Below are 113,924 nucleotides of genomic sequence, written 5' to 3'. Positions count from 1 at the left end.
GAGCAGCATGATCACGCCGAATTCGGCAGACACACCCGCCAGAGCAATGAATCCGACGCCGGTAGCCACCGACAGGCTAAAGCCGAGTAGGTAGAGGAACCATGCCCCACCAGTAAGGGCGAACGGCAAGGTGGCCATGATCAGCAAAGCCTCGTCGAATCGGGAAAACGTCAGGTACAGCAGCACGAAAATGATCATCAGCGTGGCCGGCACTACCAGCTTGAGCCGTGCGTTGGCTCGTTCAAGAAACTCGAACTGCCCCGAGTAACTCAGGCTCATGCCTGGCTGCAGCTTGACCTGCTCATTGACAACACGACGCAGATCGGCAACCACTGAGGCAATGTCCCGGCCACGTACGTCGATATACACCCACCCGGAAGGTCGGGCGTTCTCGCTCTTGAGCATCGGCGGGCCTTCACTGACCTTGACCTTCGCCACCGTGCCAAGGGTGATCTGGCTCCCTAGCGGAGTGTAGATCGGCAGTTGCTCTAGGGCGCCAAGCGAATCACGCCACTCTCGGGGATAGCGCACATTGATCGGAAAACGGGCGAGCCCTTCAATGGTCTCGCCAACATTCTCACCACCAATAGCACCGGCGACGATCGACTGCACATCAGCGATATTCAACCCGTAGCGGGCAGCGGCTTTGCGGTCGATATCCACATCGATGTAGCGGCCGCCCGTCAATCGTTCAGCCAGAGCCGAACTGACCCCGGGCACGTTTTTGGCTACGCGCTCGACCGCCTGAGTCGCCGCGTCGATTTCCGTCAAGTTTGTGCCGGCAATTTTCACTCCAATCGGACTCTTGATCCCAGTGGCGAGCATGTCCATGCGGTTGCGGATCGGTGGTATCCAAATATTAGTCAGCCCAGGGACGCGCACCACTCGATCCAACTCTTCCACCAATTTTTCCTGGGTCATACCAGGACGCCACTGTTCGCGTGGTTTGAACTGGATAGTGGTCTCGAACATCTCCAGCGGCGCCGGGTCGGTAGCGGTTTCGGCACGACCAGCCTTACCAAAAACGTGTTCGACTTCGGGTACCGTCTTGATCAAGCGGTCGGTCTGTTGCAGCAGCTGCGCCGCTTTCTGTGCCGACAACCCCGGCAGAGCCGAAGGCATATAGAGCAAATCGCCCTCGTCCATTGCAGGAAGGAACTCGCCACCCAAACGAGAGATCGGCCACAACGCGCTGAGGAAAACCATTAACGCGATTAATAGGGTGACTTTGGGTCGATGTAACACCGCATCAAGGGCCGGCTGATAGATCCTGATCAACCAGCGGTTTAGCGGGTTCTGGTCCTCTTTGGGGATCCGACCACGAATCCAGTAACCCATCAGTACCGGCACCAGGGTTACCGAGAGTCCGGCCGCCGCCGCCATGGCATAGGTCTTGGTGAAGGCCAATGGACCAAACAGACGACCCTCTTGAGCCTCCAGGGTGAACACCGGGATGAACGATAGGGTGATGATCAGCAGGCAGAAAAACAGCGCCGGCCCCACCTCCGCCGCCGCTTCGGTTATCACATGCCAGTGACGTTCGCCCTTCAACTCCTCCCCAGGATGGGCCACATGCCAAGCCTCGATCTTCTTGTGAGCGTTCTCGATCATTACCACGGCGGCGTCGACCATGGCGCCGATGGCAATAGCAATCCCGCCAAGGGACATGATGTTGGCGTTGATTCCTTGATGCCGCATGACGATGAAGGCAATGAGCACCCCCACCGGCAAAGAGATAATGGCCACTAGGGATGAACGTAGGTGCCAGAGAAATATCCCACAGACCAACGCGACGACGATGAACTCCTCAAGCAGTTTGTAGCTGAGGTTTTCCACTGCGCGGTCGATCAGTTTGCTGCGGTCGTAGGTGGTGACGATTTCCACCCCGGTCGGCAGACTGCTTTTCAGGTCGTCCAGTTTGGCCTTGACCGCCGCAATGGTTTCGCGAGCGTTCTTGCCGCTGCGCAGAATCACCACGCCGCCGACGGTTTCGCCTTCGCCGTCGAGTTCAGTGATGCCGCGGCGCATCTCCGGCCCCAGCTGGATCGTCGCCACGTCGCCTAGGGACACTGGCACCCCGCCAGCACCGAGCTTGAGCGGAATGGCACGAAAGTCATTCAGCGTCTTCAGGTATCCGGAGGCGCGCACCATGAACTCGGTCTCCGCCATCTCCAGCAACGCACCACCGGTTTCCTGATTGGCCTTGCCAATAGCGTCGGTTACCTCAGCCTGAGTGATACCGAGGCTGGCCAGCTTGAGTGGATCGAGTTGGACCTGATACTGCTTGACCATGCCACCCACGGTGGCCACCTCCGCAACGTTGGGCAGGGTCTTGAGTTCGAACTTGAGGAACCAGTCCTGCAAGGCGCGCAGTTGCGCCAGGTCGTGTCCGCCACTGCGGTCCACTAGTGCGTACTGATAGATCCAGCCCACGCCTGTGGCGTCTGGCCCCAAGGACGGTTTGGCGGAAGTCGGCAGTCGGCTTTGGACCTGACTCAAGTATTCCAGCACCCGGGAGCGGGCCCAATACAAATCGGTACCGTCTTCGAACAGCACGTAAACGAAGCTGTCGCCGAAAAAGGAATAGCCGCGTACGGTCTTGGCCCCTGGCACCGAGAGCATGGTGGTGGCCAACGGGTAGGTCACCTGGTTCTCAACGATCTGCGGCGCTTGTCCCGCATAAGGGGTGCGGATGATTACCTGAGCATCGGAGAGATCCGGAAGTGCATCGATCGGCGTGCTCTGAACCGACCAGACGCCCCAGACCGTGACGAAGATCGTCGCCAGCAGCACTAGAAATCGGTTGGCCACTGACCAGCGAATCAGGGCGGCGATCATGGCTGACCCCTTAGTTTTTCCAGGCGTTCAATGCGTAAACCATCATCGGTTTGGCTAACCGATACCCTAACCTTGTCTCCCGTCTTGAGACCTTGAACGAGAGCAGGGTCAGTCAATGGGAAGGTCATGGTCATACCAGGCATGCCCAGCGTCTTGAACGGACCAAGGGCGATTGTTACGTCTTGGTTATTGATCTCGACGATCTGCCCATCCGCCTCATGAAAGCTGGAGGCTGCTGCGCTGGGTGGTGACATTTCCAGCGTGCTCGCAACAATGCCCTTGAGACTGGCCTCAGAGTCGAGCAGGAACTGTCCAGAGCTGACTACCTGCTGACCTTCTTCCAACCCCTTCAATACCACCGTTTTGCCTTCGTTTTCCTGCCCGAGTTGCACTTCTAGGGGGCGGTAGCGACCCGCGTCTTCGGCGAGCATCACCAGGACGCGTCGGCCGGTGCGAATGATTGCCTCGCTCGGCACCCACAGCACGCTTTGTTCGGTAGAGCGTTTTAGGTGCACCTGGGCCGTCATGCCCGGCCTGAGTCGCCCATCAGGGTTGGGCAGTTCGACCCGGACACGCACAGTTCGGCTGTCGGGGTTGGTTTCGGGCAGAATCGCACTGACTGTGCCCTTGAGCACTGTTCCCGGAAAGGCTGGCAAACGTGCTTCTACCGCTTGCCCCATGATGATCGATCCAGTCTCCGACTCTGGTACGGCCACTGCCAGCCAGACGCTGCTCAATCCATTGACTCGAGCCAGAGTCTCGCCGGCCGCCACGGTCATACCCGAGCGTACATCCAACTCTTGCAGTACACCGCTAATGGGGCTGGTGAGCGTCAGGACCGGCTGGGTCTTGCCGCTTCGCTCCACTTGAGCAATCAGCGGTGCTGGCATCCCGGTCAAGCGCAAGCGCTGGCGTGCTGCCGCCAGCAAGTCGGCATCGCCACTGCGTTTGAGTGCGAGAAACTCTTCCTGAGCAGCGGCCCATTCCGGTACCAGGATATCGGCCAAAGCCGCATGGGCTTTGAGCACATCGCCTGGAGCACGGGCGTACACTCGCTCCACAAAGCCAGCAGTACGCGATTGAATCACTGCAACATCCCGCTCGTTGAATGCCAACACACCGACCACGTCCAAGTTGGAAGTAAGCACGCCGCGAGTGACTGTGGCCACTCGCAAACCGAGATTCTGGGTCAGGCTGGGGTCGATACTGATGGCCGCACTGTCCGCTGCAGCATCCGCGTAGCGGGGCTTCAACTCCATATCCATAAAGGGAGACTTGCCTGGTTTATCGAACTTCTGCTGCGGGGACATCGGGTCGTACCAATACAGTACTTTGCGTTCGTCTTGGGCTTTAGGGGCCTGTTCGGCTGCGCTATCAGGCATGCGCTGTTGAGCGAACCAGTAACCGCCGGCAGCGCCCAAGGTAATCGAGAGACCTGCCAGCAAAGCCCCTTTCCAGATTCGAGTACTCATTGATTGGTGTCCCCATAGGCGAAATACAGGCGAGCACTGGTGAGGGCTCGCTGTTCTTCGAAGTCGATCTGTTTGAGGCGGGCCTCGATGAGTTCACGTCGGGCAGTGATGACAGGTGCCAGGTCGCTTTTACCGGCCCGGTAGCTGGCCATGGTCATCCCGACTTTTTCCTTGGCCAGGGGTAACAGACTGTCCTGGCTGCGGTACACGGCACGGTTCAGACGCTCGTATTCGGCCAGATCGTCCTCCAGTTGCTGGGTGTGTTCACGTACGAGAGCTTCGCGCTCGGCCTCCAACTGATTCAGTTCAGCGTGTTTGGCGGCGATCTTCGGGTTCTGTCGGGACTCGGGGAACAGTGGCAAGTCGAACGTGAACTGCACGCTGACCATGTCGCCGAACTGACGGTTGCGGCGCTGGTAATCAAGCTCCCAACTCCAGTCGGACTGCTTTTCGGACTCTGCTTCACGGACCTTGGCCTGCGCTTCGCGAGTCATTGGCGCGTATGCCGCCAATGCGGGGTGATATTGCAGCTTATGGGAATAACCTGAGGTATCGATGGGCCACTCGGGCAAGCTGCCGACGGGCTGGTCATTGGCCGCTGGGCCAATCCAGCGTTTGAGGGCCGCTCGGGCTTGCGCACGCAGGCGAATTAACTCGTCCTGTTGTTCCGCCAACTGAGCCGCCTCCTGTTTCGGCGTTACTGCATCGGCAGGTTGGGCACGACCACCGGCGATCTGCGCCCGGACGGTATCGGCCAACAGACGGTTCTCCCGGTAAAAATCCTGAAACAGCACCTCTTTACGCTCGACGGAGTAGCTGCTGATCCAGGCCAATGCCGTGGCCTGACGAACGTTCAGCCGCTCGACACGGCCTTCGGCCGCGGCTCGATCTACGGCCGCCTCGGCAACTTCGATACGCGCCCTACGCTTGTCACGATTGGGCACCTCCTGCATGACGCCGACCATCTGCATGGTCATACCGTCCTGCTCGAGGCGCCAGCGGTCAGGGCCACCGATGGGATAGTCTTGTATGCCCAGCAGGAGCTTCGGGTCGGGTAGTTCTCCAGCTGGAATGGCGGCGCTGCTGGCCGCTTGCAGTTTGGCCGCTTGGGCGGTCAGCGATGGTGCATTGTTTTCAGCCAACCGTAAGGCTTCGTCGAGTGTCAGGGGTGCAGCAAGGCTTGGCAATGCCAGCACGCTTGCCGCCAGGGCAGCCACGAGGGGCCAACCGGTGCAGTAGCACTTGGGATTCATGTTCACGATTCCTGTGATGATCCACTGCGCGTGTCTTGGGCTCGCGCGCAGATATGCCATCCCGCGCCAGGGCGGGATGAGGCTCAGTGGGGTACAGGAATCAAGCGCGAGGCGGTCGCCACACCCCGGAGGGAGCCTGAGTAGACAGGGAGTCGCTGAAGATTGTTAGTATTTGCGGACTGGACAAACGGGTGGCAGGTTTCCCCAACAACACTTGTAGCAGACTGGCGCTCCTGCATTCCTGACCAGGTTTGCAGGGTTTGCCATGATCGGCGGAGCTGCTCATATCACCGCAACAGTCCTGGTTCATATCATCCATCATGGTCATACCCGTCGTGTTCGTCGGGCAAGGTTCTGTCGGTGACTGAATGCCCGCCATCCCGCTCAGGGGAAGCGCCAAGCTGATCAGAAAAATGAGGAACAACCGCAGATAGCGTTTCATGCGAGGAAGTTTAGTCGCTGGCGACGGGCGATACCATTACGAATCTGTCAGGTAGAACCAGCAGCAACGGCGCTCCTTAATTTAGCGGCCTGTCTATACGCATGCTGATAGGTCAGGCTTCGTAAATGATTGTCTCGTGAGTCGGTAATGCCACGATAAGGATCACCGAAATGGGTAGAACCAGTGGACCGTGCCGAGAACAGCGCTCAACAACAGATAGATACCCGCCAAACACCTACTATCCTACCGCCTATAAGTTTGTTGAGCAGATAGCTCAATATGAGCTCGCCGCAACAGAATCACTGGACGCTGTAGATACACTTGCGGACGACAGCCAAGGAAACTGGAATATGTCCGAGACAATAGCTACACATAGCATTCCCCGTACGGTCTGGGCGCTAGGTTTCGTCAGCCTGTTCATGGACTTTTCTTCAGAAATGGTTCATAGCTTGCTGCCTATCTTTCTGGTGGGCACTCTAGGCATCAGCATAATCACTCTGGGTCTGATCGAGGGCATTGCGGAGGCGACGGCCCTGATAGTGAAAGTGTTTTCAGGGGCGATCAGCGACTACGTCGGTCGTCTCAAGGGCTTGCTGCTGGTTGGCTAGGGTCTTGCGGCACTCACCAAGCCGCTCTTTCCATTGGCTCACTCTGCAGAAATGGTGTTCACCGCACGCTTTCTGGATCGGATCGGCAAAGGTATTCGCCGCGCTCCACGTGATGCCCTGGTCGCTGATGTATCGCCACCGCATATCCGTCGCTTGCTTCGGCTTACGTCAATCCATGGATACGATAGGGGCCTTCCTCGGGCCAGCAGTAGCCATCCGCCTGATGTATGCCTTCAGTGAAAACATTCCACTGGTGTTATGGATCGCGGTGATACCGGCGTTGGTAGCGGTCAGTCTGATTTTTATTGGCGTCGATGAGTCCGAACACGAGCATTCAGCTCAGCGCTTTCGTTCACCCTGGCACGTTTTAGTGAGGCCTTCCTGGGCTTGCGCGCTCAGCAAGCAGGGTTGTCTGCAACCTGGGTGCCGATAGTAATGGTGGTGATGGCCTTGTTCTACACGCTCTCGGCCTACCCTGTGGGGAAGCTCTCTGACCGTGTAAGTCGCACAAGTCTCCTCAGGGTCGGGTTGATATTGCTGATCTTGTCCGATCTGGTTCTAGCCAGTGCCGAGTCCGTCTCAATGTTGATACTCGGCGTCGCCCTATGGGGACTTCATATGGGATTTAGTCAGGGGCTACTGGCTGCGCTTGTCGCTGACACGACACCGGCAGAATTGAAAGGAACCGCTTTCGGGATTTTCAACCTGGTGAGTGGTGTATCCATGTTGCTGGCAAGCGGGATTGCGGGGTTATTTTGGCAAACGTATGGCTCAGCAATGACATTTTATGCCGGCGCGGTTTTTTCTGCGATAGCGCTCATACTGCTGATAGCACAACGTAGCAAGAGCACACATCGCTTGCATGATCACGGGCAGTGATCATGCAAGAATCAAGGAAAGTTTGAAACTTAGTTTGCCATGTACTCGGCAATCACTTGGTCAGTACCTGCTTTGCTCAGGCCGATGACCTGATAAACATCCTGCTTCCCACCGACCTCCATGCCAGGCGAGCCTGCCGGCATGCCCGGCACAGCTATCCCGATAAGGTCGTCGCGTTTGCTCAAAGCAACTATTTGCTCGGCAGGCACGTGGCCTTCAACAAACTTGCCGTTGATCACCGCGGTGTGGCATGACGAGAGACGCGGAGCAACACCCAGGCCCTGCTTGACCGCGCTCATGTTGGTTTCTACATGATCAACGACGGTGAAGCCGTTAGCTTCAAGGTGCTGCATCCACTTCTTGCAGCATCCACAGTTAGCGTCACGATGGACGTCGATCGTCATCGATTCTGCTGCATGACCAGCGGAACTGATAAACAGAGCCGCGAATGCAGCGAGGCGAAGTGCCCGGCCAGGACGAAGAAAGTTATTTCGCATGGGTATGCTCCTTCCCATCAGCATGGGTATGAGTTTTTGGCTGATCCGCAGGAGCATCTGCACCCTCAGTATGAGCATGCTCAGTACTTTCATCCTGAGAGGGTGCTGCGTCTTCATCATGAAGATGCGCACTATTTTTGTCGTCATGATGATCGTCGGACTCAGCTACTTCTTCAGCGCCGCCTGCATCATGATGTCCAGCGGCAGCCTCTTTTTGACCGTCATGCTGTCCTTCATGGTTATGCATTTTGGTCTCGCCGCCACCGTGTTGGTGGCCATCGCTGCTTGCTGTCAGGGCCTTATATTGCTCTGCATCCAAGGCGGGAAGCTGCTGAAGAAAAGCAACCATCCCCCAGATGTAGGGGTCGGCCATGCTTTTGCCCCAGGCTGGCATGCCTGTGGACTTGATACCGTGCTTGATGATCCAGAAGGCGGCAGCTGGATTTCCATCAACGCCCAGTTTTGAAAGATTTGGAGGTGCCGGGTAAAGGCTTTTACTCAACTCGGTTCCAGCGACACTCGGAGCGAGGTGGCAGCCAATGCACATTGAGTTGTAATTGCCTGCACCTGCACGAATGAGAGCTTCATCGCTTAGGCTCTGTACGTAAACCCAAGAAATACGATTTTCTGTAAAATACACCGCCATTAAAGCCAGGAGGCCAAGATGGCAAAGCGGTATGAACTCCCCGACGCAGCCTGGGATCTGGTTGCAGATATCTTCACCAAAAATCAGCGCACCGGGCGCCCTCGGGCCGATGATCGCCTGATGCTAAACGGTATTCTCTGGGTGCTTTGCTCTGGCGCAGCCTGGCGAGACATGCCCGAACGATTCGGCCCTTGGTCAACGATCTATCAACGGTTCCGAGGATGGCGTGATTGCGGAGCTTTTGATCAGATGCTCAAGCGTCTTCATATCCGATTGAATGAGCAGGGTTTGATTGACTTGGAAACATGGATGATCGACTCCACTGCCGTACGAGCAACCCGGGCCTCATCAGGTGCCGGGAAAAAAGGGGATTTGAAGAACCGCAAGACCACGCGCTCGGGCGCAGCCGGGGTGGCCTGACGACCAAGATTCACATGCTGTGCGACGCCAATGGTGTGCCTCTGCGTTTCCTGTTGTCAGGCGGACAAGCCAGCGATATAGCCTATGCCCAACCGCTACTCGATCAGGCTTGCATACCCAGCCTGCGCGGTCGCCCACGCAAGCGTTGCCGCTGGTTGCTGGCTGACAAGGGTTACGACGCTGAAGCGCTGCGCCAGTATTGTGATCGTTATCGCATGCAGCCAGTCATTCCGTTGCGAAGCATGAAGCGCAAAACCAAGCCAGGATTGCCTCGACTTTTTGATCGCCCCAAATATCGGCAGCGCAACATCATCGAACGCATGTTTGGCTGGCTGAAGGAGAACCGTCGCATCGTGACGCACTTCGACAAGCTCGCAACAAGTTTTGCGGCGATGGTCTCATTGGCCTGCGCTATGCGGTGCTTGCGACAATACTTTACGTACAGAGCCTAGGTCGGGGACTTTAATGTCGCGTGAACGCACTGCAATCGAGCGATCCCGAGCAGTGGACAGAAGTGCGTAAACGGGATCGGAGTGGGGTTCATCGGCCCCAACGTTGAACACACCAAAATGCACGACGCCGGCCCCCATGATGACTGCAACCACACCGGCAGCAGCCAACGTTTTTATTGTTCTTTTCATATAAGGTTCTCAAAACCACATCCGAATACCTACGACAAATCGCGCCTCGTTCGTATCCTCTCCTTCATCGCTAGCGAGGTCTGCGGTCTTGCCATAGGAGCGACTCCAGGTAACGCCGATGTAGGGGGCAAACTCGCGGACAAGCTCGTAGCGCAACCGCAAACCTACTTCGGTATTGGCCAAACCAGAACCAATGCCGCGTTGCGGGTCGTTTTTCCCGTAAAAATTCATTTCGGCTGTGGGCTGCAAGATCAAGCGATTGGTAAGCAGAATGTCGTAATCGCCCTCTAACCGAGCCGCGGTCTGCCCGTTCTCACCAATGAATGCGGTGGCTTCCGCTTCAAAGTTGTAGAGAGCCATCCCTTGGATACCCAAAGCGCCCCAAGTCTGTGGCGAGCCTGGTTTAAAATCTTGACGCACCCCGGTAACAACGTCCCACCACGGACTGATCGAGTGCCCCCACAGTGCTGTGAGTTCGGCGCTCTCGGTTACACCGTTGGTACGTTCACCTTCCGAACGCAGCCACAGACGATCAACGTCCCCACCGATCCATCCCGTAGCGTCCCAGCTCAGGGCACTGCCGTTGTCAGCGTCCTGATACTCGAACTGATCGAGGAGAAAGAACGTGTTGAGGCTTTTGTCAGAGAGGCCATGACCAGCCACCGGAGGAAAGGCGGCTTCACGATCAGCGTCGGTCAGTACCGGAATAGGGGTTCGGCTCGTGGTAGTCGCCCTTGCATCCATACTCATTTTGCTGTGGTCCATGCCTTCCATCTGGCCTTGATCCATTTGCCCATGATTCATTTTGCTATGGTCCATCGGCTTTTCTTGGCCTTGGCCCATGTTCATTTTACTGTGGTCCATAGGCTCCATCGAACCATGATCCATCTTGGAATGGTCCATCTGGCTGTCTTTGGCGGGGATCGACTTTTGAACCCCCGAGGGTTTCGAGTCCGAACTCGAGGGCATGGTCATCGACGGATCCATTGCCTCAGCGGCGTTCGCCAAGCCAAAAAAAGCGGGGCTGATGGAGACGGTCAGTGCCAGCAGGGTTGGGCGTAAAAAATTACTGGTCATGATCTCAATCCGCTTTTTTAGTTTTTTGGTCATGATCCATCGACTCATCGCTCATTTTGCTGTGATCCATCGAGCCATGGTCCATGGAACTGTGATCGGTTTTGGATTCATTGGTCTTGGGTTTTTGGGTTGACTCTGGCTTGTCCGTTGATGATGCAGGAGTTGGATGGGAATGATCGCCACCGCTTTCTCCTGCCAGTGCAACGGGCACTCCCCCTAATAGGCCAATGACGAGGGCGCAACCGATCAGCGACTTACGATTCAGATATGTGTTCATAACCCGTCTCCTTTACTCATCAACCCGTACTTCACGGAACATGCCCATTTCCATATGGAATAGCAGGTGGCAGTGATAGGCCCAGCGACCCAACGCATCAGCGGTGACTCGATAGCTGCGTTTGGTTCCTGGTGGCATGTCGATCGTGTGTTTGCGCACCATGAATTTCCCGTTCTCATCCTCAAGGTCACTCCACATACCGTGGAGGTGGATGGGGTGAGTCATCATGGTGTCGTTCACCAGCGTAATGCGCAGACGCTCGCCATACTTGAGGCGCAATGGTTCGGCGTCAGAGAATTTGATGCCGTTGAATGACCAGGCGAACTTTTCCATATGACCGGTCAGGTGCAGCTCAATGGTGCGATTGGGCTCGCGGCCATCCGGATCCTGGAAAGTGCTCTTAAGGTCAGAGTAGGTAAGCACGCGACGGCCATTGTTGCGCAAGCCAATACCCGGATCGTTGAGCTTCGGCGTAGGGGTCATGGCTTGCATGTCAACCAGGGGGTTATTGGTTTCGGAGGCGGGGTGAGTCTGCATCTCTCCGCCCATGCCGCCCATGCCGCCCATACCTGCCATACCGGACATGTCACCCTGGTCCATACCTGCCATATTGCTGTGGTCCATACCGGTCATATTGGACATGTCATCCTGGCCCATGCCGGTCATTTTGCTGTGATCCATGCCGGCCATACCGGACATGCCACCTTGCTTCGTAGCGCCGCCATCCATGCCCGCCATGCTGCCATGGTCCATACCGGCCATACCGCCCATCCCCATGTCATCCATGGTCACAAGAGGGCGAGGATCAATCGCCGGTATCGGCGCCTTCAATCCTTCGCGCACGGCCAAGGTTCCGCGCGCATAACCGGTTCGATCCATGGACTGGGCAAAAATGGTATACGCCTCTTGACTGGCAGGCTCGACGATCACGTCATAGGTCTCTGCCACGGCGATGCGGAATTCGTCGACGCTGACCGGGTTGACGTGCTGGCCGTCGGCGGCCACAACGGTCATTTTCAAGCCTGGGATACGGACGTCGAAATAGCTCATACCCGAGCCGTTAATGAAGCGTAGGCGCAGCTTCTCTCCCGGCTTAAAAATACCTGTCCAGTTACCGTTGGGGGCCTGGCCGTTCATGAGGTAGGTGTAAGTATCCCCACTGACGTCCGCGAGATCGGTGGGGTTCATTTTCATTTCGGCCCACATCTTCCGATCCGCCACTGTCGCGGACCAGCCTTTCTCGCTGACATCGTCGATGAAGTCGCCCACGGTACGCTTGTGGTGGTTGTAGTAGTCCGATTGTTTCTTGAGCTTGGCCATGACGCGAGCAGGATCTTCATCGGTCCAGTCGGTCAGCATCACCACGTAATCGCGGTCGTACTGAAAAGGCTCCGGCTCTTTTGAATCGATCACGATGGGGCCATATACGCCAGCTTGTTCCTGAAAGCCCGAGTGGCTGTGGTACCAGTACGTACCGTTCTGATGCACCTTGAATTTATACTCGTACATGCCATCGGGGGCGATGCCGTGGAAACTCAAGCCCGGCACTCCATCCATGTTGGCCGGCAAGATGATCCCGTGCCAATGGATTGAAGTGTCCTGATCCAGGCGGTTTTTTACCCGCAGCGTGACCGTTTCCCCTTCGCGCCAGCGCAGCAATGGTCCCGGCAAGGAGCCATTGATGGTCATGGCCGTGCGTGGCGAGCCGGTGATGTTTACCGGGGTTTCACCAATAAACAGATCAAATTCGTTGCCGGTGAGTACGCTCGGCAGACCAGGACTGGTCACTGCCCATACAGGAGTGCGCCAAAGGCCAAAGCCGCCGAGAATGCCACCAGCGGCCAAGCCTTTAACGAATGTCCGCCTAGAGGTTTTGGAATGCATGCCGTTTATATCCAGTCAGTCGAAAGGGAAACCGTGTGAAACACGCTGTGGATTATGCTTATAGGTTAGCGGGCTCTCAGGAGCTCGTCTCGAATCTCTATGAACCTTGCCCGCCGCCGCAAAGGACTAAACTCATAGGGCAGGCGAGCTCAGAAATTGCCACATTTTAACCACCGAGGTGATTACATTTCTGTCAGCTTGGGAGTGCATCGAGCCGTTCAATATTTGGCTTGGTCGACAGCGTTGGCTTTGCTCTCGGCTACTGGGGGTTGAGTGCCTTGCTTTTGGGCAATTTGGTACGCGTCCATTGACCTCTTCATTGCAGCCTCCATGCGCGCGAACGTCCGGTCACCGCCACCTTCGGCCATCGCCAGAGAAGAGACGGTCAAAGCGGCTATGACAAACAGGGTTTTAATGGATTTCATGGGGGTATCCTCGAATAAGTTTTGGTCATCCCGTTGAATCCACATTGAAAAATGATTCTTGGGGGCTGAGCTCAAGGCTCGATATAACTTTAGGACTCATCCCCTGTCAGAAACCTTAGGTGAATATTACAGTTGTGTCAGGCTGCCACTTTTCTATTGAATAGCAGGCGGATTAATTCGTAAGCTCTCACTCATCCAAGTAACACTGCATCGTATTTAACCGATTAAAATTTATATATGACAATTTTGTAAGCTTCCTGTCATTTTTAAAGAGATTCGACGGTTTTTGAACAGCTGAACAGGATCTGAAATTCGCCGACGCTGATGCATTGTATTTAACCTTGAGTGTTCGATATGCGTATTGCGTCGGGACTGGTAATTCCACAAAGGTGATTAGACGTGAGTATTAATTTTGAAAAAGCCGTTGGTTCTGCGGAAAGAGCGTTAATTTATCGCAGCCAAAGAGCGGAGGTGCTGAGCAATAATATAGCTAACGCCGATACGCCAAATTTCAAGGCCCGCGACTTGGACTTTCCTGCCTTGCTTGCAAGCCAGTCAAAGCGAATGACGGATGCTCAGTTTTCTTTACAAACAACAAACCTAAAGCACATTGCTGGGAACGGATCAGCAGCCGAAATTGATGAGAGAGCTTTACTTTACAGAATTCCAAATCAACCGTCCCTGGACCAAAATACCGTGGATCAGCAAGTCGAGCTTGCGAAGTATACGGAAAATGAAATTCATTTCGAGGCAGCGTTCACCCGACTCAATGGTTCATTTAAAGGCCTGATTAAGGCTCTTCGTGGGGAGTAATTGCCAAAAAACAAGTACTTGCACTATAGAACAGGCCGGTTATCTCTGCCCTGGTTGCCCTAAAGTCAATGTCAGCAGACTTCGACCCATTGCCTACCACATTGTGCTCATTGAACCATTGAGGCGGGCTGGATAGGTGCTGAAGCTATTACTCCAGGAAAGCGCTAAGAAGACTTTGATCAGCTTATCTCGGCCCTGGGCTCATATCTGAAATGAGCCCAGGGAGAGCCTGTATATGGGAGCGTTAAAGCTGGAGCGGATCAGCACCATCAGGCGCTGATTTTGGAAGGAAAACCCAATGTTTCCACAGCTGCGCGGACTCGCTCAGGGTTTTCGCTACTTTCAACGTTGACCTTGCCGGCAGCACGATCCACCAAAACCCTTGCCTCGCTATCCAACGCGTGAATAGCTTTGGTGATTTTGCTAATGCAGCTGCCGCAACCAATGCCGGACACATCTAAGACGAACATAGTTATTCCTCTCGTATTGAGCGGCTTCTTTAGCCGCAAACACAGCATAAACGTTGACATGATGGCAAGGTCAAGTCTTGCCTGCACCCTGGTTTGGGGAGATCGCAAAAAAAGGAGTTCCGCACACTAAGCGACAACCGACCGGCTTCAGCCTTTGTGACACGGCCTATGTCCGGTTGGAGCAGGGGTCATGCCGAGATAAGGGAAAATTAGGACATTTGCTTCGCATGCGGTTGTTCTATAAAGGCTTGCGTGCAATCCACCTCAAGTCCTCCTGAATGGCTGGCGACTTCGGACAATCCGCGCACGCCTATCGCGTTGTCTGGGGTGCATAGAGAAAACGGAAAAAATCGTACGATAAGCCCCTGCTGACAGTCTGTAAGCCCTTGCGTTGTGCAGTCTGTGTCCGAATGGAGTACGCCTCAACCCGGCGTCAGGCCGGACGACGGAGGTACGTCAAGGTAGGGTCTATTTCGGCTTTTCCTGACGTTTCCCTACAAACCTCTATGAGCTCAACCTGACAGGCCACCGCCTCGGGTTGTTTGGTTGTCATAGGACTTCTCAAAACTTGAAGAAGTGGCGGGCTGTCGCTATTAGTTAAGGTTCACTCAACACAAGGACGCGAAGATGATCCAGAGATTCGTTGTTGTTCCTGCGATCCCCACCGAAACAGGATCGGTTCGCAATGGAGCTCGCTTTCACTCCACTACAGTTCCGGCTGGTTTTGATATTTATGACAATCAAGGTAAGCAGCGATTGCAGTTCACCTACTCGACACGGATAGAAGCAGATGCGGAATGCGAAAGACTGAACATGGAGTGCGATCAAACCACCATAACAACACCTACCCGCATCAGCTCACCATGATCTGTACGAACGCAATTTACTGGTCATCTGTTCAGCGATGCGGACTGAAAACAAAAAAACCGTCATGACTGACGGGATTTTTGTTGATGGGAGCTGATCCTTCAGCTCCCATCATTGTAGTTAAGAAATGAGGAGGCATGCGTTTTGAGATCCCTGTTGGTCGGCCTGACGCCGGGTTGAGGCGTACTTCAACCGGACGCAACAGTGCCGAACAATGCTTGCAGCAGAGCAGCATGGCTTAGCGTACAAACATCTCCGTTTTCTGCGATTACCCCCTTCGGCCTGACCCTCCACACTTGAAGCATCGCTTTCCAGCAAGGCACTGCGGGCGGCCTCTCCGTCATACGACGCTTGCATAGGGGTACTAGGTATGCCTATCATGCGACTTGCATAGGTAGGAGGGGTATACCATGGGTCACACAGCTTCAAACAAAGACGCTCTTCTCAAACGAGTTAAACGCATCGCAGGACAAATCCAGGCAGTTGAACGTGCTTTGGAATCGGATCTCGATTGCGCAAAAACATTGCATCTTGTCGCCGCCACACGCGGGGCCATCAATGGATTAATGGACGAAATTATTGAGGACCACGCCAGGGAGCATGTAGCGAACCCAGCGCTCAGCGATGAAGAGCGCAACAAGGGTGTCGAAGAACTTATTGAAGCCATTCGCCGCTATTCAAAGTGAAGAAACCAGGTACAAGTTCATGAGTAGCAGCACCAATATCGAAATTAATCACATACACGACCACGTATTCCTTGGGTCAGCGCACGAAGAAAATGCCAAACGTACCCTTTGGGTCGTGGCGCTTACGGTGGTGATGATGGTTGGCGAAATCACCGCCGGTTATATCACTGGCTCGATGGCTTTACTTGCCGATGGTTTTCACATGGCGACCCATGCGGGCGCTTTGGGCATCGCAGCGGCTGCTTACGGATACGCAAAACGCCACGCGTCCAGTAATCGTTACAGCTTCGGTACCGGTAAGGTTGGAGATCTGGGTGGGTTTGCATCGGCGCTCATACTCGGCATGGTGTCCCTGGTAATCGGCGTAGAGTCAGTAATGCGCCTCCTCCAGCCAACGGAGGTTCAATTCGGGACCGCTACGCTCATTGCGATTGTTGGCTTGATCGTAAACATTGTGAGCGCGCTTCTGCTTGGCCACGGCCACAGTCATGATCATGATCATGGACATCACGGGGATAACAACCTGAAATCAGCGTACGTCCATGTAATAGCGGACGCACTGACCTCCGTGCTGGCAATTGCTGCATTGCTCGCTGGCCGGTATCTCGGGTGGGTATGGCTGGATCCGGTAATGGGTATTGTTGGTGCCATCGTTATCGCGCGTTGGGCGTGGAGCTTGATGGGTGTGACCTCTGCTGTACTGCTAGATCAAACTGATGAGCACGTTGCAGAGGAAATCCGTGAGCTGGTTGAGAAGCCAGGCGATGCAACCATTACAGACTTGCATGTCTGGCGGGTTGGACCAGAAGCGCATGCGGCTATCGTAAGCGTCCTTGGCGAAGCCACTGCGAACGCCGAAATCATTCGTGAACGTCTCAAGCCTGTTCACGAGGTCAGCCATCTGACTGTCGAATTTCGACCTGTCTGATTCAGTCTGATTCCTCTGGTAAGGGGCTCTAATTGAGCCCCTTCGCTAACTCGCTTTGTTGAACCCGCCCGTTGCAGGGCGCCCCCCATCTATTGCCTCCAAAGGAGCCCGCAATGCCCTTAGGCAAACGTGAACTTGCGCGGATCGAACGCGGTTTAATTGCAACTCTCACCGAAGCTTGCGAAACGGCAAAATCTGAAATCAAAGGCTTTTCCTGGCTCACCCACGAAGCTGACTTAAACGCGCTTCCTGAAACTCTAAAAGTGATCTGGGTTTTCGAAACGTTAGCAGACAAAAAGCTTGCCCAGTCTAGCGCGCAGAAGGTGCGCATCTTTGAGCTGACTGCCATGGCGCTGAACGGCGCAAACATTGATCTGCGCCCATCAGACCACAATGTACGGTTCGACTCTGAGGAGGAGTGCCAACGAAGTCATGGTGGCGATTGGCAGAAGCGGTTGGCGCAATCACGCGTGACAAAGGGTTATTGACGATGGCTAAAGAAATCGAAAGTCCATGCATTTCAGTTTGCCAGCTAAGTGGCGATCTTTGTGTGAGCTGCGGGCGAAGCAAGGAAGACATTAGGAAATGGAAACGAATGAAGCGGCCCGAAAAGATGGCTGCTGTCCAAAGGGCGAACATGCGTCTGAAAGGATTGAAGAAAACACAGGGATAGCTGGGATTGTTCCCGACATTCGATGAAAGGCTCGCTAAAAGCAGAATTCACGGATTGCCGTCAACATACAGGCCGAACAGGATGTTATGGCATAACAATTAAAATCAGTGAGTGATGCCGTCTTCGGTGTTCCACAGCACAATCGCGGCGGTTACCAGGCTGAGGCCGCTGGCCCGGTAGCGCTGTGGAACACCGTCTACCTGGAGCGCGCAACCCAAGGGCTGACTGAGGCCGGAAAGCCGACAGGATCGTCATTTCACACAAACAAAACGCAAGATTCGAATCCTTCTGAAAAAAGCTAAGTGAATCATTCAGTTACAGGTCTAATGTCCTAATTTTCCCTTATCTCGGCATGACCCCGAGCACACCTCAATCAGGCGTCACCCGTCAGGGTCGGGGATCGTACGCATGCTAGACCTTGCACTGGGTACGCAGGTACCCGATTCACTTCGTGAGCGATCGCTATGTGTCGAACATGACGAGGTTCTGAAACAGCAGGCTAAACGCCTGCTCGCAGGCGTCGTTGCAGGCTTCGCGGATTTTTTCCAGGGCTTGGGTCTCGCTCCCTGGGCTGCACGCGACGGTCAAACCGTCAAGGCGTCACGCTGATGCCGTTGGGGGCCTTGCCGACCGGTACGGTCTTCGTGACCTTGCGGTCCTTCACGTCGAGCACGGAGACCGAGTTGGCGTAGGTGTTGGTAACGTATGCGTACCGTCCGTCACGGTCGACGACCACGCCATGAGCACCGGCGCCAGTCACGACTGTCTTGGCGACCTTGAAACTCTCCAGGTCGATCAGGCTGACGGTTTTGCCAGGCTTCTTCGGCGTGCCCTGGTTGGCCACCAGCAGCGTGCGCGAATCCGGCGTGACGTACAGCTGGATAGGCACCGTTCCGACGGCAACCTTGCGAATCACCTGGCGCGTGGCCGGGTCTATCACGGCGACGGCGTTTTCTTCCGACAGCGACACCAAGACAAGACGACCGTCCGGCGTGAAGCCGACTTGAGCCGGACCCTTGCCTACCTGCACCTGCGCGATCTCCTTTTGGCTGGCGGTATCAATGACCGACACCGTGCCGCCCTTGAGGTTGGCGACGTAGGCCTGCTTGCCGTCCGGACTGATGCGAAGACCGTGGGGGAACTTACCGACAGGAATCGTGGCGACAACACGCTGCTCCGATGTGTCAATCACACTCACCATGTCGTCGCCGCCGTTGGTGACGTAGGCAAGGCGGCCATCTGGCGACACCACCACATGGGCCGGGTGCATGCCGACCGGCACCTTGGCGATTACCGCGTCACTACTGGTATCAATGGCCCAAACGGCTCCTACCGTCGCCATCGTGCTGTGTTCACCTTTGGCCATTTCCTTATGCGCAGAGCCAGCCGCCTGATCAGGCTCGCCGTTATTGGTCACCCATACGACCTTTCCGTCAGGCGATACCTGCACGTTGTGCGGTGTCTTGCCGACGCGCACGCTTGCCAGTGTCTTGAACGACGCGGCATCGAGCACGCTGACCGTGTCAGCGCCCTCATTGGCCACATACACCTTGTCAGCGGCCCATGTAGTGCCGGACCAGGCCAGCAGCCCGACCTGTATTGCCGTTAAAAACCACTTACCTTTACTTGTCATCATGATTAATCCTTATTGAGAAAATAAAACTTCTATCGTCAGGCCTCAGCCTGCGGCGGCCCGTCTTGGATGCCATTACCGGCCACGTCGCCTCGAATCTTGTGATTCACCTCCTTAACCGTGACAGCCGCCGCCGTCGATACCACCAAAACAGCGGAGTCATACGCGTCTGTTTCGCAGCCGCAAAGCGTTGCCGATCACCGACACCGAACTCAAGCTCATGGCCAGCGCGGCAATCAGCGGCGACAGCAGCCAGCCGGTCAGCGGATACAGCACGCCGGCCGCAATCGGGATGCCCAGCGCGTTGTACAAAAAGGCAAACATCAGGTTTTGCTTCATGTTGCCCACCGTGGCTTCCGACAATGCGCGCGCAATCGCAATCCCGCGTAGATCGCCCTTGACCAGCGTGATCTGGGCGCTGTTCATCGCCACGTCGGTTCCGGTGCCCATGGCCACGCCGACATCGGCCTTGGCCAGCGCCGGCGCGTCGTTGATGCCATCGCCCGCCATGGCCACCACGCGGCCTTCCTTTTGCAACCTTTCCACCAGCAGCAGCTTGTCGGCCGGCTTGACCTCGCCATGCACCTCGTCGATGCCCAGGCGGGCTGCAACAGCCTTGGCCGTGGTCAGGCCGTCGCCGGTCGCCATCACGATGCGCAGCCCCGAAGCCTTGAGCGTCGCCAAGGCTTCCGGCGTGCTGGCTTTGATCGGGTCGGACACGGCCAGCAGGCCCATAAGTTGGCCATCGACTGCCAGGTGCATCACACTGGCGCCTTCTGCACGCAAGGCCTCGGCCTGCGGCACCAGGGCAGCGACCGAGACGCCGATCTGCTCCATCAGCGTGGTGTTGCCCAGCGCCAGTTGACGCCCTGCCACCTGCCCACGCACGCCGATGCCCGAGCCGGACTCGAAATTCTCGGGCTTGTCGAACAGCATGCCGCGCTCGCGGGCGGCGCGCACGATGGTTTCGGCCAGCGGGTGCTCGCTGCCCTGGTCCAGGCTGGCGGCCAGGCGCAGCACCTCGTCGGCATCAAAGCCGGGCGCAGGCACGGCGCGCTCGAACGTCGGACGCCCCTCGGTCAGGGTGCCGGTCTTGTCGATGATGAGGGTGTCGATTTTGCGCATGTTTTCGATCGCTGCAGCATCACGGAACAGCACGCCGTGCGTTGCACCGCGACCGGTGGCGACCATGATGGACATCGGCGTGGCCAGGCCCAGCGCGCAGGGGCAGGCAATGATCAGCACCGACACCGCGTTGATCAGGCCGAACACCCAACGCGGCTCGGGACCGAACAGGCCCCAGCCGAGGAAGGCCAGCAGGGCGATCCCCATCACGGTGACGACAAAGTAGCCCGCCACGACGTCGGCCATGCGCTGCATCGGCGCACGGGAACGCTGGGCCTGCGCCACCATTTGCACGATCTGGGCCAGCATTGTGGTCGCGCCTACATGTTCAGAGCGCATCACCAGTGCGCCGCTGGTGTTGAGCGTGGCGCCGATCACTTTGTCGCCCACGCGCTTGGTGACCGGTATCGGCTCGCCCGTGAGCATGGATTCATCGACCGAGCTGCCGCCTTCAGTCACCACGCCGTCCACTGGCACCTTCTCCCCAGGGCGAACGCGCAGTAAGTCGCCCACATGTACATGGTTCAGCGGGATATCCTCTTCGGTGCCGTCCTCCCGGATGCGGCGGGCGGTCTTGGGCGCCAGGCCCAGCAGCGACTTGATGGCCGCCGAGGTCTGCGACCGGGCCTTGAGTTCGAGCACCTGGCCCAGCAACGTGAGCGAGATGATCACGGCGGCCGCTTCAAAGTACACAGCGACGCGGCCCATGGAGATGAACGAGGCCGGGAACACCTGCGGCGTGACCGTGGCGACCACGCTATAGACGAAAGCCGCACCGGTGCCCAGACTAATCAAGGTCCACATGTTCGGACTGAGGTTCTCCACGGACTGCCACCCGCGCGTAAAGAACGGCCATCCGGCCCATAGGACGATGGGGATCGACAGCACCAGTTCGACCCAGCTCTGCACGGTCATGTCCATCCACTGGAAACGGTGGCCGAACATGGCGAGAACAAAGACCATGCCTGTCAGCGGCAAGGTCCACCAGAAGCGGCGCTGAAAATCGCGCAATTCGGGGTTCTCATCGTCGTCGAGTTCCGGCAGCAAGGGCTCCAGCGACATGCCGCATTTGGGGCAGTTGCCCGGATGGTCCTGACGTATCTCGGGGTGCATCGGGCAGGTGTAGATGGTGCCGACGGCCGCTGGCGCGGTCTCCGCCGGTGGTGCCGGCGTGAGGTATTGCAGCGGATTTGCCGCAAACTTGCCCTGACACTTGGCGCTGCAGAAGTAATAAGGCCGGCCCTCGTGCGTTAACTTGTGAACAGACTGCTCCGTGACGGTCATGCCGCACACCAGATCACGTAGACCTTCACCTTGGGGGTTTAATGGATGGGAGTGACTATGGTCGTGGTGGCTCGTGTTGGTGGCCATGATTATTTTCCGTCCTCATTCTTGTTGGTTTCTGCCTGATCAGCATTTCGACCATGCCCTCCATGGCCATGTCCAAAAAAATGCATCAAAGGACAGATCAACAGGATCAGATAGGGTAAATAAGGCGAAACATGGCTGAAGTGCTCCCGAACCAGGTAAAAGACACCAATCGCAACCAGCATGATCAGTACAACGCCCGTTTTGCTCCTCCAGAAAGACGAAGGAGCGTTTTCAACCGAATGATGATGGTTAGTCATGATGTAGTCCCCACTGTCCTCGCAAAAGTTGCGGTGACGTCTGCGACTGAGAGTAGTCAACGCTCGCTTTGAGGCGGTGATATCGATCAAGCCACGTTTACTTCACTTCAAACTGACCAACCATTCCTGATTGGTAATGACCAGGTACGTTGCAGGCAAACTCCAGCCCCGTGCTCTTGGCGAACGTCCAGATGAGCTCTTTGGTTGCGCCAGGTTCGATCAAGACGCTGTTCGGATCGTTGTGCTCCATCCCGACCATCTTCATTTCCCCCATGCTATGCCCCATATTGCTCATGGCTTGCCCGGACCCAATAGGCGTGAGCGTGCCGTTCTGGAACATGGCTGCCATCTCTTTTTGGTGAGCAGCATGTGCAGCTGCGTTACCAATATTGAATTCATGCAGCAGCGAACCTTCGTTGCGCAGGACGAATCGAACCGTCTCTCCGGGTTTGACATTGATGTTTTTGGACGCGAAGAAAATGTCGCCCATTTTCACCTCAACGGTGCGGGTAACCTCGGCAGCGGTTCCAGGTTGACCAATGTCATCTTTGCCATGCCCCACACTAGCCATGGCTGTAGCACCGAAAAATAGAGCCATTGTCGCGATAACAGGGGTAAAAAATTTAGCGTTCATAGTGACCTCAAGGATGAGCGAGAAAAACACTCGCTATATTAAAGTGACTGAGCTACCAGTTAACTGACCTGAGCACTACATTTCTGTCAGTTTTTAAAATAAACAACGGCGTCTAAGCGACGTCGTTTGTAATCGCAATTAATTGCGAAAAGCCTTGAAAGCAGGATATTTACTGATGGTTTTCTGAAAGCATTAGTTTGTGTTCGCGTTGCATTTGGTTCAAAACGTCATCGACGATTTTGTCGTGCTTCTCCATCCAGGCGAGATGCTGTTGGGGCGACATTGATGCATCGGGATGGTCTTGATGGAGTTGGCTCATGATCTCGCCAAGCATTTTCATGTGCTCTGCCATGTGCACATGGCGTTGGCCTGCAGGGGCTTTTTCGGCTTGAATCAGAACGGTTTCCGCTTTATTACGCATACTTTCCATGCGCTCCATCACTCGGTCTCCGCCGCCCTCAGCCCATGCCGAGGCCGAGAGCAGGATCGAGCCAGCCAGAAACACGGTTTTGAGATAGCTCATGGGGCAGCTCCTTGATAGGAATGGTGTCCGACTCCTGAGGGTTTTTCTCTCTGGAGAGTCGGATGAGCACTTGACGGTGTTCATGGGCAAACCCTAGACAACGCTTGCTGACATCAACCTGAAGCCAGAATTACATTTCTGTCAGTTTCTGGTTGGCTGAGCTAATTCGTTGCAAACTCAGCCCCATCATCACTTTGAGAGCCACTCCCATGAGACTGTTGGTTGCGGAAGACGAACCGAAAATAGGTATCTACTTGCAACAGGGCCTTACTGAGGCTGGGTTCAACGTTGATCGTTTCACCAATGGTACTGAGGCCCTGCAACACGCCTTGAGCGAAGCGTATGACCTGCTGATTCTGGACGTCATGATGCCCGGTCTGGATGGGTGGGAAGTGCTTCAGAAGGTGCGTTTGGCAGGGAAAGATGTACCGGTGTTATTTCTGACTGCGCGAGACCGTGTTGAAGATCGCGTTAAGGGGCTTGAGCTCGGAGCGGATGATTACCTGATCAAGCCCTTCGCATTTTCTGAATTGCTGGCCCGCGTCAGAACACTGCTGCGTCGCGGTAATGGCGCACCCTCGCCAACCAATTTGAAACTGGCCGACCTAGAGGTTGACCTGCTCAAACGCAGGGCCATTCGGGGGGGGAAACGCATAGGCCTGACGGCCAAAGAGTTTGCGCTGCTGGAGTTGCTGCTCCGTCGCCGGGGCGAAGTGCTGCCGAAGTCGCTCATCGCCTCGCAAGTTTGGGACATGAATTTCGACAGCGATACCAACGTAATCGAGGTTGCGGTGCGCAGGCTCAGGGCGAAGATTGATGACAGCTTTGAGGTCAAGCTGATCCACACCGCACGTGGTATGGGCTACATGCTTGATGCACCGGATTCGGAGTCAAAATGAACCGTCTGTCCCTGACTACACGCATGAGTCTGATGTTCATGCTTGCGGTAACAGCTGTGCTCACCGTCGCCGGAGTCAGCTTTAACCACCTCAGCCAGCATCATTTCAAAATGTTGGATCAAGAGGCTCTAAACGAAAAACTCCACTCGACCCAGAGAATCCTGGGGGAGCTGAAGAGCACCGATCAATTCGGCGAGTTAAAGCCCGAGTTACAGGCTCTGCTCGGGGCTCACCGTAATTTGACAGCCGTCATCCTAGGCGATGACGGGAGGCTACTTTTCGCTGACCCAGGGCCAGTCAATGTTCCGGAGGAGTTCCTCACGACCACCAACAATAATTTTTGGGAATGGCAGAACCAAGAGCAGATGTTCCGTGGTTTGACTGCTCAAGCGATGGTGACCGGTCGGGACAAGCCGCTGACCGTGATCTTGGTTTTTGATGTTACTGAGCACATGTTTTTCTTCGAGACGCTCCAGCGATGGTTCTGGATAGGGCTGGTGATCAGCGCGCTCGTCAGTGTGGGGCTGGGTTGGTTGGTTGCCCGCAGTGGCATGCGTCCGATTCGGCAGGTGACCATGGTCGCTGCGTCGATGTCGGCCAAATCACTTAAAGAGCGCATTCCATTAGCGTCTGTTCCAAAAGAGCTTCAACAGATGGTGTCGTCGTTCAACGCGATGTTGTCACGTCTGGATGATGCTTTTGTCCGGTTATCAAATTTCTCTGCGGACATTGCTCACGAACTGCGCACACCGGTCAGTAATCTGATGATCCATACCGAAGTGGTGCTCTCTAGAAAAAGGGATATTGAGGACTACGAAGACAATCTGTATTCGAATCTGGATGACTTGAAGCGTATGTCTCGGATGATCGACGACATGCTCTTTCTGGCTAAATCTGACAACGGCCTGATCCCCCATGAGAACAAACCGATAGACCTATTGGAGGTCGTGGAGAAACTGCTCGAATACTACCGCCTGCTGGCAGATGAGCGCGGCATCAACCTGACGGTTTCAGGGGGAGGGAGTGTTCGGGGCGACGTACTAATGCTGCACAGAGCTGTCTCGAATCTGCTTTCTAATGCGCTGCGGTACACCCCGGAGGGGAGGACCATCAATGTCGATATCCAACAGAGAAATACCTCGACATTTGTGGTCGTGGAAAATCCAGGAGAAACCATTGCACCCGAGCACCTTGAAAAGCTCTTCGATCGATTTTATCGCGCGGATCCGGCACGGCGTGAAGGGAGCCCCAGCAATGCTGGACTGGGGCTCTCAATTACGCGGTCGATCGTAGAAGCCCATGAAGGCAAGATCTGGTGTACCTCATCCAATCGAAAAACAGCCTTCCATATGGAATTTCCTAATGCCGGATCGAAACGGGCCTAGCCTCGCTGAGGCGCCGTCTTGGAGCAAGGGGCGCGGCCTTTGCTCCAAGACGGATTGACCGACAGGCTTCAGAGAGAAAGCCAATGTAGTGCACATCGGGAAAATAAAAAGCCACGACGACAACCCTCAATTATGGACCAGAGGGCATGCGTAAAGCTTACTGAAATGTAATCGAATGGTCGGCAGTCATGTGGCATCGTGTCCTAGCTCTATAACGCGGATCATTCTGATCCAGAACCTGGGTTAAGTACGCGGCATACGCTTGGTATTTGCCTGTGGTTTTAATCGGAATTGAGAAGTAAAAACTAGATCTCCCCAACCCAACCTCGAACCAACAGCTTATGCTGTGAGGAGTCTTGCATGTCATTCTTTAAAACTACTACCGTAGCTGTTGCACTTACCGTCGGTTTGCTCGTGAGCGCTATCGCCCAGGCGCATCCAAAACTGGTGTCTTCTACCCCAGTGGAAGGCTCGACGTCTGCGGCACCTTCCAAGATCGAGCTGCACTTCTCGGAGAACCTCACGACTCAGTTCTCGGGAGCGAAACTGATCATGACTGACATGCCGGGTATGCCGAATTCACCTATGGGTGTTAAGGCTGGTGTCGCCGGCGGCGACGATCCGAAAATGATGGTTATCACGCCCGCCGCTCCGCTAACCACAGGTACTTATAAGGTCGAATGGCGGGCAGTCTCTTCCGACACTCATCCCATTACCGGCAATTTTTCTTTTAAAGTGAAATGATCCATGAGCGACTCAATCAACATCGCCGTTCGTTTCGCTCTTTATATGGACCTCATGCTGCTGTTTGGATTGGCCATTTTTGGTTTGTATAGCCTACGGGGGAAAGAGCGAGTGTCCGGCGCTGTCTTAAACTTTGAGTCGCTCCTTTTCGGCACCGCAGTTGTTGGTGTACTTCTGTCTCTTGCCGCTATGTTGTTACTTGCGAAAGCAATGAGCGGCGTTTCAGAATTTATGGAGCTTCACCATCACATCTTCGAAATGGTTCTAACTGGTACCGACGTCGGGCTCACCTGGATGGTCCGAATAGCAGCCCTGGTGCTGGCAGGTATCGCCATCACACTTAACAAGCGCCTCCCAACCCTCAGTCTTTGGGCGGTTACCGTCTTCGGTGCTATTGCTCTCGCTACCCTAGCGTGGACAGGGCATGGCGCAATGGACGAAGGCAATCGTCGTTATATACATTTCATTAGCGATATTCTTCACCTTCTGGCAGCCGGCGGTTGGATGGGAGCTCTGGCCGCATTCGCTTTACTGCTGCGTGCGAAAAGACTAAATGGCGGACAAGAAATACGGGTTCTCTCCCGAGTCCTGACTGGGTTTGAATCAGCTGGCGCGCTAATTGTTGTGACTTTAAGCATTACTGGCGTAGTGAATTATCTCTTTATCGTGGGCCCAACCCTGGACGAAGTGATGATGACTACTTATGGCACTCTGCTATTTTTGAAAGTCTTGCTCTTCGCAGGGATGATTATATTAGCGACGCTAAATCGATTCCATTTGAGTCCACTGTTAGAACGCTCAATCAAGGAAGGGGACCATGCCGTCGCCGTCAATGCTTTACGACGTAGTATGATCCTTGAATTCTCCGTTGCAGTAGTCATAGTATGCCTTGTCGCTTGGCTAGGAACCCTGAGCCCGGGGATGGATATGAGCACGGTGCAGCATTAATAATCCGCATAATGTCCACAGCTACCTGGAGCGCCTACGCTCCAAACGCAAATTTTGTGAGCGTTGAGCCAAACGTCCATGTTGTCGTAACGCTACGGTTCTCAAGCCACAACTCGTTTGTCACCAGCATGTTGACTCCGGGGGGTAAAATCCGCACCCTTGCCGCTAATAGTCAGGAGCAAGTGCTACCAAAGGAGCCAAGTGTTTAGAGCCTGTTTGCAAGCAAAAACATAAGGCAGAAATATCCCCTTGAAGGGCGATCGCCTTCTCCCAAATACTGTCAACATCAGCGGTAGCTACGGCGAGAGGGGAGCCTTCCAATATCGTCATGGCCATGGCATGTAGATGTAAAAAGTCGTCCTTAATGCAGCCGATCCCACCAATTTCAGCAAGACAGGCATCTAGCCGGTCCACCAAGTTAAGTAATTGAGAGATGTCGTAGCTCGCGCGCAGAGAATCGAGTGCCTTGGCATCGACGTCCCCATAGGGTGTCACTCGAAACGAAACCGGCGGGATGTGCATTAGTTCGCCTCCTCAACTTTGCTATTGGGCATCTGTTTCGCACGCATTGGAGCTCAGACTCTGAGAGCGAATAGCTCTGATGAAGCTCTTTCGACGACAGATTCGCCGGCAGCTTCGGATAGGCTGTCCGCTCCAGAGAGGCCATGGAGTTCGTCCCTCAAGGAAAAGCAAAACCTTCAGCATAGACGGCTAAACTTGGGACGAGGAAAGGAAACGCAGAAAAAATTTAAATCATAGCAATATCATAATATTACAGAGCGAATGTCCTGATTTTCCTTTATCTCGGCATAACCCCGTGGAGAGATGATCTGAGCCGTGCAACCGGGTCGGAAACAAGAAGTCCTCACTGCGGAGGAGGGCCTGATGCATCCAAGCCTCCAGAACCGTTCGGGTTTGCTCAGTGATTTCAAACTGGACTGGGTGCTGAGTTTTCTGCTGCATCACGATGGCCCGTGACGACACATGTTCCCCATGGGCTATGTCTCGTACTCGCAGCTTGGTTAAGTCACAGGCGCGCAGCTTGCTGTCGATGGCCAAGTTGAAGAGGGCCAGATCCCGTGTCTTCTCCGCGAGCTGGAGCCTGCCAGATATCTCTGACTCGGAGCGGGGCTTTCTGCCCGACAAGCTTACCCTTGTTCCAAGGCTGATGGCTGTATGGTAACCGTCCGGCCAGCACCCTCTCCTGACAGCCCTCCAAATTAGCCAAGATAGTGGACACCATTTTTTAGTGGACACTATCTTGGATACCGTTGCCCTAGCCCGTCGAACCGGCCGCCGCCCCAACTTCCCGCTGGCGTTCAAACGCCAAGTCGTCGAGGCGACCCTCCAGCCTGGCGCCTCCGTGTCGTTGATCGCTCGTGAGCATGACGTCAATGCCAACCTAGTGTTTCGCTGGCGGCATCAATATCAGGAAGGGGTATTCGGCGCCGTCAGCCAGAGCGCAACGCTTTTGCCCGTCCAGGTGATGGAGGCGCCAATCGATCTGCCGCACGTCGTCCAGCCACAGGCGGAGTGTCATTCCGAGATCGCAGTTGAGGTCGGAAAAGCCAAGTTGCGTATCATGGGCGCACCCGATCCGCAGACGCTGCAATTCGTCTTGCAGCAGTTGCTGCGATGATTGCCCCGCCCGCTGGAACCCGTATCTGGATCGCCGCCGGCGTCACGGATATGCGCCGTGGCTTCGATGGTTTAGCGGCACTGGTGCAGACACAGTTGGAAGCCGACCCGTTTTCCGGTCAGATATTTGCCTTTCGCGGACGGCGCGGTGACCGGATCAAGCTGTTGTGGTGGGATGGCGACGGCTTGTGTCTGTTTTGCAAACGGTTGGAACAAGGGCGCTTCGTCTGGCCGCAAGCAACCAGCGGCAGCGTGTCGCTGACGCCTGCGCAGTTATCGATGCTGTTGGAAGGCATTGATTGGCGCAGGCCAATTCGTACAGCGCCTGTCCTCGCAGTCTGACTTGCCGCGCTGAAAAAATCCCCAGTAACATGCGGTCATGACTCTCGTGACCGACTCCCTGCCGAACGATCTTCAAGCCTTGAAGACTCTGGTCTCTGCCCAGCGGGCAGAGATTGAGCGCTTGAAAATGATGATCGCCAAGCTGCGTCGTACGCAGTTCGGTCGCAGCTCCGAGCAACTGGACGCGATGATCGATCAACTCCAGTTGAGCCTCGAAGAGCTGCAAGTCAGCCAAGCCGAAATGACAACGCCAGTCGAACCGGCACCTCGCGCAGTTTCGCGCCGCAAACCATTGCCCGAACACCTGCCTCGCGAAACTCACGTGCATCAGCCCGAGTCGCAATGCACGGGCTGCGGTGGGGAGCTTCGCTATTTGGGTGAGGATGTGTCCGAAGTGCTGGAGTACGTTCCGGCACGTTTCAAAGTGATCCGCCATGTTCGCCCCAAGTGGGTCTGCCGCTGCTGCGAGCACATCGCCCAGGTGCCGGCGCCGAGTCGTCCGATAGCCCGAGGCCTTGCAGGCCCGGGGTTGTTGGCCCATGTGCTGGTCTCCAAGTTTGTTGATCATTTGCCGTTGTATCGGCAGTCCGAGATCTACGCCCGTGAGGGCGTGGAGCTGGAGCGCTCAACCCTGGCCGACTGGGTGGGCCAGAGCAGTCAGTTGCTCAGGCCGCTGATCAACGCCCTTGAGCACCACGTCATGAGCGGTCACAAAGTCCATGCAGACGACACGCCGATTGGCGTGCTCGCGCCGGGCAACGGCAAGACCAAAACGGCTCGCCTGTGGACATACGTGCGGGACGACCGACCTGCGGGTGACTCGACACCGGCGGCGGTCTGGTTTGCCTACTCGTCGGATCGCAAGGGGCAACATCCGCGCGCTCATCTCAAGGGCTTTAGCGGGATCTTGCAGGCTGACGGCTACGCCGGTTTTGCTCAGCTGTATGCGACGGGCACTATTGAGGAAGCTGCATGCTGGGCTCACGCCCGGCGCAAGTTTTACGATGTCTACAAAGACTTGGCTTCACCCCTTGCCGCCGAGGCGCTGCAACGGATTGCGGCCCTGTATGCCATCGAAAGCGAGATCCGAGGGCAGCCGCCCAACCTGCGAAAAACGGTTCGGCAAAGTCGGGCCAGTCCGCTGCTGGAACACCTGCACGCATGGCTTAATCAGACGCTGACTCAACTGTCGAAAAAGTCGGCATTGGGCGGTGCAATCCTCTATGCCCTCAACCGGTGGCAGGCCCTAACGCGCTACTGCAATGACGGCCGAATCGAAATCGACAACAACGCCGCCGAACGGGCGCTACGCGCCGTCGCGCTGGGCCGCAAAAACTACCTGTTTGCCGGTTCCGATGCCGGCGGAGAACGAGCCGCTGCGATTTACAGCCTGGTGGGTACTGCCAAGCTAAACGGGTTAAACCCACAGGCCTATCTGGCCTACGTACTTGAGCACATTGCCGAACACCCGATCAATCGGGTGAGCGAGTTGCTGCCTTGGAACATTTCTTTGAATCACACTGAACACTGCGAGGCCGCCTGATCCATGGTTAAAACTGTCCGTTTACCCAAACCCGCCCCCGACCTGTTACTGCTGCACATCGAGCTGAAGTGGATCACTCCGAAGATTTGGCGTCGGTTCGCGGTGCCTGAAAACATCACCTTGGGCAAGCTGCACCATGTCATCCAGGTCGTGATGGGCTGGAGTGATAGCCATCTGCATGAGTTTGAAATTGCTGGTGAGAATTACGGCATGCCCGACCCTGATGGTTGGGGGCCGACGGTGAACCCGGAAGCCCGTAAAACGCTGATCAAGGCGCTGAACGGAAAGCGGACATTCAATTATCTCTACGACTTTGGTGACAGCTGGCATCACAGTATCAAGGTCGAAAAAACGCTACCCGCTGTTGCCTGTCCTCAGGTGCCGTATTGCATCGACGGCGCCAATGCTTGCCCACCGGAAGACGTGGGTGGCGGGCCTGGTTACGAGGAGTTTCTGGAGGCGATGGGCAACCCCGATCATCCAGAGCATGACGCCATGGTTGAATGGCATGGCGATGTTTTTGATCCGGTGACATTTGAGTGCGAGCGCGTGAACCAGTGGTTTAAACGGATTAAGGTTTGAGTTGCAAGGCGGTGTAGCTCGGACGCTTACGCTGTATGTAGCAATAATCTTCATGGCTTGTCCTCCACGCTGAGGGAGGACAAGGGTGGATCAGTCATGCTGCGTGGTGGTCGCTAACCGGCCCAGAGTGTGTAAAAACGTTTTTCAGCGAGATTGGCGCCCAAATCAGGGCTGAAAATCGCGTCTCTACGTAAAATCCAGGTCTGCCAACCAGCCGATAAACTTCAGACTTCACATAGAAGCGCAGACTTCAATTTTGACTAAGCTTTTTTACACACTCTGGACCCATTGCAGCCGGTCGGCGCTGGCAGAAATCGGCCATAAGCGGTCCGTCAGTTAGTACCACCCGAACAGTGATTGTTTTCTTTACAGTTGCTGCGCCTATTCAAGAACTTTTAGTAGCGAGCCATTATTAAGCCTCAAGAAGAGGGGTAATTATTCGAGCGTCCTTTTTGGCTGCCCAGATTTCCTTACGACCTACTATCAATAAGACCATTTTTTCGTGGCCGGCAATAAGGTGCCGTTGCCATGTGCCCAAATCTGTAGATGAAGGCGAGGGAGAGTCCTCCGGGTGGGTGTGCCATTCCCCAAGATATTGAAGCATCCCTGACGAACTGATGAAGGCTTCATCTACAGCAGTTTGATGATGCGCTCCTCTTCGGTCTACAAAACATCGATGCCTGATATCGCCAGGTCCAGGCTCGGATATCCGATGAACCACCAAGTGCGGCCCTCGACGCTCCCCGATGAGTACTCCGGCAGCTTCGGTGCTAAACCAGCTTAGTTGGCGGTAGGCCAGCATTCTCTTTAGAGGAGAAGGCGTGATCACTAGCAACCCACCATGCTTATCTGTAAATGTCAGCTCAGTGTCAGTCATGGCAAATGGGACAAGTGCGTTGTTTAGGTAAAAGTCTAGCTTGTTTGGAACGACTGCCGTCCAACATGTGTTCGCTGTACGTCCAGCTAAGACTTGGCTCCAAAATCGAAAGTACAGCTTCCTGCATCATAGCCGCGGTGATCACGCTGACCGCCGCGTCATAGGGTGTGAAGGTATTCCCGCAACTGACGAAGCGTTCCTCGGCCGTATTGATTTTACTGAACCGTAGATCCAAGCCATTTTTGTAAAAGGCGGGATCCATAAGCATGCACCCGTAGCAACAACTACCATCGTCAATCATGACTTTTGATGAGCGACCGTTGCCATCGTTAAATCCGTGAACAACCTTGGGACGCTTGTTGTTTGGTATTGTGCGAACTACGTGGGCCAAGCGTTTTGCCACTGGAGGCCGGCCAGTTGCATCAATGACGATGTCGTACTGGTTCAACATCTCGGGGGTAATTGAAAAATTAGCGGGCTTTCCCTCTACCTTACAATTCAAATGTGTAGAGGCTTTAAGCGTGGCTGCTAAAGCTTTTGCTTTGTTCTGCCCAAAATCCACGGTTGAGAGTGGATGGCGTCCAAAGTTTTGAGGACCGAATGAGTCGTCGTCGTAGAGATCAAATCGAGCGTTTCCGCAACCTGCGCCAGAGCGAAGCAGCAACCCACATAGATATCCACCTATGGTTCCACAGCCTAGGAGCGCAATGCGTTTAGTACTCAAGTCGCCGGTTGCAGATCGACGGCGGTTACGGCTCAAAATCGTCTTTCTGTCTGCTCTAGTTACCTCAAGCCGAGAGAATTTATGAACCGAGCGCTTGGCGGAAAGACATGTGATCAGCGTCTTCGATTTGACTACACGTCCCGTGCGTTTCTTCCGATTGTTTTTCTGGGGATAGGTATTCAATCCAGTCGCAGCAATATCGAGCTCAACAAAGAGCCCGACCAAGTCCTGGTGACGAACATCGAAAAGAAGCACATGTCGTTTCACTGGATTATTCACAAAGTGATCCAGCAGGCGGCTACGAGCACTTAGATCTACCTCGGTAAGCCACTGGAGTAGTGCCCGGAGATTTTGTGGCGGCCATTCAACACCAGCTAGGCGGGAAGGGTTGATTTTGAAGTAGCTTGTGAGAATCGTCCTTCCGTCTTGCTTCGTAAGGCATCTCTGCCTCAGCCACTCATTGAATTCGCTTTCGTCCCCTTTCTCATAGGCAACCCACTCCTCACCTGAGGCCTTTCCTGGGTTTGCTAATCCGCTCTCATTGAGAGTCACATAACATTCCATTTCTAATTTTTCTGATGCATCTGAGAGAAGATATAACTTCTTCTGGGGTAGCCAATAGGATGAGAACTCGCCCTCCATTTCCCGGTCATCGGGCGAACCTTGATTCGCTGAGGTGACTGAGGCATTTAGCGTAGTTTGGATTTGGCAATCGACCTGCAGATAGAGCTCCTGCAGATTATTCGCATCCCAGTCAGCTTCCATCTCTCGGACATAGCACAGGTACCACCCCAGATTGACATGTGGCAGCAATCGATTCTTGTACTGGTCAGGTTTTTTGAGAATGTACGCATTAGGTAAAGTGATATGAGGGTCTATAGGGAGGCTCAAAGCAATGCTGAACTCGCCACCCGTAGTTCCATAAGATTTGACGTAAAACCCTTTGGCGACGTCGAGGAGACACAGAGGCGTGCCTTCCGGGATGTGCCGGGCCTTGGTGTATTGAAACCCACACCCCAGCAATACCTGATGAAGCTCACTAAGCATTTAGTGTTAACCGCTCGCCATGGTGTTGCTGATGGTCGCAGCTTGGGCGCCACGTGTAGGCTCATTGGCAAACGCAGGGGCAGACTTTTCACTAACGATAAGGTCGCTTTTGAGCACCCGCTGGCCGAACGCACGATTGATAGATTGGAGAGCGAGTTCTTTAGATAAGCACTGCTGAGCATCAATCAAAATACCGTGCAGCTCAGAGAGTCCTGCCATGATTTCCACCTCGCGCTCCTCGTGCTCAATACGCGGCGGAAAGAGCGGTTTCTCGTCAGTGTGGTCTGGGCTTTCCACCCCCTTTGAGAACTCGTCAGGAAGGTACTTTGCGAGCATTCGCATCGTTGCACCAAGATCATTTCTATCGTGTGCAATCCGATCAAGAATACTGACGGTAGCGGCCATCAGTGAAATAGACGAAGGGCCCCCACCCTTTTCCCATTGAACATCTCGCCACGATTTCATAAAACGGCAAATACTGCGTAGGTGAGGGCCAATGCGCCGGCAACTATTGTTGAACCAGTCTTCGACAATTTTGGGATCACTCTTCATCCACTTTTGATCACCTTCGCGCAACGCCAGGTTCACGCAGTCCTCATCAAGCTCATAGTCGGCACTTTCTAATGAAAGCGACCCATTTATCGAATCCATGACCATGCCACGGCTTTTCGCCAGAGCTACTTCCTTGAGCAAAAATTGGTCTTCTGGAATTGCATACATAGGGACATCAATATGTGTGTGCTCTGCAGGGATTTTGATTCGAGCACAGGTTCGCTTGGCCTCAAATTGCCAGCCTACGTTTTCATGCACCAAGGACTTCAGCGATGAGTCCACAAGAAGCAGGAGCAGTTGGTGGCCAATAACGGGGCGATCTTCAAAGATGGCCATTGGGAGATATGTGCCATCATCTATGTCCATTTCCTGAGGCGGGGTGGCGTACGGATAATTGAGAGTATCGTACTGAAAACTTCCCTGTGTCCAAAAGCGCGGTGTAAGAGACAGAAAAGCTTTCCGCGCTTCATCATCCATGTCTCTGAGAAGCTTTGCTGCCTCAGTCTGAGCTTGCGGACTAAGATGTTTTAGCCGAGAGTTCGCAACTCGAGCTGTAATACTTTCGAGAGAGATGGTCGCACTGGATGTTCTGACGAGCTCTTTCGCTTCGTTGAAAACCTCTTTTGTGCGGATTCGGACTAGGTCGCGCAATCCTTTAAGCTTCACGACACAGGGCTCTGCTAATCTCAACTTACTAATGAGCCCGTCGGTGCTGTCGTTGTAATAGCGGTGGAAATTCCAACTCATCACTTTTACTCCTGTTGGACGGGACCAGGTACAGCAAAGGGTGCTGCCGGATGTTTGAAGAAGGCTTGCAATAGAGGGTTCTTGGTGAACTCGTTAGTAGCCAGCTGTTTTCCCCGGCTTGCGAGGTTACGCAAGCTACTTTCGCTTGCGTTATCCAGAGTGATATCGGATGCAGCTTCGTTAGGAACGATATCGTCAAGATAGACGTAGTTTTCTGATGCGTTATACGTTCTGAGCTCCCGCTCCAACATTGCTTTATGAAGCTGCTGATTCGCGGTCATAGTGGTCAGCACCAATCGCTCACCAAGGCCCCACAATCCGAGATAGCCACTGTTGCGCTTTGACTCTAGCGCGGCTGGACTCACCGTGTACTCCTCCCCCAGTGTGCCGACATTCAATATCTTGACATCGGCAACCGTGGCGTCCGGAAAGTCGCTAGTCATGTCCCGGAAAACTTCATGTAGTCCGATGAAGCTTGGGTTGTTAGCAACCAAGCCTCCATCAGCGAAGTACGCATCCAAATCCACGCAATGATGAGGCGCAAAGTAGGTAGGTGCAGCCGATGTAGCCATTGCTGCATCTATCAGCTTGAGACGACCGTCACGATTGAACGCCGGATTATGAGGAGTTTTGAAAAACTGGGGTTTGCCGGTCGAGAGGTTCACAGCGGGAATCATGACGCGACGTGTCAAGTCACCAAATGTGGCATCGGCTCCAATCATCCTTGCGACGGCGTCAAAGAGTGGTTTGCTGCTGTATCGGGCACTAAAAGCAGCCCTCCATTTTTTCCGCCAAGAGCTCATACGGGGAAAGATTAGGGGGGCCTGGACGCGGAAGACCGCCTCTAGCTCCCTGGCACTTTTTCCGGATGCGAGCCCTAACGCCAGAATTCCACCAATTGAGGTGCCCGTAATCAGGTCGAAGTACTCTCCTGCTTTTACGTTCGACTGCCCGGTCTGTTGCTCAATGATTCGCTCAATCTCAGCGAGCACATTGATGGTAAACAGACCTCTAGCCCCCCCACCATTTAGGCTGAGAATTTTGATGCTACCGCTATGTGCCGCCATGGAGCGCTCCATTGTAGTGGCTTTATGATGGTAAAATGAGGTCACTTATGTAGGTTTCAAGAGGCCAGCATAAATATAATTTTTAAGGTGACGCTACTAGGCGGCTGCGCAATGTCAGCCTTCTCTGGTTTGAACAGCTCCAAGTCTCCTGGAAACTTTGAAGCCTAATGATCAGTTCGCCCTGAACGTCCATATGGCGGATTGCGGCCGGTCACAAATGGCAGCTAATGGCCGATTTCTGCCTGTCGCGACTGACCGAAATCGGGCATGAGAGTGTACAAAGCAGCCTGGGTCAGGCCAGTCCCGACCATGTTCATCAGCTCGACTTCGGCTTGTAAGCGCCCAGGATTAATTGAAATCCATCCACTTCGTAGTCGGTACGTGGGCTCCAGACTGACCGACCCCCAACCCATCCGTCGTTTCGTTTCGCTCACCGCCTGTGGGTATGGGGACTCTTCTATGGAAGTATGCCGATACGATACAGACTCGGCTGAAAGTGGTTTGCCTGCCCGCCGATGCTTCGGTCGAGGTAAGCGCGGAGAGCGACAGCCGCGGTGGTGTTCTGTGGCTCCGATCTTGGCCAGCTCTGGGCGTGGGTTGTGAAAATGACTCCTGCAATCTAGTCGCAGAGCAACTAGGACGCGATTGGAAGCTCACTTTACGGGCACATGACCACTCCGTGCCGGCGGAAGTAACCCTCACCCTCACCCTCGCCTGGCCGGGCAACCAAACGCAGCATCTGATAGTCCCCTTTCCAGCGACCGGAGCAGTCTTTCTTGATCCTGAAGGGCGGCGGATGCAGCCTCATCAGCGGATTGATGTTAACGATCTACTTGGCAGCCGCCTTCGGCTACTACCCGGGCAGCATCGTCGGCACTGGCATGTGTGCCTTTTGCTTCGAGACAGCGCGCAAGGCCGTCCGCTTCTGACTCGGACTTTAGAGTACGGTGTGTCCGAGGAAATCCGGCTTTTTGACTACATTCGGCCGATCCAGGAAATGCTCGCATGCACTGAGTCGCTCGATGCGACAGTGACCATCGAATGCCAGGAGCTCAATACGTCAGTGGCCTCCATTCAAGTGGGGCGTTACACAGCGAAGCTTCTGTGCGACCTCGAAACGGGGGCAGTTTGCTTTCCACACGCCGAGCGGATATCGGAGGGCGGGATTGAAACGCTTGGCATTTTTACCGTCCCCATCTCACATCCAGACGTTGCTCCCGAACAGCTTAAGCAAGCTCGATCGGAGGACTCGTACTTGAGGCGCTGGTGGTTTAACCCAGGCAGCCGCGACCCGGGTCCTTGGTTTATTTTCCCTGACAGCACTTCTAGGTCAGCGTTTCGCCCCTTCATTTGGGCCATTGGCCAACCATATGGCCAGCCCCAACCAGAGCTTTCAGGGCTTAGCTTGGCGTTGTCGCTGGTAACAACCGAAGAGCGTTATGCCGCACTTTCGGCCGTGGCCGAACACCTATACCGGAGTGGAGAAACGCCCCGAGCATGAAGGTCGCCAGGTCATCTGGCAGATTGCCGCCCGACGCAGCACCTACCAGAAACTGGGCAAGCGCAGCGATCTGTACAAAGCCAAGCGCAAGATCGAAAAAGCCAAGGCGCAGGTAAGGGCGAAGGTCGAGCACCCGTTCCGGGTGATCAAGCGCCAGTTCGGTTATGTGAAGACGCGCTTCCGTGGCCTGGCCAAGAACACGACACAGCTGGTGACGCTGTTTGCGCTGTCGAATCTGTGGATGGCCCGCCGACATTTATTGAGCAATGCAGGAGAGGTGCGCCTGTAATGTGGGGAATAGCCTCCGCGAGGTGCTTGCAGCAACTAAAAAGACAGGAATGAGTGAGTGATCTGAGCGTTTTGGATCGACTCGCCACTTTCAAAATCGGCGGTGGCCGAAGTCAGCGAGAAACACATGGCTACTTCAGACTATCCCTAGAGCGGGTTACTGATAATATTTTGCTTTTGGTATAAGCGCTTGCTATTTTCCTTTCGGACGAATAGAAGCGATGTTCTTGCTGCCGGCCCTACTCAGCATTTCGCGGAGTTCATCATTTTCCCGTTTTAGTTCATAATTTTCCTTTCCGAGCGCCGCCAACTCAATGAGTCTCTCGTTGTGTTCAAGTTCAGCCAGGGCATAAGCGTTGGCTATGCGAGCATGCTCCCGCTTCCAATGTTCAGCGCGCTCGGTAACAGCCCTACGTACAACGAGTTCTCCCTGTGAAATTTTACCTTTAACGTGTTCTATCCATTCATCCACCATCTTGTTTGTGGTGGCTTTGTGCGTCTTGTTTTGAAGTGTCTGGTCATCTACATGCGCCCGCCGGCATAACTCGGCTTTCGTAAGTCTGCCTCCATTGAGCGGATACAACCCTTCGTTCTGTTCAACTTCACTCTCGATAAGTGCCATGGCTTGCTTCAGTTTTGAAACAAATGAGCTAGAGCGGGACTTGGCGTAGTCTTGAAGCCCGTTGGGCAGTGAAGTGTTCTTCGGAGTCATGTTGCATCCTTTAGGGCAGAGTTAGCCAGTGCGTAAGCGACTATAGGATTGGTCTGCCACTTTTGGCGGATGTCGGCAAAGCGGTTGATATTGGCGCATATTTGACCAATCCAGTATTCGGCCTGATGCGATTCGTCATTCTTGATAGCTTCTTCCAATTCTGAAACGCAGAACTCCATCGTATTGTCCACCTCGTCTCGTAAGAAGTACTCCTCAAGGCGATTTTCGCACGACGACCGGCAGCGCGAAGGCTCAGGGCTTCCCACATTGCGAGTGCAAGGGCCAGCCTGTTTAGGCCCCTTGGTGCACACCACGCCAGGCCGCACCAAAATCCACATTTTTCCAGACAGTGTCGCAGTATCCGCTAGGTCGCGTATGTCATCGACACCTAACTTGTCTTTTGCCAATCGTACTTTCTCCTGTCTTACTGCCTCTCTTATGATTGGCGCTGCCGGTCCACCGTTTTCATCGGCATGTGCAATAGCGTCACAGGCAAGCATGATTGTCTGAGCTTGTGCCACTTCTTCCATTTCAGCCCGTATTAGCGGGTCAGTCAGGATGTAGTGCAACGTCATTTCGATATTCTTATGACCGAACAAGTCCATCACAATTTTCGGAGCCCCCACGATACATAGCGCAAGTAGCCTGGCCAGTGTTTTTCGACATCTGTGCGCGTGAATAGGTTTTTCCCCCAGCGAAGCTGCGAGACTGAACGACTCTACAATCAGCGTAAGTTCTATATTGTAGCCCGCGTCGGCCGAATCGTTATCTACGTCGCTCTGCCGTAACAAGCGCCAGATACAGTTGGTTTCTCTAAAATGCCCGACCCTATTTGTGACTCTGTTCCAGCGTCGAATAATTTTTGCTACCCGCTCCTGTTGATTGAGTGCTGTAGCGCCGATGCTTGGTAGAGGCCAATCTCGTTCCTCACCGCCTCTTTGGGCCTTCAATTTGTACGTTCTGCCATTAATCAGATTCGTACCATCTTTCGATTCAATTAGGCAACCTTCATTCAAAGAAAGCGCCTCGCCTATCCTTGCACCGGTACTCAACAGCACAATAAATAAATGGCTGGCCTGTAGCAGGCGCAAAAGGGCCTTTACTTCATGCGTATGACACGGCGGCCAGGCGCTTGCCTTTTTTTTTCTGCAAGTCCCGGTGTAACTCAGTGGGATAGGTATCTGCTCAAGCACATTACCGTCTGCATCTTTCCATACGTATTCCGAAAGAATCGCGTCCGCCGCCTCCGTCCTTTTGGTGGCTTGTGTCGTCTCGGCAAAATGGGATATGTTGAGTTTCTCCCATGCGTTCAATATGCTTTCAGCACAGTCAATGATTGCTGGCCCCATGTGTTCAACTAGCCAAAGTACCCGCGCACCAGCGTCTGCCACGAACTGGTCAGGCAGTGGGAGCCATGGGTCAATGTCCTTACTTCCTCTTGGTTGTCTTGCCTTTTCGCTCTTACGTGACTGTTCTTCGATCTGGTACAAGTCAACTTTCGGCAAATCGTCCCACCATTCTTTGGATGCCCAATAACGTAACCTTTTTATTTCGGTGTATGAAATTGCCTTCTCAATGTCCTCTTCGGTAAGTCGGTTCAGTAAATATCCAGGCGTCACTGATGCGAGGTTTACTGCGGCTCTAAAGTAGTCCTTCGCCACCAGTAGTTGCGAGACCACGGTATTAGGTTTCAGATGTCCTGAGATTGGATTCGGTGCCATAAAGAGCAGTAGGACATACCGCGTCGCAACTGTGACTGCCAGTTCTTTTGTGTCTGGTGATGCGTTCTGCACACCGCAGACCTTCTCCAAATATTGAATTCTGCGCGCGTCGATGCTGGCCGCCCCGGCCGGCATCCATGCTCTGGGGATTTCGATTACGCCCCACTTGGAGCCAAGGCCGAGAGCATTTTGTAGTCGGAGTAGCTCCGGTCGATTTAGGCGATGGATGCTCTTTGCGTTTATGGTCATGCTTGCTTGTGACCGCAGATGCTCAAGCGATGACTCTGGAGCCATCGCTGTTGGGTTAGGCTGCATATTCACCCTCCATAGCCAATAGAGTTTGTATGGCGCTAGCTACTTGCTTCTTCCAATGGGAAATCCGGCTGTCAACTGAGGCAGCATCCCAGTTTTCATATAAGATTCGCTCCGTACTTTCCGTCTCATTGGGCCAAGAGGAACCGTACCAAGACGGCAATGGGATATTTTCTTTAATCGTATGCAATTGCGCCAGCCTTCTTGCGAGGGCGTCCATGCTGTCTTCGAATATCACTGCATTTGGGCACAATGAGCAGCGTTGTATGCGGCAGCCTTCACCAGGCATATGCTCAGGCGCGAGCGATTTGGGCGGATTTTTAAAATCCTTGCATCCGGTTCCAACCCTCGTTCGGTCCTTATGGGCCGCCCACCGCTTTCGCTGCTCCTCAGTGACTTCACCTCTTTGGACGAGCGCATGCAGGATGGCAGGGTCTACGGCATTCGTTGCTCGAATTTCGTCCCACAACGCTTTTGTAAAACCATACATCGTCCGCTCACCATGGGCTTTCCATTGCCGTTTCCGCAGATAGTGGACCAGCGACTGGATATTTTTATGGCCTGCAGCAAGGTGTGCAACAATCCATGAGTAGTTACTGCGCCGATATTGTGCAGAAATATAAGCGTCCCGAAAATCACCAATTTTTATTGAACTGTCAATCTGGTCGTCTTTATTTCTTTGTGTGTTGATTTCAAAGATTAATGTTGATAAACGCTGTTCAGACTCGTAAACGACCCTATTATTTAACGCAGAAATTGGGCTCGACTCTTTCGTGATCACGTGAAGCCAAGGCGACTTGATGCATCGCTTCAGCTCATTGATTTTGAGGTGTGTTTCTTCATTCGCCGCGTCAGGGTTGTCCTCTTTTAACCTTTCCAGCTGATTTAACTCCGTCTTTAGTTGTTCTCGCAGTGGCTCAGTTCTAGCTATCACTGCCACCAACAAGTTATAAGCTGACAGCTTGGGCTTCACTTCACTGGCTGCTCGCTGGTACTCGCCGTTCGCCCTGTCTTTAACAGCATAGATGATGGCGAAAGATTTGTTGGTTGGGTGCGGACGCCAGTAATCATCGACATCAATATCGAGTGCTGTTTGAAGATTCCACCCTGTTTTACACAGAAATAGGTATAAAAAATGTGCTGACTGTTTGCGGTTCGGGTATAGTCCGCTAACTGCAGCAGGAAAGCCGGCAACGAAAGGGTTGTTGTAGTTTTCAGTATTCTGTAGACCAAGCCATGCCACGTACTGGTCTCGGCGCACGACTGGATTGCCCAGTTCAGTGCACGCTTGTCTATAGGCGCAGTGAGCATGCCGTTCGTTGAATGCACCATGCCAATGGCCGGGAGTCCAGCCACTCGACGCTATGTGCCATCCACTCATCTCGGCAATGATTTCATCAGCCTGTTTCCACATAAGGAACATTTCTCGGATCTTCCTGGTTAATGCTATTGCAATAGCATTAATGTGCTTTTGGTCTGGCAAAGAAGTGTGTTGTGGTGATGGTCGAGGGAGGCGAATATCCAGGGGATGCTGCTTCCTTGTCTTTCTTGCATCATTAAGCACAACCAGAAAGATACTCGTTCCGTGTGTGAAACCCTCTTTGAGTGCCAGGGCTCCATGTACGAATTCATCGATATCTTCGATGTCTTCGACCGGTTTGATATCGGTGTACTTATCAAACAATCGCCACCACGCCCGCATAGCCGAAATAAGGTGAATCAATGTCTTTTGAGGTGCAGCGCCATAACGACTCCGAATATGAGGCATGAGAGCAGCTGTCAGTCTCGGGCGACCGCTGTGTCCCCCTTTGTCCCAAGCATGTGCGCGTTCCGGCAATGTGCGCCCCTCTGCAAATGCTGTTGCATCGAATAGGGAAGGCTTCGTAGCGTGAGTGGATATGAAGCGGAGCGAATTACCATCGGCCTCGCAAGCCAAAATCGTCAGTGTCGGAGTATGCCTGGCTTTGTTTTTTTTTCGGATTGACTCGGTCATTCTGTCTCCTCGCACGTAAGGTCACCTAATTCCAGTGCATACGCGTTATGAAGTTCGATAATGTCGAACACGTCCCGTACCCAGGTCAGATACATCTCTGTGGTCTTCTTGTCGATATGACCGAGTTGTGGCTGGATAGTCAATTGGATAATGTCGATGGCACTTCCTGTTATCCAATTAATGGGTAGGTTGGTTTCAAGTGCCAATCGAGTCTGTGTTCTCATGCGTTCAAGCTCAAGCAGGAGCGTCTTACAGGCCCAGTAATGACGTCCCAAGTGCGGTGACCAGCCTTCAAATGGTAGCGAGGGGGCGCTGGCCCATGCTTCGTATAATTTTTGCGCCGACACTGGCATGCCTGTAAAGTCAGAAAGGAACACCTGCTGGGGCGGGTTGCGGCGGCGCTCTTCTTGTTCCGCTTTTGTCTTGCCTGACTTGATGTACATTTTCAGCAACCTAGGCCGCTCAAACTCAATGTAGTGCCAGAGTCGGCCGGCCAGTGCCATCGGTATCACGATGCTTCGTGGAGGACCAACTTCTTCATCATCCTTCAGTCTCTTGCCGCCCTTAGCGCCGTGCTCGATAGTGACAACGACATTCGTTGCGGCTACGTGACCCATGCGCCACTTGTTCCTATCATCAGGCAAGGTGTCGAGTCTCCACTCCACAGCCTCTTGCCGCCGAACTCCGGTATTCAAGATGAGCTCTATCATCAGTGCCTTCGTGCGGCCATACCGTATCCGGACCGAGTTCAGCCACTTCCGAATCTGTTCGTCAGTAGGTATCCGTAAATTTTTCGGCTTCAGGCGGCGCTTGTTTGCTCGTGTCGTGTATTCGACGACTCGTGCATGTGTCGAAGTTATGCCACTTTGCAGATAGCTTCTCGTAAATGTAGGAATATCGAACGGCTCGCGTAGGCCCTTTTTCAATGCCCATATTAAGAAACTGCAAGCCGTATCAACCCGTTGATTGATGGTTGAATTTTCAAGGGGACAGCCATCCGCTGTAAATGAACCAGTCGCCATTTCATGCTCATACCCTGCAACGATGTCACGGGCATAGTCGAGCGTTTTCCAATCTTTGCCACGTGCCGCACACCACTCCAAGAAATTAACTATCTGCGCTGCGAACGTATTCAAAGATGCGCGGGTAGGCTGACGAACCGTTCGTAACGCGCCAGCCTCAACATCGGCTGGAGTTGGTGTTGCGCGTTCACGAAGATATCTTGAGGCCTCACGGTGGTAGGTCCATTCACCGTCAAAGATGACTGGGACATGCGCAATGCTGTCGAATCCATTTTTTTTCAAAAGCGGCTCGTCTGGATGGAACACGTAAAAGTTGGAGTTGGGCATTTTTCTGCTCAGTCTCAGCTGCAAAAGTAGCTTGCAAATATGAAATTGTTTTATGCGCGTGTACAGCATAGACAATTTATATTTCGCTGCACGTTACTCCAACATATAAATAGAATGGGGTATGGAAATATTGTTTATGATAAGGGTAGATGAATTTGTCACCACATAAACATATGAGAAATGGCCGTATTTAAAACAGCGGATCACATCGAGGCGCAAATATCACTGGATGAGGTGTTGAACATTCGCGCCCCGCATGTCTACTTGGTGTCGCTCACCGGGGAAAGCATGCAAGGCGCCGGGATCTATGAGGGCGACCTAGCCATCGTTGATCGCTCAATTGAACCGGCTCACGGCCACATCGTCATCGCACTGCTTAACAACGACCCAGTCTGCAAACGCCTGTGTCTTCGAGGAAAAGAAGTCATCCTGCTGTCCGAGAATCCCAAATACCCACCACGCTACGTGCTCGAGGGCGACGAGCTGTCGATTTGGGGTGTAGTCACCAGCAGCGTGCGCAGTCATGTCTAAGAGGCCGCCGGTATTCGGCTTGATCGATTGCAACAGCTTCTACGCCAGCTGCGAACGCGTGTTCCGCCCCGATCTTGCCAAGGTGCCCATCGTTGTGCTGTCGAACAACGACGGCTGCGTCATCGCCCGCAGCTACGACGCCAAGCCTTTCGTGAAAATGGGCGAGCCGTACTTCCAGATCAAACACAAACTCAAGCAGCACGGCATTGTCGCGTTCTCGTCGAACTACGCACTGTATGGCGATATCAGCGAGCGGGTAATGACCTTGATTGAGTCGATGGTCCCAGCAGTTGAGGTGTACAGCATCGACGAGGCGTTTGCTGATCTCACTGGTATTGAGGGGCTGGATATGCTCGGTCGGCAGATCCGCGCCCAAGTGCTGCGTTGCACCGGCATTCCGGTTGGCGTAGGAATCGCTCCTACAAAGACCTTGGCCAAGCTCGCCAACCACACGGCAAAACGATTGCAGGCCCAGACCGGCGGAGTCGTGAATATTTGCGACCCGGTGAAACGTGACTGGGTGCTACGCAACACGGACGTGGGCGAGGTATGGGGGGTGGGTCGCCGCATGAAAATGCACTTGGATGCCATGGGCATCAAAACGGCCATGGACTTGGCCAAGGCTGACGCCTGGTCGCTGCGCAAGAACTTCAGTGTGGTGATCGAGAAAACCGCCCGTGAGCTGGCCGGCACGTCCTGCTTAGAGTTGGACGAGCCGAACCCGCCAAAACAGGAAATCTGTTGCAGCCGGATGTTCGGTAAACGGCTGAAGGAGCTGCCGCCGATAAAGGAGGCCGTGGCCACCTACATGATGCGGGCATCAGAAAAGCTGCGAGCGCAGAAGTCGCTGTGCAAGAAGATCCGGGTCAGCATCCGTACCGGAATGTTCAATCCCGAGGAAGCCAAGTACGCGAATGGCGTGGTGGTGGACCTGCCTTACCCGACGGACGATGTGCGCCTGCTGACCAAGGCGGCTGTCGATGCGCTCGATCGTGTGTTTCGCCCGGGGTTCAACTATAGCAAGGCAGAAGTGATGCTGCTGAACCTGTGCCAGCCCGGTGAGTACACCGGCGATCTGTTCGCCGCGTCCCAGCCAACGGAGGCGACGAGGGTGATGGCGGTGCTGGACGAAATCAATGGGCGATGGGGGAGAGGTACATTACGGGCAGCAAGCGTGCCTATTGACCCGAGCTGGGGCATGCGGCGGGAAATGATGAGTCAAAGCTATACGACGCGGCTGGACCAATTATGGATCATTAACTGTAGGTGAATGACTGGCTGATTTTGGGCCAAGCGCAGTTCTGTTGATACGGAACATCAAAACTTCAAAGCTCCGACTCAGTGAGTAAGCTACCTTCTGAGGTCCAGCGTGGCCTCTCGGCGAGCGACAGGGCATAATCCAAGATTGCACGATTACCCCACACATTTCAGCTTCAGGATCCGGCGAACGTTACAAACTATTCGCGTTTGGAGCACTAGGGATGGACAGCGACACATGAATGCGGATTTTTTGGATGCTCATCAAAGGCATATGATTGATGCAGAATCACTATTTTTGGCGTCACGCTTAGGTAACGCTGATCAGCTGTACGGCTTTGCGGCAGAGTGCGGACTCAAGAAGCTGATGCACCACTTCGGAATGGTGATTCGGCAAGACGGTGCGCCACAAGAATATGATGATCGCGTGCATGCCAACAGAGTGTGGGATCGCTACGATACCTATCGTGCAAGCTCGGTTAATGGTGCAAATTACGCTCTACCAAACCTAAACCCTTTCCTCGACTGGGATGCATCGCAGAGATACGCGAACGGCGGCGACGTTTTGCTACCGAGTGTTGAGGCTCATAGAACCGCTGCTGGAGCTGTTGCTGCTCTGGTTCGAAAGGCCCTGCTGGAAGGATTGATATGATTACCTTTGACCAACTAATTCCCAAGCTGCAGGAAATTTTTTCTAACCATAATGAGTTCCTCCAGCTAACAGCGCCCATCTACATAAACAGAGACCTGAACGGAAGGGTGCGTCTGATCGTTTCTACAAAGTGGCAAAGCGATCAGCGCGTATTAGAAAAGTTAGCAATTATTTCTCAGCAAATGCTCGAGACGCTAGGCAAACGGGCGTTTCCCATAGAGCAAGCAGTATTATTTGAACAGTCTGTAGAGAGTGTTGCGTTTGGTGCACCCGTTTTTCCTCTCGAGGGGGTTCCGGGCGTTTCGATAATTGATCGATTAGCTACTCAAGGTAATTGGTCGACGATTGCTCCGGCTTCTGCTGAGATACCCCGTGTTGTTTTTTTCTCCATCAAAGGGGGCGTCGGGCGCTCAACAGCGATTGCAGCGAGTGCATGGTCGCTAGCACAGAGTGGAAAGCGCGTTTTAGTGCTCGATTTGGATCTTGAGTCACCAGGTCTGTCGACCTCCTTGCTGCCGATTGATCGCCGTCCAAAATACGGAATTACCGACTGGTTAGTAGAAGATCTTCTCGATAATGGCGATGAGGTTTTCGAGAGCATGGTGGCCTCCAGCGGCTTATCCCACGACGGTGATATTTTTGTCGTTCCTGCCCATGGTGCAGATTCTGGCGAATATGTCGCAAAATTGGGACGAGCGTGGATGCCGAAAGTAAACTCTAGTGGCCAGGAATCTTGGTCACAGAGACTTCAGCGGCTCATCTCTCTTTTAGAAAAACGCTGGTCCCCCGATGTAATTCTTATCGACTCTAGAGCGGGAATTGATGAGGTAGCATCTGCTTGTGTTACAGATTTAGGTGCGAACCTGGTGCTTCTATTCGCTTTAGATGGGGATCAGACGTGGTCGGGTTATCGTATTCTGTTTCGTCACTGGCGGACCACAGGGGTTGTCCGAGAAATCAGAGAGCGGCTTCAGGTGGTGGGAGCCTTGATTCCAGAGTTGGATGGAATCGAGTATACAGTTGGCTTGCGTGAAGAGGCGTGGAGTTTGTTCGCGGATGAACTCTATGACGAGGTGCCGGCGGGCAGCGCGGCAACGGAGGAAACTTGGAGTTTCGATAGCTCCGATGAGGGGGGGCCCCACTATGCTTGGGCAATCCGTTGGAATCGCGGATTCAATTCGCTCCGCGCGATGCATTCAAGGCTGAATGGTATTGATGCGGATGAGGTGTCCGCTATTTTCGGTCAAGTAATACAAGGCATATCAAATGCTATTCAAGGTGAGGATGGTTCGTGATTTCTAAGGTACAGATTAAAGAGTCTCTTGTTCAAGCGATTCCTCTGACGACCTCGACTCACGGGGAAGCACCTGATCGCCGCCATTTGTACATGCCACCAGGCCATACAAAAGCTTTGAGGCTCGAGTGTAATTTGGTAATTGGTGCAAGGGGGGTAGGGAAATCTTTTTGGACCGCCGCTCTGCGTGCCCCTATCTTGCGCGAGGCGCTCGGTAAGGCTGTCAAAGAGCTGGAGATTACCGATGTCCATGTCGGGTTCGGTGTCTCGCCAGATATCGATTCATTTCCCGATATGGAGGTTTTCGCGCAGCTCATCAAAAATGGATTTACTCCTTTTGAAATTTGGAAGGGAGTCGTCCTTCGTTGGCTCGCTAAAATCAATCCTGTATCTATCCCTAATGGCAAATGGCAGGACACGATAGAGTGGGTCAGAGATAATCCCGAGCTTTTAGCTAGATTCGTTCAGGATACGAACGGCATGCTTGTCACCAGTGGTAGGTTTGGTCTAATTTTATTCGACGCTTTGGATCGAACCAGTAATGACTGGGGAATGATGGACCTGATTGTAAGAGACCTTCTAAAAGTTGTGCTTTGGTTGAAGTCCTATCCGCGTCTTCATGCAAAAGTGTTCCTGCGGGAAGATCAGTCTGATCGCACTATTACCGATTTTCCTGACGCTTCAAAGTTGTTGGCGACAAAAGCTGAGCTGACTTGGGCTTCGCATGATCTGCATGGTTTGTTATGGCAGACACTTTGCAATGCTACCGGTGCTGATGGGGAAAACCTGCGTGACTTGTATAAGTCGGTGATTGGGGTTGCACCGCGCTCAGACAATCAAGTATGGCTTGTCGCGGAAGAGGTGAAGCGAGAAAGCGCCAAGCAGCGGGAATTATTTGAGGCTTTAGCCGGTCCGTGGATGGGGCGAGATCGTCGCCGCGGAGTACCTTATATATGGGCGGTTAGCCATCTCGCTGATGGGCGGGGCCGGACTTCCCCTAGGTCTTTCCTCGCCGCCATACGCCAGGCAGCAGATGATTCGTTAGAAAAATATCCAGACCATGAGCAGGCTCTTCATTATGAGAGCATCAAACGCGGCGTTCAAAAAGCGTCTGAGATCAGGGTGGCCGAAATGGCCGAGGATTATCCGTGGGTTCCCAAAATAATGGATCCTCTCAGAGGGGCGTCTGTCCCTTGTGCATTTGAAATCGTCGAGGAAAGGTGGAAAGCTCAGTTTCCTTCTGGACTTTCAGGATTATCAGACCAAAGACTTCCACCTCAGCACGCTGAAAGAGGGTGGTCCGGAGTGCGGAGCGATCTAGAGCGGCTTGGCATTTTTGAAACGATGAAGGACGGTCGGGTCAATTTGCCTGATCTCTACCGTGTTGGCTTCGGGTTAGGCCGCCGTGGAGGCGTGAAACCGGTGAAGTGAATATTCTCGAGGCGGATGAAGATGGAGTCTTGATAACGCTCCATTTCGCTAGCTCCTTGATGCAACAATCTCCACGACAATCGCTTAATACGAACCGGATCAGTTTAGGGCATATTTAGGGCATAACAGAGGCCGTGTCAGGCCGGTGTATGCCATTTGCGATGGGGCGAAATGGCACAAACAGCGGCCTAAACCGGTCTGCCGGGACATTAGAAGGGGTTCGAATCCCTATCTCTCCGCCATATTTATACATTAAAGCCCTGATTATTCAGGGTTTTTTTGTTTTTTTTTTTTTTTGAAAAAATCCCAGCCCATACTTTGGCCCATACTCTGGTTGACTCAGTGTTTTTCGACCAAAGGATGATTTTCCGACAGTTTCTATGCGGTGCAGTCCAGCAGCGATCCTCTGATCGATCTGACTCGCACCGTTGTGCTCGGGATCATCATATGACCGACACCAATACACGAACGCTTGCCTGCGATTTTCTGTTGACGCCGACGCGGAATGGACCCCCTTTTCCATCAGGGCCGGCGCCTGTTTCAGAGCAGCGTATCCAATGGGGAAGATGATGCCAAACTCCAGTAGAAAACCATGCACTTGATTGATGATTCCGGTGCGATGATCCACCCAGGGTTTGCGCAGCTTGTGCTCGGTGGACAGGATCTGCTGCTCAACGGTCTTAACCGGAACAGAGCGGGTCTTGAGTCGCGATGCGGCTTCGCAGATGGCCTCTGCATCGACAAAGTCATTTTTGTTGCCGGTGACGTAGATCCTCACATCTTGCACTGCGATTAATTGCACGCGGTGGCTTAAGCCCTCAATCCGCCTGGCCCGCCACTGTGAACCACCGCAGGACTCCATGGCAATTTTGCAGTTTGACAACTGCGCCAGATGCGCCAGATGCGACAGCAATTGGCTACGATTGAGTTTCTTGCGCAAGAACTGATTTCCTCTGGCATCCTGGTCATGCAAGTGGAAGGTGTTTTTGCCGATGTCGATACCCAGAAGCGTCACGGTACTCATGAGAGGTCCTCCTTTGGTAAAGAAAGAAACCCGGTGAGTCTAGACTTACCGGGTTTCTCGAACCGGGTTGACCATCTCATTAAGGGAACCAATTCTTCTTTGCAATGAAGGCGCATATCGGCGCGGATGTAGAGTCGGGATTGGTTCATCTCGTCCACGGCACAGCGGCCAATGTGGCCGACATGCCCCAGGTTGCTGAGTTGCTGCATGGCGATGAAAACGCCGTTTATGTCGACGCGGGCTATACCGGGGTAGAGAAGCGGGAAGAACACGAAAGCTGTAACGTGATCTGGCAAATCGCCGCGCGGCGTAGCCCTATTCCGTGCTCAATAAGCGCAGCCTGCTCTACAAGGACAAGCGCAGGATCGAGTATTGCAAAGCTGAGACGCGTGCCAAGGTCGAGCATCCTTTTCGCGTGATCAAGCACCAGTTTGGTTATGTGAAAGTGCGCTTTCGTGGGCTGATGAAAAACAACAGCGCAGCTAACCACGCTGTTCGCCCTGTCAAGCCTGTGGATCGCTCGAAAACAGCTGATGGGTATGGGTGAGCTGCGCGGGTAACGCGAGAAAATGGGCTGAAAAGCCCTGGCAGCGCGGTGCGTCCGGGGCGTTTCGCAGTAAATCGTGCTGAACACCAGGGAATTTTCGATCCTGCCACACGGTTGCAACAAGTTGATCGGAACTTCCCTAGGGAAGCCTTTGTAGTACGATTTTTTCCGAATTCAGCGGGCTCCCCATTCAAAGGCTCTGGCCATTTCCTCGCTCAGCGCCTGAATTTCCTCGTCGGAGAGCCAAATAGTGATGTTCCGTTGCAGAAAGCGTGAGCCCACGGTGATGGAATGCAAGCCGACGCGCTGAATGCAAGCTCGCTCGCAGTGAATGTGAGCCCGAGAGTTTCGTTAGTCGCAGTTAATCTGAGCTAGCAATCGCGTTGATTGCGAGCCCGGCTGTTTTCAAACGCGAGCCGCTACAGCTAGGCTCTACGAAACCACTGTTCAAGGACAGAGAAAAACCAAATGACCCGAACCAAGCAGGAGATCCGCGAAGACCTGGAGCGCCTGGCTCAGCAGTTCCAGGGGGAAACCACACGCTATGCCGCGCAGCCGATGCCTTCCCATGCGCCGTGGCGGAAACGACCTTCCAGGAGCGAACTGGCGTTTGCTGAGGAATTAGAAAGAATCGAGCAGGAGCGCGCCGCGCTTGAGACTCAGCTGTTGACCGTCGACTCTTCGACTTGATTCCGTCCGATGCGGCCCCTCTCACCCGACAGAGAAGGGAGAGTACAGGCGAATGGCCGAGCCCCTTTCTCGCGGCAACCGACTGACCAGTACTTGGGGTAATCGCAGAAAACGGGGATGTTTGTACTCTACTTGAATAGAACCACAACTAAAAGGATTATGAGTAGCCTGGAAACGCTGCAAGCTCAATGAAATCGTTCATCGTTCATCGTTCATCGTTTAGCGTAGGTGTAGCTAGCTGAAAGTAGCGTGGTTACTGGTGCTAAGCGTAATAATGTGTTCGGAGGCCGTTTGGTGGCGGTGCCACCGAAGAATAGTTCGGACTATTTATTGATTCGAAACATTCAGGCTTTCTATTTGATTGATTAATACCCCTATGGTTGTAAAGCTTCTGTGCTTTTTTATATAATGTATTTTTTGGCGTATCAAAAATGGATATTGAACTGGCTAAAACCTTCTTGGAAATCGTCAGATGTGGTAGTTTGATTGCCGCAGCTGAACGATTGCATGTCACTCAAACTGCCATAACCGCTAGAGTACAGAAATTAGAACATAGCCTAAATAGTAAGTTGTTTGTGCGCAATAGAACCGGTTCAAAATTAACGGCAGACGGTGAAGCTTTTGTTGTTTATGCAAATCAACTAGTTGAAACTTGGGATGCAGCCGTTAGGGATCTGCCTCTGCCTGAAGGCTTCCATAAAATATTGCATATCGGTGGTGAAGTCAGTTTATGCAATCCACTGATTCTGGATTGGGTTCGCGAAATCCAAAAATCAATACCTACGCACGCAATCAAAACCGAGATAAGAGACGGGTCAACTCTGTTACGTCAATTAGAACTTGGATTTTTAGATGCGGCTCTTGTTTACCAACCGGCATACTGGCCGGACTTACAAGTCGAACAAATCCTCGAAGAGAAATTAATACTTGTCCGCTTAACCACCAAGCCTGATCCTTATGTTTATATAGATTGGGGGGATGGTTTTCGACGATCACATGATGCAGCGTTGCCAGAAAATGCGAGGGCGGCTCTTTCTTTTAACTTGGGGCCAGTAGCGCTACAATATATTCTCGACAATGGAGGGTCAGGCTACTTTAGAACCCGTGTTGTGCAATCATATATTGAAAGCGGAGTTCTGGAGCGAGTTAACTCCGCACCTGAGTTCAGCTATCCTACTTTTTTAGTATACTCTCGTAATAGGTCATCATCAGAGCTACAGCAAGCAATCAAACTATTGAAAAATATTGTCACTATGGACAGCGACTGGTCCCAACGGTGGGATCCACTAATTTAATGCAAGTGCACTATTAAATCGCGGTGCAATGCCGCGATCAAATCTGTTTGTGTTATGACCCCGACAAACATGTTGTTTTGAAGAACCGGAATACAGTGCAACCCTTGCCTTGACAATAAAGGGATCAACTCAACAATGTGCGCTGTAGTAGTCACGCATGTAACTGGCGTATGCATTATATCTTTTAATAACGTTTTCTTCTTGAACCCGACCATACCTAATAGTCCATTGCTCCGACTCGATGCCGGATACTTAATTATATCAGTAAGACTAACAATCCCTACAATGTGTTTTTCTTCGCTCAATATCGGTAAAGCTTTTATGTGGTGGTGCATCAAAATTCGTACAGCATCTTTAATTGTTGTTTCTGGCCTTCCTGACAGCACATCTTTCGACATGATATGGGACGCTTGAATATCCCCCATACTCCGTCTTAAAGCATGCTTTTCAGTGGATCTAATAATTCTCTCTAGATCCTCTCTCGTCACGTCAACAAATTCATCAATATCTGCTAAGGCTGCATCAAGGTCATCACTATTAAAACCAACCCTTTCGAAGGGAGGAATATCTTTCGTATGATTTATCTCGGCTGATGGATTTATATGTGCTTTGGGATACCGCACTAATGTCAGATTATTAAAAAATAGCGCACAGCCTAAAAGTATTCCTGCATTCAGCATCACCGGATAAAAAACATATAAACCTAATTGCGCTAAATCTGATTGAGATAAGACAATACAGAGAGCGACAGCACCACCGGGAGGATGCAGACAGCGGAGAATACACATAGCACCAATTGCTAATCCCACAGCGAAACTAGCACTTAGAAAAGAATGATCGAATAATTGTACTGCAATAAGTGCGGCGCCTGTTGCAACAAAATAACTTCCTACTATAGCCCAAGGCTGAGCGAGCGCTCCCGTAGAAACGGCGAACAATAAAACTGATGAAGCTCCTATCGGGCCTAAAAGATGAATCGTAAGCTCTAGCCCATAAAAATATTGACACACCATGGATGCGATAAGAACACCTGCACATGCACCAACTGATGCGCGCAACCATTCTCTAGGCTTGGTATTTAATGGAGCCGGATAAAAACTTAACAATAAGGACTTAATCATTTCGTACACTTAAAAAAAGGCTCATTAATATTCAATGAACCTGCGCACCTGAGGGAGGTACGAAAAAGTCCTTCCTTGGAATGGAAAATTGATTATGCTACGAATTTGTCAACGCTATCCGTTGCAGTCACTTCTGAGTTCTGTTCTGTGCCATTGACAATACTATCAAACTTCATACCAGTTTCTTGGGTGATTCTTGATGCGACTTCCGGATCATCTGCAAAAGGTAGTAACGCTGCTTGTTCTATCTCCTGAGTTGAGTTGAGGTTCCAGGAAAAGTAAATACCGGTCGTGAAAACGAAGAGCCCTAGATAAAGCCAAATCCCTATCATTGTAAATACAACCTTAATGAACTGATTGAGTTATCGGAGAGTTCTCTACTCTTACACCAACTCGGATAGTCCTCCATGTATTGTACGCCATGATTAACATACCGCTGGCGAATGTCGAACCACCAATCAGCCGTACTATATATCCGGGATGGCTAGCTTGAAGTGCCTCTGCGAATGAGTAAGTCAGAGTGCCGTCATCGTTGATTGCTCGCCACATCAAACCTTGAGTGATGCCATTTACCCACATCGAGGCAATGTATAGAACAGTACCGATAGTTGCAAGCCAGAAATGCGCGTTAATTAATCCTACGCTAAACATTTTTTCTCTACCATACAGCTTTGGAATCATATGATAAAGAGTACCGATACTTATCATAGCCACCCAACCAAGCGCGCCAGCGTGTACGTGTCCGATTGTCCAATCCGTGTAGTGAGACAGCGAGTTGACAGTTTTAATTGCCATCATTGGCCCTTCGAACGTAGACATACCGTAAAACGCTAACGATACTACCAAAAATCTTAAAATTGGATCAGTTCGTAATTTATGCCAAGCGCCGGACAAAGTCATCATTCCGTTAATCATACCGCCCCAACTTGGAGCCAGTAAGATTATCGACATTGCCATGCCTATCGACTGCGCCCAGTCTGGAAGAGCCGTGTAGTGCAAATGGTGCGGCCCTGCCCATATATAAAGTGTGATGATTGCCCAAAAATGAACAATCGAAAGACGGTACGAGTAAATTGGGCGTTCAGCCTGTTTGGGCACAAAATAATACATCATTCCTAAAAAGCCAACAGACAAAATAAATCCTACAACGCTATGTCCATACCACCACTGAATCATTGCATCTGTCGCTCCCGAATACATAGAGTATGATTTCAGAAAATTGACAGGTACTGAAAAATGATTAATGACATGCACCATACCGGTTACGACGATAAATGCTCCATAGAACCAGTTCCCAACATAAATGTGTTTAACCTTCCTAACCGCAATCGTTCCAAAAAACAAATATGCATAAGCTAACCATACGACAGCAACAAATATTGCTATAGGCCACTCCATTTCAGCGTATTCTTTGGATGTTGTATAGCCAAGTGGATAACTTACGATCATTGCTAATATTGAGAACTGCCAACCCCAAAATACGAAATTAGCTAAACCATCTGATACAAGTCTTACTCTCGAGGTTCGTTGCACAACATAGAATGAAGTCGCGAACAGTGCACCGCCTCCGAAGGCGAAAATCACGAGGTTTGTATGGATAGGACGTATGCGCCCGAAGGACGTCCAAGCCAATCCAAAATTCAGTTCAGGCCATACCAATTGTGCAGCAATGAACACGCCCATCCCCATGCCGAGGATGCCCCAGATGAGGGTAGCAAGGGTGAATTTTCTGACGATTGCATAGTTGTAAACCGTGTTCAGGTCAGTAGGTATCGCTTCGTTGGCCATATTTCTATTCATCATTAATCCATTGAACGATAGATGTGGATTTCAGCCCAGCATTCTGGACTGCGATAGAAGTCCATGACAAACTCAAAATATTGCTATCTGAGTTCAATTTTATTGATATTAAAATTAATCTGATAATTTCATATCATTTTTTTTGATTTTTTAGTTCAAGACTATTCATTAAATTTTCCTCAAAATTAACGATAAGCTCTACCAGCTATCCCAACGGGAAAGGACGGTGACATGAACGAGTCAGTAAAACACAACACTATACAACTCCTTCAAGAGCTGCTTGAAGGTGAGAGAGCTGGAGCTCGTTTAGCTTTAGATACATTTAAAGAGACTGCTGACGAAGATCAGCAAATGCTGTTAAACCAAATTCATATTGGCGAAGCTGAAAGTTGCAGAAGGATCAGAGACTGTATCAAATACCTTGGCGGCGAGCCCAGCTTAAATATTGGCGAATTTTATGCCAAAGCAATGAGCATTGAAGACATTGTTGACCGACTTTATTTTATTGATCGTGGACAGAGATGGGTAATTAACAAGCTAAAGAAAAATCTTGAGTTAATTACTTCTGACTTTGTTAGGAAAGAGTTGGGGTGCGTTCTACAGATACATGTATTAAATAGTGAAGCATTTAATCTGAAGTATACTTAACTATTAAGGGTGTGTTTATGCGGCTTGAACCAACCAACTACCTTAAGACGGAAATAAACGAAACCAAGGCTCACCATTTTGTTCAGAACATGTTGCAAAAAGCTGGGTTATCTTTTAATGGGGATTTTCCATTTGATATTAAACTATTAGGAAATGGTGTTCCTGAATTGGCTCTATCTAAAGGGAATTTGGGATTGGGTGAAGCCTATATGGACGGCTTATGGGAATCTCAAGAGTTAGATGTTTTTTTTACAAAATTAATGCGTTCGGGAATTGCGGACAGCATCAACCCTCTGTCAATTATATTTCATGTGCTGGCAGCAAGATTCACGAATCGCCAGACACCGCGCAAGTCTTGGGAAGTCGGTGAAAAACACTATGATTTAGGAAACGATTTTTATTTTAGTATGTTGGACGGTCGACTGACTTACACATGTGGATATTGGAAAGATGCAGCCAATCTTTTAGATGCGCAAACTGCTAAACTAGATTTGATCTGTCAAAAGTTGCAGTTAAAGCCCGGCATGAAAATACTTGATATTGGTTGTGGCTGGGGCAGTTTTATGTCTTACGCGGCTGAGAACTATGGCGTGGAATGCGTAGGTGTAACCATATCTAAAGAACAGTGTGATTGGGCAAAAGACAAATACTCCCATCTCCCGCTTGAGTTCAGACTTCAAGATTATCGTGAGCTGGATGAACAGTTTGACAACATCGTAAGCGTAGGCATGTTTGAACATGTTGGACGTAAAAACCATCGCGCATACATGGAAACGGTTAATCGTTGTCTAAAAGATGATGGTTTATTTTTGCTGCATACAATTGGCAAAAATGTTACGAAAACAGCACCGGATCCGTGGATAGATAAATATATTTTTCCAAACGGTGATTTACCTTCAATTACACAAATAGCCACATCTATAGAAGGTCTATTCGTCGCTGAAGACCTTCACAATTTCGGAGCGGATTACGATAGAACACTCATGGCCTGGTTTGATAATTTTGATAAAAATTGGCACATGTTTTCAGCAGAACTTGGCGATAGATTTTATAAAATGTGGAAATATTATCTTTTGTCATGCGCTGGTGCCTTCCGCGCAAGAGATATACAGCTTTGGCAATGGGTTTTATCCAAGAAAGGTGTGTTAGGTGGTTATAATCGCGTTAGCTGACCTATTCAGGCCTTTTCGGTTGTCCACTCCAAAATTTTCTTTCCGAATCGATTCGTATTTTTTGATTTTATTGATCGATTTACACAGAGCGTGGACTGGACGACCTGGACCATTTTCTATGGTGCCTATACAGTGATTTTTCTAACATTGAACCCGCTTGAGCTGGCTCCCGTCGGTCACAAAGCTGTCTGGTAGGTAGTCTGATTCATTAGCCATTGGACGGTAGCTATACAGCCAACTTGATGCTGAATTGGTTGGTGCAGTTCAGAGCCGTCAAAAGGCGGAGACGCTTTCGCGTTGAATAGTTGGTGTTGTTTTGATTGCTGCCTGTCGCACTGCACCGACAGTCCAACAAACCCAGGTGTGTAGTGCGGTGCCAACAGAGTAGGATCTCGAGTGGTGGTCGTGCCTGAGTTCAGGTGAGCTGAAAATCCGACTGTTTTCAACAGGGCCGGCCATTTTTTGCCGTTGCGCCGGTGTACTTCGAATAGATTCATTCAGCAATAGAATATCCACGCTGAGATAGATGAAGGCGGACAAGCGAGCCTGGAAGGCTTCCTACCCATGAATCGAGCGTTGGATCAGCATTTCTCGGTCATTCCCTAATCGCCTCCAGACCAATAGGGCGGTGAGTCGATAGTAATACCGGGTGGCGTCGGAATGGTCTTTCAGGTGCTGAGTGAGAAACCAGCGCACATGCTTGAGCTGCCAGGTCCAGGGATTATCGCGTTGCCATCGTTGTTGAATCGCCGCTTGCATGATTCGGGCCTGCCGCAGGTGGCGTTGCTGAGTGGCCTTCGAGCCGCTCAGTACGCCGCTCAGGAACAAACCCATATCAAACGGTTTGCTCATGATCGGCCTCCAATGTAGGCCGAAACCACATCGATCCGGTTATGCCCGAGCTCAAGGCTGATCTGTTGCCGCGCCTGCTGATCAAGGTCGCGGTCAATGCGATAGCAGTGGCCACCATTGACCGGTGCGGCGTGGCCCGTGAGCTGTTCGTAACGCTCGCAGGCGTATGCCGCTCGCAGTTCATGGAAACCCTTCAGCCCGTGTTCATGCAGCGTGTCGCGGGCGGGGAGTACGGTCTGTTGCAGGAACGCGGCGTAGCTTTCGTCGCGGGCCAGCAAGTTGCGGCTACGGGGCGGCGATGCCTGACAAGCCAACTGTAGCGCCGCCTTCACCGCTTCATTGGCCACGACCCAGCGCGGCGCGGAAGCGCCTGAGCGGCCACCTTTGGTGCCGTCCTGGATGTTGATGCGGCCGAAGTCTTCGGCTTCGTGGTGCAGGCGTGGCAGATCAGCCAGGATCGCTTCGCGCAGGCGCATGCCGGTTGTTCGGGCCAACAGAACAATCGCAGCCACCCGCTCGTGGTACTGTTCGCCCAGCACCTCCACGACTCGTTGCACCTGTTGGCGGTCTTGGCCATCCGGCGCGCGGGTGCGTACGCGCGAGCGCTGCAGGCCTAACGCCTGACTCGGGCTGGCGATCCTCACTTCCTGATCACCGCGCAGCGCGGCGAGGGTACGGTTGACGCTGCTCAGGCGGTTCTGCGCGGTGGCGATGCAGAGTTCACCTTGCTGGATCTGCTGGCGCAGGTAAGCGGCGTAGTCTTGCAACGTCCGGCGATCGATCTGACGTGCATCGTTGTAACCGGGACCGTCTTCTGACCGACACCAACGCACGAACGCTTGCCAGCGATCGCTATGCGCTTTGACCGTGGCGAAGTGGCCGCCGGCAAACAGATCCTTGAGTGCTTGTGGGCCGGCGTAGCTCAGCTGGCGGCCATAGCCAAAGTTGCGCCCCTCACGCCGACCAACCAGTGCCATCATCTTCACCGTTTTCGTTGGTTTGCAGAAAGAGCAGCAGGGCTTTCCAGTGGGGGCTGAGCCGGTCCAGCTGCTGCCAGTGCGTCGGGCGGATCAGGAGGGTGTTCTCCTGGTGTTGCAGCAGGGCCCCTTCCTCACGCAGTTGCTCGATCAGCATGGCGAGGTGGGTAGGCTCCAGGGGTGGTGTGGCGACAGCGGCGACAGTGGCGACAACCCGCGTCGTGTCTGGCTTGGCGCGTGGCGACAGGGTGGCGACAGAGGTGGCGACACGCCGCGATTCTGGTTGTGGTTGATGTTGCGCTTGGTAGCGGCGCACCGCGTCATTGAGGCGAAACATGGCGGACCTCGAAAGTTTTTCCGTCGCGGCTGTTCAGCCAGCGATGGGTGATCAGCTCGACGAATAAAGAGGCGGTATGGTCAGCGCTCTTGCGGGCAAAACGAGGACCGTTACGATTGACGTCGCGGACGGTGAAGTGGGTCCAGCCTTTCTGCATCAGCCAGCGCAGCAGCCGATCCGCTTCCTCGCGTCGGCTATTGACCGGCTCCTGTTCGGTCAGGCGCTGAATCTCGGCCAGGTAGTAATCCATCAGCGTGGAGGCGCGCTGGATGTGTGCGTCCTCCAACGCACTGGCCTCTTCAACCATGGCCAACACGCCCGCGATACGCAGTACATTCGCCGCGGCCTTGCTCGCGACAGACTGGACGCCGGCCAGTTCGCCGAACTCGCCAGACTGGCACTCGATGGTGTCGTGAATATCTATCCAGGCCCGACGGGCACGGGGTGTCAGCTCGAGTGTGGCGGGATTGAGTGAGCCATCCTTGTGAAGCGACCAGGGCTTTTGCAGCAGGGCGGTGATCCGCTGTTGGTAGCGCTGGACTTTGGCATCTCGGGTCAGGTCGATTGCCTTGTAGAGTCGCTGGCCGGCCAGGCGCTCGGGCCAACTGATCAGGCAACGGCCGAGGATGCCTTGGCCATTGATCACTGGGTCTTTGAACAGTTGGTTGGCCAGGTAGGGCTGTAGCATCAGATGCAGACTGAGGCGACGGTCATAGGCCCTCAGACTTTCCCCCGCCATGGAGCGCGCCCGATCGATCGGGCTGCCATCCCACAGCGTCGACAAGGTGGTGATCGCCTTGAGCAGGTTCTCTTTGCTCATGGTGCTGCTGCCCAAGAACTGGCCACCTTCATCATTGAACAAGCCCATGCTGGGCAAGCCCTGGCACAGACTTTTGACCAGGGCCTCAATGGTCGGTTCGGCAATGATCAGTCTCGGCGGTACCGGCTCGGACAGCTCACCGCCTGCCGTCTCTCCGCGCCTCTTTGAGGTTTTGGGTTTGGCCATGAGGCTGGTCGCGGCGCGATAGGCTTTGAGCTTTTCCGCATACAGGGTCCACTGCTGCCGCTCCCAGTCGCGCGCCGCCTTCAGGGCCAGGTGATCCACCGCGCTTTTGCGATCACCCGAGGACGCCACCGTCAGCAGGTAAAGGGACAGCGGATAGGTTCGGCCGTCGAGTTGGACATTGGCATGACCCTGGCTCACCAGGGCCGCGCTGGCCAGCACCGATTGTGCGGCCATGGCGCAGGGCACGCCGATCACTTCGGCCAGTCGTTCGACCGCAGGGCCCAACAGTTCCCCAAGTGCTTCGACCGGGTAGGGCAGTGGCGCCTGCTGGTATTCCAGCAATGGTTGTGGTGGCTCGAACGCTTCGCACAGTTGCATCGCACTTCTCCTGAGAATATCGACTTCGTCCTCACTCATCCCGCCACGGTTGTTGAGTGTTATCAGGGATCAAGGCCCCTGCGACCTGTGAGGTTTGTCCTCTCACGCGGGACTAACGGCTCCTTACGGCCGGGAGCTTGGGCATCTCATGACCTGGCCTCCTGAACACCTCCGAAGAAGTGGGCGGGTGGAGGCTGCACTGGCTGACGAGACCGGTGCCGCGAGATCCTGAGTCGGGAGAAGGCAGTGAGGCGATGACTGGGACATGCCTGACTGTCAGTCAGGTGCAGTCCATTCCGTGGGCTGCGGCACCATTATCGGCATCGCTGTGGCGAGTGAGCATTCGGTGTTTGTCACGCCGATTGTCACGAGGGGGAAAGCCGCAAAGGCCCATGCGAGTAGAGCTGCAGCAGTGTGATATGCGCCCGTCTCTTTCGGGGGAAAGAGACGGGCGCAGGTTGACGCAGTGAAATGGTCAAGCGGATATGTTGCTGCAGGACAGCTGGGTAGGGGGATGAGTTGCCGCAGTAGGCACTCTGCTAGAAGTAGGCATCCATCACATGGGTAGTGATCGTGCGAGTCGACGGACGCTAATCGCACTGGAGAGAACCACCACGCTGTGGCGTAGCCTCAAAGGTTCTGGCTACCTGGGTGCTGTCGAGGACAGCGCTGGTAAGGCTCTGGTGTAACGCCCGTTCTGCTAGCCGTCAACAGCATTTTGGGGGCCACTGTTGCTCCAAATGGTAGCGCTGGATGACCTTGGAAATCGGTGGCATTACATGGCCGTGTGGTCGTTCGTCGGTTTTTAATGTGAGCCCATGCAGGTGGGAATGCGGAGCCTTCCCGCCTGCATGGGCTTGGCCGAAAAAGCCCCAAGAGCGAGGCTGGCAACGGCGACAGTCGCCACCTCTGTCGCCACGCTGCAGGCCAGGTATTACGTGGGTTGTCGCCACTGTCGCCGCTGTCGCCATCCTCCACTCGATAAACCAGGTGAGATGATGGCGTGAACATCTCTCGCCTCATTCAACAGTATTTGCCACCGCATGCCCTGTGGCATATCGCGCCCAATCCTCCATCAGTATTCGCCGCTTTTCAAAAAGATCACCACGTCGATAAGCCGCCTCTACCGCATTCTCTACGGTGTGTGCGAGCGCCTGTTCACAGACCTCTCGAGGATAGTGAGTAACTTCGCTCGCCCAATCCCTGAAAGTCGAACGGAATCCATGCGTCGTGAGATCGCCCCGCTTCATCCGACGCAATGCCATCAACATCGCCATATTACTCAGGGGACGCTTTTTGCGAGCCCCCGCAAATAGGTGATTGTTTCCTTCAACGCGAGGAAGCCCTGCGAGTAAATCCAATGCCGCTTTTGATAGAGGTACCCGGTGTTCCTTCCCAGCTTTCATCCTCGGTGCAGGAATGGTCCATACCCTTGCTGCCACGTCGATCTCTGCCCACGTCGATTCAAGCACCTCACTGGTTCGGCAGGCAGTCAGGATGGTAAAGTGCAAGGCTTTAGAGCTCAGATCATTTGCTTTCTCAAGGGGCGCCATGAAGGCGGGAAGCTCTGTCCACGACATTGCTGCGTGATGCTTCACAGCGCGCACTTTTGCGCGAGGTGGCAGCAGTTTGTCCAGGTGTCCACGCCATCGCGCGGGGTTTTCTCCATCGCGCAGCCCTCTGGCCTTTGCTGCATCGAGGACCAGTTCGATACGGTTTCGCAAACGGCTGGCAGTTTCGGGTATTACTGTCCAAATCGGTTTGAGGATTTTCAGCACATGTTCAATGCCTATTTCCTGCGTCGGAAAATCGCCTATGTCCTTGAACGCATAAGTAGCCAGAGTGTTCTCCCACTGCTGGGCATGCTTGGCATTTTTCCAGCCTGCTCTGTGGGCAGCGATGTAGTCGAGAGCGACCTCTTTGAAAGTGGTTGCTTTGGCCCTGGCCGCATCCTCAGCTAAACGTTCGGCTTCTTTTTCCAGCCGATGCCGTTCCATCTCCTCATCCCGACGGGTAAGCGGATCGACGCCTGACTTGCTCAGCTTTCTGGCTTCTGCAGCTTTCTCACGAGCTACCGCAAGGCTTACTTCGGGGTGCCTGCCGAGTCCCATGTCTCGGCTCTTACCAGCAAGCTTGTAGCGGAAGATCCAGCTTGCGCCACCGGTACGACCGACTTTCAAGTAGAGGCCGTCACCATCGTTGGTCATTCCGGGTAACCCCGATCTGACTATTTTTTCTACCGCTTTGGTCGTCAGAGATGCCATCAGTCACTTCCTCTTTGAAAGGATGATGACTCAATCTAAATGAATGCCAGCCCATACTCCAGCCCATACCTTGGACCTTGACTTCCCGTAGTCACGCTTGGACCACAAAAGAAAGTATCTGCGTCAACTGTATGTTTTTATAGAGTTTTTATAGAGGTAATTAAACGTCTATGGACTTCTAGAAGCACTAAAATGGCTGACTATCTCTCCGCCATTATTGAATAAGACTAAGCCCCCGAAATTGTTAAAGATTTCGGGGGCTTTTTCGTTTCTGGCATTTCGTTTAGGGCAAATTTGCCGCCTGTTTTCCCGGCGAACGGTAGGACTTTCTCGCGAAACATAGGTGGTATCGCTTTTTGCTATCGAACCAGAACTCTCGCCTGGATCACCCACAATCCCAGCAACGTCAGAACAGCAAAGCCCCCACCCATCAAGAAAGTGGCTTGGAAGCCTACCGCGTCCCACAACGCCCCAGCGATGACGCTGGCCAGTAGCAAGGCCAACCCGGTTAACAGATTGAACATGCCAAATGCCGTCCCGCGCAGTTCAGCCGGCGCGCAATCGGCGATCAGGGCGGCGAATATCCCTTGGGTAAACCCCATGTGCAGCCCCCATAGAACGACGCCGACGGCCAAGCCTTCGATACCCGGCGCGAACGCCAGAGTCAGGTCGGCAGCAATCAGCAATATCAAACCTACGCCGAGCACCGCCACGCGGCTGACACGATCAGACAAGGCCCCGGCGGGAAAGGCTGACAGTGAGTACGCCACCCCCATCAGGACAAGCACCGCTGGCGCCCACATCGGCGCCAGCCCGACGGCCTGACCGCGCAGAATCAGAAAGGCTTCGCTGAAACGCGCCAGGGTGAACACCGCAGCGACACCCACCACCCACCAGTAGCCAGCGCCCAGTCGGGCTAACTCCCGCCGGCTCAACGGCGCACGCACCCGGCGCGTCCCTTCCACTTGTTTGGGCTCATGAACGAACACCAGCAGCACCGCGACGGCAAGGAAGGCCGGGATGACGGCCACCCAGAACACAGTCTGGAAGTGGTTCGCGGTTAGCCACATCAATCCGATCGCCAGTAACGGTCCCAGGAATGCACCAACGGTATCCAGAGTTTGCCGCAGGCCGAAAGCTGCCCCCCGTATCGCGGGGGGCGTGATATCGGCCACCAACGCATCGCGCGGTGCGCCGCGAATACCTTTGCCAATGCGGTCGATAAAGCGAGCCCCGATCAGCCAGTCCAGCGAGCCCGCCAAAGGAAAGATCGGTTTGGACAGTGCCCCCAGCCCATAGCCCAACGCCGCGAGCAGTTTGCGCTTGCCCAATCGATCGCTGAGTGCTCCGGAGAATACCTTGGTGATCGAGGCCGTAGCCTCGGCTATGCCTTCGATGAGACCCACGGCCAAAACGGAGGTACCCAGTACTGTGACCATATAGAGTGGCAACAATGCATGGATCATCTCCGAGGAGATGTCCATCAGCATCGAGACGAAGCCCAACGCCCAGATGCCGCCAGGCATGGTGCGCCAAACGTTGCCGGTTGACGGCTTCTCGATTGGCGCAGTAATCGAAGTGCCACCTGACTTGTCAGTGGTTTTCATCATGTGCCTCGAAAACTTGTTTTGGCATAAGGCAGCTTATAGCGCCTCGTGATCCCACATCAGCATTTTCTGGCTTTCGGCGTAACCCTGGTCATTAGCTATCATGCAATACAGGGCAAATCACCGGATGACGGGGGAATGCATGAACAGATGGCGGCGGATTTGGGTGACTGTGAAGTTGCTGGCAGCATTTGCGGCATGCCTGACCGTTGCTGTTCAGGCTTTCAACTACATGTTGGAAAGCCCCGATGCAGCGCAGATGCACCCTTTGAGCATTTTGGTGGTTGGACTGATCTTCGGCTTCATCACCTATGGAATCCTTTCACTGATTGAAAGGGCAGTGCGGGGTTTACTGCCCCATCCTGACCCGGCTCAACCTCAAACAGAGCTTGAGGAAGATGCCGTGCTGATGGAAGAACAGCCTTTGGCCCTGACAGCAGACGATTCAACTCAGCAGAAAAATCAGTGAACATTCTGTAAGGCGGCTCGAATCAGAGTTTTTGCGTCGGACCAGACAGCATCGCAGTGTAAGAAAAATATGCCTCTTCAAGGGAAAAGTTACTCAGCGCAGTCACCCAATTTACCGCCCCCCGAATCTGTTGGTCCTCCCGCCAATCAAGGCTGTATCTGCGAAACATCCCCTGACATTGAAAGACCCTGCTGCAAAAAATCCTCATCTACTCTCGTTTCGCAGATCACTGATCTGCCGTCATCAGCAATCGCAAGGAGCGAGCAATGTATTTTGAGATTTACAGGCAAACCCGCGGCATCGCACAGACCGGTAAAGGTCAATGGCGGTGGCGTTTGAGGGCGGGTAACCATGAAACAATTGCCAGCGGGGAGGCTTACGTCAATAAGTCTGATTGTGTGCATGCCATTAGCTTGATCAAAGGGACCCACGATCAGACCCCGGTCAAGGAAATCTAGGCTTCAGGTGGTGAAGCTGCTCAGTCAGAGCAGCTTCGTTTCAACGGCCGGTCTTACGGTTGTGAATGCCGCTGCCTGAATCAGGATTAAACGCAAACTGCTTGAGTCGCATAGACGCCGATTGCGACACCTACCTAAACTGTCAGCAGATTTGGGAGCAGGGGCAGTGGATGAATCGTAACGAACTACGCAAGGCCGACATCAACCTGATGGTGGTGTTTGAAACGCTGATGCTCGAACGCAACGTCACCCGGGTGGCGGAGAAATTGTTTCTCGGCCAGCCGACCATCAGTTCGGCGCTCAATCGCTTGCGCACGATGTTCAACGATCCGCTGTTCATACGTGTCGGGCATCGCATGGAACCGACGGCGCGGGCCGAGGAGATTATTCTGCACTTGTCGCCGGCGCTGGATTCGTTGTCGGTGGCGTTGAGCCTGACCCATGATTTCGACCCCGCCAGCAGCACCATGACCTTTCGTATCGGGCTGTCGGACGATGTCGAGTTTGGCCTGCTGCCGCCATTGCTGCGTGCCTTGCGTCAGGAAGCCCCAAAGGTGGTGTTCGTGGTGCAGCATGTCGATTACTGGCGGATTCCGGATTTGCTGGCGTCGGGCGATATCACCGTTGGTATCAGCCAGACTCGCGGGCTGCCGGCCAACGCCAAGCGCAAGTTGTTGCGGCACATCCTGCCCAGCATTTTGCGCGCGGACGCATCGGACACACCGCTGACGCTCGATGAATATTGCGCGCGACCGCACGTGCTGGTTTCCCACACCGCCAATGTCAGTGGTTACGCCGATGAGTGGCTGGCGGAGATTGGTCGCACGCGCCAAGTCGTCCTTTCCGTGCCGCAATACAGCTCGTTGCCGGCCTTGCTTGCCGGGACCGACCTGATCGCCAGTTTGCCGGACTACGCCGCCGAAGCGATGGCCGCGTCCGGCCAGCTGTTCAAGGAGCCGTTCCCGTTCAAGGCGCCGACCCTGGATCTGTCGATGGTCTGGCTCAGCCATGTCGATACCGACCCGGCCGAGCGCTGGTTGAGATCGCGGCTGGAGGCGTTCATGAGTGAGCATCCTGAGTCGCGGATCTGAATTTTGCCAGGCGGGGCAGGTGACGAGCGAGTCAGAACTCGCTCGGATCGGGAGGCAAGTGATCAAGCCGCCGGGATATGAGTTTCCTGCAACTGACACTTCTCTCCGATTTGCAGCTTTTTGTCCTGGGTGTAAGGCTGTCCCTGTCTATCGATCAGGAAGAACACTTCGAATAGATACTGTTTGCCGTCTAAGCTCGCACAACGAAATGAGGTGTTGGACGGGAACAGCGCTTTTAACTTTTCCAGATCAAGGGATTTACCCTGATATTGGTTGAACTCCGGACTGTAGTGGACGGCGTCGCGCAACTTCACAAAATCTTCGAAGTATTCCCGTTGGCTGGTGCCATAGCAGGTGCCGTGTTTTTGCCATTCGTGTTTCATCAGGTATTCAGGCGCCTCGGTGACAATTTCAGAAAAACGGTTGTCGGCCTGGGCCTGTGCCTGGACTGTTGGTGACAGTTCGCAAACGGCTTCAGCCTGATTACATCCTGCGGATTTGATGCAGGAAGAGGGGTGGCGATTGGCCGATTGGGCGGTGCTGTTGTAATACGGCCAGATGCCGTGGGTGTAAAAAACGTTTTTCGGTTTGTTACATCCGGCTGTGGCGGGTTTCAACAGGCAAAATGTCGGCTGCCAAGTGACGGCATAAGCGAGGTAGTCGAAGTTTGCGCTAGGAGCTCCTTCCTGGCTTTCTTCGCTAGGGTCAAGAGCGTGTGCGCAGAGGGAAATAACAGACAGGGCCATTGAGGCATATAGACGATTCATGGTGTTCAATCCTTGATTCAGGTTTTTCCGGGTTACCTCCTCACTGCTGGAGAGGACGCTTGCTGTTTCAGCGTCATGATCAATTAACGGCACACTTCTAATTTCAGACCTGATCTGGAAACGATAGTAGAGTACGGAGCATTGGGAAAACCAAGTGGATGTGCGGCTATCGTCTTCATCCTTATTTTCGTCCCGCCATTAATTCAGGAGCTCAGTCATGCCCCACCTGCACATGGAATACACCGCCAACCTGCCCGAGCTCAATGCCGACATGGCGTTGATTCGGCTCAATAATGCGTTGGTGGCTTCCGGTCAGTTCGCTGCCGAATACGACATCAAGAGCCGAGCGGTGAAGGTCGAGACGTTCAAGGTTGGCACGGCGTTAGGTGAACGGGCCTTTGTGCATGTGAAACTGGCACTGTTGAGCGGTCGCTCACCGCAGATCAAGAAGCAGCTATCCGAAAGTTTGCTGGCCGTAGTGCAGGACCTGTGTGAATGGCCGACGGACATTGAAGTCCAGCTGGCCGTGGAAATCCTCGATATCGATCGAGAGTCCTACACCAAGATTGCCATCAAACACTGAGTTTCAGGCCATTTCCTGCTCGGTGCAGGCCTTGACCACTTGCTCGCGAAGCCAGGTGTTGGCGCTGTCCTGATCGACATTCTGGCTCCACTGCATGTCGAGGCTGAAACCCGGCAAGCCGTTGGGCGCTTCGCAATGTTTGAAGATCGCGTCGTTGGCCAGCAATTGCTGGATACGCCGAGGCAGGGTCAGGATGAAGTCGGTACCGGTGATCATCTTCAGTGCCGCGCTGTAGCTGTTGGAACGCGCGACGATCTGCCGTTTTTGCGCCTGCTGCGCCAGCCAGCCATCGACCATGTTGATGGTGGAAGTCCAGGGTGTCGGGAACACGTGCCGGCGTTCGACAAAGGCTTGCAGGCTTAAACGCGGTTCCGGCGGTGTGGCGCGTTTATCGAAGACACAGACCAGGTCGTCCTCCAGCAGCAGCCGGGATTTGAAATCGCCGTGGCTGCGATGAAAGTTCGGGCCGAAGCAAATCACCAGGTCGAGGCTGCCGTCGCGCAGTTCTTCGGCCGGAATGTCGGTTTCGAACTTGTGCATGTTGACCATGACCGGCAGATCGGCGAAATCAAAGCTTTTCAACAGATGCGGCAGGATCAACTGCTCGAAGTATTCCGGTGCGCAGATATTGAAGGTGACGGGTTGCAGGGTGGGGTCGAATGCTGGCGCACCGGCGTGACACAGGTTGATGCTTTCCAGGATCTTCAGCACGTGGGCGTACATGGTGCTGGCTTTGTAGGTGGGGCGCATCCCCGCGCGGGTATTGATGAACAACTCGTCTTCGAAACTGGTGCGCAGTTTTTTCAGGCAGTAACTCACGGTGGACTGACTGACGCAGAGCGTCTCGGATACCCCGGTGACGCTGCTTTGCTCATACACGGCGATAAACACCATGAGGTCCTGCATATCGAGCTTTCTAAGCAAGTTACTGTTCAGCATCCATTCCGTCTCGCTGTGCTCCTTGCGCTGACTGTGCGCAAATTTGTGCGAACGATCCTAGCGGAACGATGGTGCCAGGAGAATGCCTCGTAGGAATTTTCATGGAAAGTTGTGGGGAGGTGTCAGGTGCCTTTAGCCCTGAATCGCTGCCGGCATCGCGCGGCGGCTGAACATAAGCAGCGCCAACATGCCGAATCCCACTAGCAGCGCACCGATGATTTCCAGCGTCAGCGACGACTGACGCCACCACGACCGGTGAAATAACGGCGCAAACCGGTCAGCAGGATCGGGTCGATGGCTTGGCTGACCTGTGCTGCCGCAGAAAACGATGCAGCGATCAACAGTGCCCAGAGCAACATGCCGACGTGAGCGGCGGCGAAACCGGTGTGTTTCATGATGTGGGGGCCGGGTCAGCAAATGTGTTTGGCGTAATGCCGCGGATCAAAGCGCAAGACCATCAGGATCATCAGCGCCATAACGCCGGTCAGTGACCACCAGGCCCATTCGAAGCTGCCGAGCTGATCGCGGATCAACCCGGCAATCAGCGGCGAGAGACCGGCGATCAGGTAACCGATGCCTTGGACGAACGCGGTCAGCCCACCGGCACGCTGGGGATTGTCCAGATGATCCAGGCACACGATGAGGCTCATCGGGAACAGTCCGCCGATGCCGAGCCCCAGCAGACATGGCCACAACAGAGTCAGATGTTGCGGGCTGAGAATAAGCCCGCAGAAACCGGCCATGATCAGCACCAGCAACACCACCAGCACTACGCGCCGGTCACGGCTGCGGTTGGCGATGGCCGGTGTCAGCAGGCCGGATAACACTTCCATGGCGGTCAAGAAACCCAGCAGCAACCCGGCGTTTTGTTCGCTCCAACCCTTTTCTACGTAGTACGGCGCCAGCCAAGCCAGCACACAGGTATAGGACGCCGTGCCCAGGCCGAAGAAAATGGCGAGCAGCCAGGCGCGGGAATTGCCGAAGAAGGAGCCATTGCGTTGCGCTTGAGCAGGCTGCGCTGGCATCCGTTCACGTTGCATGCACCAAAACAGCAGCGCTACCAGTGCCAGTACCGCCCAGATCGCCAGGCCCACGCGCCAGCTGCCGGTGCGGGTCATCACCAGCGGCGCAAACGACGCCGCAATCGCTGCGCCGCCCATGATCGACGTGACGTAGAGCCCCATGCACAGGGAAACGTTTTCGCTGAAGCGGGATTTGATCAGTGCCGGCATCAGCGCCTGGATCAGCGCAATGCCGATGCCTGCCAGCACCGCGCTGAGGATCAGTTCGGCCGCCGAATCGAGGAACAATCGCGACACAGTGGCCAGGCTGATAATCAGCAGCGACAGCACCACGGTACGCTGTTCGCCGAGTCGCTGGCTGACGCTGAGACCGAAGAACATCGCCAGTCCCATCGCCATGACCGGCAGCATGGTCAACAGCGAGGCCAGACTGAAACTCAACGGGATATCACCACGAATCGCCGACAGCAACGGACCGACAGCGGCCATCGAGGGCCGCAGGTTCAGGGCGACAAGGATGATGCTGAACATCAGCCAAAGGGCGGGGCGGGAGGTTGCGCGAACGTTTTCCATCAATCGAACCTTCAATAACAAGGCCGCGATTAGGCGCGCGAGGCCCGGAGGGTCGCAAATCAGATAACCCTGGGTGGTATTTAGAAATTAAATATTTCTGATGCTGCGCGGACCCTGTGGGAGCGGGCTTGCCCGCGATGGCGGTTTCACATTCAGCGACTATGTGCGACTGCCAGTACGCTATCGCGGGCAAGCCCGCTCCCACAGGGGGATGCAGTGTCCGGCAGATTTTGTTCACTTAAGCGGATTGTTAATGTTTAGCCAATCCACAACCAAAGTTCTTCAAATCCTGATTTAACGACTTAACCTGCCATGTGACGCTGCTGCTCATCTGTTTTCTGCGGTTTTCTCTATGGACGATTGTCCAGTCGCACTTCCTTCCGAATTGGCCTTCTGGGCGCTGTGGCACTGCCGTCACGCGCGCCCACCGGATTCCTGCATTTCCCGTTGATTGTTCTTACAGGTCCCGTGCTCTGCGCCGGGATCAAATCGGCGACGCATGTGCGTTTGCCTGACGCGGAAATAAGAGAATTCCCATGAGTGTTGCCACGACATCTTTCGCCCCCCAGCAAGAAGCCCTGATCTTTCTGGAACAGAACCCGGATATCGAGATGTTCGAGTTGTTCATCCTCGACAACAACGGCGTACCTCGGGGCAAGTTGCTGCATCGCGATGAGTTGCTGGCGGTGTACGAAAGCGGACGGCCGCTGCCGAGCACCATTCTTGGCCTGACCATCAACGGCGATGACGTGGAAAACTCCGGCCTGGTCTGGGATGTGGGCGATATCGATTGCCGGGCGTACCCGATCAGCGGCAGTTTGACGCGCATGCCGTGGCGGCTGATTCCAACGGCGGCGGTGCAGGTCAGCATGCACCCGAAGGAGGGCATGCCCGCGACGATCGCCGATCCACGGCATCTGCTGGCGAAAGTCATCGAAGGCTTGCAGGCCGACGGCTATTACCCGGTGATGGCGGCGGAGCTGGAGTTCTACCTGCTGGATCAGCAGCGCGACAGCAACGGTCGGCCGCAACCGGCGCGGGATGTCGATGGCGGTCGTCCGCGCGGCACTCAGGTCTACGGATTGCGTGAACTGGAGCAGATCGAACCGTTTCTGGCCGATCTCTACAGCGCCTGCAAGCTCCAGGGTATTCCGGCGCGCACGGCGATTTCCGAGTACGCGCCGGGGCAAGTCGAAATCACCCTCCAACACCGCACCGACGCCTTGCAGGCGATGGACGAAGCGGTGCGCTACAAACGGCTGGTCAAGGGTGTAGCGCATAAACACGGGATGACGGCGTGCTTCATGGCCAAACCGTTCGATGACCTGGCGGGCACCGGGATGCACATGCACGTCAGCCTGGCGGACAAGGATGGCAACAACCTGTTCGCCAGCTAAGCGTCGGACGGCACACCGCTGCTCAAACAGGCCGTTGGCGGGATGCTCAGCACGTTGCTCGATTCGTTGCTGTTGTTCTGTCCGAACGCCAACTCTTACCGCCGCTTCCAGACCAACAGCTACGCGCCGCTGGCGGCCACGTGGGGTGTGGATAATCGCACCGTGAGTTTGCGTGTGCCCGGCGGGCCGGCGTTCTCCCGGCATATCGAACACCGCATCTGTGGTGCCGACGCCAACCCCTATCTGGCGGCCGCGGCAATCCTGGCCGGTATCCATCGCGGTATTCGCGAACAGCTCGATCCTGGCACGCCAGTGGAGGGCAATGGGTATGCCCAGGCCACGGAACTGTTGCCGACTGACTGGTTGACCACATTGCGGGCGCTGGAGGGTTCGAGTTGGGCGCGGGAGGCGTTCGGTAGTGAATTCCTCGGCGTCTACCTGGCAGTGAAACGTGCCGAATACCGGCAGTTCATGGGCGAGGTCGGCGAGCAAGATTGGCGCTGGTACCTGAACCAGGCCTGAACCATTCTCAAATAAGTTATTAGTTACAGCCTAGTACCGGAAGCCAACTAATCGTTGGCTTCTTTTTCACGAAAAATTGATGGTTGGCTGCCTAAAGTTTGTGTTGTCGCGGTAAATGAAATTTTCACATTTACCGAGGGCACTTCTTTTCAGGAATAGCCGCTCATCATGTTGAAGATTAAAACCGTGCGCCCCGAGTGGGTGACACTGATTGCCAGCGCCTTTTTAATAACAGGCTTCAATTGGGTTCTCTGGCAACACCTGTTTGAAATCACGGCGTCTGACGGTAAAGGCATCGTCATGCGCGTGGCATTCGGGGTGATGATCTTCGCAGCCTTCAACATTGTATTGACCCTGCTGGCTTTCCGGCCGGTGATGAAACCTGTCTTGACCCTGATCTTTATGGTCAGTGCGGGTGTCGCGTACTTCATGGGTCAGTATGGCGTTCTGATCGACGCCGGCATGTTGCGTAACTTTGCCGAAACCAATGCAACGGAAGTGCGCGACTTACTGTCTATGAAGTTACTTGTCTATATTGTTCTGCTCGGTGTCTTGCCGTCGTGGCTGTTGTGGAAGATACCGATTAATTATCGTCCTTGGTGCCGTGATCTACTAAGTAAGGTTCTTGTGAGTGTTGCCTCGCTTGCGGTAATCGGTGGTGTCGCACTGGTTAACTATCAAGGCCTGTCTTCATTGTTTCGTAATCATCATGAGTTGCACCTGATGGTGGTGCCCAGCAACTACATCGGTGCCTCGGCCAGCTACCTGCATGAACAGGTCGTGTCGGCGCGCCAACCCTTTGTCGCACTCGGCGTGGATGCCCAGCGAAATCCCGCCTGGCAAACCCACGGCCGCAAATCCCTGACCGTGCTGGTGGTGGGCGAAAGTGCCCGGGCCGAGAACTTCGGCATCCTCGGTTATGACCGTGACACCACGCCCACACTGGATAAAGAAGCAGGCCTGATCGCATTCACCGATGTGCACTCCTGTGGCACCGAAACTGCGGTGTCAGTGCCGTGCATGTTCTCCAACATGGGCCGCAAGGATTACAACGCCAGCAAGGCAAAGAACGAAGAAGGGTTGCTCGACGTGCTCAAGCGCGCCGGTCTCGACGTGATCTGGCGTGACAATCAGTCGGGCTGTAAAGGCACCTGCGATCGGGTCACTCTCGACGACGTCAGCAATTTGAAAGACCCGGTGTTGTGCGCCAACAGCGAATGCCGCGACGAAATTCTCCTGCAAGGTTTGCAGCATTTCATCGACACGCTGGATAAAGACACCGTGCTAGTCCTGCATCAGATGGGTAGTCACGGACCGGAATACTTCAAGCGCTACCCGAAAGAGTACGAACGCTTTACTCCGGTCTGCGAAAGTAATGCGCTGAACAATTGCAGTCGCGAAAGTATCGTCAACGGCTATGACAACACGCTGGTGTACACCGACCATGTGCTGTCGACCCTGATCGATCTGTTACGCGACAACCAGGACAAGGTCGATACCGCGATGCTCTATCTGTCGGACCACGGCGAATCCCTGGGCGAGTACAACTTGTTCCTTCATGGCACGCCTTACATGCTTGCGCCGGAACAACAAAAGCATGTCGCGATGCTGGCATGGTTCTCCGACAGCTATCAAAAGTCATTCTCGGTGGACACCCATTGCCTGCAGTTGAGTCGTGAAAAACCCTTGAGCCAGGACAACCTGTTCCATTCGATGCTCGGTTTGCTGGAGGTCAACAGTAAGGTCTACAACCAGGATCTGGACCTGTTCGCCGGATGCCGCGGGGCCATGATCGATGGCGTATTGGCTAAAGAATAATGCTTCGACCTTTTTTTCACGCACGGACCGCTAACCTGCGACCGGTGTATTTTCCTACAAGAGTCATTTGAAATGTCCGCTCAGCTGCCATCCGCCGTCGAACTGGAGTTCGCCCGGCGCTACGACCAGGAACACGCTCGCGTTTGCCTGCTGCCGCGACCGCGCGGGCTAGCCGGGCGCCTGACGTTCTGGCGTGACGAGCAACTGGTGCGCAACGCGCTGAAGGTCGCCGGCGAACCGGGTCTGATTCTCGATGTGGCCTGCGGTGTCGGGCGCTTCTGGCCGGTATTGGTCGAACATGCAAACCGAGTGATCCTCGCGGCCGACCCGTCTCAGGACATACTCGATCATGCCCGCACCCACCACCCGCAGAGCCTGCTCGAACGGGTCAAGACCTTTCAGAGTTCAGCGTTCACCATTGGCTTGTCGGCGAATGCGGTTGACTGCATTTTTTGCATGCAACTGTTTCAACACATCGCCAGCCCCGAGCATCGGTTGGCAATGCTTGGCGAGTTCCACCGGGTCAGTCGTGACACGGTGATCGTAGCGGTACGGGTCGATGCTCATTTCAAGGGCCGGACATCCGGCGCCCATGCCCCGCAGCTCACCAACAGGGCCGAAGTCGAGGCCGAGTTCAGGCAGGCGGGTTTCCGCTTGCTCAGCCATCAGGACTTCCTGCCGGGTTGCGCGCGCATGCGGGTCTATGTGCTGCGTAAGGCCAGTTAGTCTCCGCTTGTCAGACAATTCTTGCTGTCCGGCAGGCGTTTTCGCTAAAGCTCTTGTTCAGTGGATGCGCGGAAATCGCCGGGGGCGATATATACTGCGCGCCATTCTTCAAGGGAGAGCCGTGTGGCCATCGATATTCACTGGATTCGCGACAACGATAGCCTTGATCAGTTTTGCGCCGAGTGGCAGCAGCTGCCCTACGTTGCCCTCGACACCGAATTCATGCGGGTCGACACCTTTTACCCGATCGCAGGCCTGCTGCAGATCGGCGATGGCGTACGCGCTTACCTGATTGACCCGTTGACGATCGACAACTGGCAGCCTCTGGCCGCGTTGCTGGAAAACCCGGCCGTGGTCAAAGTCGTGCATGCGTGCAGCGAAGACCTCGAAGTCCTGCTGCGCCTGACCGGCAGCCTGCCGGCGCCATTGTTCGATACCCAACTGGCCGCCGCTTACCTGAACCTGGGTTTCTCCATGGGTTATTCGCGGCTGGTGCAGGAAGTGCTCGGCATTGACCTGCCCAAGGGCGAGACCCGTTCCGACTGGCTGCAACGTCCACTTTCCGACACCCAAATCAGCTACGCCGCCGAAGATGCCTTGCACCTGGCGGAAGTTTTCGTACAGCTTCGTCCGAAGCTGTCTGACGACAAGTACGCCTGGGTCCTGGAAGACGGAGCCGAGCTGGTGGCCAACTTGCGCCGCGAGATCGATCCGTACGAGGTCTATCGCGACGCCAAACTGGCCTGGAAGCTCTCCCGCGCCCAACTCGCCGTGTTGCGTGAGCTCTGCGCCTGGCGTGAACGCGAGGCCCGCGCCCGTGATCTGCCACGCAATCGTATTGTGCGTGAGCATTCCCTGTGGCCGTTGGCGCGTACGCAACCGGATAACCTCGGCGCGCTGGCGAAAATCGAAGACATGCACCCGCGTACCGTGCGTCAGGACGGTGAATTTCTGCTTGATCTGATCAAGCGCTCTGGCAGTGTGTCGCCTGATCAATGGCCACCTGCCGTGCCGGAGCCGTTGCCGGTAGACGCCGCTGCGTTGGTCAAGCAACTACGTGCGATCGGCCAGGCCGAAGCCGAGCGCCTGAACATTGCGCCAGAGCTGATGCTGCGCAAGAAAACCCTGGAAGCGCTGCTCAAGAGCGGCTATCCCAACGGTCCTTACCAATTGCCTGATTCGCTGCGTGGCTGGCGCCGCGAATTGATGGGCCAGGCGCTGCTCGACAGCCTGGCCACCGCCGGAGAACAGCCTTGAAACGTATTTGCTCCATCTACCGAAGCCTGAAGAAAAACGAGATGTACCTCTATGTGCTCAAAAGCGATGCACTGGAGCGCGTCCCCGAAAGTCTGATGGCCGCCTTCGGCAAACCGCATCACGCCTTCGACCTGGTGCTGACGCCTGAGCGCAAGCTGTCGCGCGAAGACATCACCGTGGTGTTGGAAAACCTTGAGAAGCAGGGTTACCACTTGCAGATGCCGCCGGCCGAAGACGAATACATCGAACACCTGCCGGAAGAATTGCTGCGACGCAACGATCCGATGTGATCGGCAGACAGGTTCTATTCAGAGCCTGTATGAAACACTGGAATGATTTTGGCGATGGCCAGGGCGATGGAGCAATACTCCATCGGCGGCCGTCTGCACTGTTTTCGAAAGGTTTGAACCATGCGCGTTCTGATTGCTGAACACGACCACCCGGTATATGCCCAACTGTTGCGTCAGGCAGCTCCTGAGCTCGAAGTGCTGACCAGTGGCGACTCCGCTGAACTGGCTCGTCTGGCGGCGGATTGCCCGATCTGGCTCGGTCAGCCGGACCTGCTGGCGACCCTGCTGCGTCAAGGCCACAAGCCGCAATGGCTGCAATCGACTTGGGCGGGCATTACGCCGCTGTTGGCCGACGGCTTGACACGGCACTATCGCCTGACCCGGGCGGTGGGGATTTTCGGTCAGGTCATGGCCGAATACGTGCTGACCTACATGCTCGGCCACGAGCGCGAAGTGCTGCCGCGACTGGTCAGCCAGGTCGAGCGCAAGTGGGACAGTCGCCAGGGCCAAAGCCTGGCCGGGCGCAAAGTGCTGATCGTCGGCACCGGCGACATCGGACAGACTGTGGCGCAGTTCCTCGTACCGTTTGGCGTTGAGTTGTACGGCATCGCCAGCGAAGCCCGCGAGCAGGCACCGTTTGTCGAGGTCGGGGCGTTGGCCGACCTGCCGCGTTTGGTCGGTGAAGTCGATTACGTGATCAATCTGCTGCCAAACACGCCGAATACTCACGACCTGTACAACGCCGCGCTGTTCAAGCAGTTCAAGCCGGCCGGGTTGTTCATCAACGTCGGGCGCGGTGTGGCGGTGGTCGATGCGGACCTGGTGGAAGCCTTGAAGGAAGGGCATCTGGCGGGTGCGGTGATCGACGTCTGCCGTCAGGAGCCGTTGCCGCAACGTCATCCGTTCTGGACGGCCTGGGGCTTGCTGCTGACCGGTCATAGCTCGGCACCGACTTCGCCAACGATGATGGTGAATCTGTTTGTCGAGAACCTGCGGGCGTATCAGGCGGGTGAAGCGTTGCGCGGGGAAGTGGATTTCAATCGCGGGTATTGAACCCATCGCAATGATCGTTCCCACGCCGAGCGTGGGAACGATCGGGTGGAGCGATTAGAGGGTGAAGTCGCCTTCGGCGGCCAACTCGCTCAGCGGACGACGCGGGCTTGGCTCTTCACGCGCTTGCAGGTACTCCGCCAGGCTTGCCTTATCGCCCAGTTTGCCGATCGCCACGGCCGCGTGCAGCGCGTAGCCCTCGGGAATGTTCAGCTCCTTGCGGGTCAGGTCCTGGTCGAAACCGGCCATGCCGTGGGTGTGCCAGCCACTGATGCTCGCTTGCAACGCCAGATGGCCCCAGGCCGAACCGGTGTCGAAGGTGTGCCACAAGGCCGGGGTTTCTTCGGTGGCGCCAGGTGCCGCGAAGGTGGTTTTCGATACAACGATCACCAGGGCCGAGGCGTGTTGCGCCCAGCTGCGGTTGAACTCGTTCAACAGGCCCAGGTAACGCTCCCAGTTCGGCGTGTCGCGACGCGCGTAGAGAAACCGCCAAGGTTGCGAGTTGTACGCAGATGGCGCCCAGCGCGCGGCTTCGAAGAAGCTCAGCAGGGTTTCCTCGGGAATGGTTTCGCCGGTGAAGGCGCGGGGCGACCAGCGATCGGTGAACTGAGGGTGGATGGCGTAGTCGGCAACGCGTGGATTAGCACTCATCAAGGGATTCCTTGCAACGTTTGAAAGTGAGGGGCGTCTGAAACCTGCGGGCGCAGTTGGGCTGAGCGATAAGGTTTTTCGAGAGCCGTGGCGATTCAGCTGAATGCAACGCGGTTGAGCGTTAATGGCACGCAGGCTTGGCTCCTTGCGACTGGCAAAGCTACTTGGCGGCGCAATAACTGACAAGCTCGATCTACCGGCAGTCGCCAACGCTTGGCCCGCGGGGCTCTGCACACTAGACTGGCGGCCTTTTCACCACCTGATGTCGATGTTGAACCATGGCCGCCAAAGTCGAACCGTTCTGGATGCGCAAAACCCTCGATCAACTCGATCAAGAGGAATGGGAATCGCTGTGCGACGGCTGTGGCCTGTGTTGCCTGCAAAAGCTCGAAGATGAAGAAGACAACAGCGTCTATTACACGCGTATCGCCTGCAAACTGCTGGACCTGAAAACCTGCCAGTGCACCGATTACCCCAACCGTCGTGACTTCGTGCCGGACTGCATCCAGCTCACACCGGGCAAGGCCGATGAATTCAAATGGCTGCCGCCGACCTGCGGCTACCGGCTGGTCAGCGAAGGCAAGGACCTGCCGCTCTGGCATCATCTGGTGTGCGGTGATCGCGACGCAGTGCATCACGAACGCATTTCCCAGTCCGGGCGCATGCTTGCCGAAGGCAGCGTGGCTGAAGATGATTGGGAAGATCATCTGATTTTCCGGGCGGGTTAAGCGCCCAAGCCGTTTTAACGTTTCACGAAGGAGTGTGTATGGCTGTGGGATTGCGGCTGGCGTTGGTCGTTGGGCTGTTGGCCCTGAGTTCTCCCGTGTGGGCGGCGAAGAAAGTCGATCTGGATTACCACGTGCGCCTGTTGCCGCAAAGCGATCAGGCGGAAGTGCGACTGACCCTGGCCCAGGGCTCGGCGGTGCGCAGCCTGGATTTCGACCTCGGCGACGGCAGCCACTACAGCGATTTCAAGGCCGACGGCCAATGGCAGCTCACACCAGGCAAACAGGCCCGCGGTGTCTGGCGTCCTTCCGCCGACAAGGCCAGCCTGACCTATCGCGTGCGCATCAGTCACGGGCGCAAGAGCGGCAGCTTCGACACGCGCATGACGCCGAATTGGGCGCTGATGCGCGGCGATGACCTGGTGCCGCCCGCCAAACTCGATCAGCAGGACGGCATCGAGCTGATTTCGCGGCTTGAATTTGAACTGCCCGATGGCTGGAAAAGCGTCGAAACCGCCTGGCCGCGGATCGGCAAGAACAAGTTCCGGGTCGACAACGTCTCCCGACTGTTCGACCGACCCACAGGCTGGATGCTCGCGGGCCACCTCGGCAGCCGTCGCACGCGGCTGGGGGAAACCGAAGTCACCGTCGCCTCGCCCCGGGGCCAGGGCATGCGCCGCATGGATGTGCTGACGCTGCTGACCTTTGTCTGGCCGCAAGTGCAGGCGGTGTATCCCCGTCATCCCACCAAACTGCTGATCGTCGGTGCCAACGACCCGATGTGGCGTGGCAGTCTGGGCGCGCGCGAATCGATCTATCTGAACACTCGTCTGCCGCTGGTCAGCGAGAGTGGCAGCAGTGCGTTGGTGCGTGAATTGGCCCAGGTGTTCGGGCGGATCAACGACAAACAGCGCAGTGACTGGATCAGCGAAGGGTTCGCTGAGTATTACGCCATCGAACTGATGCGCCGTGCTGGCGGCATGAGCGATGAGCGGTATGAGGGTTTGCAGAAGAAATTGGCCAGGGACAGCCAGAACGTCACGACCTTGCGTGGTGCACAGGTCAGCCCGGCGCAGGTGGCCAAAGCCGTGGTGTTACTGGGAGAGCTGGATCGCGAAATTCGCTTGCAGACGCGTAACAAGCGTTCGCTGGATGATGTGTTGCGTGGGGCGATGCACCTGGAAAGCGTGGATACCAAGGAATTTGTGCAATTGGCTGAGAGCGTTATTGGCGAGTCTTCCAACGTTCTCGACACCGAGTTGCTTCAGTAATACCGCCTTCGCGGGCAAGCCCGCTCCCACAGGATTTTGCGGCGTCCACAACATTTGTAATCACCGCCAATCACTGTGGGAGCGGGCTTGCTCGCGAAGAGCACTGAGCCTTAACGCATCTTCCAGATCAAACCCCGGTTTTCGGCGACTTCAACGAATCATTCCCGGTGACAGTAGCGGTATTGGTCGCCGCCTCGGCATTCGCCTTCAGCCGACTCAATTCTTCGCCCGCCCGCTCGATCTTTGCCCGCACGTTGTTCATGTCCTGACGGCTTTTCTCCAGCAGGCTTTTCGCCGAACTGTGCCCGGTGATGCCGCGGGCCAAAGCCACGCCGCCGATCGCCACTTGAATCAACCCGAAAATACCGCCACGACGCAAACCCTTGCCCACCATCACCACACCACCGGCGAGGGAGCCTACACGTTCCCAGCCATGAACATTCTGGTCGGAATGAGTCTGGAACGGGGTGGATTCGATGCGTTCTACGCGTTTGAGTTCGCTCATGATCTGTCTCCTGGCTGAAATGACTGCTTCAAGAATAGATAATTAAGCTGACTGCCGAGGAGGGCGGCTTGTTCCATCGGATATGGGGTGTTTCAGCGAAATTTAGCGCCGGAACGGGTGTTGAGTCCCTTGGACATGCGGTCGTAGAGCACGACGTTGACGGTGGCGGCCAGGTTCATGCAGCCGGTGGTCGGGATATAGACCACGTCTTCGCACCACTCGCGAATTTCTTTATCCAGCGAGCCGTCTTCCGGACCGAAGATGTACAGCGCGCGATCCGGGTGGGTGTATTCCGGCAGCGAGCGGGCGCCTTCGACCAGTTCCACGGCGACCGGTACACAGCCCAGCGGCAGGATTTTCTTCAGGTCGTCGATGCCGATCAGCGGAATGTCGTAGTGGACTCGCTTGGTGTCGGTGACGAAATCGGCGGCGCGTTCATAACGCTTGCCGGTGTAGAACACCGACGCCACGCCATAACAGCCAGCGGCGCGCATCACCGAGCCGACGTTCTCCGGTGATTTGGGGTTATACAAACCAATGCAGCTGTACCGTTTGTCTGCCACGAGCGGGGTGCCTTCGGGGAAAAAAGCGCGATTATACGGGGATTGGGGGAGGGGTGTTCAGTGATCGTTCCCACGCTCTGCGTGGGAATGCCTCAACGGACGCTCCGCGTTCGGCTTTGGAGGGGACGCGGAGCGTCCCGGGCTGCATTCCCACGCAGAGCGTGGGAACGATCAGTGGTTACTCGTCTTTCTTCATCAGTCCGGCCAACGCCGCAAACGGGTTATGCGTCGCCTTGGCGATTTTCGGGCTGCTCAGCGAGCCTTCATCAAAATACTGCTGGTCGGTGTACCGCGAGTGTTCGTTGTCGTGGCAATACAGGCACAACAATTCCCAATTCGAGCCGTCCTGAGGGTTGTTGTCGTGGTTGTGGTCGCGGTGGTGCACGGTCAGTTCACTCAGGCGCTTGCCCGAGAACTCACGGGCACAGCGGCCGCACACGTGCGGGTACATCTTCAGGGCCTTGTCGCGGTAACCCATTTCCTTGTCGCGCTGGTTGTCGGCAAGGATGCGGTCCAGTTTCGACGTGTTGGTCGCAGGTGTTGACGAACTCATGGGTTCACCTTTGTAAAAGACTAATGACGGTTATGACGTGAGTTTAGCTCAGCCTTTGAGCTTCTCGGCAATCCAGATCGTGTGGCGGGTGCCTTTGTTGCCGTGGGCGAAGACTTGCACTTCTTCGGCCTTGAAACCGGCTTTTTTCAGCTTGTCGGAAAACTGTCGGTCCGCACTGGCCGACCAGACCGCCAGCACGCCTTTTGGCCGCAGGGCCTTGGCGCAGGCGCTCAGGCCGCCGGCAGAGTAGAGCCAGCTGTTGGCTTTCTGGGTCAGTCCTTCGGGACCGTTATCGACATCGAGCATGATGGCGTCGAAGCCCTGCGGCTCGGCTTGCAGCACCTTGGCCACGTCTTCCATGCGAATCACCGTGCGCGGGTCGAGTAGCGGGTTGCCGGCTTTCTCGCCCAGCGGTCCGCGGTTCCACTCCACCACCCCCGGCACCAGTTCGGCGACCACCACTTCAGCGCTCTTGCCCAGGTTTTTGAGGGCTGAGGCGAGGGTGAAACCCATGCCCAGGCCACCGATCAGCACCCGCGAGTTCGGCCGACCGGCGACCTTGCGGCAGGGAATCTCGGCCAGGGCATCTTCGGAGCCGTGCATGCGAGTGTTCATCAACTGCCCGCCGTCACCGCCCTGAATCTTGATGACGAAATCCTCACCGTATTCGAACAGGCACAGGGCACCGCCGTTTTCAGGAATCGCAGTGGTGTCGAGCAGAACGAAACGTTTCATGGGACTCTCATTGAAAAGAATTTGACGGTAAGGGGACGGGCAAACAAACGCAGTTGGGAGTAGCCTGCAAAAAGACAACAAGGCCAACGGAGCCATTGATGAAGCGCACCATTCTAACGGTCATTGCCTTGGCCGCGCTCTCGATAACTGCAGTGTCGGCCCAGGAGCTGCAAACCATTCCGACCAGCCCACAGCCGATGCCCGGTTCGCCTGGCACAGCGACGCCAACCCCGTATCCGCAAATCAGCCCCGCACCATTGCCCAAAACCAGCCCCGGCAGTGGCGGTCCGCCGTTGGTGCCCATCGAAATGCCTAGCCCGCCGACCAAGGACCAGCCCCTGCCGGGCCTTGAGCAGAACGGCACGAAAATCAAGTCGCCGGGGGGTTAAATCTGTTGCGAAAGCAGCTGTCCGTCGGCCATGCGCAAGCGTTTGGAAAGAGAGACGGCGAGTGTGCGGATGATCTTGGCGGCGATTTTTGGCGCGTCGTTGAGCATCTTCTCTAGCGAATCCTTCCCCAGGTTGAGCAACTGGCAGTTGCTCGCGGCCACGCAACTGGCCGAGCGTCGTTCGCCGTCAAGTACGGCCATTTCGCCGAACGCCCGACCGCTGCGCAACGTCGCCATGGTCACCAGGTGCCCGTCGCTGTTGGTTTTCTGCACCGCTACCTGGCCGGTGTGGATGATGCACATGAAGCTGCCGGCATCGCCCTCGTGAAATATCTCTTCGCCCTGGGCAATGGTACTGATGCTGAAGTAACCGGAGGCCGCGGCGAAGTCCGCCAGCAGCAGTTGATCGAACAGGCCGCAGTCCATCAGCCAGTCGCGAATTTCGTTGTTCAGTAAGGTCGGTTCTGACATGTCGTCACGGTCTTTTTCTTGTGTCTGTTGCGGGTTCGAATCCCGCAAATCCCTGTGGGAGCGGGCTTGCCCGCGATGACGATGTCACAGTCAATGATGATGTTGAATGTGATGGCCTCATCGCGGGCAAGCCCGGCTCCCACAGGGGATGTGTGGTGTTTCGGCGTCCGGTGTCTGGTGTTAAGACCGGCGCGCCGAGGCAAGTTCCTCAGGCGATGCCCAAAACCTTGAATAAAAATGCGTATTCGAGTGCTACGTCACGCAATCCTTGATATCGACCGCTCATCCCGCCGTGCCCGGCGCCCAGTTCGGTCTTGAGCAGCAGCGGATTGTTGTCGGTTTTGGTCGCGCGTAACTTCGCCACCCACTTGGCCGCCTCCCAATACTGCACGCGACTGTCGTTGTAGCCGGCGATCACCAGGGTTGCCGGGTACGCCTGTGCGGTGACGTTTTCGTACGGGGCGTAGGCCTTGATCCGCTCATAGACGTCCGGCTCTTCAGGATTGCCCCACTCGTCGTATTCGGTGACGGTCAGCGGCAGATCCGGGTCGAGCATGGTGTTGAGCACGTCGACGAACGGCACTTCGGCAATCGCCGCACCGAACAGCTCCGGCCGCTGATTGAGCACCGCCCCGATCAGCAGACCACCGGCGCTGCCGCCGCTGATCGCCAGTTGCGATGCGGTGGTGAAGCCGTTGCCGATCAAGTGTTCGGCGCAGGCGATAAAGTCGCTGAAGGTGTTGTGCTTGTGTTCCTGCTTGCCGGCGCGGTACCAGGCTTCGCCCAATTCACCGCCACCGCGCACGTGAGCAATGGCAAACGCCATGCCACGATCCAGCAAGCTCAGGCGAGCGTGGGAGAACCACGGGTCGAGGCTTTCGCCATAGGCGCCGTAGCCGTAGAGATAAAGCGGCACAGGTTTACCGAGAGCTTCACGTTTGACTACGAGGCTGATCGGCACTTTCGTACCGTCCGCTGCCGTCGCCCACAGGCGCTGGCTGACATAGGCATCGGCGTCGAACGGGCCGAGCACCGGGGTTTCCTTGAGGACTTTCTGCTCGCCGTTGCCCAGCTCAAGCTGGCGGATTTGCGCTGGACGGTTCAACGCCTCATAGCGCAGGCGGATTTTGTCGCTGACGAATTCCAGGCTGTTTTGCACGTGCAGACTGTAAGCCGCATCCGGTAACTGCACGCGGTAGCTCGGCAGGTCCTGCGGGTGAACTTCAATGATCGGCAAGCCACCCTCGCGCAGGCTCAGGGTCATGGCCCCGGCGTTCAGGCTCATGCCTTCGATCATCACCGTGTCGCTGTGCGCAATGAGGTTCTGCCAATCGGCTTCGGTCGGCGCAACACCGGTATCGACAGCGTGGTACAGGGCGAAGTTGATGCCGTCGCGGTTGGTTCGAATGAACCAGGTCCATTCGCCGTCGAGCGCGCCGTGGTCGACGTCGTACTCGTGGTCTTCAACCCTTGGTGCGATGCAGGTAAAGGCCTGCTGCGGCTGGGAGGCATCGAGTACCCAGACTTCGCTGGTGGTTTTGCTGCCCAGGGACAGCAGCAACTGCTGCTCGGAACTTGAGCGGTAGCAATGCAGGAAAAACCGGCCGTCCGTCTCATGGAACACTTCTTCGGCCGCCGTGCCATCCAGACGATAGCGGAACAGCTTGTGCGGGCGATGGGTGTCGTCAAGTTCGCCGAAGAACAGCGTCAGGCTGTCATTGGCCCAGGTCATGCTGCCATCGCAGTCCTGGAACTCCAGTTCGCTGACACGGCCGGTGGACAATTCCTTCACGAACAGCGTGTAAATCTCTTCGCCACTGGCGTCGATGCTGTAGGCCAGTCGCTGGTGGTCCGGGCTGATACTGAACGCGCCGAGTGAAAAGAAGCCGCCCTTGGCCAGCACGTTCGGGTCCAGCAACAGTTGTTCCTGGCTTTCGTCGAGCTGCAGGCTGTCATCGGCCGGGCGCGGGCAGCGGTAGTGACGGGCGTATTCGTCACCCGCCGTGGTGCGCGTGTAATACAGATACGGGCCCCAAGGGGAGGGCAGCGACAGGTCGGTTTCGAGAATCCGGCCCTTGATCTCTTCGAACAGGGTCTCGCGCAGTTCGGCCTGATCGGCGGTTTGCGCCTCCTGGTAGCGGTTTTCAGCCTTCAGGTAATCGAGCACCGCGTCGGTGTCGCGTTCCTGCAGCCAGGCATACGGGTCAGAACCTTCAGCCTTGTGGGCAATCGGGGCGCTGGTGACGTTGGCGGATAAAGGCATGAATGGCTCTCGAACAATGTACGGAATAGGGGCTTCACAACCTGTGGGAGCGAGCTTGCTCGCGATGAGGTCAGAACATTCAACATCAATGCTGTCTGGCAGTCCGCCATCGCGAGCAAGCTCGCTCCCACAGGTTCTGTGTCTTGACCGACTGGCATTGGGACAAGCCTGACGTGCGAAAAGTCGTTACTATAAGCGCCTCTTTGCCTGCCTTGCCATGGACACCATGACCGAGAACGACTATCTGATCGCTTGGGGCCTTTACGCCTTTGCCGCTTTAGGCTGCCTGTTGGTGTGGATGCGCATTACCCGCTGGATGTGGCGTTGGCTGCGTGAACCGCTGCGGTTGCTGGTGGTTGTCTTGCTTTTCAGCCCGACCATCATCGACCCGGTGAAGGAAAAGGTCGCCCCGGCCATCGCCATTACTGCCCTTGATTTGCTGTTCAAGGTCGGCAACAACGCCTGGCGGGCGGTTTCCGACCTGTTCATGTACGGCATGATCGCCTTCGGTATTTACCTGGTTTTCGTGGCGATCCGTTTCCCTATCGAGCGCGCCTCCAACACTCGCAAGGAACAGGCTGCAGCCGCCAAAGCGGCGGCCAGGGCCGACGAACCTGAAGAAGATCAACCTTTCGGTGGTGCCGGTGATGACCGGTACGGTCGGCCGCCGGTCCCGAGCAACCCTCAGCGACTGCGAGTAGAACCGCGTCTGTAACTGCCCCTGCCTTTGAGCGAGAATCCGAGCATGTGTGAGTTATTGGGCATGAGCGCCAATGTCCCGACCGATATCGTGTTCAGCTTCACCGGGCTGATGCAGCGCGGCGGCCGCACCGGGCCGCACCGTGATGGTTGGGGCATCGCCTTCTACGAGGGCCGAGGCCTGCGGCTGTTTCAGGACCCGGCCGCGAGCTGTGAGTCGGAAGTGGCTAACCTGGTGCAGCGTTACCCGATCAAGAGCGAAGTGGTGATTGGCCATATACGTCAGGCCAATGTCGGCAAGGTCTGCCTGTCCAACACCCATCCGTTCGTGCGCGAATTGTGGGGGCGTAACTGGTGTTTCGCCCACAACGGCCAGCTCGCGGAGTTTCAACCCCTCAAGAGTTTTTACCGCCCGGTCGGCGATACCGACAGCGAAGCGGCGTTCTGCGATTTGCTCAACCGCGTGCGCGCAGCGTTCCCTGAACCGGTGGAGGTCGAAGAACTGCTGCCGGACCTGGTGGCCGCCTGCGCCGAATATCGCAGCAAAGGCGTGTTCAACTGCCTGCTCAGCGACGGTGACTGGTTGTTCTGCTATTGCTCGACCAAACTGGCGCAAATCACCCGTCGTGCGCCATTCGGCCCGGCGCGCTTGAAGGACGTCGATGTGATTGTCGACTTCCAGGCCGAAACCACGCCCAACGATGTGGTTACGGTGATCGCCACCGAACCCCTGACCGAAAACGAAACCTGGGCCCGCTACGAACCGGGCCAATGGAGCCTGTGGCGACGCGGTGAATGCGTCAGCCAGGGCAAGACCGAATAAGGACTCTCCCATGTTGCTCAGTTACCTACGGCTGGTGTTATTCGCGGCGGGCTTGTTGATCGGTGTCCAGGTGCCGGGGTTCATCAGCGATTACGCCAAGCGGGTCGAAGCGCATCTGATTGAGGCGCAGACCGGGTTGAGCGGATTTCAGGGCACGGCCAATCAGTTTTTCAAGGGTGACATGCAGGCGTTGGTCGCCCATTATCGCGCCAGTGAAGACCCGATCTTTCGTAGCGATGCCGACAGCCTGAGCACCTTGCTCACCCGCCAGATCGCCCTCGACAAGCAATTCCAGGCCATGCAAGGCCCGTGGTACATCCGCTTGCTGCAAGTGGCATTGGCCGCTGACCCGGACATTCGCAAGGAAACCTGGAACGGCTACAGCTACCAGATCTTGCTGACGCCGGAAGCGATGATCTGGGGCATGAGCGGCGCGTTGCTGCTGTCATTCGGCATTGAATGCCTGTTCCGTCTGATCGACTGGGTGGTGTTGGGCGGCAAACGCCTGCGCCAGAGCCGGCCGATCGAAGATCGGGATGTGCGCGGCCTTTAACTGTGGCGAGGGGGCTAGCGCGCGAGGACGATGTAGTTCTCACCCACCTTGCGCGCATACCCGTCCAGCACCTGCTGGCATAACGAAACAATCTCCTCGACCCACTCCACCCCGATCCGCCACGACACCACCACCTGCAGATTCGGTGGTCGTTGGTCGATGGCCAGCAAGGTCAATTCCCCCCGCGCCAGCTCCTCGGCGACCAGCACCGGCGGCAACGCACCAATGCCGAAACCGTCGCGCAGCAGGCGGGTAATCGCCGACACCGAATTCACACAATTGAGCCGTGGCGCCATGACGCCGTTGGCTTGCATCAGACTCAAGATGTCCTGATGTGGATGCGAGTTTTTCGAGTACGTAATGATCCGCTCGCGCGCCAGGTCGGCAATGCTTGAGTACTCACGGTTGTAGATCGAGTTACTGGCCACAATCCAGCCCATGGGATGGCTGGCCAGCTCCAGGCTGCGCACGCTTTCCTGACGCAACAGGTCGGTTTGCAGGATCAGATCGAGAAAGCCTTTTTGCAGCTGATCGCAGAGGTTGAGCGCGGTATCGGCCACCAGCTCGATTTCCACCAGTGGATAGTGATCCATCATTTGCGCCACCAACGGGCTCAACCAGGTATGGATGACCGTGTCCATCACGCCGATGCGAACCCGTCCGACTTTGCTCGAACGGGTTTCGATCGACTGCTTGAGGGCCTGCATGGTGTCCATCATTTGCTCGGCGTATTCGAGCACTTTCAAGCCTTCGGGCGTCAGGCTCACGCCACGTGAATCGCGCAGGAACAGCTTCACCCCGAGCTCGCCTTCGAGCACGGCAATGCGGCTGGAAATCGACGCCTGGGTGGTGAAGAGCTTGTCTGCCGTCAGGCGAAAACTCTTGAGTCGGGCGACCCAGACAAAGGTCTCGAGAAACTTCAGGTTCATGGGGTCTGCTCTGAGATAAAAAGTTTTCTTATGTCTTGAGTGGGATTTTATTAGTTGGACGTAGCAGGGCCCGCGGCCCAAAAATCAGGCCATCCGGTTCCCACGATAGGCGTCGTCGGGGCTCAGAACAATACCAATAAAAATTAGCGCGGAGATTTGCCATGAGTGCGCCCGACACGCTCGACATCCCCAAAATCACGGCTCGCCCGGGACCTTTCGACTGGTACCGCAACATCAATCAGCAGGAACGCCGCACCTTCTGGAGCTGCAAGATCGGTTATGGCCTGGACGGCATGGACACCCAGATGCTCAGTTTCGTGGTGCCGACACTGATTGCGATGTGGGGCATCACCACCGGCGAGGCCGGGCTGATTCACACCAGCACCTTGATCGCCTCGGCCATCGGCGGTTGGGTGGCGGGGATTCTCTCCGACCGCATCGGTCGCGTACGCACTCTGCAATTGACTGTTCTGTGGTTCGCCTTCTTCACCTTCCTCTGCGGTTTCGCCCAAAACTACGAACAACTGCTGATCAGCCGCACGCTGATGGGCTTCGGTTTCGGCGGCGAATGGACCGCTGGTGCAGTGTTGATGGGCGAAGTGATTCGCGCCAAGGACCGCGGTAAGGCTGTCGGCATGGTGCAATCCGGCTGGGCACTGGGTTGGGGGCTGACGGCGATTCTGTATGCGCTGCTGTTCTCGGTATTGCCACCGGAAGACGCCTGGCGCGCACTGTTCATCCTCGGCATTGTGCCGGCGGTTTTCGTGATCTTCGTCCGTCGACTGGTCAAGGACCCGGAAATCTATCGCGAAGCCAAGGCCAAGCAAGAACCCGGCAACCCGGCAAAGTTCTACGAGATCTTCGCTCCCGGCATCCTGTTCACCACGATTCGCGCGTCGGTACTGACCACCGGTGCCCTGGGCGGTTACTACGCGATCACGTCCTGGTTGCCGACCTTTCTGAAGAACGAACGCGGTTTGAGCGTACTCGGTACGGGCGGTTATCTGGCGATGGTGATCGTCGGTTCCTACGTTGGTTACGTCATCAGTGCGTATTTGACTGACATCCTCGGGCGTAAAAAGAACTTCATTCTGTTCGCGGTCGGCTCGTTCACCATTGTTCTGCTCTACACCCAATTGCCGGTCAGCAATGGCGTGATGCTCTGGCTGGGCTTTCCTCTGGGCTTCTTCGCTTCGGGGATTTTCAGTGGCATGGGCGCTTTTTTGACCGAGCTGTTTCCAACGCGGATTCGCGGTTCGGGTCAGGGCTTTTGCTACAACATCGGCCGGGCGCTGGCGGCGTTGTTCCCGCTGTTGATCGGCTTGATGAGCCAGAAGGTGCCATTGAGCGTGGGAATCGGTGCTTTTGCGGCGGTGTCCTACGGTGTGGTGATCCTTGCGGCCCTGAGCCTGCCGGAAACCCGTGGCAAGCAACTCGAAGCCGAGTAACTGATAATCTGCAGGGCGTATGCCCAGCGGTTAAAAAGAAAAAAGCCTACAGGAGTGTTCATCGTGAGCCGTCTGCTATTGAACTGCGACATCGGCGAGAGTTTCGGCAACTGGACCATGGGGCTGGATGCTGAAGTCATGCCCTTCATCGATTGCGCCAACATCGCCTGCGGCTTCCACGCCGGCGACCCGAGCATCATGCGCAAGACGGTCAGCCTGGCCTTGAGCAACGGCGTGCAGATCGGCGCACATCCGGCGTATCAGGATCTGGTCGGCTTCGGCCGCCGTTCCATGGCCTACACCGCCCAGGAACTTCAGGACATCGTGCATTACCAGATCGGCGCTCTCGACGGCATTTGCCGGGCTCAGGGCGGGCGGGTGAGTTACGTCAAACCGCACGGCGCGATGTACAACGACATGATGGCCAACCCGGCGCAGTTGCGTGCGGTGCTTCAGGCTGTGGTGTCCTATGATCGCCAATTGCCGCTGATGCTGATGGCCACTCGTGACAACAGCGCAGCCCAGCAATTGGGCGACGAATACGGAGTGACTCTGTGGTTCGAAGCCTTCGCCGATCGCGCTTACGACAGCGCGGGCATGCTGGTTTCGCGGCAATTGCCGGGCGCGGTGCATCATGATCCCGAGACCATCATCGAGCAGGCGCTGACCATTGCCCGCGGCGGCAACCTTACGGCCAGCGATGGCAGTGCCTTGCACTTGCAGGCCAATACCCTCTGCGTACACGGCGACAATGCCAGTTCGGTAGCCGCCGTGCGGCGTATTCGCGAAGCACTTGATCGGCAGAGCGCGCCATGAATCTGCGGGTAGAAGTGGTGGCGCTGGATTGCTTGATGGTCCGTCTGTTTGATGAGATCAGCGAGGCCAACATGCCATGGATGCTCGCAGCCAGTGAAAGTCTGCGTGCTGCGTTCGCCGGGCATTTGATCGATCTGGTGCCGTCCTACACGACGTTGATGGTGCATTACGATCTGACCGCGTTGAGTCCGGCTCAGGCTCGGGAGCTGATCGCCGAGGCTCTGATTGATCTGTCGCCCAACGCCTGCACCCGCGGCAAATGTCATGTGCTGCCGGTCTGGTATGACTTGAGCGTCGGCCCGGAGTTGAGCCTGCTGTCCCGGCGCAGCGGATTGACAGTAGATGAAGTGATCCGCCGCCACAGCGAGCGCGAATATCAGGTGTTCGCCCTGGGTTTCGCGCCGGGTTTCGCCTTCATGGGGTTGGTGGAAGAAGCACTGGCGGCGCCGCGTCTGAATACTCCACGCAAAAAGGTCGCTGCTGGCAGCGTCGGTATCGCCGAACGGCAGACAGCCGCTTACCCGGTGGTGTCCCCGGGTGGCTGGAATCTGATCGGTCGCACCCCGGCCAAATTGTTCGACCGCGAACGCGACGGCTACAGCCTGATGCAACCCGGCGACACGGTGCGCTTTGAAGCGATCAGCCATGCCGAGTTCATCAATCTGGGCGGTGACGACACGCCGTTGGAGGCGCAGGTATGAGCCGTCTATCTATTGAAGCAAGTACGCCGTTGTGCCTGTTGCAAGACGGCGGCCGTTTCGGCGTGCGGCATCTGGGCGTGACTCAGGGCGGAGCGGCGGACTGGCGATCGATGTCGTGGGCCAACTGGCTGCTGGGCAATGAGCTGGATGCGTCGGTGATCGAAATTACACTCGGCGGGTTCACCGTGGTGGCGGACGAAGATTGCGTGCTGGCGCTGGCCGGGGCGGATCTGGGCGCGCAGCTGGATGGTGAGGCGTTGGCACCGTGGCGCAGTTTCAGGCTGCACAAAGGTCAACGATTGCAATTCACTCAGCCGCTGCTTGGCGCTCGGGCCTATCTGGCGGCGCCGGGCGGATTTGATGCGCCCAAGGTGTTGGGCAGCAGTGCGACAGTGGTTCGTGAAGAACTAGGCGGGCTGGATGGCATGGGCCGGCCGTTGGCCAAAGGTGCGTCGTTGAGCTACTCGGGGAGTTCGCTGCTACTGCTGCGTGAGTTGCCCTGCGAGCGGGTACCGGAGTTCAACCTCAACCCGTCGCTGGATTTGGTTCTCGGTGCCCAGATCGGCGAGTTCAGTGGACAGAGTTCGTTTGACGCGTTCAATAGCGTCTGGACCCTCGACAGTCGTGCCGACCGGATGGGCATCCGCTTGCTGGGAACGGCGTTGGAGTATCAGGGTAAGGCGATGATTTCCGAAGGCATCCCGCTGGGTGCGGTTCAGGTGCCGCCGGACGGGCAGCCGATTGTGTTGCTCAATGATCGGCAGACCATTGGCGGCTATCCGCGATTGGGCGCCTTGACGCCGTTGGCGCTGGCAAGGCTGGCGCAGTGTCTGCCGGGGGCGCAGGTGCGGTTGCGGCCGGTGGTGCAGGATGTCGCGCATCGGGAGCAGGTCAAATATTTACGGCAGTTTGCGTCACACTGATCGTTCCCACGCAGAGCGTGGGAACGATCAGTGGCGTGGGAGTGATCAGCGCTCTATTTGGAAAGAAACCGCATCCCTTCCTCAAGCCCCCGCAACGTCAGCGGATACATCTGGTCGTTAATCAAGTCCCGAACGATATTGGTCGAGGACGTATAGCCCCACGTATCTTTCGGGTACGGGTTAATCCAGATGACCTTCTTGTACTTCTCCATGAAGCGCTGCATCCACACGTAACCGGCTTCTTCGTTCCAGTGCTCGACGCTGCCGCCGGCCTGGGTGATTTCGTAAGGCGCCATGGCGGCGTCGCCGATGAAGATCACTTTGTAGTCGGCGCCGTACTTGTGCAGCAGGTCCTGGGTAGAGGTGCGTTCGGAAGTGCGGCGCATGTTGTTCTTCCACACCGATTCATAAATGAAATTGTGGAAGTAGAAGTACTCCAGATGCTTGAACTCGGTCTTGCAGGCCGAGAACAGCTCCTCGCAGATCTTCACGTGGGCGTCCATCGAACCGCCGATGTCGAACAGCAGCAACAGCTTCACGGTGTTGCGCCGCTCCGGTCGCATCTGGATGTTCAACAGGCCGGCATCACGGGCGGTGTGGTCGATGGTGCCATCGATGTCCAGCTCTTCCGCCGCACCCTGACGGGCGAACTTACGCAACCGCCGCAAGGCGACCTTGATGTTGCGCGTGCCCAGCTCCACCGAATCGTCGAGGTTCTTGTACTCGCGTTGATCCCAGACCTTGACCGCTTTGCCCTGACGCTTGCCGGCATCGCCGACGCGAATGCCTTCCGGGTTGAAGCCCCCGGAGCCAAACGGGCTGGTGCCGCCAGTGCCGATCCACTTGTTACCGCCGGCATGACGTTCTTTCTGTTCTTCCAGGCGTTTCTTGAACTCTTCGATCAGCTTGTCGAGGCCGCCGAGGGACTGGATCTGCGCCCGTTCTTCATCGCTCAGGGAACGTTCGAACTCCTTGCGCAGCCAGTCTTCCGGGATCAGCGCCTGAAGGTGGTCGTCGAGTTTTTCCAGGCCATTGAAATAGGCACCGAAGGCCCGGTCGAATTTGTCGAAATGCTTTTCGTCCTTCACCAGAATCGCCCGGGACAGGTAATAAAACTCGTCCATGTCGGCAAAGGTCACACGCTGTTTCAGCGCGTTGATCAGGTCCAGCAGTTCGCGCACCGAGACTGGCACCTTGGCTGCGCGCATTTCATTGAACAGGTTGAGCAGCATGGCGTTTGCCCCTGGTTATCGGTGCTTAGCGAGTGCCGCGACGGCTCATGAACGCCAGACGCTCAAGCAATTGCACGTCCTGTTCGTTCTTCACCAAGGCACCGGCCAGTGGCGGAATGGCCTTGGTCGGATCGCGTTCGCGCAGCACCGCTTCGCCAATGTTGTCGGCCATCAGCAGTTTCAGCCAGTCCACCAGTTCGGAGGTCGATGGCTTTTTCTTCAGGCCCGGCACCTTGCGTACGTCGAAGAACACGTCCAGTGCTTCGCTGACCAGGTCTTTCTTGATGTTCGGGTAGTGCACGTCGACGATTTTCTGCATCGTGACGCGATCCGGGAAGGCGATGTAATGGAAGAAGCAGCGGCGCAGGAAGGCGTCCGGCAGCTCTTTCTCGTTGTTGGAGGTAATGATGATGATCGGGCGCTTCTTGGCCTTGATGGTCTCGTCGATTTCGTAAACGTAGAACTCCATCTTGTCGAGTTCTTGCAGCAGGTCGTTGGGGAACTCGATGTCGGCCTTGTCGATTTCGTCGATCAGCAGAATCACCCGTTCTTCAGACTCGAAAGCCTCCCAGAGCTTGCCCTTTTTCAGGTAGTTGCGAACATCGTGAACCTTTTCCGTGCCCAGTTGCGAGTCTCGCAAGCGGCTGACCGCGTCGTACTCGTACAGGCCCTGATGCGCCTTGGTCGTGGACTTGATGTGCCAGGTGATCAGCTTGGCACCGAGTGACTCGGCCAGCTGCTCGGCCAGCATGGTTTTGCCGGTGCCTGGCTCGCCCTTGACCAGCAGCGGACGCTCCAGGGTGATGGCGGCGTTGACCGCCAGCTTCAGGTCATCGGTGGCGACGTAGGCCTGGGTGCCTTCGAACTTCATCTGCTAATCCTCGAACGGTAATGCCGACCTGAACGAGGCAGGGCGGGGCGCGATAAGTGTGATGCCCAACTATAACGCGAGGCCCGGTCGACTGTGAACGCAGACGGCTTATTCAGTCTCTGAATGGGGCGTCACATCTTGACTCAGTCTCGGCTGCTGGCCAGTATTGAGCTATCGCCATTTTGGCGATAGCTTGCCGGTCTACTAAATACCGATTTCGCGATACATACCGCATCCCGTTGCGCGAGAAGGATCATCCGCCGCCCCATGTCCACCTCATCGGTGGCGGGCTCGACGTCAGCTCAGCCTGGAAACTGTCGAAGTGATGGTCGGCAAGGCACCGCCACTGATTATCAAGGAAGCGCTGGAGTGGGTCAGGGCCCATCAAGTGCAATTGCTGGAGGATTGGAAACGATGTTACCCATGAAACGACCACGGCTGTCGGCCGTGCAGGCATTGCCCGATTACCGCCTCGCACTGACCTTTATCGATGGCCAGCAGCTGACCCTCGATTTGAGTCGCGATCTGCACGTTTATTCAGGGTTGCAACCATTGCTGGAGACTGGCGCTTTCGAAGGTGCAACCCTGGGCGATGATGGCTGGAGCGTCGAGTGGCCTGAGTTGGACATTCAGATGGGTGCCGACATTCTGTATCTGGATGCTCTCGCACAAAACGCATCAGACGAAAACACCCGGATCTTCATCGACTGGCGCGTTCGGACCGGTTTGCCACTCAACCAGGCGGCCGAAGCGCTGGGAGTCAGCGCCCGGAGCATCACTCGCTACAGCAGCGGCCGTGAAGCAGTGCCCCGATCGTTAGCCCTGGCCTGTCTGGGCTGGGATTTTCTGCAGCAGCAATCAAACCCGTCGCGGGCGGCCGAAGAAACCGGTCGCTATACCGTCACGCGCAAACCTTAATCCGCATCGGGTTTTGGTCGTTCATATCGGGCGTTGAATGCCTGAATGAAACCATTACGTAAAATCTGCAAAAACGCCTGGAACGCGCTGATATCTTGGCGATGCACGTTACCGCTCAGCTCGACGCGAGTCGCAAACTGGTTCTTGCCCTGGTTTTTCAGTACGGTTTCGGAGCCCCCGACGATTGCTTCCCAAATAGAGCGGAAAATCCCTTTGTCCTTGTTCTCGACATCCTGCCGCCAATTGAATACGTCAACGTCCTTCAGCAGCGGCTTGATATAGCCCGTCAGTTGAGCTTTTTTGGCTTGCGCTTCGATCACCACATCACCGTGACCGGCATTGAAATCGAACTTGCCATAGGCCGAGGCGAAATCGTTCATGCGCTTGAGCTCGATGTCCCTGGCCCGCAGGCGGAACTCGAAGTCTTCGAAGTTGCTCAGCGGATCGAAGGTGGCTGTGGTTTCCAGTGGCGCATGCCCCAGCAGCAGGGCCTTGCCTTCGAAGCGAGCGTCGCGTTTGCCTTCGGTGTCGACCACGTTGGTCAGGTTGTAAATACTGGCGTCGACCTGAGTGGCATTCATATTGACGGGCGGTTTGGAGTTGAAGTTGCGGAAACTGATCTTGCCATCGTGGATCCGCACTTCGTTCAAGGTGATCGGCGCCAGTTTGCTCAACTGGGCACGCCAGTCCGTACCCTCACCGGTCTGGGAGTTTTTCTTGTTGGCCCCGCCGTCAACGAAGTTCACCTCGGGTTTGAAGAACTGCACCTCGGCTACGACTGCATGGTCGTACCAGAGTGAGTGCCAACTGACTGAGAGGTCGATCAGCGGTGCGTTGACGAACGGCACCGGGACCTTGCCGTCCACCTTGACGATTTTCAGTCCATTGATTTTGTAAGCACCGCGCCACAGGGCCAGGTCTACGTCAGTGACCTGGCCCCGGTAGTCGCCCATGTCTGCCAGCTTGTCGTTCAAGTAGTTGCGCACCATGTAAGGCAGCGCGAAATGCAGAACAATCAGCAGCACGATGAGGCCGGTGAGGGTCCACAGGGGCCAACTGTATCGACGTTTCATGATGGTAAATCTCCGGCGATGTAAAGCCATTGACTGCTGCGGTAACCGGACGTTCGACTGACTGGACGGGCACGGGCAACAGGCATACCTTGGAGCGCTTATTCAACGCTGTATAAGGACCCAGCCATGAGCCGTATTTTCGCTGACAACGCCCATTCCATTGGCAATACGCCGCTGGTGCAGATCAACCGCATCGCCCCGCGCGGTGTGACCATCCTGGCCAAGATCGAAGGGCGCAACCCCGGTTATTCGGTCAAGTGCCGGATTGGTGCGAGCATGATCTGGGACGCCGAAAGTACCGGGAAACTCAAGCCTGGCATGACCATCGTCGAACCGACTTCCGGCAATACCGGCATCGGCCTCGCATTTGTTGCAGCCGCGCGTGGTTACAAGTTGATGCTGACCATGCCTGCGTCCATGAGTATCGAGCGACGCAAAGTGCTCAAGGCGCTTGGCGCCGAACTGGTACTGACCGAGCCGGCCAAAGGAATGAAAGGCGCGATAGAGAAGGCTGCTGAAATTGTCGCCAGTGAACCGTCCGCCTACTTCATGCCGGCGCAATTTGACAATCCCGCCAACCCGGCCATCCACGAAAAAACGACCGGCCCGGAAATCTGGAACGACACCGACGGTGCGGTCGATGTACTGGTGGCAGGGGTCGGAACGGGCGGAACCATTACCGGCGTTTCGCGGTATATCAAGAATACCCAGGGAAAACCGATTCTCTCGGTGGCGGTAGAGCCGACGGTATCCCCCGTGATTACCCAGGCACTGGCGGGCCAAGAGATCAAGCCGAGCCCGCACAAGATTCAGGGCATCGGCGCCGGTTTTGTGCCGAAGAACCTGGATCTGTCGATGGTCGATCGGGTTGAGCTGGTCACCGACGACGAATCAAAGGCAATGGCCCTGCGTCTGATGCAGGAAGAAGGGATTTTGTGCGGTATCTCCTGTGGCGCGGCCATGGCGGTGGCTGTACGACTGGCTGAAACGCCGGAAATGCAGGGCAAGACCATCGTGGTGATCCTGCCCGATTCCGGTGAGCGCTATCTGTCGAGCATGCTGTTCAGTGATCTGTTTACCGAGCAGGAGAATCAGCAGTAACAGGAGGATTATTCTGGTTGGGAAAGGAGGGTTGACTCAGGTCAGCCCTCGTTCAGGAACCGTATGTTGATAAGTGCTTTATTGCGCAAACGTTAATACTGAATGTCGAGTGAGTCGGGTTTTTCCCGAAGCCGGTAGTGTTTATCATGTCCGGCTGCCACGTCGGGTAAATGGCGGTGTGCAGAGTTGTCTACTATCAAGGAGTTGTTGATGACCTTTTCCCTTGCCGCGAAGGCGTCGCTGTTGCTGCTGTTCCTCGGTAGTACTCTCTATGTGCATTTGCGCGGCAAGGTGCGGTTGCCGGTCCTGCGTCAGTTCGTCAACCACTCGGCGCTGTTCGCGCCCTATAACGCCTTGATGTACCTGTTCTCCGGCATACCCTCAAAACCTTATCTGGACCGCAGCAAATTCCCCGAACTGGACGTGCTCAAGGACAACTGGGAAGTCATTCGCGACGAAGCGATGCACCTGTTTGATGAGGGCTACATCCGCGCCGCCGAAAAAAACAACGACGCCGGTTTCGGTTCGTTCTTCAAGAAAGGTTGGAAGCGTTTTTACCTCAAGTGGTACGACAAACCGCTTCCTTCTGCCGAAACCTTGTGCCCGAAAACCGTGACGCTGCTCAGCAATATTCCCAGTGTCAAAGGCGCCATGTTCGCGTTGCTGCCGGCTGGTAGTCACCTCAACCCGCACCGCGATCCGTTTGCCGGTTCCCTGCGTTATCACTTGGGGCTGTCGACACCGAACTCAGATGATTGCCGCATCTTCGTCGACGGTCAGGTTTACGCCTGGCGTGATGGCGAAGACGTGATGTTCGATGAGACCTACGTGCACTGGGTCAAAAACGAAACCGAGAAAACTCGGGTCATCCTGTTCTGCGACGTCGAACGACCATTGAGCAACCGCTTCATGACCGGTATCAACCGCTCGATCAGTGCTTTTTTGGGCCGCGCCACCGCACCGCAGAATCTTGATGACGAACGTGTAGGCGGGATCAACCAGGCCTATGCCTGGAGCAAGAACTCCAGCGACAGGATCAGTGGCATGGTCAAGCAATGGAAGCGTCGCAACCCCAAGGCTTACCGGGTGCTGCGTCCGGTGTTGGCGGTGGTGGTGCTGGTGTTGTTGGGATATGGGTTGTTTGGTTAGAAGTTATTGCAATTCATTTCACGCGCTGGTTATAGTCGGCACTCGGTGGGTTTCCAACCCACCTTATCTCTCCCTCAAAAAAGATCAGCCCATGCCAGCCTCCCTCATCAACGCGGTAGTCGATTCAGCGGTCAACGCTGGCGTCGTGCCGTGCGGGAATCAGCAGCCTGCGCAGATCAGTCATTACCCCCCACCTGTCAGTAGCACGCCGGTGTGCGCAGTCGTATCACCGCCAGGCGTCGGCATTTCGGGCTGATCAGCTTCTTTTCGCTGTTTCTCGTGCCCGCCTGAAAAAACTACTGAATTTCAGCTTCGGCTGAGTTGGCTTCTTGCCTGACTACAGGTGGTATTCATGTTTGTCCTTTCGAAAAAATCCGCGCTCGCGGCGACGTCCACGAGCCTGTTCGTCCTGCTGTGGAGCAGCGGGGCGATCTTCTCAAAATGGGGGCTGGCCCATGCGTCGCCCTTTGCCTTTCTGCTGATTCGCTTTGCTATCGCTTTGTGCGGTCTATTACTGCTGGTGCCGCTGCTCAAGTTGAAACGGCCCAAGGGCGGCAAGCCGATGTTGTATGCGATGGCCACGGGTGTGGTGTTGCTCGGGGCGTATCAGATTTTCTATCTGCTGGCGCTGGACCTGAAAGTCACCCCGGGAGTGATGGCAACCATCATGGGGGTGCAGCCCATCCTCACCGTGGTGTTGATGGAGCGTCAGCGTTCGTGGAGTCGGATGTTCGGCCTGGCCCTGGGTCTGGCCGGTTTGATCATGGTGGTCTACCAAGGCATCGGTCTGGCCGGCATGTCTCTGGCCGGAATGCTCTTCGGTCTGCTGGCGCTGGTGAGCATGACGTTCGGTTCGATCATGCAGAAGCGCATCACCGACAATCCCCTCGGCACACTGCCGATCCAGTACCTGGCGGGGCTGTTGCTCTGCGGGATATTCGTACCGTTCCAACCCTTTCATTTCGAACACAGCACCGGTTTCATCGTGCCGGTGTTGTGGATGGGATTGGTCGTGTCGGTGCTGGCGACCTTGCTGCTGTATCGCTTGATCGCCCGGGGCAACCTGGTCAATGTCACCAGTCTGTTTTACCTGGTGCCAGCGGTCACGGCGGTGATGGACTATCTGATTTTTGGTAACCGGTTGGCAGCATTGAGCATGCTCGGCATGTTGCTGATCATCGTCGGTCTGATATTCGTGTTCCGTAAATCAGCGTAACAACGAAGAGGCCTGGAGCATTGCTCCGGGCCTTACTTATGCCGTTACAGAACGACGTTTTTTATTGCTTTTTACGGTCAGGCCACTCATGTCATAGACGTAACCGCCTGCAACGCGGAAAGGTCTGACTGTATTCGCAGACCTGTCCTACATAAATCATTTTTCTCCGTTGCTAACGTGCCCGCCAATTTCGCGTGCACAGACCACGGACGGTTTGGATATCGCGCTTTTCTCCTCTGCTTAAGGATAAGCGTATGTTCGGATCGGCCAGTTCAGCGTACTTCTCGCTGTTGATCCCCACTGTTCGTAACGATTTCAAAGTGCTCGCCTTTGACGGTGTTGAGGCCATCAGCGCCTTGTACGCGATCCAGGTTGAACTGGTCAGCGAACACCCGGATTTTGATCTCGAAAGCCTGCTCAGCCAGCCCGCCTTTCTCCAGTTCGGTCATGACGGCGAAGGCCTTCATGGCCGGATCGAAGACGTATTCGTCGGTGAGGCCGGTAAACGGCTGACCCGTTATCACCTGACCCTGGTACCGGCGCTGCACTACTTGCAGTTCAGCCACAATCAGCGGATTTTCCAGAACCTGACGGTGCCGCAAATCATCGCTCAGGTGCTCAAAGGCCACGGCATTCAGGCCGATGCGTTTACCTTCCATGTCAGCACCAGCCCCGAGCGCGAGTACTGCACGCAGTACGGGGAAAATGACTTCGAGTTCGTCCAGCGCCTGTGCGCCGAGGACGGCATCGCCTGGCATCGCCTGGCATCACCAGCATTCGGCTGACGGTCATCTGCTGGTGTTCACCGACGACCAGACCTGGTTCCCCAAACTGGGCGAAACCCCTTATCAGCAAGACTCCGGGATGGTGGCGGAGCACCCGGTGGTCAGCCAGTTTTCCATGCGTTTCCGCACCCGGACCAGCACCACCACGCGCCGGGGTTATGACCTGAAACGGCCGAGCCTGTTGCTGGAAAGCCGCTTCACCGCCGAGTTCAGCCCTGAGCTGGAAGACTACCGTTACCCGGTGTTGATCGAGAGCGAAAAACGCGGCAAACAACTCGCTCGCCAGGCCTTGGAGCGCCACCGCACCGATTACCAATTGGCCGAGGGCAACAGCGATCAGCCCACGCTGCGCTGCGGTCACTTGTTCGACCTGACCGAACACCCGCGCAAAACCTGCAACGATTTGTGGTTGTTGCTCAGCGTGACGCACGCTGGGAAACAGCCGCAGTCACTGGAGGAGGCCATTACCAGCGACGTCAAACCTGAAGACGGTTTTACTCAAGGCTATCGAAACAGCTTCAGCGCCATTCCCTGGGATGTGTTTTATCGGCCACCGATGCGCCCACGCAAAACTGTGCTGGTCAGCCAGACTGCTCGTGTTACCGGGCCGGCCGGTGAGGAGATCTATTGCGACGAATACGGTCGTGTGAAGGTCGAACTGCCGTGGGACCGGGCCGAACTCAACAGTGAAAAAAGCAGTTGCTGGCTGCGGGTTTCCTCCAGTTGGGCGGGTGACAGCTTTGGGGCGGTGACCGTCCCGCGCATCGGCATGGAAGTCGTCATCACTTATCTGGACGGCAATCCTGACAATCCGCTCATTACCGGGTGCGTGGCCAACACCGTCACCTCAGTCCCGTATTCGTTGCCCGAGCATAAAACCAAGACCGTCTTGCGCAGCCACAGCTCCCCGCACACCGGCGGTTACAACGAACTGTCGCTTGAAGACCGTGCCGGGCAAGAGCAAATCTACTTGCGCGCCCAACGCGACCTCGAGCAACTGATCCTCAACGATAGCGACACCAAGATCGGCAACGACCGCCGCGAGCAGATCACCCGCGACAGCCACAGCCTGATCAACAACGACCGTTTTGAACAGGTGGACAACCATAGCGCCAGCCTGATCAAGGGCGACGAGTTGCACACCACCCAAGGCGTGCGCAACACGGTGATCGGCGGCAACGAGCTGATCTCTATCACCGGCAACAGCAGCTCCACGGCAGGCGGCACGCTGGTGATTCAGGCCGGTTCGCAGGCTCACGTCACCGCCGCCAACGTGGTGATTGATGCGGGGATGAGCCTGACGCTCAAGGCTGGCGGTCAGCACATCGTGATCAACGCCGGCGGGATTTTCAGCAGTGTGGCCATTGTCGAGGGTGGCGCGCCGTTGGCCGGGATAGCTCCGGAGGCTGCTCGCTCATTGATCCCCGTGGCGCCGCAGGCCTTGATTGCACCATCCCTGGCCGCGCAAAAACGGGCATTGACTCAGGCAGCACAACAGGCCGCACCGATCTGTGCCGTGTGTCAAAAACTGGCGGAGATATCGGCATGAGTCAGGCTTATCTGCTGCTGGATCGTGCCCAGATTGAGCGTCTGCCTGAGCGTCTGTTTGAGCTGGGGAGCACGACGTTTCAATCGCTCTATCAGACAACTGTCTATAGCCCGTTGGAGGAAGCCGGGCCGGTACTGGTGCCTGTTTCCTCTAATAACCCGCTGGCCCAGACCTTTTTTCGGGACTGGAGCGCGACGTGTGGAATTTGGCTGGAGTCAGAGGCACAAGAAGCTGTTGTGCTCGAGCATTTACGTAGCCTGATTCACGTTCGTGTCGAAGGGGATGTCACGGTTTTGTTCCGTTACCACGACCCTCGTATTACGGCTTTGTGGCTAGCGCCGTTGGCCGCTGGCGAGCGTGATCGCTTGATGGGGCCGGTGCGACTGATCCGGCTCCCGGAACGGGATATCCATCAAGAAAACCCGGATCAACCCGCTGCACTGTATGCGCATGAGCCTTGGTTATTCCTGTCTTCGGAGCAACTGGAGCACTTGGGCACCGCCCAACGACAGCGCTTCGCCCAACGGTTGATCGAACACTGCCAGCAGTACTTTTCTGAACACCTGCAAGGACTGGACGCCTTTGCGCTGCAACAGTGGGCGTCTCACTGCCAGCACACTGCTGGTCGTCACGGTTACAGCGCCATTGATGAAGTGCTGCTCTGGGCTCGCTTCCACGCCGTGCTGGGCACTGACTTTCCCGATGCACCGGCTCACGCCGCTTACCGAAGCATGTTGGCAGAGCCCGGTGTATCGCCCGAGCAACGGCTGGATAACCTGAATGCCGAACTGACGCGTCAGCAGCTCATCGGCAAGGAGTCCGGCGTATGAGCGCAGAAAAACTGGCGATGATCGACCGCGCCGCTCAGGCCGAACGCGCCGCCAAGGCTCAGCCTCATGTCGATATCAACAGCCCGATGGCGCCGTGCCCAGCCAGCCAATCCGAGCTGTTCGTGGTCCCCGTGCGTTATGCCTTGGCTGAAGAAAAGGCCGACAGTCCTTGCTGCATTCCCGGCGTCACCACGCAAAGTCGTCCCATGGCGGCACGTCGCTTGCGGGGCGGATTTGTTTATCTGTGGCAGGACAAAGGCCCCCTTAAACGGTATGCCGTCTCGCCGAAGGGCCTGCTCAAAGAGCAAGCGCTCCACGCCGATGCAACCCTGGTGCTCGACGGCACATTGACGGGCCTGGCCCTGGAAAAAATCCACGATGCCTGGATGCTTTACAGCGAGTTCCCTCTGAACGCCGAGCACTGCCAATCGCTGAGTGACAGCAGCGCCAAACGCCGTGCGCACATGCGCCATGTGGCGTTGCGTACCGTGGCCAATGAACTGCAAGCCAAGCATTGCCCGCCGCTGGAAAAAGCCGTTGAGGTCATGGCCGAACTCATCCCCGGCACCTTCTCCCGGTCGATGAAAGTGGACCAGCTAAGGGGCGTCGAGGATATCGAAGCGCTGGGTGCAACGCTGATGAAAGAACCGACCCCGGTCAACATCAAGGCCTACACCGACGCCATGCATGGCGCCCGCGAGCGTGAAAAAGTCCTCGCCCAGCACCCCGAGGCCGGCGATCAACCGCCGGGCGAGTGGAGCGCCGAACCATGGGACGGTCAGGGCACTCAGGATTGGCTGGACAGCGCCAAGGCACAAGCCAAGGAATTATTTCCCGTGTTCGCCTGCCTGGATGACGATCTGGGCGTGCTACGGGACATCAACCACGAACAGGAATGGGTCGAGGCGAGTCACGAAAAATGGCTAGGTGATAACAACCTGCGGCTGAGCATCGGTGGGTTTATTCGCAGCCTGATCTCTGAAGATGGCGCCGAACTGGCCGGGTCCATCAGCTACCGCTACAAGGATCGCGATATCACCCTCACGCCCGAACAGGGCCAAGTCATGCTCGACACCCAGCCTCGGCTGGATGAAGAACTCAAGGCCGAAACCCGGGCCCGTCAATACGGCGGCCAGCCCACTCAGGCCGAAACCGCCGCCCGCGATGCGCGAATCGCAGCCATCGTCGCTCCGGTGCGGGCCTTTATTCCGGCGGACTTGTACAACGAAGTGGAATTCGTCGTCCGCGAATACCGTGCCGAAAAACACGCCAACCTCAACAACCATCACTTCAGTGCCAAGGTCGGCGAATACATCGACCTCGAGGCGATGAATACCTGGTTCGCGCAGACGGCCGCGACGCACTACCAGCAGATCGAACAGCGTCACACCGCGTTGTTTGCCGACCGGGGCGTGTACCTCAACCGCTCGCTCAGCGGCACCTGGTTTGTCGATTACCACGACCTGGAAACGCGGCATTGGCTGACCGAACTGGCCACCGGCTGCCTGACCGCCCAATGCCTCCGTGCCCAAGGCGCCGAGCAATACGCCGACTACGTGCGCACCGCCGACGGCGGCGCGCTGAAGCAACTGTTCAACGCCTGGACCCCCTCGATCGATGCGGCTGTTAACAACACCTCTCGCCTGGGCGAGCTGATGGCGGCATTGGCTTCCGACAACATCAGCGCCACCCATCAGGCCTTGGCGCCGTTGAGCGCATTGGTACTGGATGACATCGCGGCCATGGCCCGAGACGCGAGCAGCCAATGGAGCATGTTGGTCAACCGGCTGGCGGCTTCGCTGTTGTTACTCAAGAGTGACGGCGCCTTCAGCCGCTCCTGGATGGGCGTCCTCATCGCCGCGCGGCTGGGCAGCGACACGCGTTTGCAGTTCGTCACCGAGGGCGGCCGGCAGGTGTGGAAGTTGTTGGGGCAACAGGCCGAAGCACTGGGCGACTGGGCGAAGGCGACCGGGAAGGCCATTGGCGCGGGGCGTGAGGGACGGATTGTTAATTCGCCAGTTGTGGCCAATAGCGGTGGGGTAGTGCCGTTGGCGACGTTGTTGTTGAACGTGCTGAATGCGCATAACTATTTGAGAGAGGCCGGGGTGTTGGAGGGGATGGACAGCCGGCGGGTGAATGACACGGTGTCGGCGACGTTGTATGCGGCGGCGGCTTTGGTGGCGGTGGTTGATAGTCAGGTGCGGAAGGGGTTTGGGAAGGATCGGTTCTTTATTCGCTTATCTGCGGCTCCGACGCTGACGCTGTTTGGTGGGGTGATTGGTGGATTGTCGGCTGCTGCGGCATTCGCAGAGTTCAACTCCCTGAAAAAGCAACTTGAGAGCGTCCAAAACCGAGTCGACCCGTGGCTGCAACTGCGCCAGATCGCAGTCGGTGGACAAATAGCGGCTTTTGGCACCCAAGCGCTGTTAGGGCTTGGCTACACTGCCCGCGCCTTGGCGGGTTCTATAACCACCGAAGTCGCCATCTTGCGTTACACGCTGTACATGGGGCCGTTGAACTGGCTCATTCTCGGGCTGGGTGTTCTGCACCTGATCACCACGCTCTGGAAGCAAACCCCGCTGCAAAACTTCCTGAATTTTTGCTGCTGGTCAAAAGAGCGGGCGATCGATCTGGCACCTATCGCGCCCAAAGCCCAGGTGGACGAACTCGATCGGCTGTATTTCATCCTGTATGCACCTCGGGTCAGCATGCAAAGCAGCTCGGAGTCGACCGCTGGTAATGGTCCTTCAGGCCTCGCTTTCGTCAGCTCGATCAATGCCCTGACTATCGATTTACCAGGGGCGGAGCCGGGCAGTGCCTATCTGGAACTGAGCATGGTCGGTGACCCGCTGGATACCCAGGCCTCCCGCGACCTGATCAAAAACCGCCCGTTCAACCACTACAAAGCACCGCGTCCCTGGCGAGACATTACACCTCATTGGTTGTCCAGCAGCGTCTGTCAGTGGATACCGCACCAGGAAGGTCAGGGCCTACGCTTGAGTGGCCCATTCAACACGCTGAAAAGTGTATTGGGCACCACACCCAGCACTGTTTCCCTGCGCTTGCGTTATCGCACGCCATTGACCGCGATGCTCGGGGCCAGCACCTTTATCGGCGGCGAACGAGGGCTTGCCTTTACCCTGAATGACACCACCGATGTGATAGCGCTGTGGGCGGATCCGACGCCGCAACTGGATCGTGTCCCGAACTACCCGCTCGGCGAAGACCACCCCGGTGCCATTTACCTGCAACCCAAGGACAAACGATGAGCACGCCACTGGCAGGCACCACGCAAAAACGGATGTTTTCGCGCCACGATTACTTGGCGCCGTTGCCCATTCCTACGGGTAGAAAACCCTCAGATGTGCTCAACACCATTTGGCGCAAGAACGAGGTATTTCTTGATATAGGCAACTACAGCATCGGTTCGGCGGTGATGGTGATGTGGCCGACGCTGATGGTGTTTTTAGCCATATCTTTCTTCACTCGAAATCTTGACCCTGATTACAGCCAAGGTGTTTTGATCCTAGGGGCGGTTATTTTGGGTATTCCTGCACTGATTTTGATCCAGGGCCTGTTCCGCGAGGTTCCCTTACCCGTGCGCTTCAACCGCCAACGCCGGGAGGTCTGCGTCCCCCGCGACGACGGCCAGTACTGGATCGTCCCTTGGGAAACCGTGACGGCCGCCGCCACCCAGCAGTCGTCGGTCAGCCAGGCCGGTAAAGCCACGATGGGTTTACTGATCATTGGTTTCGAAAACCCGGACCCGCAGGCCAAGGAAGACAACAAGCATTTTTCACTGGGCTTCAACTGTGGCGGCGGCACCACGGCGATGGCGTTGTGGGAGTGCATGCGCAGTTACATGGAGATTGGGTCGCACGCTGTTGAGGATCAAACAGCCCGTTTCGACAGGTCTAAAGGAATATGGGCGACCTATCTGGACGACCTTGTAAAAGCCGCAAAATTGAGAGGTTGGCCTTTAACTATCTTGTGGGAAGGCTTTTGCGGGATTTTCATTTTCAACACGCTGCTGATCGACGTCCTTGAACGGTGGAAACTGAATCCGCCGCCCGATTTGCCCTATCCCGACATCATCGAATGGTCAAAACCATTACCCCCCGAGCAGTGGGCCAAACGCTCTCCAGAGCTGGAAGACGCCATCGCCAAACGCGAGGCTGAACTGGCCGCGCAGACCAGGGATGCCGCATGAGCACGCCACCGGCAGGCACCACGAAAAAACGGATGCTTTCTCGCAATGACTATTTGGCGCCGTTGCCGATCCCTACCGGAGAAAGACCGCAGGACGTGCTCAACACCATTTGGCGCAAGAACGAGGTGTTTCTCGATATAGGCAACTACAGCATCGGTTCGGCGGTGATGGTGCTGTGGCCGATGGTATTGCTGTTTGCGCTTTTGAACTACATCACTCCCGATCCTCTGATATGGGGCGGAGCGCTAATCATCGTGGGCATCCCTATTTTGCTTGTGGTCCAAGGCCTCTTCCGTGAAGTCCCTTTACCGGTGCGCTTCAATCGTCAACGCCGAGAAGTCTGCGTCCCCCGCGACGATGGCCAGTACTGGATCGTCCCGTGGGAAACCGTGACGGCAGCCGCCACCCAGCACTCGTCAGTCAGTCAGGCCGGTAAGGCCACGATGGGTTTACTGATCATCGGTTTCGAAAACCCAGACCCGCAGGCCAAGGAAGATAACAAGCATTTCTCCCTAGGCTTCAACTGTGGTGGCGGCACCACGGCGATGGCGTTGTGGGAGTGCATGCGCAGTTACATGGAAATTAGTCCGGAGGCTGTCCCTGAAAGTCGCGTTGGCGTTGCACCCTACGAAGAAACGCAAATTGGTTCGATCATCACCGACTTGCGCAAGGGCAACTTGTTAGGCGTTTTATGGGGAATATTTTGCATAACGATTTTGGGGACGTATTTGGCAGAGAAACTTCAGGATTTGAAACTTTCGCATCCGCCAAACCTGCCCTATCCCGACATCATCGAATGGTCAAAACCATTACCCCCCGAGCAGTGGGCTAAACGCTCTCCAGAGCTGGAAGACGCCATCGTCAAACGCGACGCTGAACTGGCCGCGCAGGCGGAACAAGCGTTGCTTATGGAACAGTCTTAAAACGCTAATGAACCAACTTCCCTCACTCCCAATCCCCGGACACGATGATCTGCCGGACTACGACGTGTGCCTCCCGGCAAACCTGCGCCCCGACGCCGATCGTTTGATCCGCTATCTGCACGAATTGCCATGTCGACCCGTGCGGTACTGCCCTTGGTGTGGCAATACCAACGTGACCCTCCATAACAATCGCGGCCGACAACGGCTCCCGCGTTACTACTGTCGCTCCTGCCGCAAGAGCTGCAACAGTTTGAGCGATTCACCCTTTGCGAACATGCATCGGATGGAATTGTGGTCAACGTTTGCGGTGTACCTGCTGGCCGGTTGGTCCAGCGTCCAGATAGCGTCTCGCTTGGAAGTGACTCCTAAGGTCTACTTCAGCTGGGGGCAGGCGGTTCGGGAGGTGGTGGCTGAGGAGTGCCCTGATTTGCATCAGTGGTGGACGACACGCCATTACCGGGAAAACCTGCAACCACCCGAGCACATCGCGGCGCAACAGCAGGCGGTCGTCACCTGGATCGAGACGATGCTGAATGCACAGCACGCGACGTGTCCAAGGTGTGGGGGAACGCGGACCTATCGAAATAAAGGCGTTCGTCCGAATTTCAAGTGCGATCCCTGCGTGACCTGCTTTTCCATTCTGTCCGGGACACCGCTGGTCGGGATGATTCGACCTGAACTCTGGGTCGATTTCGTGAAAGAGGTGATGGATGGCCAAAGTATCCCGGACCTTAAACGGCGCTCAGGGCTGGGCATGGGCGGCAGTACACGCTGGCGTGAGCAGTTTTTATTGTTGATCGAAGAGCTGGGGCACCCTGAACTGTTGCAATGGATCACCTGGATGCGCAGTCGTCGTAATAACGAAGCGGTCAGTTTTGTGCGTCAGGGAGGGTATCTGGACAAGGCGACACGCTCTGTCTATCCGCAAGGTACGCGAAAGGGCAGGTTTGTTTCGCAGAAATAGGCGCTACGAAAGCAGCGATTTTTTGATGTTTTGCATGTCCGTAATACGTGTAGGACGGCTCCCATAGTGGCGAGGGAGCTTGCACCCGCTGGGCTGCGAAGCAGCCCTAAACCCTGACGACCCATTCCTACAGGTACACCGCGATGTCCGGTTTTACGACGGCTGCGCCGCCGAACGGGGGCGAGCGCCCTCGCCACAGTGACGTGCTCGCTCCTACAACCTCGGTTTGCAGTCGCTAAAACCGCCGCTTATAGTTCGCTCCGTCGCTGACAACAGCTGGCGACAGCGTTTCGCAGCCCTACGGCACAAATAGTAACCAAGCATCCATAACAAACAACGAGGGTCGCCTTAGCGTCCGTAGTCCGTTTTATGGTGGCTGTGTGTGGGAGATCTTCGGGTCTGCCGGGTTCTTTGTGCCTCGGTCTGCGAACCCGCACACAGCTACCACCCATTCGTTTCGCAGCGAACGGTAGTAGCTCTTCTTGTACGTACAGGAAGATTTACTTATGCCAATGAATAACCCGCCTCGCCGCTTCACCCCCATGTCCCATTTGCCACCGACTACCCCGTCCTGCTCATCGACAGCGACGCCCCGATACGCGAACTCCACAACTGTGTCAGCGAACGCCTCAACGCCGTCCTCAAATACCTGCACCTCATGGCCTGCGCCAGCCTGCCCGATTGCGCCGAAAACGACATCAACACCGTCACCCACATCGCCCGGATCATGGTCCTGGATGTGAGACCAACGAGAGCAAGGTCATGATCGAGGTGGTATCAACGATGCTGCTGGGGATGTCCACCCGCGCGTTGTGAAACACCTGATTGATGATCGCGCGCATCGGGCCTGGATGCTGTTGCAGCACCCAGGTCATGTTTTGCAGTTCCGCCCAGCTCAACTGCGTCTCCTGCGCCTGTGGGTTTTGCGCGCGGGCGCTCACGCACAAAGCTTCTTCGTTTGCCCGCGAAGGCGTCATCAGCAACACCGCAAAGCTACTTGGCAGCCACCCCAACAGCCTTCACCACCGCAGGCTTCAACACCAACCACAACGCCGCCGCAATCAACACCCCTCCATAGATGTGCGCCATCGACAACGGCTCATCCAGCAACAGCGCCCCCCACAACACCCCGAACGGCGGGATCAGGAAGGTCGTGGTCATCGACTTCACCGGCCCGACCGAGCTGAGCAGACGGAAGTAAATAATGTACGCCAAGGCTGTACACACCAACCCCAACCCCAGCAACGATAACCAGACATTCCAGCCACCCCAGCTCGCGGGCGGCTGGCTGATCACGCTGTAACCGAACAAGGGCAACAAAAACAAGGTCGCCCCGAGCATGCTGCCCACCGCCGACAGGCGACTGTCGAGACCGCCGGCCTGATCGAGCCAACGGCGCGCGAGAAATCCCGCAAAGCCGTAGCAAGTGGTCGCGAGCAAGCAGGCGAGGGCGCCCATCAGTAATTCCATGTCGAACGCCACCGGACCGGCACGCGTCAGGATGCCGACGCCAAACAGCCCGAGGAACACCCCGCCCAGCTTGGCGCCCGTGAGTTTTTCATGGAAGAACAGACCGCCAATCAACACGCCCATCAGTGGCGTGGTAGCGTTGAAAATCGCCGAATAGCCGGCCGGCAGCACCTGCGCCGCTACCGAATAGAGGGTCGCCGGAATCCCGGAGTTGATCACCCCGAGCAGCATCACGGTTTTGAGTTTGCCTTTGAAATCCCAACTGATGCGCATCAGCCCGAGGATCACCAGCAGCCCGACAGCGGCAATCGATACGCGGAAAAACGCAGTGGGGATTGTGCCAATTACCGGGGCAATGATGCGCATGAACAGAAAGCTCGCACCCCAAATAGCCGCCAGCGACAGTAAACGGAAAATATCGACGGGGTTCACAACGCGTTCCTTCCTTGATGGGGACGAGAGTGTTGCCGAGCGCCTGATCGATGGCAACCGAAAAACGAGCAATTAACCCGGGCCGAAAATTACGCTTCTCCTGCCCCCGGTTCACTGGCTAAGCTCAGGCTTCCGCAATTCCCGCAGAGGTCTCACCATGCCGCAGCAATGGCCAGCCACCGACATCGCCCGAATGATCCTCGATGGCTTTGACGATTACCGCGAGCATTTCCGTCAGATCACCGACGGTGCCCGGGCGCGTTTCGAGCAAGCCAAGTGGCAGGAGACGCAATCGGCATCGGCCGCGCGGATCAATCTGTATGAAGAAAAAGTTGGCGAAACGGTAGGACGGCTGCACATCGCTTTCGACGCCGATACGCTGGATGTCAGTTGCTGGCCGCTGGTCAAGAGCGCTTACATCAGCCTGATCGACCTGCGTTTCGACGATGAACTGTCCGAGACCTGGTACAACTCGATCTTCTGCGGGCTGTTCAGCCACGACCTGATCAGCGACGGCTGCATGTTCATCCACACGACCCGGCCGAGCCTGCGCCGGGCTCGCGCCGCGCAAACCCGCACGTACAAGCCTCAGGGCCAGTTGTCCGGCATGTTGGCGAGCATTTTTGCCGACTACCGCTTCAGCGAAGACTACGCTGACCTGGCCGGCGATCTGCGCCGCCTCGAAGCGCAATTACGCGAGAACCTGCCGGACTGGGTGTGCAAGGACCCGGAACTGAGCGTCGAACTGTTTTCCTCAGTGCTGTACCGCAACAAGGGCGCGTACCTGGTCGGACGCATTTACACCCAGGATGAACAATGGCCGCTGGTGATTCCGCTGCTGCACCGTGAAGGTCGCGGCATTCAGATCGACGCGCTGATCACCGATGAAGCGGACGTCTCGATCATCTTCTCGTTCACCCGTTCATATTTCATGGTGGATGTGCCGGTACCGGCGGAGTTCATCGGCTTCCTCAAGCGCATCCTGCCCGGCAAGCACGTTGCCGAGCTGTACACCTCGATCGGCTTCTACAAACACGGCAAGTCCGAGTTCTACCGGGCGCTGATCAACCATCTGGCCAACACCGACGACCAGTTCATCATGGCGCCCGGTGTACGCGGCATGGTCATGAGCGTCTTCACCCTGCCGGGTTTCAACACGGTATTCAAAATCATCAAGGACCGTTTCTCGCCGTCGAAAAACGTCGACCGCGCCACGGTGATCGAGAAGTACCGTTTGGTGAAAAGTGTCGATCGGGTCGGACGCCTGGCCGACACCCAGGAATTCGCCGACTTCCGTTTTCCGTTGAGCAAGTTCGATCCGGCGTGCCTGGAAGAACTGCTTGAGGTGGCAGCGTCCACCGTGTCGGTGGAAGGCGATACGGTACTGATCCGCCACTGCTGGACCGAGCGGCGGATGACGCCGTTGAACCTGTATCTGGAAAACGCCAACGACGCGCAGGTCCGCGAGGCGCTGGAAGATTACGGGTTGGCGATCAAGCAACTGGCGGCGGCGAACATCTTTCCCGGTGACATGCTGTTGAAGAACTTCGGCGTCACCCGGCATGGTCGCGTGGTGTTTTATGACTACGACGAGATCTGCTTCCTGACCGAGGCCAACTTCCGGCATATCCCGCAACCGCGCACGCCGGAAGACGAGATGGCGTCGGAGCCTTGGTATTCGATTGGACCGCTGGATGTGTTTCCTGAGGAGTTTCCACCGTTTTTGTTTGCTGATTCGGGGCAGCGCAAGTTGTTTGATCAGTTGCATGGAGAGTTGTACAACGCCGATTACTGGAAGAGCCTTCAGGAAGCCATTCGTGCCGGGAAGGTGATAGATGTGTTCCCTTATCGGCGCAAGGGCCTCGACAACGAGTAGCTCCCCAAGATCGTTCCCACGCTCTGTGAACTGACCCCCAAAGGTTGAACACAACCTTTGGGGGTGTCATGGGTAAGTACACAGAGCAAGTAAAACTGGCAGCAGTGCAGGACTACTGTTCCGGTAGCGCGGGTTTGAGGGATGTGGCACACC

102 protein-coding genes and 12 pseudogenes (1 of these 114 running past the window's edge) are annotated in these 113,924 nt (G+C 55.6%); 62 read left to right on the top strand and 52 right to left on the bottom strand.

The window, feature by feature from the left end; genetic code table 11:
• From FQ185_RS13020 to FQ185_RS30570, 4 genes are all read right to left on the bottom strand, one after another.
• Positions 1-2,838, bottom strand: the 5' portion of a protein-coding gene (locus FQ185_RS13020; RefSeq protein ID WP_149414636.1) for an efflux RND transporter permease subunit. The gene continues 321 nt to the left of window position 1, outside the view; 2,838 of the gene's 3,159 nt are visible here — the first part of the coding sequence; its start codon is at positions 2,836-2,838; its stop codon lies off the left edge, out of view.
• Positions 2,835-4,310 (bottom strand): efflux RND transporter periplasmic adaptor subunit, encoded by a 1,476-nt coding sequence (locus FQ185_RS13015; protein WP_034114904.1) that lies wholly within the window; start codon positions 4,308-4,310, stop codon positions 2,835-2,837. The genes FQ185_RS13020 and FQ185_RS13015 overlap by 4 nt, the downstream gene beginning before the upstream one ends.
• Positions 4,307-5,563: a TolC family protein gene (locus FQ185_RS13010; RefSeq protein WP_034114905.1), complete on the bottom strand. Its 1,257-nt coding sequence runs from the start codon at positions 5,561-5,563 to the stop codon at positions 4,307-4,309. The genes FQ185_RS13015 and FQ185_RS13010 overlap by 4 nt, the downstream gene beginning before the upstream one ends.
• A 100-nt stretch (positions 5,564-5,663) precedes the next feature.
• Entirely contained in the window at positions 5,664-6,005 is a 342-nt protein-coding gene (locus FQ185_RS30570) for a hypothetical protein (RefSeq protein WP_080758782.1), read from the bottom strand.
• A 350-nt stretch (positions 6,006-6,355) separates the two neighbouring features.
• Here FQ185_RS30570 and FQ185_RS13000 point away from each other — a divergent pair.
• Positions 6,356-7,492, top strand: a pseudogene (locus FQ185_RS13000) (MFS transporter).
• A gap of 29 nt (positions 7,493-7,521) precedes the next feature.
• Here the strand turns inward: FQ185_RS13000 and FQ185_RS12995 are convergent.
• Both FQ185_RS12995 and FQ185_RS12990 read right to left on the bottom strand, forming a co-directional pair.
• Positions 7,522-7,989 (bottom strand): DUF411 domain-containing protein, encoded by a 468-nt coding sequence (locus FQ185_RS12995; RefSeq protein WP_069553036.1) that lies wholly within the window; start codon positions 7,987-7,989, stop codon positions 7,522-7,524.
• Positions 7,979-8,635, bottom strand: a complete 657-nt coding sequence (locus tag FQ185_RS12990; RefSeq protein ID WP_083272243.1) for a cytochrome c — start codon at positions 8,633-8,635, stop codon at positions 7,979-7,981. Before FQ185_RS12990 ends, FQ185_RS12995 begins: the two co-directional genes overlap by 11 nt.
• 18 nt (positions 8,636-8,653) lie before the next feature.
• Between FQ185_RS12990 and FQ185_RS12985 the strand changes: the two are divergent.
• Positions 8,654-9,507, top strand: a pseudogene (locus FQ185_RS12985) (IS5 family transposase).
• A gap of 198 nt (positions 9,508-9,705) precedes the next feature.
• On the opposite strand, the gene FQ185_RS12975 reads toward FQ185_RS12985, so the two are convergent.
• The 4 genes from FQ185_RS12975 to FQ185_RS12960 all read right to left on the bottom strand — a co-directional run bounded on the left by FQ185_RS12975 (position 9,706) and on the right by FQ185_RS12960 (position 13,359).
• A complete protein-coding gene (locus FQ185_RS12975) occupies positions 9,706-10,806 on the bottom strand; it encodes a copper resistance protein B (RefSeq protein ID WP_169850847.1) in 1,101 nt (366 codons plus the stop codon).
• Positions 10,778-11,050 (bottom strand): hypothetical protein, encoded by a 273-nt coding sequence (locus tag FQ185_RS12970; protein ID WP_139273583.1) that lies wholly within the window; start codon positions 11,048-11,050, stop codon positions 10,778-10,780. Before FQ185_RS12970 ends, FQ185_RS12975 begins: the two co-directional genes overlap by 29 nt.
• A gap of 12 nt (positions 11,051-11,062) precedes the next feature.
• Positions 11,063-12,934 (bottom strand): copper resistance system multicopper oxidase, encoded by a 1,872-nt coding sequence (locus FQ185_RS12965; RefSeq protein ID WP_115128420.1) that lies wholly within the window; start codon positions 12,932-12,934, stop codon positions 11,063-11,065.
• A 218-nt stretch (positions 12,935-13,152) separates the two neighbouring features.
• Positions 13,153-13,359: a co-regulatory protein PtrA N-terminal domain-containing protein gene (locus tag FQ185_RS12960; protein WP_034114927.1), complete on the bottom strand. Its 207-nt coding sequence runs from the start codon at positions 13,357-13,359 to the stop codon at positions 13,153-13,155.
• Positions 13,360-13,758: 399 nt separating this feature from the next.
• Here FQ185_RS12960 and flgB point away from each other — a divergent pair, with 399 nt between their 5' ends.
• Positions 13,759-14,172: a flagellar basal body rod protein FlgB gene (gene flgB, locus FQ185_RS12955; protein ID WP_092237211.1), complete on the top strand. Its 414-nt coding sequence runs from the start codon at positions 13,759-13,761 to the stop codon at positions 14,170-14,172.
• A 269-nt stretch (positions 14,173-14,441) separates the two neighbouring features.
• On the opposite strand, the gene FQ185_RS12950 is transcribed toward flgB, so the two are convergent.
• Positions 14,442-14,642, bottom strand: a complete 201-nt coding sequence (locus FQ185_RS12950; RefSeq protein WP_034114911.1) for a heavy-metal-associated domain-containing protein — start codon at positions 14,640-14,642, stop codon at positions 14,442-14,444.
• Between the two features lie 627 nt (positions 14,643-15,269).
• On the opposite strand from FQ185_RS12950, the gene FQ185_RS12945 reads away from it, so the two are divergent.
• The 5 genes from FQ185_RS12945 to FQ185_RS12925 all read left to right on the top strand — a co-directional run bounded on the left by FQ185_RS12945 (position 15,270) and on the right by FQ185_RS12925 (position 17,796).
• Positions 15,270-15,509, top strand: a complete 240-nt coding sequence (locus FQ185_RS12945) for a hypothetical protein (protein ID WP_092237208.1) — start codon at positions 15,270-15,272, stop codon at positions 15,507-15,509.
• Between the two features lie 410 nt (positions 15,510-15,919).
• Positions 15,920-16,195, top strand: a complete 276-nt coding sequence (locus FQ185_RS12940) for a metal/formaldehyde-sensitive transcriptional repressor (RefSeq protein ID WP_092239330.1) — start codon at positions 15,920-15,922, stop codon at positions 16,193-16,195.
• Between the two features lie 19 nt (positions 16,196-16,214).
• Positions 16,215-17,123 (top strand): CDF family Co(II)/Ni(II) efflux transporter DmeF, encoded by a 909-nt coding sequence (gene dmeF, locus FQ185_RS12935; protein ID WP_092239333.1) that lies wholly within the window; start codon positions 16,215-16,217, stop codon positions 17,121-17,123.
• A 113-nt stretch (positions 17,124-17,236) separates the two neighbouring features.
• On the top strand, positions 17,237-17,611 hold the full coding sequence (locus tag FQ185_RS12930) for a hypothetical protein (RefSeq protein WP_092239335.1): 375 nt from the start codon (positions 17,237-17,239) through the stop codon (positions 17,609-17,611).
• Between the two features lie 2 nt (positions 17,612-17,613).
• Complete coding sequence (locus FQ185_RS12925) at positions 17,614-17,796, top strand: DUF1289 domain-containing protein (RefSeq protein ID WP_092239337.1); 183 nt, start codon at positions 17,614-17,616, stop codon at positions 17,794-17,796.
• 592 nt (positions 17,797-18,388) lie between these two features.
• On the opposite strand, the gene FQ185_RS12920 is transcribed toward FQ185_RS12925, so the two are convergent.
• The 5 genes from FQ185_RS12920 to FQ185_RS12900 all read right to left on the bottom strand — a co-directional run bounded on the left by FQ185_RS12920 (position 18,389) and on the right by FQ185_RS12900 (position 23,339).
• Positions 18,389-19,432 (bottom strand): cytochrome D1 domain-containing protein, encoded by a 1,044-nt coding sequence (locus tag FQ185_RS12920; protein ID WP_092239342.1) that lies wholly within the window; start codon positions 19,430-19,432, stop codon positions 18,389-18,391.
• A gap of 156 nt (positions 19,433-19,588) precedes the next feature.
• A complete protein-coding gene (locus FQ185_RS12915) occupies positions 19,589-21,925 on the bottom strand; it encodes a heavy metal translocating P-type ATPase (protein WP_115128418.1) in 2,337 nt (778 codons plus the stop codon).
• Positions 21,926-21,927: 2 nt separating this feature from the next.
• Positions 21,928-22,182 carry a DUF2933 domain-containing protein gene (locus FQ185_RS12910; RefSeq protein WP_092239429.1) on the bottom strand — a complete coding sequence of 85 codons (255 nt, stop codon included), beginning with the start codon at positions 22,180-22,182 and terminating at the stop codon, positions 21,928-21,930.
• A 97-nt stretch (positions 22,183-22,279) separates the two neighbouring features.
• The gene (locus FQ185_RS12905) at positions 22,280-22,816 is read right to left on the bottom strand and encodes a plastocyanin/azurin family copper-binding protein (protein WP_092239346.1); all 537 of its coding nucleotides are present in this window, start codon (positions 22,814-22,816) and stop codon (positions 22,280-22,282) included.
• Positions 22,817-22,985: 169 nt separating this feature from the next.
• Positions 22,986-23,339 (bottom strand): co-regulatory protein PtrA N-terminal domain-containing protein, encoded by a 354-nt coding sequence (locus FQ185_RS12900; protein WP_092239348.1) that lies wholly within the window; start codon positions 23,337-23,339, stop codon positions 22,986-22,988.
• A gap of 209 nt (positions 23,340-23,548) precedes the next feature.
• Between FQ185_RS12900 and FQ185_RS12895 the strand changes: the two genes are divergently transcribed.
• From FQ185_RS12895 to copD, 4 genes are all read left to right on the top strand, one after another.
• On the top strand, positions 23,549-24,238 hold the full coding sequence (locus FQ185_RS12895) for a heavy metal response regulator transcription factor (RefSeq protein ID WP_115128416.1): 690 nt from the start codon (positions 23,549-23,551) through the stop codon (positions 24,236-24,238).
• Positions 24,235-25,623, top strand: coding sequence for a heavy metal sensor histidine kinase (locus FQ185_RS12890; protein WP_115128415.1), 1,389 nt, complete (start codon positions 24,235-24,237; stop codon positions 25,621-25,623). The genes FQ185_RS12895 and FQ185_RS12890 overlap by 4 nt, the downstream gene beginning before the upstream one ends.
• A 360-nt stretch (positions 25,624-25,983) precedes the next feature.
• On the top strand, positions 25,984-26,367 hold the full coding sequence (gene copC, locus FQ185_RS12885) for a copper homeostasis periplasmic binding protein CopC (RefSeq protein WP_048388142.1): 384 nt from the start codon (positions 25,984-25,986) through the stop codon (positions 26,365-26,367).
• A gap of 3 nt (positions 26,368-26,370) precedes the next feature.
• On the top strand, positions 26,371-27,315 hold the full coding sequence (gene copD / locus FQ185_RS12880) for a copper homeostasis membrane protein CopD (RefSeq protein ID WP_115128414.1): 945 nt from the start codon (positions 26,371-26,373) through the stop codon (positions 27,313-27,315).
• Positions 27,316-27,480: 165 nt separating this feature from the next.
• On the opposite strand, the gene tnpC is transcribed toward copD, so the two are convergent.
• Positions 27,481-27,837, bottom strand: a complete 357-nt coding sequence (gene tnpC / locus FQ185_RS12875; RefSeq protein ID WP_115128413.1) for a Tn3 family transposase post-transcriptional regulator TnpC — start codon at positions 27,835-27,837, stop codon at positions 27,481-27,483.
• A gap of 294 nt (positions 27,838-28,131) precedes the next feature.
• A pseudogene (locus tag FQ185_RS12870) lies at positions 28,132-28,510 on the bottom strand (integrase); the annotation flags it as partial.
• 66 nt (positions 28,511-28,576) lie between these two features.
• Between FQ185_RS12870 and FQ185_RS31085 the strand changes: the two are divergent.
• The 4 genes from FQ185_RS31085 to FQ185_RS12850 are packed head-to-tail and all read left to right on the top strand — an operon-like array spanning position 28,577 to position 31,420.
• Positions 28,577-28,954, top strand: a complete 378-nt coding sequence (locus FQ185_RS31085) for a transposase (protein WP_158636783.1) — start codon at positions 28,577-28,579, stop codon at positions 28,952-28,954.
• On the top strand, positions 28,951-29,295 hold the full coding sequence (tnpB, locus tag FQ185_RS12860) for an IS66 family insertion sequence element accessory protein TnpB (RefSeq protein WP_034138746.1): 345 nt from the start codon (positions 28,951-28,953) through the stop codon (positions 29,293-29,295). Before FQ185_RS31085 ends, tnpB begins: the two co-directional genes overlap by 4 nt.
• Positions 29,296-29,332: 37 nt before the next feature.
• A complete protein-coding gene (locus FQ185_RS12855; protein ID WP_073453916.1) occupies positions 29,333-30,838 on the top strand; it encodes an IS66 family transposase in 1,506 nt (501 codons plus the stop codon).
• A 3-nt stretch (positions 30,839-30,841) separates the two neighbouring features.
• On the top strand, positions 30,842-31,420 hold the full coding sequence (locus tag FQ185_RS12850; RefSeq protein ID WP_108524512.1) for a plasmid pRiA4b ORF-3 family protein: 579 nt from the start codon (positions 30,842-30,844) through the stop codon (positions 31,418-31,420).
• A gap of 412 nt (positions 31,421-31,832) precedes the next feature.
• Here FQ185_RS12850 and FQ185_RS31080 read toward each other — a convergent pair whose 3' ends face one another.
• The 4 genes from FQ185_RS31080 to FQ185_RS12830 form a co-directional block, all read right to left on the bottom strand.
• Positions 31,833-32,222, bottom strand: coding sequence for a Mov34/MPN/PAD-1 family protein (locus FQ185_RS31080; protein ID WP_371923923.1), 390 nt, complete (start codon positions 32,220-32,222; stop codon positions 31,833-31,835).
• A gap of 67 nt (positions 32,223-32,289) precedes the next feature.
• Positions 32,290-34,068 carry an E2/UBC family protein gene (locus FQ185_RS12840; protein WP_149414979.1) on the bottom strand — a complete coding sequence of 593 codons (1,779 nt, stop codon included), beginning with the start codon at positions 34,066-34,068 and terminating at the stop codon, positions 32,290-32,292.
• Between the two features lie 6 nt (positions 34,069-34,074).
• Positions 34,075-35,367 (bottom strand): cyclic GMP-AMP synthase DncV-like nucleotidyltransferase, encoded by a 1,293-nt coding sequence (locus FQ185_RS12835; protein WP_149414980.1) that lies wholly within the window; start codon positions 35,365-35,367, stop codon positions 34,075-34,077.
• Between the two features lie 5 nt (positions 35,368-35,372).
• The gene (locus tag FQ185_RS12830) at positions 35,373-36,434 is read right to left on the bottom strand and encodes a CBASS cGAMP-activated phospholipase (protein WP_256666383.1); all 1,062 of its coding nucleotides are present in this window, start codon (positions 36,432-36,434) and stop codon (positions 35,373-35,375) included.
• Positions 36,435-36,879: 445 nt separating this feature from the next.
• On the opposite strand from FQ185_RS12830, the gene FQ185_RS31075 reads away from it, so the two are divergent.
• Positions 36,880-37,935 (top strand): STY4851/ECs_5259 family protein, encoded by a 1,056-nt coding sequence (locus FQ185_RS31075; RefSeq protein WP_218575113.1) that lies wholly within the window; start codon positions 36,880-36,882, stop codon positions 37,933-37,935.
• Positions 37,904-38,224, top strand: a pseudogene (locus FQ185_RS12825) (transposase); the annotation flags it as partial. The gene FQ185_RS31075 and the pseudogene FQ185_RS12825, both read left to right, overlap by 32 nt.
• A 192-nt stretch (positions 38,225-38,416) precedes the next feature.
• Here FQ185_RS12825 and FQ185_RS12820 read toward each other — a convergent pair.
• The 4 genes from FQ185_RS12820 to FQ185_RS12805 are packed head-to-tail and all read right to left on the bottom strand — an operon-like array spanning position 38,417 to position 44,310.
• On the bottom strand, positions 38,417-38,935 hold the full coding sequence (locus FQ185_RS12820) for a hypothetical protein (protein ID WP_146427732.1): 519 nt from the start codon (positions 38,933-38,935) through the stop codon (positions 38,417-38,419).
• Entirely contained in the window at positions 38,932-40,971 is a 2,040-nt protein-coding gene (locus FQ185_RS12815; RefSeq protein ID WP_146427730.1) for a tyrosine-type recombinase/integrase, read from the bottom strand. The genes FQ185_RS12820 and FQ185_RS12815 overlap by 4 nt, the downstream gene beginning before the upstream one ends.
• Positions 40,961-42,961 (bottom strand): hypothetical protein, encoded by a 2,001-nt coding sequence (locus FQ185_RS12810; protein ID WP_149417762.1) that lies wholly within the window; start codon positions 42,959-42,961, stop codon positions 40,961-40,963. Before FQ185_RS12810 ends, FQ185_RS12815 begins: the two co-directional genes overlap by 11 nt.
• Positions 42,958-44,310 (bottom strand): site-specific integrase, encoded by a 1,353-nt coding sequence (locus FQ185_RS12805; RefSeq protein WP_146426085.1) that lies wholly within the window; start codon positions 44,308-44,310, stop codon positions 42,958-42,960. Before FQ185_RS12805 ends, FQ185_RS12810 begins: the two co-directional genes overlap by 4 nt.
• 180 nt (positions 44,311-44,490) lie before the next feature.
• On the opposite strand from FQ185_RS12805, the gene FQ185_RS12800 reads away from it, so the two are divergent.
• The 5 genes from FQ185_RS12800 (at position 44,491) to FQ185_RS12780 (ending at position 49,475) form a co-directional block, all read left to right on the top strand.
• The gene (locus FQ185_RS12800; RefSeq protein WP_149417761.1) at positions 44,491-44,841 is read left to right on the top strand and encodes a LexA family transcriptional regulator; all 351 of its coding nucleotides are present in this window, start codon (positions 44,491-44,493) and stop codon (positions 44,839-44,841) included.
• Positions 44,834-46,111 (top strand): translesion error-prone DNA polymerase V subunit UmuC, encoded by a 1,278-nt coding sequence (gene umuC / locus FQ185_RS12795; RefSeq protein WP_149417760.1) that lies wholly within the window; start codon positions 44,834-44,836, stop codon positions 46,109-46,111. The genes FQ185_RS12800 and umuC overlap by 8 nt, the downstream gene beginning before the upstream one ends.
• 225 nt (positions 46,112-46,336) lie before the next feature.
• Complete coding sequence (locus FQ185_RS12790; protein ID WP_149417759.1) at positions 46,337-46,750, top strand: SAM-dependent methyltransferase; 414 nt, start codon at positions 46,337-46,339, stop codon at positions 46,748-46,750.
• The gene (locus tag FQ185_RS12785; RefSeq protein WP_149417758.1) at positions 46,747-48,045 is read left to right on the top strand and encodes a ParA family protein; all 1,299 of its coding nucleotides are present in this window, start codon (positions 46,747-46,749) and stop codon (positions 48,043-48,045) included. The genes FQ185_RS12790 and FQ185_RS12785 overlap by 4 nt, the downstream gene beginning before the upstream one ends.
• Complete coding sequence (locus FQ185_RS12780) at positions 48,042-49,475, top strand: hypothetical protein (protein WP_218575891.1); 1,434 nt, start codon at positions 48,042-48,044, stop codon at positions 49,473-49,475. The genes FQ185_RS12785 and FQ185_RS12780 overlap by 4 nt, the downstream gene beginning before the upstream one ends.
• 517 nt (positions 49,476-49,992) lie before the next feature.
• Here the strand turns inward: FQ185_RS12780 and FQ185_RS12775 are convergent.
• Positions 49,993-50,499, bottom strand: a pseudogene (locus tag FQ185_RS12775) (transposase); the annotation flags it as partial.
• Positions 50,500-50,582: 83 nt separating this feature from the next.
• Here FQ185_RS12775 and FQ185_RS12770 point away from each other — a divergent pair.
• The 4 genes and pseudogenes from FQ185_RS12770 to FQ185_RS12755 form a co-directional block, all read left to right on the top strand.
• Positions 50,583-51,059: pseudogene (locus FQ185_RS12770) on the top strand (transposase); the annotation flags it as partial.
• Positions 51,060-51,514: 455 nt separating this feature from the next.
• Entirely contained in the window at positions 51,515-51,736 is a 222-nt protein-coding gene (locus tag FQ185_RS12765) for a hypothetical protein (protein WP_149417757.1), read from the top strand.
• Positions 51,737-52,010: 274 nt separating this feature from the next.
• Positions 52,011-52,070: a DUF488 family protein gene (locus FQ185_RS31070; RefSeq protein ID WP_224790373.1), complete on the top strand. Its 60-nt coding sequence runs from the start codon at positions 52,011-52,013 to the stop codon at positions 52,068-52,070.
• A gap of 97 nt (positions 52,071-52,167) precedes the next feature.
• A complete protein-coding gene (locus tag FQ185_RS12755; protein ID WP_149417756.1) occupies positions 52,168-53,031 on the top strand; it encodes a LysR family transcriptional regulator in 864 nt (287 codons plus the stop codon).
• Here FQ185_RS12755 and FQ185_RS12750 read toward each other — a convergent pair.
• Together FQ185_RS12750 and ccoN are read right to left on the bottom strand one after the other, a co-directional pair.
• Positions 53,028-54,152, bottom strand: a complete 1,125-nt coding sequence (locus FQ185_RS12750) for an HPP family protein (RefSeq protein WP_149417755.1) — start codon at positions 54,150-54,152, stop codon at positions 53,028-53,030. The genes FQ185_RS12755 and FQ185_RS12750 overlap by 4 nt on opposite strands.
• Before the next feature lie 345 nt (positions 54,153-54,497).
• Positions 54,498-55,940 carry a cytochrome-c oxidase, cbb3-type subunit I gene (gene ccoN, locus FQ185_RS12745; protein ID WP_149417754.1) on the bottom strand — a complete coding sequence of 481 codons (1,443 nt, stop codon included), beginning with the start codon at positions 55,938-55,940 and terminating at the stop codon, positions 54,498-54,500.
• Between the two features lie 243 nt (positions 55,941-56,183).
• Here ccoN and FQ185_RS12740 point away from each other — a divergent pair, with 243 nt between their 5' ends.
• Both FQ185_RS12740 and cfa read left to right on the top strand, forming a co-directional pair.
• Positions 56,184-56,600 (top strand): DUF6306 domain-containing protein, encoded by a 417-nt coding sequence (locus FQ185_RS12740; RefSeq protein ID WP_149417753.1) that lies wholly within the window; start codon positions 56,184-56,186, stop codon positions 56,598-56,600.
• Positions 56,601-56,617: 17 nt separating this feature from the next.
• Positions 56,618-57,772: a cyclopropane fatty acyl phospholipid synthase gene (gene cfa / locus FQ185_RS12735; RefSeq protein WP_149417752.1), complete on the top strand. Its 1,155-nt coding sequence runs from the start codon at positions 56,618-56,620 to the stop codon at positions 57,770-57,772.
• A gap of 558 nt (positions 57,773-58,330) precedes the next feature.
• On the opposite strand, the gene FQ185_RS12730 is transcribed toward cfa, so the two are convergent.
• The 6 genes from FQ185_RS12730 to FQ185_RS12700 all read right to left on the bottom strand — a co-directional run bounded on the left by FQ185_RS12730 (position 58,331) and on the right by FQ185_RS12700 (position 65,112).
• Positions 58,331-58,624, bottom strand: a complete 294-nt coding sequence (locus FQ185_RS12730; protein ID WP_149417751.1) for a hypothetical protein — start codon at positions 58,622-58,624, stop codon at positions 58,331-58,333.
• Positions 58,621-59,601, bottom strand: coding sequence for an integrase domain-containing protein (locus FQ185_RS12725; RefSeq protein ID WP_149417750.1), 981 nt, complete (start codon positions 59,599-59,601; stop codon positions 58,621-58,623). Before FQ185_RS12725 ends, FQ185_RS12730 begins: the two co-directional genes overlap by 4 nt.
• Positions 59,579-59,938 carry a hypothetical protein gene (locus FQ185_RS12720; protein ID WP_149417749.1) on the bottom strand — a complete coding sequence of 120 codons (360 nt, stop codon included), beginning with the start codon at positions 59,936-59,938 and terminating at the stop codon, positions 59,579-59,581. The genes FQ185_RS12725 and FQ185_RS12720 overlap by 23 nt, the downstream gene beginning before the upstream one ends.
• Positions 59,922-61,322 (bottom strand): YfjI family protein, encoded by a 1,401-nt coding sequence (locus FQ185_RS12715; protein WP_149417748.1) that lies wholly within the window; start codon positions 61,320-61,322, stop codon positions 59,922-59,924. Before FQ185_RS12715 ends, FQ185_RS12720 begins: the two co-directional genes overlap by 17 nt.
• A gap of 1,019 nt (positions 61,323-62,341) precedes the next feature.
• On the bottom strand, positions 62,342-63,586 hold the full coding sequence (locus tag FQ185_RS12705; RefSeq protein ID WP_149417747.1) for an integrase arm-type DNA-binding domain-containing protein: 1,245 nt from the start codon (positions 63,584-63,586) through the stop codon (positions 62,342-62,344).
• 359 nt (positions 63,587-63,945) lie between these two features.
• Complete coding sequence (locus tag FQ185_RS12700) at positions 63,946-65,112, bottom strand: MFS transporter (protein ID WP_178113534.1); 1,167 nt, start codon at positions 65,110-65,112, stop codon at positions 63,946-63,948.
• Between the two features lie 223 nt (positions 65,113-65,335).
• Here FQ185_RS12700 and FQ185_RS12695 point away from each other — a divergent pair, with 223 nt between their 5' ends.
• The 3 genes from FQ185_RS12695 to FQ185_RS12685 all read left to right on the top strand — a co-directional run bounded on the left by FQ185_RS12695 (position 65,336) and on the right by FQ185_RS12685 (position 67,211).
• The gene (locus FQ185_RS12695; RefSeq protein WP_178113531.1) at positions 65,336-65,662 is read left to right on the top strand and encodes a hypothetical protein; all 327 of its coding nucleotides are present in this window, start codon (positions 65,336-65,338) and stop codon (positions 65,660-65,662) included.
• A 266-nt stretch (positions 65,663-65,928) separates the two neighbouring features.
• Positions 65,929-66,120, top strand: a complete 192-nt coding sequence (locus tag FQ185_RS12690; protein ID WP_008074435.1) for a DUF1508 domain-containing protein — start codon at positions 65,929-65,931, stop codon at positions 66,118-66,120.
• 170 nt (positions 66,121-66,290) lie between these two features.
• Positions 66,291-67,211: a LysR family transcriptional regulator gene (locus FQ185_RS12685; protein ID WP_149417746.1), complete on the top strand. Its 921-nt coding sequence runs from the start codon at positions 66,291-66,293 to the stop codon at positions 67,209-67,211.
• A 62-nt stretch (positions 67,212-67,273) separates the two neighbouring features.
• On the opposite strand, the gene FQ185_RS12680 is transcribed toward FQ185_RS12685, so the two are convergent.
• A complete protein-coding gene (locus tag FQ185_RS12680) occupies positions 67,274-67,978 on the bottom strand; it encodes a ribonuclease (RefSeq protein WP_149417745.1) in 705 nt (234 codons plus the stop codon).
• Between the two features lie 217 nt (positions 67,979-68,195).
• On the opposite strand from FQ185_RS12680, the gene FQ185_RS12675 reads away from it, so the two are divergent.
• Positions 68,196-68,561 carry a 5-carboxymethyl-2-hydroxymuconate Delta-isomerase gene (locus FQ185_RS12675; RefSeq protein WP_149417744.1) on the top strand — a complete coding sequence of 122 codons (366 nt, stop codon included), beginning with the start codon at positions 68,196-68,198 and terminating at the stop codon, positions 68,559-68,561.
• A 3-nt stretch (positions 68,562-68,564) separates the two neighbouring features.
• Here the strand turns inward: FQ185_RS12675 and FQ185_RS12670 are convergent, their stop codons facing one another.
• The 3 genes and pseudogenes from FQ185_RS12670 to FQ185_RS12660 form a co-directional block, all read right to left on the bottom strand.
• The gene (locus FQ185_RS12670; protein ID WP_149417743.1) at positions 68,565-69,500 is read right to left on the bottom strand and encodes a LysR family transcriptional regulator; all 936 of its coding nucleotides are present in this window, start codon (positions 69,498-69,500) and stop codon (positions 68,565-68,567) included.
• Positions 69,501-69,757: 257 nt separating this feature from the next.
• Positions 69,758-69,895 (bottom strand): annotated as a pseudogene (locus FQ185_RS12665) (EamA family transporter); the annotation flags it as partial.
• A gap of 15 nt (positions 69,896-69,910) precedes the next feature.
• Positions 69,911-71,095, bottom strand: a complete 1,185-nt coding sequence (locus FQ185_RS12660; RefSeq protein ID WP_149417742.1) for a cyanate transporter — start codon at positions 71,093-71,095, stop codon at positions 69,911-69,913.
• A gap of 536 nt (positions 71,096-71,631) precedes the next feature.
• Between FQ185_RS12660 and FQ185_RS12655 the strand changes: the two are divergent.
• The 6 genes and pseudogenes from FQ185_RS12655 (at position 71,632) to FQ185_RS12630 (ending at position 78,158) form a co-directional block, all read left to right on the top strand.
• A pseudogene (locus FQ185_RS12655) lies at positions 71,632-73,014 on the top strand (glutamine synthetase family protein).
• A 168-nt stretch (positions 73,015-73,182) separates the two neighbouring features.
• The gene (locus FQ185_RS12650; RefSeq protein ID WP_149417741.1) at positions 73,183-74,832 is read left to right on the top strand and encodes a phosphoethanolamine transferase; all 1,650 of its coding nucleotides are present in this window, start codon (positions 73,183-73,185) and stop codon (positions 74,830-74,832) included.
• Between the two features lie 72 nt (positions 74,833-74,904).
• Entirely contained in the window at positions 74,905-75,558 is a 654-nt protein-coding gene (locus FQ185_RS12645; RefSeq protein ID WP_149417740.1) for a class I SAM-dependent methyltransferase, read from the top strand.
• Positions 75,559-75,681: 123 nt separating this feature from the next.
• The gene (rnd, locus tag FQ185_RS12640; RefSeq protein ID WP_149417739.1) at positions 75,682-76,815 is read left to right on the top strand and encodes a ribonuclease D; all 1,134 of its coding nucleotides are present in this window, start codon (positions 75,682-75,684) and stop codon (positions 76,813-76,815) included.
• Entirely contained in the window at positions 76,812-77,105 is a 294-nt protein-coding gene (locus FQ185_RS12635; RefSeq protein WP_007898694.1) for a YcgL domain-containing protein, read from the top strand. The genes rnd and FQ185_RS12635 overlap by 4 nt, the downstream gene beginning before the upstream one ends.
• 120 nt (positions 77,106-77,225) lie before the next feature.
• On the top strand, positions 77,226-78,158 hold the full coding sequence (locus FQ185_RS12630; protein ID WP_149417738.1) for a D-2-hydroxyacid dehydrogenase: 933 nt from the start codon (positions 77,226-77,228) through the stop codon (positions 78,156-78,158).
• Positions 78,159-78,212: 54 nt separating this feature from the next.
• Here the strand turns inward: FQ185_RS12630 and FQ185_RS12625 are convergent, their stop codons facing one another.
• Entirely contained in the window at positions 78,213-78,806 is a 594-nt protein-coding gene (locus FQ185_RS12625; protein ID WP_149417737.1) for a nitroreductase family protein, read from the bottom strand.
• Positions 78,807-79,084: 278 nt separating this feature from the next.
• Here FQ185_RS12625 and FQ185_RS12620 point away from each other — a divergent pair, with 278 nt between their 5' ends.
• Positions 79,085-79,534 carry a YcgN family cysteine cluster protein gene (locus FQ185_RS12620; protein ID WP_149417736.1) on the top strand — a complete coding sequence of 150 codons (450 nt, stop codon included), beginning with the start codon at positions 79,085-79,087 and terminating at the stop codon, positions 79,532-79,534.
• 38 nt (positions 79,535-79,572) lie between these two features.
• On the top strand, positions 79,573-80,802 hold the full coding sequence (locus FQ185_RS12615) for a hypothetical protein (protein ID WP_149417735.1): 1,230 nt from the start codon (positions 79,573-79,575) through the stop codon (positions 80,800-80,802).
• A 127-nt stretch (positions 80,803-80,929) separates the two neighbouring features.
• On the opposite strand, the gene FQ185_RS12610 is transcribed toward FQ185_RS12615, so the two are convergent.
• The 4 genes from FQ185_RS12610 to FQ185_RS12595 form a co-directional block, all read right to left on the bottom strand.
• Positions 80,930-81,307, bottom strand: a complete 378-nt coding sequence (locus FQ185_RS12610) for a DUF2892 domain-containing protein (RefSeq protein WP_149417734.1) — start codon at positions 81,305-81,307, stop codon at positions 80,930-80,932.
• 92 nt (positions 81,308-81,399) lie between these two features.
• Positions 81,400-81,870, bottom strand: a complete 471-nt coding sequence (locus FQ185_RS12605; protein ID WP_149417733.1) for an RNA methyltransferase — start codon at positions 81,868-81,870, stop codon at positions 81,400-81,402.
• A gap of 178 nt (positions 81,871-82,048) precedes the next feature.
• Positions 82,049-82,423: a YajD family HNH nuclease gene (locus FQ185_RS12600; RefSeq protein WP_149417732.1), complete on the bottom strand. Its 375-nt coding sequence runs from the start codon at positions 82,421-82,423 to the stop codon at positions 82,049-82,051.
• Positions 82,424-82,471: 48 nt separating this feature from the next.
• Positions 82,472-83,158: a spermidine synthase gene (locus FQ185_RS12595; RefSeq protein WP_149417731.1), complete on the bottom strand. Its 687-nt coding sequence runs from the start codon at positions 83,156-83,158 to the stop codon at positions 82,472-82,474.
• 98 nt (positions 83,159-83,256) lie between these two features.
• Between FQ185_RS12595 and FQ185_RS12590 the strand changes: the two genes are divergently transcribed.
• Positions 83,257-83,547 (top strand): hypothetical protein, encoded by a 291-nt coding sequence (locus FQ185_RS12590; RefSeq protein WP_149417730.1) that lies wholly within the window; start codon positions 83,257-83,259, stop codon positions 83,545-83,547.
• Here the strand turns inward: FQ185_RS12590 and FQ185_RS12585 are convergent.
• Together FQ185_RS12585 and FQ185_RS12580 are read right to left on the bottom strand one after the other, a co-directional pair.
• A complete protein-coding gene (locus FQ185_RS12585; RefSeq protein ID WP_149417729.1) occupies positions 83,544-84,017 on the bottom strand; it encodes a cyclic nucleotide-binding domain-containing protein in 474 nt (157 codons plus the stop codon). The two genes, FQ185_RS12590 and FQ185_RS12585, sit on opposite strands and share 4 nt — an antisense overlap.
• Positions 84,018-84,225: 208 nt before the next feature.
• Complete coding sequence (locus tag FQ185_RS12580) at positions 84,226-86,280, bottom strand: S9 family peptidase (RefSeq protein ID WP_149417728.1); 2,055 nt, start codon at positions 86,278-86,280, stop codon at positions 84,226-84,228.
• Between the two features lie 217 nt (positions 86,281-86,497).
• On the opposite strand from FQ185_RS12580, the gene FQ185_RS12575 reads away from it, so the two are divergent.
• From FQ185_RS12575 to FQ185_RS12565, 3 genes are read left to right on the top strand one after another with little or no spacing between them, the layout of a single operon-like run.
• Positions 86,498-86,995, top strand: a complete 498-nt coding sequence (locus FQ185_RS12575) for an MFS transporter (RefSeq protein WP_149417727.1) — start codon at positions 86,498-86,500, stop codon at positions 86,993-86,995.
• A 30-nt stretch (positions 86,996-87,025) separates the two neighbouring features.
• A complete protein-coding gene (locus tag FQ185_RS12570; RefSeq protein ID WP_149417726.1) occupies positions 87,026-87,802 on the top strand; it encodes a class II glutamine amidotransferase in 777 nt (258 codons plus the stop codon).
• A gap of 10 nt (positions 87,803-87,812) precedes the next feature.
• Positions 87,813-88,355, top strand: coding sequence for a DUF2937 family protein (locus FQ185_RS12565; RefSeq protein WP_149417725.1), 543 nt, complete (start codon positions 87,813-87,815; stop codon positions 88,353-88,355).
• A 14-nt stretch (positions 88,356-88,369) separates the two neighbouring features.
• On the opposite strand, the gene FQ185_RS12560 is transcribed toward FQ185_RS12565, so the two are convergent.
• Positions 88,370-89,284 carry a LysR family transcriptional regulator gene (locus tag FQ185_RS12560; RefSeq protein ID WP_149417724.1) on the bottom strand — a complete coding sequence of 305 codons (915 nt, stop codon included), beginning with the start codon at positions 89,282-89,284 and terminating at the stop codon, positions 88,370-88,372.
• A gap of 161 nt (positions 89,285-89,445) precedes the next feature.
• Here FQ185_RS12560 and FQ185_RS12555 point away from each other — a divergent pair, with 161 nt between their 5' ends.
• The 4 genes from FQ185_RS12555 to FQ185_RS12540 all read left to right on the top strand — a co-directional run bounded on the left by FQ185_RS12555 (position 89,446) and on the right by FQ185_RS12540 (position 93,172).
• Positions 89,446-90,732 (top strand): MFS transporter, encoded by a 1,287-nt coding sequence (locus FQ185_RS12555; protein WP_149417723.1) that lies wholly within the window; start codon positions 89,446-89,448, stop codon positions 90,730-90,732.
• A gap of 63 nt (positions 90,733-90,795) precedes the next feature.
• A complete protein-coding gene (locus tag FQ185_RS12550) occupies positions 90,796-91,548 on the top strand; it encodes a 5-oxoprolinase subunit PxpA (protein WP_149417722.1) in 753 nt (250 codons plus the stop codon).
• Positions 91,545-92,249 carry a 5-oxoprolinase subunit PxpB gene (pxpB, locus tag FQ185_RS12545; protein WP_149417721.1) on the top strand — a complete coding sequence of 235 codons (705 nt, stop codon included), beginning with the start codon at positions 91,545-91,547 and terminating at the stop codon, positions 92,247-92,249. Before FQ185_RS12550 ends, pxpB begins: the two co-directional genes overlap by 4 nt.
• Complete coding sequence (locus FQ185_RS12540; protein WP_149417720.1) at positions 92,246-93,172, top strand: biotin-dependent carboxyltransferase family protein; 927 nt, start codon at positions 92,246-92,248, stop codon at positions 93,170-93,172. Before pxpB ends, FQ185_RS12540 begins: the two co-directional genes overlap by 4 nt.
• Positions 93,173-93,225: 53 nt before the next feature.
• On the opposite strand, the gene FQ185_RS12535 is transcribed toward FQ185_RS12540, so the two are convergent.
• On the bottom strand, positions 93,226-94,404 hold the full coding sequence (locus FQ185_RS12535) for a VWA domain-containing protein (RefSeq protein ID WP_149417719.1): 1,179 nt from the start codon (positions 94,402-94,404) through the stop codon (positions 93,226-93,228).
• Between the two features lie 25 nt (positions 94,405-94,429).
• Positions 94,430-95,275: a MoxR family ATPase gene (locus FQ185_RS12530; RefSeq protein WP_149417718.1), complete on the bottom strand. Its 846-nt coding sequence runs from the start codon at positions 95,273-95,275 to the stop codon at positions 94,430-94,432.
• A 166-nt stretch (positions 95,276-95,441) separates the two neighbouring features.
• Between FQ185_RS12530 and FQ185_RS12525 the strand changes: the two are divergent.
• Both FQ185_RS12525 and FQ185_RS12520 read left to right on the top strand, forming a co-directional pair.
• Positions 95,442-95,702, top strand: a pseudogene (locus FQ185_RS12525) (DUF4160 domain-containing protein).
• A complete protein-coding gene (locus FQ185_RS12520; protein ID WP_149417717.1) occupies positions 95,690-96,193 on the top strand; it encodes a DUF2442 domain-containing protein in 504 nt (167 codons plus the stop codon). Before FQ185_RS12525 ends, FQ185_RS12520 begins: the two are co-directional and overlap by 13 nt.
• Here FQ185_RS12520 and FQ185_RS12515 read toward each other — a convergent pair.
• Entirely contained in the window at positions 96,190-97,266 is a 1,077-nt protein-coding gene (locus FQ185_RS12515; protein ID WP_149417716.1) for a DUF748 domain-containing protein, read from the bottom strand. The two genes, FQ185_RS12520 and FQ185_RS12515, sit on opposite strands and share 4 nt — an antisense overlap.
• A gap of 126 nt (positions 97,267-97,392) precedes the next feature.
• Between FQ185_RS12515 and cysK the strand changes: the two genes are divergently transcribed.
• From cysK to FQ185_RS30555, 10 genes and pseudogenes are all read left to right on the top strand, one after another.
• Positions 97,393-98,367, top strand: coding sequence for a cysteine synthase A (gene cysK, locus FQ185_RS12510; RefSeq protein WP_149417715.1), 975 nt, complete (start codon positions 97,393-97,395; stop codon positions 98,365-98,367).
• Between the two features lie 210 nt (positions 98,368-98,577).
• The gene (locus FQ185_RS12505) at positions 98,578-99,516 is read left to right on the top strand and encodes an aspartyl/asparaginyl beta-hydroxylase domain-containing protein (RefSeq protein WP_149417714.1); all 939 of its coding nucleotides are present in this window, start codon (positions 98,578-98,580) and stop codon (positions 99,514-99,516) included.
• 352 nt (positions 99,517-99,868) lie between these two features.
• Complete coding sequence (locus FQ185_RS12500; RefSeq protein ID WP_149417713.1) at positions 99,869-100,732, top strand: DMT family transporter; 864 nt, start codon at positions 99,869-99,871, stop codon at positions 100,730-100,732.
• A gap of 254 nt (positions 100,733-100,986) precedes the next feature.
• A pseudogene (locus FQ185_RS12495) lies at positions 100,987-103,066 on the top strand (type VI secretion system tip protein VgrG).
• On the top strand, positions 103,063-103,896 hold the full coding sequence (locus FQ185_RS12490; protein ID WP_149417712.1) for a DUF4123 domain-containing protein: 834 nt from the start codon (positions 103,063-103,065) through the stop codon (positions 103,894-103,896). Before FQ185_RS12495 ends, FQ185_RS12490 begins: the two are co-directional and overlap by 4 nt.
• On the top strand, positions 103,893-107,165 hold the full coding sequence (locus FQ185_RS12485) for a toxin VasX (RefSeq protein ID WP_149417711.1): 3,273 nt from the start codon (positions 103,893-103,895) through the stop codon (positions 107,163-107,165). The genes FQ185_RS12490 and FQ185_RS12485 overlap by 4 nt, the downstream gene beginning before the upstream one ends.
• Entirely contained in the window at positions 107,162-108,106 is a 945-nt protein-coding gene (locus FQ185_RS12480; protein ID WP_149417710.1) for a hypothetical protein, read from the top strand. The genes FQ185_RS12485 and FQ185_RS12480 overlap by 4 nt, the downstream gene beginning before the upstream one ends.
• The gene (locus FQ185_RS12475) at positions 108,103-109,029 is read left to right on the top strand and encodes a hypothetical protein (protein WP_149417709.1); all 927 of its coding nucleotides are present in this window, start codon (positions 108,103-108,105) and stop codon (positions 109,027-109,029) included. The genes FQ185_RS12480 and FQ185_RS12475 overlap by 4 nt, the downstream gene beginning before the upstream one ends.
• A 250-nt stretch (positions 109,030-109,279) precedes the next feature.
• The gene (locus tag FQ185_RS12470; RefSeq protein ID WP_149417708.1) at positions 109,280-109,993 is read left to right on the top strand and encodes an IS1 family transposase; all 714 of its coding nucleotides are present in this window, start codon (positions 109,280-109,282) and stop codon (positions 109,991-109,993) included.
• A gap of 506 nt (positions 109,994-110,499) precedes the next feature.
• A pseudogene (locus FQ185_RS30555) lies at positions 110,500-110,759 on the top strand (fructose-bisphosphate aldolase).
• On the opposite strand, the pseudogene FQ185_RS12460 reads toward FQ185_RS30555, so the two are convergent.
• Both FQ185_RS12460 and FQ185_RS12455 read right to left on the bottom strand, forming a co-directional pair.
• Positions 110,737-110,952, bottom strand: a pseudogene (locus tag FQ185_RS12460) (LysR substrate-binding domain-containing protein); the annotation flags it as partial. The pseudogenes FQ185_RS30555 and FQ185_RS12460 overlap by 23 nt on opposite strands.
• Positions 110,953-110,986: 34 nt before the next feature.
• Positions 110,987-111,895 carry a DMT family transporter gene (locus FQ185_RS12455; protein ID WP_149417707.1) on the bottom strand — a complete coding sequence of 303 codons (909 nt, stop codon included), beginning with the start codon at positions 111,893-111,895 and terminating at the stop codon, positions 110,987-110,989.
• 157 nt (positions 111,896-112,052) lie between these two features.
• Here FQ185_RS12455 and aceK point away from each other — a divergent pair, with 157 nt between their 5' ends.
• The gene (gene aceK, locus FQ185_RS12450) at positions 112,053-113,771 is read left to right on the top strand and encodes a bifunctional isocitrate dehydrogenase kinase/phosphatase (protein WP_149417706.1); all 1,719 of its coding nucleotides are present in this window, start codon (positions 112,053-112,055) and stop codon (positions 113,769-113,771) included.
• Positions 113,772-113,924 lie beyond the last annotated feature (153 nt).

Origin of the sequence: Pseudomonas sp. ANT_H12B (genome assembly GCF_008369325.1) — a bacterium.
Classification (GTDB): domain Bacteria; phylum Pseudomonadota; class Gammaproteobacteria; order Pseudomonadales; family Pseudomonadaceae; genus Aquipseudomonas.
Note: the sequence above shows the minus strand (reverse complement) of the source record. Positions and strands in the feature narration are given on the sequence as shown.

Excerpts from the sequence above, each read along its gene's own strand:
- copD (WP_115128414.1), top strand. The coding sequence starts at position 26,371 with ATGAGCGACTCAATCAACATCGCCGTTCGTTTCGCTCTTTATATGGAC.
- FQ185_RS12750 (WP_149417755.1), bottom strand. The coding sequence starts at position 54,152 with ATGATTAAGTCCTTATTGTTAAGTTTTTATCCGGCTCCATTAAATACC.
- FQ185_RS13010 (WP_034114905.1), bottom strand. The coding sequence starts at position 5,563 with ATGAATCCCAAGTGCTACTGCACCGGTTGGCCCCTCGTGGCTGCCCTG.
- FQ185_RS12650 (WP_149417741.1), top strand. The coding sequence starts at position 73,183 with ATGTTGAAGATTAAAACCGTGCGCCCCGAGTGGGTGACACTGATTGCC.
- tnpC (WP_115128413.1), bottom strand. The coding sequence starts at position 27,837 with ATGCACATCCCGCCGGTTTCGTTTCGAGTGACACCCTATGGGGACGTC.
- FQ185_RS12660 (WP_149417742.1), bottom strand. The coding sequence starts at position 71,095 with ATGGAAAACGTTCGCGCAACCTCCCGCCCCGCCCTTTGGCTGATGTTC.
- FQ185_RS12500 (WP_149417713.1), top strand. The coding sequence starts at position 99,869 with ATGTTTGTCCTTTCGAAAAAATCCGCGCTCGCGGCGACGTCCACGAGC.
- FQ185_RS12515 (WP_149417716.1), bottom strand. The coding sequence starts at position 97,266 with ATGAAACGTCGATACAGTTGGCCCCTGTGGACCCTCACCGGCCTCATC.
- FQ185_RS12850 (WP_108524512.1), top strand. The coding sequence starts at position 30,842 with ATGGTTAAAACTGTCCGTTTACCCAAACCCGCCCCCGACCTGTTACTG.
- FQ185_RS12520 (WP_149417717.1), top strand. The coding sequence starts at position 95,690 with ATGTTACCCATGAAACGACCACGGCTGTCGGCCGTGCAGGCATTGCCC.
- FQ185_RS12815 (WP_146427730.1), bottom strand. The coding sequence starts at position 40,971 with ATGCAGCCTAACCCAACAGCGATGGCTCCAGAGTCATCGCTTGAGCAT.
- FQ185_RS12490 (WP_149417712.1), top strand. The coding sequence starts at position 103,063 with ATGAGTCAGGCTTATCTGCTGCTGGATCGTGCCCAGATTGAGCGTCTG.
- FQ185_RS12840 (WP_149414979.1), bottom strand. The coding sequence starts at position 34,068 with ATGCTTAGTGAGCTTCATCAGGTATTGCTGGGGTGTGGGTTTCAATAC.
- FQ185_RS12475 (WP_149417709.1), top strand. The coding sequence starts at position 108,103 with ATGAGCACGCCACCGGCAGGCACCACGAAAAAACGGATGCTTTCTCGC.
- tnpB (WP_034138746.1), top strand. The coding sequence starts at position 28,951 with ATGATTGCCCCGCCCGCTGGAACCCGTATCTGGATCGCCGCCGGCGTC.
- umuC (WP_149417760.1), top strand. The coding sequence starts at position 44,834 with ATGTCTAAGAGGCCGCCGGTATTCGGCTTGATCGATTGCAACAGCTTC.
- FQ185_RS12690 (WP_008074435.1), top strand. The coding sequence starts at position 65,929 with ATGTATTTTGAGATTTACAGGCAAACCCGCGGCATCGCACAGACCGGT.
- FQ185_RS12905 (WP_092239346.1), bottom strand. The coding sequence starts at position 22,816 with ATGAACGCTAAATTTTTTACCCCTGTTATCGCGACAATGGCTCTATTT.
- FQ185_RS12915 (WP_115128418.1), bottom strand. The coding sequence starts at position 21,925 with ATGGCCACCAACACGAGCCACCACGACCATAGTCACTCCCATCCATTA.
- FQ185_RS12590 (WP_149417730.1), top strand. The coding sequence starts at position 83,257 with ATGAAGCGCACCATTCTAACGGTCATTGCCTTGGCCGCGCTCTCGATA.
- FQ185_RS12715 (WP_149417748.1), bottom strand. The coding sequence starts at position 61,322 with ATGCAACTGTGCGAAGCGTTCGAGCCACCACAACCATTGCTGGAATAC.
- FQ185_RS12895 (WP_115128416.1), top strand. The coding sequence starts at position 23,549 with ATGAGACTGTTGGTTGCGGAAGACGAACCGAAAATAGGTATCTACTTG.
- FQ185_RS12685 (WP_149417746.1), top strand. The coding sequence starts at position 66,291 with ATGAATCGTAACGAACTACGCAAGGCCGACATCAACCTGATGGTGGTG.
- FQ185_RS12790 (WP_149417759.1), top strand. The coding sequence starts at position 46,337 with ATGAATGCGGATTTTTTGGATGCTCATCAAAGGCATATGATTGATGCA.
- FQ185_RS12620 (WP_149417736.1), top strand. The coding sequence starts at position 79,085 with ATGGCCGCCAAAGTCGAACCGTTCTGGATGCGCAAAACCCTCGATCAA.
- FQ185_RS12995 (WP_069553036.1), bottom strand. The coding sequence starts at position 7,989 with ATGCGAAATAACTTTCTTCGTCCTGGCCGGGCACTTCGCCTCGCTGCA.
- FQ185_RS12555 (WP_149417723.1), top strand. The coding sequence starts at position 89,446 with ATGAGTGCGCCCGACACGCTCGACATCCCCAAAATCACGGCTCGCCCG.
- FQ185_RS12765 (WP_149417757.1), top strand. The coding sequence starts at position 51,515 with ATGACCCGAACCAAGCAGGAGATCCGCGAAGACCTGGAGCGCCTGGCT.
- FQ185_RS12595 (WP_149417731.1), bottom strand. The coding sequence starts at position 83,158 with ATGAAACGTTTCGTTCTGCTCGACACCACTGCGATTCCTGAAAACGGC.
- FQ185_RS12930 (WP_092239335.1), top strand. The coding sequence starts at position 17,237 with ATGCCCTTAGGCAAACGTGAACTTGCGCGGATCGAACGCGGTTTAATT.
- FQ185_RS12740 (WP_149417753.1), top strand. The coding sequence starts at position 56,184 with ATGAACGAGTCAGTAAAACACAACACTATACAACTCCTTCAAGAGCTG.
- cysK (WP_149417715.1), top strand. The coding sequence starts at position 97,393 with ATGAGCCGTATTTTCGCTGACAACGCCCATTCCATTGGCAATACGCCG.
- FQ185_RS12625 (WP_149417737.1), bottom strand. The coding sequence starts at position 78,806 with ATGAGTGCTAATCCACGCGTTGCCGACTACGCCATCCACCCTCAGTTC.
- FQ185_RS12920 (WP_092239342.1), bottom strand. The coding sequence starts at position 19,432 with ATGATGACAAGTAAAGGTAAGTGGTTTTTAACGGCAATACAGGTCGGG.
- FQ185_RS12560 (WP_149417724.1), bottom strand. The coding sequence starts at position 89,284 with ATGAACCTGAAGTTTCTCGAGACCTTTGTCTGGGTCGCCCGACTCAAG.
- FQ185_RS12485 (WP_149417711.1), top strand. The coding sequence starts at position 103,893 with ATGAGCGCAGAAAAACTGGCGATGATCGACCGCGCCGCTCAGGCCGAA.
- FQ185_RS12675 (WP_149417744.1), top strand. The coding sequence starts at position 68,196 with ATGCCCCACCTGCACATGGAATACACCGCCAACCTGCCCGAGCTCAAT.
- FQ185_RS12835 (WP_149414980.1), bottom strand. The coding sequence starts at position 35,367 with ATGAGTTGGAATTTCCACCGCTATTACAACGACAGCACCGACGGGCTC.
- FQ185_RS13015 (WP_034114904.1), bottom strand. The coding sequence starts at position 4,310 with ATGAGTACTCGAATCTGGAAAGGGGCTTTGCTGGCAGGTCTCTCGATT.
- FQ185_RS31080 (WP_371923923.1), bottom strand. The coding sequence starts at position 32,222 with ATGCTGGCCTACCGCCAACTAAGCTGGTTTAGCACCGAAGCTGCCGGA.
- FQ185_RS12940 (WP_092239330.1), top strand. The coding sequence starts at position 15,920 with ATGGGTCACACAGCTTCAAACAAAGACGCTCTTCTCAAACGAGTTAAA.
- FQ185_RS12570 (WP_149417726.1), top strand. The coding sequence starts at position 87,026 with ATGTGTGAGTTATTGGGCATGAGCGCCAATGTCCCGACCGATATCGTG.
- FQ185_RS12645 (WP_149417740.1), top strand. The coding sequence starts at position 74,905 with ATGTCCGCTCAGCTGCCATCCGCCGTCGAACTGGAGTTCGCCCGGCGC.
- FQ185_RS12945 (WP_092237208.1), top strand. The coding sequence starts at position 15,270 with ATGATCCAGAGATTCGTTGTTGTTCCTGCGATCCCCACCGAAACAGGA.
- FQ185_RS12700 (WP_178113534.1), bottom strand. The coding sequence starts at position 65,112 with ATGCCTGGCGGCATCTGGGCGTTGGGCTTCGTCTCGATGCTGATGGAC.
- FQ185_RS12530 (WP_149417718.1), bottom strand. The coding sequence starts at position 95,275 with ATGAAGTTCGAAGGCACCCAGGCCTACGTCGCCACCGATGACCTGAAG.
- FQ185_RS12960 (WP_034114927.1), bottom strand. The coding sequence starts at position 13,359 with ATGAAATCCATTAAAACCCTGTTTGTCATAGCCGCTTTGACCGTCTCT.
- FQ185_RS30570 (WP_080758782.1), bottom strand. The coding sequence starts at position 6,005 with ATGAAACGCTATCTGCGGTTGTTCCTCATTTTTCTGATCAGCTTGGCG.
- FQ185_RS12480 (WP_149417710.1), top strand. The coding sequence starts at position 107,162 with ATGAGCACGCCACTGGCAGGCACCACGCAAAAACGGATGTTTTCGCGC.
- FQ185_RS12855 (WP_073453916.1), top strand. The coding sequence starts at position 29,333 with ATGACTCTCGTGACCGACTCCCTGCCGAACGATCTTCAAGCCTTGAAG.
- FQ185_RS12900 (WP_092239348.1), bottom strand. The coding sequence starts at position 23,339 with ATGAGCTATCTCAAAACCGTGTTTCTGGCTGGCTCGATCCTGCTCTCG.
- pxpB (WP_149417721.1), top strand. The coding sequence starts at position 91,545 with ATGAATCTGCGGGTAGAAGTGGTGGCGCTGGATTGCTTGATGGTCCGT.
- FQ185_RS12800 (WP_149417761.1), top strand. The coding sequence starts at position 44,491 with ATGGCCGTATTTAAAACAGCGGATCACATCGAGGCGCAAATATCACTG.
- FQ185_RS12565 (WP_149417725.1), top strand. The coding sequence starts at position 87,813 with ATGTTGCTCAGTTACCTACGGCTGGTGTTATTCGCGGCGGGCTTGTTG.
- FQ185_RS12575 (WP_149417727.1), top strand. The coding sequence starts at position 86,498 with ATGGACACCATGACCGAGAACGACTATCTGATCGCTTGGGGCCTTTAC.
- FQ185_RS12755 (WP_149417756.1), top strand. The coding sequence starts at position 52,168 with ATGGATATTGAACTGGCTAAAACCTTCTTGGAAATCGTCAGATGTGGT.
- FQ185_RS12540 (WP_149417720.1), top strand. The coding sequence starts at position 92,246 with ATGAGCCGTCTATCTATTGAAGCAAGTACGCCGTTGTGCCTGTTGCAA.
- FQ185_RS12610 (WP_149417734.1), bottom strand. The coding sequence starts at position 81,307 with ATGAGCGAACTCAAACGCGTAGAACGCATCGAATCCACCCCGTTCCAG.
- FQ185_RS12705 (WP_149417747.1), bottom strand. The coding sequence starts at position 63,586 with ATGGCATCTCTGACGACCAAAGCGGTAGAAAAAATAGTCAGATCGGGG.
- FQ185_RS12615 (WP_149417735.1), top strand. The coding sequence starts at position 79,573 with ATGGCTGTGGGATTGCGGCTGGCGTTGGTCGTTGGGCTGTTGGCCCTG.
- FQ185_RS12725 (WP_149417750.1), bottom strand. The coding sequence starts at position 59,601 with ATGGCACTGGTTGGTCGGCGTGAGGGGCGCAACTTTGGCTATGGCCGC.
- FQ185_RS12505 (WP_149417714.1), top strand. The coding sequence starts at position 98,578 with ATGACCTTTTCCCTTGCCGCGAAGGCGTCGCTGTTGCTGCTGTTCCTC.
- copC (WP_048388142.1), top strand. The coding sequence starts at position 25,984 with ATGTCATTCTTTAAAACTACTACCGTAGCTGTTGCACTTACCGTCGGT.
- FQ185_RS12990 (WP_083272243.1), bottom strand. The coding sequence starts at position 8,635 with ATGGCGGTGTATTTTACAGAAAATCGTATTTCTTGGGTTTACGTACAG.
- FQ185_RS12630 (WP_149417738.1), top strand. The coding sequence starts at position 77,226 with ATGCGCGTTCTGATTGCTGAACACGACCACCCGGTATATGCCCAACTG.
- FQ185_RS12730 (WP_149417751.1), bottom strand. The coding sequence starts at position 58,624 with ATGAGCAAACCGTTTGATATGGGTTTGTTCCTGAGCGGCGTACTGAGC.
- FQ185_RS31075 (WP_218575113.1), top strand. The coding sequence starts at position 36,880 with ATGGGGACTCTTCTATGGAAGTATGCCGATACGATACAGACTCGGCTG.
- FQ185_RS12785 (WP_149417758.1), top strand. The coding sequence starts at position 46,747 with ATGATTACCTTTGACCAACTAATTCCCAAGCTGCAGGAAATTTTTTCT.
- FQ185_RS12670 (WP_149417743.1), bottom strand. The coding sequence starts at position 69,500 with ATGCTGAACAGTAACTTGCTTAGAAAGCTCGATATGCAGGACCTCATG.
- FQ185_RS12950 (WP_034114911.1), bottom strand. The coding sequence starts at position 14,642 with ATGTTCGTCTTAGATGTGTCCGGCATTGGTTGCGGCAGCTGCATTAGC.
- FQ185_RS12695 (WP_178113531.1), top strand. The coding sequence starts at position 65,336 with ATGAACAGATGGCGGCGGATTTGGGTGACTGTGAAGTTGCTGGCAGCA.
- FQ185_RS12820 (WP_146427732.1), bottom strand. The coding sequence starts at position 38,935 with ATGACTCCGAAGAACACTTCACTGCCCAACGGGCTTCAAGACTACGCC.
- FQ185_RS12975 (WP_169850847.1), bottom strand. The coding sequence starts at position 10,806 with ATGACCAAAAAACTAAAAAAGCGGATTGAGATCATGACCAGTAATTTT.
- FQ185_RS12830 (WP_256666383.1), bottom strand. The coding sequence starts at position 36,434 with ATGGCGGCACATAGCGGTAGCATCAAAATTCTCAGCCTAAATGGTGGG.
- FQ185_RS12680 (WP_149417745.1), bottom strand. The coding sequence starts at position 67,978 with ATGAATCGTCTATATGCCTCAATGGCCCTGTCTGTTATTTCCCTCTGC.
- FQ185_RS12535 (WP_149417719.1), bottom strand. The coding sequence starts at position 94,404 with ATGCTGCTCAACCTGTTCAATGAAATGCGCGCAGCCAAGGTGCCAGTC.
- FQ185_RS12720 (WP_149417749.1), bottom strand. The coding sequence starts at position 59,938 with ATGTTTCGCCTCAATGACGCGGTGCGCCGCTACCAAGCGCAACATCAA.
- cfa (WP_149417752.1), top strand. The coding sequence starts at position 56,618 with ATGCGGCTTGAACCAACCAACTACCTTAAGACGGAAATAAACGAAACC.
- dmeF (WP_092239333.1), top strand. The coding sequence starts at position 16,215 with ATGAGTAGCAGCACCAATATCGAAATTAATCACATACACGACCACGTA.
- FQ185_RS12810 (WP_149417762.1), bottom strand. The coding sequence starts at position 42,961 with ATGACCGAGTCAATCCGAAAAAAAAACAAAGCCAGGCATACTCCGACA.
- FQ185_RS12805 (WP_146426085.1), bottom strand. The coding sequence starts at position 44,310 with ATGCCCAACTCCAACTTTTACGTGTTCCATCCAGACGAGCCGCTTTTG.
- FQ185_RS12910 (WP_092239429.1), bottom strand. The coding sequence starts at position 22,182 with ATGACTAACCATCATCATTCGGTTGAAAACGCTCCTTCGTCTTTCTGG.
- FQ185_RS12925 (WP_092239337.1), top strand. The coding sequence starts at position 17,614 with ATGGCTAAAGAAATCGAAAGTCCATGCATTTCAGTTTGCCAGCTAAGT.
- FQ185_RS12600 (WP_149417732.1), bottom strand. The coding sequence starts at position 82,423 with ATGAGTTCGTCAACACCTGCGACCAACACGTCGAAACTGGACCGCATC.
- aceK (WP_149417706.1), top strand. The coding sequence starts at position 112,053 with ATGCCGCAGCAATGGCCAGCCACCGACATCGCCCGAATGATCCTCGAT.
- FQ185_RS12890 (WP_115128415.1), top strand. The coding sequence starts at position 24,235 with ATGAACCGTCTGTCCCTGACTACACGCATGAGTCTGATGTTCATGCTT.
- FQ185_RS12970 (WP_139273583.1), bottom strand. The coding sequence starts at position 11,050 with ATGAACACATATCTGAATCGTAAGTCGCTGATCGGTTGCGCCCTCGTC.
- ccoN (WP_149417754.1), bottom strand. The coding sequence starts at position 55,940 with ATGGCCAACGAAGCGATACCTACTGACCTGAACACGGTTTACAACTAT.
- FQ185_RS12585 (WP_149417729.1), bottom strand. The coding sequence starts at position 84,017 with ATGTCAGAACCGACCTTACTGAACAACGAAATTCGCGACTGGCTGATG.
- FQ185_RS12580 (WP_149417728.1), bottom strand. The coding sequence starts at position 86,280 with ATGCCTTTATCCGCCAACGTCACCAGCGCCCCGATTGCCCACAAGGCT.
- FQ185_RS12965 (WP_115128420.1), bottom strand. The coding sequence starts at position 12,934 with ATGCATTCCAAAACCTCTAGGCGGACATTCGTTAAAGGCTTGGCCGCT.